Source organism: Paraferrimonas sedimenticola, from assembly GCF_002282855.1.
Classification (GTDB): Bacteria; Pseudomonadota; Gammaproteobacteria; order Enterobacterales; family Shewanellaceae; genus Paraferrimonas; species Paraferrimonas sedimenticola.
Genome location: NZ_NRIR01000003.1, coordinates 57,197 through 172,225, shown reverse-complemented (window position 1 = coordinate 172,225; position 115,029 = coordinate 57,197). Strand labels below are relative to the sequence as shown.

The window sequence follows — 115,029 nt, the reverse complement described above, 5'->3', positions numbered from 1 at the left end:
GCAACTGGGGGTTTTGCTCGCCCCACTGAATCATCACAGGCTGAGAGATGCTCTGCAGTAGCCCTGCGGTATCACCGGTTTTAAACTGTCGAATGCGTTGCATCTCGGCGTAACGATTGCCCTTGCGCAAAAAGCCTGAAGCAAAATCTTGTTTGTGTTGCTCTGCATTGGGCATATCGACCTTAGTCATCCAGTCAAAAAACGCGTCGTAAGCCATGGTTGGCATCGCGTACAGCAAGTAATCAGCCCACCCCGGCATGTCCTCTCCGCGCCCACCGCGACTATTGGCCTTGCGAAATCCACCGGAGTTTTGCAACACCAAGGCTTTCACCTTTTGCGGGTATCGCGAGGTATAGTTGATAGCAATATTGCCGCCTAGCGAGCTGCCTACCAATACCAAATCATCCAGCTGCAAGTGCTCCACTAAGGCATCCAACAACTCAAGGTCTCGGTTCATGGAGTAGTCGTGATTGCTCTCAGGCCCCGTCAACCCATGCGAGGTCAAATCAAAGCGGATCACTTGATAATTTTGGCTAAGGCGCTCGGCGTATTGGTCCCACATTTTCATCGAGAAAAAGTGCGAGTGAATCAATACAATCGGTTGCCCTTGGCCTTCAACCTGGTACACCAACTCGGTGCCCTTGTGGGCTAAGGTGTTTAGCGAATCGGCATCGACTCTCAGGGCTTGCTGAGTCTCTTGTAAGCTCTTGTCCATGTGGGTCAGCGCAATGACCCCAAGCCCTGCGACGATAACTAACAGCAGACCCAGTACCAGCATACCGAGTCCGCGAAATAACCTTTTCAGCATAGTTGTCCCCTATGTCTAAGGCCCTTGAGTTACCTCGCCAAAGGCGTGAAAAAATAATGGTGTTTGGCTTTGTGCTTACTCTCAAATTCTCGAATTTGTTCACTTTTACCTAGCGTCATACCAATGCTGTCTAAGCCATTGAGCAAGCGATAGCGACGCATGGCTTCAACTTCGAAAGGGTACTCTTTCCCACTGGCAGAAATTGTCTGATTTTCCAAGTCCACACTTAGGGTCGAGCCTTGTTCACAGTTCTCGAATAAGGCTTGAATCTCGTCCTTGGGCAGACTGATTGCCAGCACACCGTTGTTGAAGCAATTGTTGAGAAAAATGTCGCCAAAACTGGAGGCAATAATTACTCGAAAGCCCATGTCTCGAATGCCCCACACCGCGTGCTCTCGTGAAGAACCACAGCCAAAGTTATCTCTGGTTATCAGCACCTCAGCACCTTGGGCTTGCGCCTGATTCAGCTCGAAATCTGGGTTTACACGCCGAGTAGCGGTATCTGTCGATACTTCACCTGGGTCGAGATAGCGCCAATCGTCAAAAGCCCAATCGCCATAGCCGTTCTTCTTAACGCTTTGCAGATACTGCTTGGGCATGATGGCGTCGGTATCCACATTGTCGCGATCCATTATTGCCACTTTGGCAGTCAACTGAGTTAATGCCTGCATAGTTAGTTCTCCTGCCACTGACGAACATCGACAAAGTGACCGGCAATTGCCGCCGCGGCTGCCATCGCAGGCGACACCAAATGGGTTCGTCCACCCAGTCCTTGGCGTCCTTCAAAGTTTCGATTCGAAGTCGACGCGCAGCGCTCACCTGGCTCGAGGCGATCTGGGTTCATGGCGTTACACATAGAACAACCGGCTTCGCGCCATTGAAATCCTGCCTCGACCAAGATTTTGTCCAGCCCTTCACTCTCGGCTAATCGCTTCACTTTGGCGGAACCGGGTACCACCATGGCTCGCTTGATATGGCTGGCCAGTTTGCGGCCTTTTACCACTTCCGCCACGGCGCGAATGTCTTCTAAACGTCCGTTGGTGCAGCTACCAATGAACACCTGGTCGATAGCATAGCTGCCAATGCAGGCATCAGCGCCAACGCCCATGTATTCGTACGCTCGTGCCCAGTCGCTGCTCTGAACCGACGAACTGGCTTGAGCAAGCGATGGAATGGTTTGGCCTATGGCAATGGTTTGGTCAGGCTTAGTACCCCAGCTTACCTGAGGTGCAATATCAGCTGCCTCAAACACAAACTCTGCATCAAAAGTGGCACCAGTATCGCTACTCAGGGTTTGCCAGTAATCTAGCGCCTGTTGCCAATCCTGCCCTTTAGGCGCGTTTGGTAGGCCTTCTAAATACGCCTGAGTGGTCTGGTCAAACGCCACCATGCCGCAACGAGCACCCATTTCGATGCTCATATTACATAGGGTCATGCGCCCTTCCATCGACAGCGCTTGTACCGCATCTCCGGCGTATTCGATGGCGTAACCACTGGCGCCAGCGCAGCCGATTTGGCTTATCAAATACAAAGCCAAGTCTTTGGCGGTAACTCCAAAGCCCAACTGGCCATTGACAACAATTCGCATCACCTTGGGCTTTTGTTGCAAAAGACACTGGCTAGCCATCACATGCTCAACGTCGCTGGTGCCTATGCCTTGTGCTAGAACTGCAAACGCACCATGGGTCGACGAGTGCGAGTCTCCACAAACTAAGGTCATGCCTGGCAGTACTGCGCCTTGCTCTGGCGCTGCTACGTGCACAATGCCGTGGCGATCGTCATCCAGTCCGTACTGTGCCACGTCATTGGTTTCGCAATTGTCATTCAGGGTCTTAACCTGAATCAGCGCGCCTTTATCAGGAAAGCCCGCATCACCCAATTCTCGGTCTTGAGTCGGGACTTGGTGATCGGCCATTGCCAACAAGGATTCTTTGCGCCAAATAGGACGATTGGCGATGCGCAAGCCATCAAAAGCCTGCGCAGAAGTGATTTCGTGAATGATATGACGGTCGATGTACAACAGCGCGTTGCCTGACTCGTCTACGCTGACTTGGTGTTCAAACCATACCTTGTCGAATAAATTCATTCCCTGAGTCATGGCCTACCTTAACGACTGTCCGCGAGACACTTGTAGCTCGCGCCAATCGCGCGCGCGACCTCCGGTTTGAGTCTCGGTTAACTCACCGGCTCTGCGCCCCACAGCCATTAACTTTTCAAGGTCAATGCCTGTGTCCACGCCCATCTGTTCAAACATCATCACCAAATCTTCGGTAGTGACATTGCCAGTGGCACCTGGGGCGAATGGGCAACCACCCAGGCCGCCAACGGAGGCATCGAAACGACGCACACCAGCTTGGTAAGCCGCATAGGCATTGGCCAATCCCATGGCGCGTGTGTCATGAAAGTGAACCGCAATCTTATCGGCGCCATGGGCCTTAACTAAGCGGCTCATTAGGCTTTCCACTTCCATCGGGTTTGCTGCACCTATGGTGTCAGCAATCACCAAATCGTCAGCGCCCATTTCAGTGAGCAACTGCGCCAATGCAATCACTTGCTCAGGGTCGGTTTTGCCTTCAAAGGGGCAGCGCCAGGCCACCGCGATACAGGTCAGAATCTTTACGCCGTCGGCTTTTGCCATGGCCAACAACTCTTTGAGTTGCTCCACGCTTTGCTGACGAGTCATGCGCACGTTTTTCATGTTCATGGTGTCGTTAGCACACAACACAAACAGAATCTTTTTGGCACCGGCAGCAACTGCGGCTTGGTAACCGCGTACGTTGGGAATGAGCGCCTGAAACTGACAGCGCGATTGCAACGGCTGAATTTGTGCAAACAGCTCGTCAGCCCCCGCCATTGCAGGCACGGCTTTAGGTGAGACAAAAGCACCAGCTTCGATGCTGTTAACACCGGCATCCACCAGCCCTTGAATCAATTCCACACGCTCAGCCACGCTTAAGTGCTTTGCTTGATTTTGTAGGCCGTCGCGAGGACCTACGTCGGTAATAGTTACCATGGCCATGTTCGCCTCCTACAAAGTTATTTAACCACGCCAGCGGCTTTTAGTGATTCAATTTGTTCATCGCTAAAGTCCAGTATTTCTGACAGTACTTGCTGGGTATGCTCGCCCACATAAGGCGCAGCGCTGTAGCTGTCTTCGTTGGTGCGTGAGAGCTTGATTGGGTTACCCGGCGCTTGCGTCTTCTTACCATTGGGATGGAATACATCCACAATCATGTTGCGGTGTTGTACCTGAGGATCAGCAAAAGTATCACTAAACTTGTTCACCGGCGCGCAAGGAATACGGGCCGCTTCTAACTGAGAAATCCAATGGTCATTGGTGTTGGTCGAGAACAACTCGCCCAAGGCGGCGTCGATCATGGCCTTATCAGCAAAACGACCTGGTTGAGTGTCGTATTTAGGATCGTCAAACTGTGGCAAATTCACCACGCCTTTGAGGTTGTGCCAGAAATTATCGGTGATCACCGCCAAAATGATATGACCGTCTTTGGTGGGATAGCTGTTATAAGGCACGTGCACAAAGTGGCTGTTGCCAATCGGGTATGGGTTCTCACCCGACATAAAGTGCATGGTGGCCATGTAGTTGAGCATGGACACCTGACAGTCGAGCATAGAAATGTCGACGTGCTGGCCCTTTCCGCTTTGGCTGCGCTCTAAAAGCGCGGTCAAAATGCCCATAACTGAGAACATACCACCACCCAAATCGCCAATCGGAATGCCAGCGCGAATGGGGTCGGCTTGGTTGTGACCGGTAATCGACATGCCGCCACCAAAGGCTTGCGCCACTTGGTCAAAGGCCGGGCGCTTAGCACCGGGGCCCTGCGAGCCAAAACCGGTAATCGCACAGGTAATGATTTTTGGATTGTGCTGACTTAGGGTGTCGTAGTCGATGCCAAGACGCTCTGGCACACCAGGTCCGAAATTGTTGACTACCACGTCCACTTCTTTCACCAGCTGGTAAAAGACCTGCTTGCCTTCATCACTCTTTAGGTCAATGGCTACTGAACGCTTGTTTCGATTTAGGGTAATAAAATACGCGCCAAAACCGTCGATAGAGTTTTTAGGGTCACTGGCCAGCAGTTTACGGGTGCCCTCGCCTTGCAGCGGCTCCACTTTAATTGTATCTGCACCGAGGTCGGACAAAATCATGGTTCCATACGGACCAGACAACATGTGGGTCAAGTCAATGACTTTGATTCCTTTCAATGGCTTATTCATAAGATCCCCTGTGCAAGTACTAACAGCAGCCGAACGGCTTGAGCGAATGATATAACCTTATAACAATGTAACAAAGTTGTAAATCGCGGAATGCTCTGGAATCAAGGCGTTTTGACGGGTTTTGGCAAATATCAATCTTGGATTTCTCAGACACAAAAAAAGGGACTCGCATGAGTCCCTTTGTATCGGCTAAAACCGCTTAAAACTCTTCGAGTAAGCGACCGTGGCCGGTGATTTTGTCATTCACGCCTACCGCGCGCAGCGCATGCCAAACTGTAGCTACGTTGATTGGAATCAATGGTTTGCCAAGGATGTGCTCCAAAGTTGGGAACAAATCAACGGTGGACAAGTTAGTACCACACTGAACAATGGCGTCTACATGATCCGCATCCACTTCGTGAACCGCATCAATCACATCTTTAATCTGGGTCTCGGCAATCGCAGTGGCCGATGGGCGATTTAGGCCCTTCACCTTGTGCACTTTGAAACCAATGTCGCTAAAGAAGCGAATCACGTTGTCATCACCCACTTGCGGGTATGGGGTGATAACCGAGATGGTCTTAGCACCAAATAGCTCCAACGCATCTTTGGTAGCGCCGGCACCGGTAGTCAGGCCCACATCGCCAATCTGGTCGCGAATTTCGTTCTCAAAGGCAATGTTACCTTCAAGGCCGCCCCAGAAGGTCTCAGCGGACATACCCAACATGACGTGATTCACCTTAGCGCTCATCACGTTGCGAATCGAACCAGGGATCTCACCGCGCATGATTTCCAAAAAGCGCTCAAACACCATGTCGGCAGACTCACCGGTTTTTGAAACTTCGTCAGCCCAGTTGCGCAATTCGATATAGAAGCGCGATGGGTGCCAGGTAACGCCATCCAACGCAAATTTCTGCAGGTCGTATTCCACGCCCGTGTTGGTGGAAGGAATGATTACCCCAATTTGTGCTCGGCGAGCAATTTGATAGTTCAGCATAACTTCTCCTTGTAGCGCCTTAAGACTGGCGCTCAGCTTCCTGATAACTGGTGATCATTGCGCGCTCCAACACAAAGGCCTTAGCTTTTTGTGGATCGGCCGCAGTTTCCATGAACATCTTCTGGCGCTTGGCTTGAACGTCGCTATCTGTGCTTTCCATCAGCTTCTTGTTGTTGATGGTGTGCTCTTGAACAAACTTAACCGCCAAGTCCTTGCGCTGACGCTGATAATGGGCAAATTCGGCTTTGTAGTCAGCACCTTCGTTAAACACACGAGCCAGCTTTTCAGCAAGGTTGAAGGCATCGTGCAAACCACCGTTCATCCCCATACCACCCAATGGATTGTTAATGTGGGCTGAGTCGCCAACCAAAGCAACACGGCCTTGGTAGTAGTCCTTAGCGACGCGTTGATGCACGTGGTACAGAGTGCGGTGACCAATATGATAGTCGCCTTCTTTGTCGTACAAATGATGTAGACGCTCCTGCAAGTACTCATCGCTTAAGTACTTCTCAGGGTTTGGCTCATTGGGGTCGGTTGGCCACAGTACGCGCCATAGTTTGTCCGTGCGCAAAATTACGCACCACTCGTCTGGGTCTGATACATAGTTCACCCAGGACAGGTTATCGAACACTTTTTCCAACGGAAAATCGGTGCTGGCCACCAAGAACTTCTCATCGTAGGTAAAGCCTTCGTAGTCAATGTTGGCGGCTTTGCGCACGTTGGACGAGGCACCGTCGCAGCCTAACAAGAAGCTAGCTTCAAAGGTCTTAAGTTCGGCGCCCGAACGCGCTTGAACCTTGACGCCCTCATCGTCTTGAGTAAAGCCAACCACCTCGTGGTCAAAGTAGACTTCGGCCGATGGGTAAGCCTTTAATTTGTCGGCAATAATATGAGTAAGCTCGTATTGCTCCAACTGTAGTCGATAAGGGAATTTGGTGGCGTCACTAATGACACTCATATTAAACTCTGCGACTTCACCGGTCTTGCGGTCGCGATATTGGTAACGGTCCACTTTCAGACCGATTTCCAGCATCTCATCCACCACACCCAACTCGTCGAGTAAATCCAACGATGGCGGGTGGAAGGTAGACGCGCGCAAATCAATTGGCAGGCTCTCGGCCTTTTCCAACAGAATCACCGGAATGTCCTTTTGAGACAGGTACAAAGCCAATACCGAGCCGGCAGGTCCTGCACCAGCAATCACAACAGGTTTTGTAGGCATAACCACTCCTTTCCCTTAACCTTTAGTTATAAGTTTTATGATCTGCTCGCTGGGCATAACGTCCGCATACTTCGCGTGCATATCAAAGAGGTTGGCCTTGTGCGCATCGGGATTGCGATCCCCACACGCATCTTCAGCCACGAAGGTCACAAAGTCACTTTGCAGCGCGTCCACTACTGTCGCTCGAACGCACCCTGAAGTGGTTAAGCCGGTGACCACCAGCGAATCCACTCCAGCCTCATTCAATTGCTCGGCCAAGTCCGTTTTAAAGAAACTGGAGGCCCAGCATTTTTCTATCAACACTTCCCCTGGCTGCATGGCCAAGCGCGGGTCTACCTGAACCCAATGGGATTCCGGGGTCAACACCGCCAAATCCGGCATGCGAGCGCGAAACACCACAGCTTGGTCTGGGGTTCTGTGCACCACGGTCGTAAAGTAGACCGGCAAGTTGCGCGAGCGAAAAAACTCGAGCAACTGTCGGTTGGCTTCCACCACTTCCGGGCAATCGGTACCCAATGGGCAGCTACCATCGGTAAAGCCGTTGATCATATCGACCAGCACTAGGGCGGGCTTGTTGCCCATCGGCTGACTAATTCGTTCTAAATCCATTCGCTCACCCTTTATTGTTATTGGTAAAGGCCACAATCAAGGCGGCCATCTGCTCTGCGTGGGTTTCGCAGGCATAGGTGTTGGCATCGCCCAGAGTATGTACCTCGGCTTTGCCTAATAACTTGGCGGTGTCCGCCATTTTGCCGTGCAGCACGTCATTGCTGCCCGCCATTAATAAAGTCTCACCATCAAAGGCTTTACAGGCCTCGGCAAACGGATAATCCGCCACCGCCTGATAAATGGCGCGATAATCGTTCTGTAGCGCCATGGCTTGCAGAGTTTCTCGGTGACTAATAGCTATATCGACGCTTGGCGCCTTAGCGCGCATCTTGGCCCACAGCGCATCTAACGCCGGTGCTTGCTCATCAAAAATGTCTACCGGAATACTGGCTGGTAATGCCGCTTTTTGGGCTTCTGTCAGCAAAGGTGGTCCGCACATCACCAGCGTCGGTGGCAATCGCTGAATCAGTGCCAATTCGATGGCCACCGCCGCGCCCGTGTGATGACCAAACACCAGATCGAACGAGCCAAACGCCGAGGTCAAACTCTCGTACAGCTCTCGAGCTAAGCCGCTAATGCTGTCGCTACGGCCATCGCTTTGACCAAAGCCTGGAAAGTCTGGCGCCACGCAGAAAAAGTGCTTGGACAGCAGAGGCATCAAGGTTTTAAACATAGCGCCGTTACTTGGCGCTTGATGCAATAACAAACACTTTGGCAAGCGCGGGTCGCCGCACTGGAAGATGTGCAGCTGACCCGAGTCGCTGGGAAGGTAGCGACGGCTTACCAAAGTCATTACAAGGTTTCCTCAAGCTCGATGCTGATCCACTTAGAGTCGGTAAACTCTTCGGTAGAATAGGCACCACCACTGCGGCCAATGCCCGACATTTTACTGCCGCCAATGGGCGCTAACGCATTACTTTGGAAGGAGTGCATGCCGACATGCACCGCACCTGCGTCGATATTCTGCGCGCACTGCATGGCCCAATTAAGGTTTTTAGTCAGCACGCTTGAGCTCAAGCCAAACTCAGAGTCGTTAGCCATCTCGATGGCTTGCTCGAGGGTGTCAAACGGCACTACGCTCACAACCGGGCCAAACAGCTCTTCGCACCAAGCGCCGCTAGTGGCTGGCGTGTTAAGTAGCACAGTTGGTGCGTACACCAAGCCCTCAACCACACGGCCACCGGTGAGAAGCTCAGCCCCTTCGGAAAGGGCTTTATCAACGTGCCCTGCCACTTTTTGTAGCGCGGCGCGATTAATCAGCGGTCCGTATACAGTATCCGCATCACGCGTTGGGCCGACTTTTAAGCTCTCGCAGACCTTTTTAAGCTCTGCAATGAATTCTGGATAAATGGCTCGGTCTACCGCAACACGGCTATTGGCCATACAAATCTGACCGGCGTGAGTAAAGATGCCTTGCGCAACGATGGCAGCCGCTTTGGCAGGGTCTACGTCCTGTAACACCAATGCCGCGCTCTTGCCGCCCAACTCCAACTGAGTTTTTAGCATCCGCTCCATGGCTACCTGCCCGACGCGCTTACCGGTTTCGGTGGAGCCAGTTAGTGCAATGCAGTCGATATCAGAATGGCTGGTGAGCGAAGCGCCGCAGTCTTGGCCAAAGCCACAAACCATGTTCACTGCAGCTGCCGGCACGCCGGCTTCTAGCAAAATGCGCCCAAGCTCTAGGGCAATAACTGGCGTTTCTTCAGAAGGTTTCACCACTACTGAGTTACCCGCGGCCAGTGGAAACGCCAGCATCTTGGTCAGCAGTGACAAAGGCGCGTTATAAGGTGACACCACCGCCACCACGCCCAACGGAATGCGCTGAACAAAGGACAAACGCTTAGGGTTGTCGTTGGGAAAGGTTTTGCCATACAGACGACGAGCTTCGCCAGCGGCGGTTCTGAAAAGGTCTACCGTGTAGGCAATTTCGAATTTGGCCTTGGTGATGGTCGAGCCACTCTCGTCGATTAAAATATCGAGCAGACGCGCTTCGCCTTCGGCTTCAATGATCTCAGCCGCTTTTAACAGGGCTTGCTCGCGCAGTTTTGGCGCAAGTGATGACCAAGTTTTAAAACCCTCTCGAGCTGCGGCGACAGCCTTATCGACATCGGCTTTATCGGCACGGGCCACTTTGGCAAACACCTCCTCGGTAGCAGGAGACAACACTTCGAAAGTGGCACCGCTAACCGCGTCTTGCCACTGCCCGTCGATTAGGAGTTGAGCTTGTATCATGCGCGCTCTCCTATCACTCGATAACCGCGGAAGAACTCAAAAGTCTCTTTGCCACCTTCATCCCCCAGCCCGCTCTTACCCCATGCAGGGCGTGGCAGTTTAGGGCTGAAGTTAAAGATGCTGATTTGGTTAATCTTAACCACACCAGAGCGAATCTTTGCCGCCACCTGCCAGGCCTGCTCCGACTCACCATAAACGTAAGCTGCCAAACCATACGGAGTCTGATTGGCTAGCATCACAGCTTCATCTAGCTCGTCAAAGCCGTGCACAGTGGCCACTGGGCCGAAGATCTCTTCAAGAGTTTGTCTGCCCTCTAGTCCGTCGATTAGCGTTGGTGGCAGGTAGTAGCCTTCACTTTCTGGCACCTGAGTGACTTGCAATACGCTGCCACCGAGCTCGCGATAGGCTTCGATTTGGCTTTTCACTAGCTCATAGTGACCTTTGTGAACCATAGCGCCCATCTTGCTTTCAGGATCTCTGGCATCACCGACTTTTATGTGTTGCAGACGACTCTTAATCGCACTTAGCAGAGGCGTTTTCACGCTATTCGCCACCACCAAACGGCCGAGCGCGCGGCACCATTGGGCGTTCATGGTGACAAGGCCTGCTACCACAGCATCTGCCGCTTCATCGATATCAGCACTATCGAGAATCACCATTGGGTTGTTGCCACCTAGCTCAAGCTGAACTGGCTTAATTTGCTCGCCACAGGCGCGACCAACCGCTTCACCGCCTTTGGCACCACCGGTGAAACTCACCGCGGCAACACGAGGGTCACTTACCACTTGCGCGCCACAAGCGCCATCGCCCAACACCATGTTAAAGGCGCCTTTAGGCAGACCCGCTGCATCAATGGCTTTGGCAATATAGTGGCTAGAGAGTGCCGCCCATTCGGATGGCTTGTACACCACGGTACAACCAGCCGCTAAGGCGCACGCTAACTTGTGACAAGCAATCCCAGAAGGCGCATTCCACGGCGCGATAATCCCCGCCACACCCAGCGGCAAACGTTGTTTCAGTACTGTGTGGTTGTTTTCCAAAAACGAGTATTCGCTGGGAAGGTTGCGAAGCATAGCTGCTGCTTCGGAAAACGCCGCGCCACAGACTTTGGCAAACAGTTGAGTCAAGCCAATGATAACGCCGGTTTGCATAGCATCGGCATCGGCAATTGCCTCTACCTGGTCATGCAAGGCCAGCGCGACCTTGTCTAAGTAATCCGCCCGTTGAGTCGGGCTCAATTCAGACCAAGCACCGCTTTCAAAACACTGATAGGCAGCGTCAATTGCAGTTTCTATTTGCTCCGGTGAGCTGGCAGCTCCCTTGGCAAAGGCAACGCCCGTACTGGCGTCACATAGGTCTATCTCCAGACTGGAGTGCGGCGCTTGCCACTCTCCAGCCAGATAACATTGGCTTGATACTGCCATTGACTGCTCCTAAGACTTACCAACACCAAATTGATTTTGCTCGGCACCATCGACTTCCATCGACGCGGCCATCAAGCGGCCACGCTCGGCTGGGAAGGCTTGAACCAGCGCCATCGCCATTTCGCGCAAACCGCGAGCCGATGGGTGGGTAAACCCAGTACCTGAAGTACCAGTACACTTAAGAGCGTTCATTGCCACTTTAAAGCCGTACTCAGACACTTGGCCCTTACACAAGCGCCAGCGCTTCACGACATCGCCTTTTGGCAAAATCTCTGGCTCAGCGGTTTCTAGTTGTAGCTGGCGACGCAACCACAACACGGCAGTCTCAAGATCAGCCATCATTTCGCCAATCAACTGTTGGTGCATTGGCGAGTGAGCAATCGACTTGTCCGAATCACCAAACTTAGAGTTGGTTAGTGTGGTCAAAGTGGTGTTGTAGATAGACCAGGCTTGACCTAGGTACACAGCGATACCGGCTAACTGGTTACCCACGAAACTACCGCGGCTCATTTGCATACAACGGGTAAAGGCTGCCGGTACTGTCAGCGCATCGTCTTCTGGAATGAACACGTCTTCTAGAATCAAACCGTGAGTGGCACTACCGCGCATGCCAATTGCATCCCACTTTTGACGCTCTGACACGCCTTTCGCGTTGGCTTTGACGAAGAAAGTCGACAAACCACTAGCATCTTCGATGCCTTCAAGGGCCGCTGTTACTAGGTATTGATCGGCAACACCGGTAGCACAACCAAAGCTTTTAACGCCGTTTAGCAGATAACCGCCTTCGACCTTTTTAGCTTTGGTGCTAATAGTGATTGCCGCTTTTTCTGATTTAACGGTTTCCGAGGCAAAGTTGGCCAACCACTCGCCTTTACGGCCCATGGTGTTAAGCACCTTGTCGGCAAAAGCTTGTACCAGTGGCGCTTCTTCTTCGTTGAACAAACCCGCTTCTAGCGCTTCAAGGGCCAACAGACCACGTGAGGCTGACGAGCAGTGGAAGAAATAGCAAAGCGCGGTGGATGGGCACACGCTACCAAGGGCAAAAGTGGCCGCTGCTAAGTCGCGCAAACCGCCACCCATACCACCGTATTCTTTGGGAATGATAAGCCCCAACAAGCCTGCGTCGCTTAAAGTTTTGACGTGCGGCAAGTGGAATTCACCTGAGCGGTCAACATCACCAGCGGCTTCTTGAATTAGGGGTAACACACTGTCCACAATCGCGGCGCGATCGCGTTCAGCATCCGACATATCTTCTACAAAATGTTCGCCTGTGTACTTCATTGTCATCATTCCTTGTGTGTTAAACCTTAACTTTGCCTTGCAGCAGCGCCAGTTGAGCGGCAGCGGCTTCGGCTCCAATAAGCGGGGTAATTTGATCCCAGACCTTGTCGATCTCTGGCGAGAAGATCATGGCGCGGTTGGCCAAGTCTCTTGCTTCTACTTGAGCTGGGTCTGATGGCAGGTCAATGCCCTCGTCAACTAGCTTCTGCCAGTATTCGCGATACTCGTCGACAATTGGGAATACCTGCTCGTAAGCTGCTTCGCTGGCGCGGTGAACTAGCATCCACGGCGACATGATTGAGCGTTGCAGTGGTGTGATTTGCGCCGGAGTCAGACCTTCGATTTCTTGAGCTTTGTTAAAGCTGTCGGTCAGCGGCTTGTACACCTGCATCAAATAATCATAGTTAGCGCCTAAGTCTTGCTTTGGCGTCAAATCCAAGTGGAAAGCGCAGTGCTCGCCGGCCTTTACTGAGTCCAAAGTGAAGTGCGGTACCAAAGAATCGCCAGCGGTAAAGCCGTAAATCATGTGCGAATCGAGGAAAATCGCAGGTACTACAATCGAGCAAGTGACTAGTTGAGCCAATCCACGTCCTTTAAACACACGCACCGCACCTACCGAACCCTGGTGAATTGGCGCGTGGCTTTGCAAGTCCATGTAAGGACCACCGTCTGCACCTAGGACTTCTTCCATTTGAAAGTGCTCGACAATCGCCGCTAGGGTTTTGTCTGAGATTGCCTTTGGCAAACTTACGTTATCTTGCATGGGTAGCTTCCTTATTCTGAGTCCACGACCGTGGCCATTTGACGCCAAGGACGGTTGTTAATTAGGTGGGTGCGATGGCTAGCGACCTTGTTAGCGCTGGCGCTCGGGTGCACATTAGCAATTAACTGGGTGTCGGTTGCGCGCACGAACTCGCCCTCGGACAGCAGGCCGTCGAATTTGCGGTTTTTCCAAGGGGTCATCAAAGTGAAGTCGTGTTGCATGAAGCAAATAATGCAGTTTTCTACTTCGCCACTGGCAGCCACGATGTTGATGCGGTTTTCCGCGGCGCGCTCACGCAGTCCGGTTTGGCTTTGCCAGCTCTCTTGAGTGTTCAACGGTGCAAGAATCACATCAGCACCGGCAAAGGCGTACAAACGGCCAAGCTCTGGATAAATGGCATCGTCTTCTAGTAGTACCGCCAACTTGCCATAAACCGTATCGAGCGTTTCCACTCGGTCCGCTTGCGCGCTCCAGCCAAAGCGATTACTGGCGTGAATCTGACCTTGTTGAAGCACAACACCTTGATTGGAAATCAACACGCCACAGTGGCTTGCAGCGCCATTTTGCTCTGCAACAATTGAGGTCGACACATAAGTTTCTGCCTGTAACACAGAGGCAATGGCATCAACCGCGGTTTGGCTAAGCTCATGACCGGCTTGAGTGTCGGCATTTTTTGTCAGCCAGAACAGCTCTGGTAAGGCGATAAGTTTTACACCCTGGTTTTGTAGGGATTGAATCTGTTCAACCGCATCGGCAATCGCCGCTTGCTCGCCGCCTTTTATAGCGATTGTGGCCGCAGAAACCGACTCAACCAGGCTTGCTTGCGGCAAATCTTGCGTGGCTGGGTCTTGGGCCAATACCGAGTACAAATCGGTACGACGATTGGCAAATACATCGGTGCCATCAGGGCGCGTTTTGTTGTTGGCTTCGGAAACGTCAATATCCGCCCAAATCACCTCTTCGTCCTTGCCGGCAATCGCCAACACGCGACCGTCTGGCGCAACAATTTGACTGTCACCCGCACCGCTTAAGAACTTAACTGGAATTTGAGTCGCTTCGGATACGGGTTCAAGCAAGGCTTCAGGAATTAGCGGGCCTACTTTATTAGCAGCGACCACCCAAACCTTGTTTTCAGCAGCGCGCACCGGAATGTGCAAGGTGCCTTCATCAATCGCAAATGAGTTAAGTGCGTTACACAGAATTTGACCACCGTACAGGCCTAACAAGCGTGGCGGCTCGTTGATAACGCCGTCCATGCAGCAATAAAGACCGATTTTGCCCAGCTCAGTGTCAAAGATTTCGCTGACTTCGGTCGAAGGGGTGAGATAGTCATTCTCGTGGCCAATCAAGACTTGCTTGTCGGTTTGCCCAACCAACTCACCTTGCTTGTTAAACAGCAAATTAGTGCCGGTAATGACGTCGTTGTCGCGACGGACGGTACAGTTGATCATCACAAAGGCATTCACTTCTTTCGCTGTATCGGCGATGGCGTTTAGGAAGTCCCCCCCAACTGGAACTGCCACATCGATACAGTGCGCTTGATCGTCGTACCAAGAATTGTGATTACAAAACTCGGGCAATTGAATTAGGTCAGGATTGTGTTCGCCGGCTTGGCGGATCATGCGTATGCAGGTAGCAAGGTTTTGCTCTACATCATTGGTGACAGCGAACTGAGCGGCTGCAACTCGAATCGTCATTTTCTACCTCTTTCCCTATCGGTTTTTAATCAGCACTGATCGCTCGTGCTGAAAGCTGCGTTATAACCTAGGTAAAATTATTTATTGACCTAATGTATTAACATTATATCTTTTAGTCAATATTTGGCTTAGTCTTTAACTCAGGTTACTGACTTGTTAGCTTGGTGTAACAGGTATGCAAATTCAGCCTAACCCACTGAACCAGCACAGAGAAGAAAGACCAGAATAAATACAGGGAATAATTGATATGTATCAATACAGTGTTGCCTTGGCCGTCTACGACTACATACCCATTTTGCTGTCCGCGATTGGACTGTATTACCTCACCAAAGCGCTACAGACCTGGCACCCACCCATTGCTAGTAGTGCTAGTCTGGCCGCCGCCTTGATTGTGGCGGGCGGGCTTTGCAAAGCCACTTGGAAGCTGCTGATTTCCACCATGGACGTCAACGTGATGGCGCTCAATCACGCGCTTATGCTGTTCATGGCACCCGGCTTTATTCTTTTGACTTGGTGTGTGTGGACGACTCGGCGCTACTACGCCAACCGTCCCACTAGCCCAACCTCTTGGCGTTGCCCCGCATCCACCATTGCCACCTTACTGATTGTGGTGGTGGTGCTGGCACTGCAGTTCCCAGACAAGCGTCTGTGGTTTTTCGCTTTATTGGGCGCGCTGACCCTATCAAACATCATTTTCGCCTGGCACGCGGTACGACATAGTTGGCAGACCGCAAATAAGGGCGCAGCGATTTTGTATTTGCTAAATGTCATTGCTGTATTTGCCATGTCGGGTTTAGCTCGTGTAGGTGATAACAGTGAAAGCTTCCAGTGGATTGCCCAACTGTCCAATACAGTGACACAAGGTTTGTTTGCCGGTGCGGGTTACTTGCTATGGAAAGCCCGTTCGCCTCAACAGAATTTTCAATATCAGAGTTAAAGGACCGCTATGACTGATCAAACCGCCACTCCCAAGAAGTTCCTAGGGATTCATATTGAATCCCAGGTGTCGGCTTGGAATATGAGTACCTTCTACCTGACCTGCGTGGCGACCATTCTACTGGGCGCCTTCATTAACGGATTCCATCCTTTCTTGTTCACTGAGATGATGGGCATTCCTCAAGACCAACACGGGGTAGTCAGCGGTAAGCTGAACTTCGCCGGTGAGATGGCGATTATCGCCAGTGTGGGTATTTGGGGAGCGCTATCGGACAAGATTGGCCGCAAATGGGTGATGACCTTTGGTTTCGCCATTCTGGCTCTGACCTTTTACCTCTACCCAACTGCGCAAACCGTCAACGAACTGCTGATTTACCGCTGCATTTACGGTGTGGGTATCTCTGCTGCCACTTGTATGATTGTGACCCTGCTCGCCGACTACGCCAAAGACGTTACTCGCGGTAAAGCCGCGGGCCTGCAAGGAGTTTGTAACGGCATCGGCGCCATGGTGGCATTGTTTGTACTGTTGCGCTTACCTCAGATTTTCCAGTCTCAAGGCCAAACCGCTGTAGAAGCTGGCTTTGCCACTTACCACATAGTTGTCGGTATCTGTATTGTGCTAGCCATCGTCTCTTTTATTGGCCTTAAAGGTCATATCAAGAAAGAGGCCAAGCACGATTTACCGCTAGCTAAGATGATTTATGGCGGTGTGAAAGCGGCGAAAGATCCGGGGATTGCGCTGGCCTATGGTGCTGCGTTCGTATCCCGTGCCAACCTGACCATTGTTGGTGCCTTTATGACTTTGTGGTTGTCAAACTACGGCGTTAACGAAGCGGGCATGAACAGTGCTGATGCGCTTAAGAAAGCCGGTATGATTGTGGGTATTGCTCAAGGTGTCACCCTGTTAGGCGCACCCATCTTTGGTATTTTGGCGGACAAGATCAATCGAGTGAACTGCTTGGTGTTGGCCACTACCCTGACCTTTTTAGGCTACTGTGGCACCTACTTCATCACCGACCCGTTTGGCAGCGCCATGATGATCATTGTGGTGCTGATTGGTTTGGCGGAAATTGGTGGCATCATCTCGTCTGGCGTATTGATTGCGCAGCAAACGTCGCCGAAAAACCGCGGAGCCGTGATTGGTATTTTCAACCTATCTGGCGCCATTGGTATTCTGATTTCAAGCATTGTTGGTGGTTATCTGTTTGACCACTGGAACAACGCCGGACCTTTTGTGTTTGTTGGTCTGTGTGGCCTAACCGTGACCATCTGGGCGCTGATTGTGAAGAACAAGGTGGTACCTTACGCAGAGCGTGAGAAGACTCCAGAAGAGCAAGTGCGCCAAGACAACGAACCGGGCGAAGTGAACGCCAGTCTGACGCCTTAGTCGGTGACGCTCTCAACAACTTAAACACAAACGCCAGTGCCCAACACTGGCGTTTTTTATTGCCCCTCTACTTTGAGTCGATAAGCGCTGCAGTAACGATCAATTCGACCTTAAGCTCGGGCCTTGCCAACTTTGCCTCACCGCAAGCACGTACCGGCGCAAAACCCAGCGGCACCCATTGGTCATACACCGCATTCATTTCTTTAAAGTCAGCCATATCAGCCAGCCATACAATCACCTGCAGCATGTGTAGTTTGTCGCTACCCGCCTCTTCAAGCAGTGCTTCAACACGCCTAATGGCCTCGTGAGTTTGCTCGGTGACGGACTCGCCTGGAAGCCCCTTGCCCACTTGGCCGCACAAATACACCACATCGCCGTGAATTAAGATTTTGCTCATACGATCCCGGGTGTGCATGCGTTTTATGTTTGCCATGGTTGAATTCTCCCAAAATTTACTTGCAACCTATTGTAGTTAGCCTTGACGAAAACAGGTGTGTTTAGTGCGCTTGGGTTGACCCGAGTTCCGCTTTGTGATTTCTTAAGCCTGTGCCAATTCCGAACTGGGAGATTTGGCCTAAACTTATAACAACAAACTCCTTAAAGAGTGTGCTAAATCAATGCCGAAATCTAATACGACATTGCTGATTCTTAGACAGTGGTACAACATAGACCACACCCTGTCGGACCGTCTCGCCGCCGAGTAATGCCTCGCTCGGGGGTTATAAAATCCTCTGATTTCTGGTTGTGCCGCCTGCCGTCTGTTTGATGACGTTTTGCAGGGCTTAAAGCCAACCCCAAACTTTTTTCGCCCGATTGTGGGCTGTGATATAACGCTCCTGAACTAGGAGCCTAACTCGAGGCAAATTAATGAGTCACGTAAAACACCTACCCGAGCCGTTTCGAATTCGCGTGGTAGAACCGATTGCACTGAAAACCCTAGAAGAACGCCAACACGCGATAAAAGCCAGTGGCTTAAACCCATTCGCGCTGAAATCCGAAGACGTGTTTATCGACCTACTCACTGATTCAGGCACGGGTGCAATTACCAACACAATGCAAGCCGCTGGCATGCTAGGCGACGAGGCCTACGCCGGCTCAAAGTCCTACTACAAGCTGTCAAAAGCAGTGAAGGACATATTCGATTTCGAGCATACCATTCCGACCCACCAAGGCCGTGGTGCGGAACAGATAATTATCCCTACCCTGATTGAAAAACGCCGCCGCGAGCGCGGCTTGAGTAACCCGGTGTCTATCTCCAATTGGCATTTTGATACCACCCAAGGGCACACCCAAATCAACGGCGCCAAAGCGGTCAACGTAGTGGTTGAGGAGTGCATGGACACTGCCGCTTATCACCCGTTTAAAGGCAACTTTGATATAGCTAAGCTCGAAGCTGCGATTCAGACTTACGGGCCTGAAAACGTCTACACCATTATCTCGACCATCACCAACAACTCAGCCGGTGGTCAGCCTGTGTCTATGGCCAATCTGAAAGCTGTATATGAAGTGGCCCAGCGTTACGACATTCCGGTGATCATGGACTCGGCGCGCTTCTGCGAAAATGCTTACTTCATCCAGCAGCGCGAGCCTGGTTATCAGGACAAAACTATCGCTGAGATCATCAAAGAGATGTATCAATACGCAGATATGCTGGCGATGTCCGCTAAGAAAGATGCTTTGGTTCGCATCGGCGGGCTGTTGTGCGTGAAGGACGATAACTACTTGGACGTCTTCACCGAATGTCGCTCTCGCTGTGTCGCTATGGAGGGATTTCCCACCTATGGTGGCATGTCGGGTCAAGCCATTGAAGAGCTGGCGCAAGGCTTGTACGAAGGTCAGAACAAAGACTATCTAGCTTACCGCACCAGTCAGGTGGCTTATTTGACCGAGCAGCTAGAAGCTGCAGGCGTGCCTTGCCAAACCGCAGGTGGGCACGCGGTGTTTGTGGATGCTGGGCGTATGCTGCCACACATTCCAGGCGAGCAATTCCCAGCTCATGCGCTGGCATGTAAGCTCTACGAACTTGGCGGCATTCGAGCGGTAGAAATTGGCTCACTGCTACTAGGGCGCGACAACGAAGGCAATCAAATCCCAGCACCCATGGAGCTATTGCGTTTGACCATTCCGCGCATGAGCTACACCCAGTCCCATTGCGACTACATAGTGGACGTGTTTAAGGATTTGCTAGACGTGAAAGATGAGATCAAAGGCTTGCGTTTGACCTACGAGCCACCGGTTTTAAGACACTTCACTGCGACGTTTGAAGAAGTGGAGTAACGGGCTGGTTTGGGATGCTGCAGCGTGCCGGTTGCCAGCATCCCAGCAAGCACTTACTTGAGATGGTGCTCGATAAGGTTAGTCAGGTTTTCTTTGCTAAGTGTCAGGTTCAACTCGTCAACCTTCTCTCCGTCTTTGAATACCAGAACGTAAGGAATAGAGCGAATACCGTACTGCTGTGCCACCTCTGGGCCATCGGCAACGTTCACTTTGGCAACTTTGGCACGACCTGCGAATTCCTGTGCCAGCTCTTCAATAATTGGCGTTAGCGCCTTACAAGGGCCACACCACTCGGCCCAAAAGTCCACTAGCACCACCCCACCCTGCTTAATTTCATCAGCAAAGGTTGTGTCGCTTAGATTCAATACAGCTTGTTGCACGCCAATCTCCATACATCTCTCTTTCAAAAACTGGCGATATTATACCGATTTGCTGATTTTCGGTTTGCGAGAGCTATCGCAACATTAGGCTTGCATTAACTAGCGTGTTTCCATAGACCTAAGGTGCCGCGTTCGTCTTTCCGGTAGCCCCACGCTCATCATTCTCGATTATTGATGCATAACTGCTGCTGTTTACAATGATTCAGCATATATCTTTTTTAAACGTCGGTTTTCAGCTTCAACTTCTTTTAACTGAGCCATCAATGAAGTATCCATGTCACCAAATTTCGAGCGCCAGCGGTGATAACATGATGCGCTAATACCGTGCTCTAAACAAATATCTCTGACTGGAACCCCTCGCTTACCCTGCTTTAATATATTCATAATCTCTCTATCGGTAAATTTAGACCTTCTCACAACAAACAACCTCATAATTTATTAAACCAAGGTACGCACACCTAATTAAAAACACTGATAAACAACTTAGAATCGATATCCCACTGTTAGCCGAGCGATATCCGCATCGTTTTCATAGCCTTTTTTATCGATTACACGAGTTAAGCTAACTCCAAAGAAAATATTTTCATTATCAAGCCAATGAGGCTCGTAATTTAAACCAAAAGTAATAACCCCCTTTGTATTGAATGCACCAGGATGCTCATATTTATCCTGAGCAAAATAAGGTCCTGCTCCAATACGGCCCTCTAGGTACTTGCCCAAAGGAACATAACGCCAAATTTGAGCGGTTATGCCTCGTCTATTTGTCCACCCGTTGTCGCCACCTTCGTCAAGTAATCCAACAGAAAGCGCGTAGTTGTTTGTGAATCGGTGAGCCGCTTCTACACTAAACCCGACTGTTGTATCTGGTCCTCCGTGATTGATTTTGGTATTCGCGAGTGATAGCCAAACTTCGTTGACTAGTCCGTTACCACGCGCCTTGCTTTGTCTCATAGAATTTTCAATATCGACACCAAACCCTATCAAGAATGAGTTTCCTACTGGCCGATTAGGAATAACGTAGTTGTTCCATTGCGCTCGAAGGTGCACGCCAGTACCTATGTAGTTAATGGGATAAACTAAGGCTGCCGTGCTTACCAATCCCACTCGCTTTTCATTCAGCTCTATCCCTTGTGAGTTTCGAGTGGTATCAAACGATACATAGGGTCCTGTGCCTAGTTCCAACCTAGTATTTTTTGTGAGCATATGGCTATAAACAAGCTGTGAAGAAAAGCCGTCACGATGGTGATTATGTGGGTGCCCTTCATTGGCGTGGACAAAGTCTAAGCGCAGGTTGTCGGTTAAGTGTTGCCCAAATCGTATATCAAATGAGCGAAAATCCTGCTTTTTCTCTTCTTTCTCTACTCCTTTGACATTTGTAATACCCGACCCTCCTGTAAGAGCGAAGTAAGTGTTGTCGTTTTGGGTGATATCAATGTATTTCTCTTGGGCTTTTGCGTGAGTAGCAGCTAGCGCTGTTAGCGCAATGAGCACAGCCGAGGTTTTGTGCAGCTTCTTTCGGCTGAAAACGGAATTTAAATTATCCTTGTGCTGCTCTGACAACTTATTAAAAATCATACTTCTACCAAATATATTTAACTGAAATTAATTAAATGCAAAGCCCGCCCAGCTAAAGTTCTATGAGTTTCAATAACTGCTAGCCAATAACTTTCTAAATGCATTATCAAACCGACTTAATAGTCGAGAGATAAATACCCAAAATGCACTTAATAACTTCGGCGATAAAGACCGGTGTTAACGAGGCTTTTTCAGTTGCATTCAGTAAGACTTTGAATCGATGAGCAGATTGTATGAATTAACTTTCAAGAGACTATGGTTTAGAGAAATGCAGAATTGGAACTTCATCGACAAGGACCAAAAACATAGAGTCCATATTTACCCAATGAAAGATCTAGCAGATTTGAATTTCTCAAATCCCTAATAAGAATTACCCCTTCTTTTATAATCGCCTCGAACTTAAGCAATGCCACAAAGGCAATTGTCCATACCTAAATTTTGTTTAAAGAGAGTCCTATGAGAATTACTAGATCTACGAAATCGATTGTTGCTATGTGCGGTTTATTTGCCGGAAGTGCTTTGGCATCCGATACATCTACCCCTCAACAAGCAAGCTTCTTCCCTATTTGGGGAGAACAAGCGAAGCAGAAAGGTTACTCCCTGCCCAAGCCTTACGGCTTCAGCATCAATTACCTGGCAATGGAGCAACCTCTTAAAATTAATGATATTTCACTTACTAATGTCGCAATTGGAGGGCTGCCAATTCCAGACGGTCTTGTGCAAGTTGAAGGTGGAACTGCAATGCAGGAATCGGAAACACTCACTCTAAGAGCAGACTTGTGGCTTTTCCCCTTCCTCAATACCTACGCGATTCTTGGAGGCACCAAAGGCAGTAGTGTCGCTGACGTCGCAATAAAACTGCCTTTTGGTCAGCCTATCGCAACAAAGTTTGAGTTGGATTTTAAAGGGACTACCTACGGCGTTGGTACTACGGTCGTCGGCGGCGTGGGCTCTTGGTTCGCGATGGCGGATGTTAATTACACCAAGACCGTTCTAGACATCCTAGATGGAGAAATCGACACCATCGTTTTTTCTCCTCGCGTTGGTTATCGCTGGGACGGCAAAGGACAAGTTTGGCTAGGTGCAATGTACCAAAACGTGGGTCAAAACTTCGGTGGGAACATTGCTGAACTTGGTATTCCCCTAATTAATGAAGGCCGCTTTGAGGTCGACCAGAGCCTGGAGGAAAACTGGAACGGTCTATTGGGTGGACAAGTCCATATATCAAAGAACATTGATGTTCTTTTTGAGTTGGGTGTAGGCAAACGCTCGAGCGTAATGGCGTCGTTTGGATATCGCTTCTGATGCTCAATCTGTCCTCAGTAAAACTGACGATCACCGCAATGGCGCTATCTGTATGTCTTAGCGCCTGCTCTTCGATTTCGGTAAAGGAACATTTCGACAACGCCCAACTTGAGTCGGCTGGTTTTCATCAACGCCATGTCGAGCTCAGTGAAGGCGGCCAGCTCAGTTACTGGATTGGAGGGCAAGGCGAGCCCGTGTTGTTGCTTCATGGATTTGGAGGCAATGCGACGACAACCTGGCTGCCAGTAATGCTGTCGCTAAGTGAGAATTTCTTAGTCATCGCTCCAGATCTCGTTTGGTTTGGGGATTCCTTTAGCGAGGGCGCGGCCACTATTACAACCCAGCGAAATGCGATTAATCAACTGATGTCGCACGTCAACACCAAGGCATACAACGTGGTTGGGATTTCTTATGGCGGGTTTGTCGCGTACGACATGATGGTTAAACAGGCTGGTATAAGCAAGGTCGTGCTTATTGCTAGCCCAGGCACTTTTATAACTGACCAACAGATGTCTGCGCTAAGCCAACGTTTCGAGCGTGAGCATCCATCAGATATTTTTGTCCCCGACAACAGGGAGCAAATGCGTCAGCTGTTTGATAGAACTTTCGCTCAGTTTCCTGACTACCCCAGCTTTATTGATGAGCAAATCTTCCAACGTTATTTCGCGCCATGGAAAGCGCAAAAACGAGGATTGATAGATTCACTGCCGACCCATCGCGATCACTTACTGCCCATGGTGAACCCGGAAAAACTACCTGCCTCTTTAGTGATTTGGGGGGCTGATGACCAGGTTTTCACGCTGGAACAAGGAGAGTCTCTGGCGGAATTTCTAAACGCACCACTACTAGTGATACCCAAGGCACCGCACAACATTGCCAATGAACACCCATTCGAAGTGAGTAAGGCAATCAAGCAATTTATTAATCAAACCTAGAGAGAATCAGCTAGATGTTTACGACATATCCTTCTCGTCGGTGGGTAGCAAAACTCTGCGCAGTTTCGGGAGTGTTGTTTCTCAGCGCTTGCTCAAGCCCTGATTGGCAAACTCGAAGCTTACCAACCGAGCAAGCGGTGTCAGCTTCCTTAGAACTTAAGCCAGACCCTGTGTCGTTAAGAGAGTACCACCCGCATAGCTTTAGCCTGCCAAGAATACCTCAGGCAATACGTCCCTGCTGCGCCTTTGGTACACAGCAAAAAGTAAAAGTTGGCAGTTTGCCGGTGCCATGGTTTCGACTTTCTAATACGGTGTCATTAGAAGAAATCGGTCCGCATGCGTACGAGGCAGGTACCTTTAGTCGCTCCCAAGGAGAGCCCTATGGCCCAAAAGGCGGCGAAAATAACGGAATGCTGTACACCTTGAAAGGTGGCTTCATTGATTTGGCTCACGTTCGAGATACGACAGATAACACAGTTGCATTATTTAAACGTATTCATCCCCGCTTGGGAGAGGAATTCACCATTGAGTTACCTGATGAAATTGGTAAGCGAGAAATTCGTTTTAGTGCTTTTGAACTCAATGGTCTCAGCCAACAACAGATACTAGAACTATCCGCTAATCTTGCGGCGCGCATGGCGTACTCGATGGCTGAAGCTCATGAAATTGCTCAATGGCACGGATATCGAACATGGGTGCCTTGGTCAGAAGAAGTTTCTGCTTATTCGCCGGAGGACGTCTATTCAAATATGCTTGGCGCCAAAATTGGCGTCGCGCTGATCCTGAACAATTTGGTGATGAATCTAGAGTCATACAACCAACATATGACTTCATGGTTGAATGCTGCGCTTACGCAGTTAGAGCCGGCTAGTAAAGAACAAACCAATGCCTTATTTAGCGCCATTGATGGCCATTGGTGGGATTCAAGCGTCACCATGCCGGACAAGTTTATGTTGCTAAAACGTCACTATGAATTTGGAAAAAGCCAAAGCCCTCATTTGGTGCCAAAAATGCTTGCAAAGCAAAATCCAAATTGGCCTCTGCTAGCACCGCTATTCGCTGAAGAGCCATCACCGCTCACCCTCGCATTACCGAGCGAATTACATAAGCAGAACCTCTCTGAACTTGCGGAGCAATGGCTGTTCGTTGGAGCTAAGTATGAAAAGAGCTTCAGTCATATTCCCGAATCCTTGTGGCGAGAGGGATTTAGCAACAAGCATTTCCGTTTAATTTCTCACTACAACCAACGACAGGATCAGCGAGAGCTGCAGGCACACCTTGAACAACGAGGTGATAAATAATGTCTAAATTGCTAAAGCTTGGCGTCAGTTTATTACTGCTAAACAGCACCTGCTTATACGCAGCTGACAAGATGACATCGCCTCCTGTCGAAGCCCACGAACAAACCGACAGCTGGGTAGATAAGCTACTCAATAAACTCGGCGCCGATGGTGGCTTTGACGATACTAAGGCCATTGATTTCAGTATATTGCCAGGACCGTTTTACGGCCCTGAAACATCTTTAGGCCTAGGAATTTCGGCGATTGGTTTATATCAAGTCGATAAACAAGACCGCCAAAGTCAGTTATCTTCCGCGGTGATCAACGGATTTGCATCTGTTAACGGTTCTTTGGGCGTTAAACTCGAAAATCGAACTTTTCTAAGCGAGGATTCTTGGCGCTTTTATTTTGATGGGCTTATATCCGATTCGCCAGAGGTATATTACGGCGTGGGTTACCCAGAAAACCATCAAGACGACAATAAAATTGTCTACAAAAACAGACAGTTCTCTGTAGCACCCCTGATTCTAAAGCGGGTAGCTAGCGGCACCTACTTGGGGGCTGGCTTTGATGTTAACTACGCGAAGGCTCGAGACATCAATGTCGAGGAAAGCAAGATAGACCCGAGTCCCCTTGCGAAAAGCAATCTTGCGATGGGGGTGAAACTTCAGGCGAGCTATGACACTCGAGACGTTCTGGGTAATCCCTATGAGGGCAGATTGCTGCAGTTGGACACCGGGTTCTACATGCCAGAATTGGGCAGCCAGCAAAGGTTTCAATCCATTGAGTTGAATTACAGTGAGTACATGCAGATGGGACCGCGCAATAGCGTATTAGCATGGCAACTACGTGGACGATTTACACACGGTAATGTGCCTTGGCACATGCTGTCGCAAGTGGGTGGCGGTTCAGAATTGAGAGGCTACACCGCTGGTCGTTACCGAGACAAGCAAATGCTCATGGGCCAATTGGAGTATCGCTGGGACCTTCCGGGCAGACATGGTGTAGTTGCCTGGACAGGAGTCGGGGCGGTCGCTCCATCTGTACGAGGATTTAATAGCAGCGAATTACTACCAAATGTCGGCATTGGCTATCGATTTGAAGTGAAAACGCGAGCAAACCTTCGCTTAGACCTCGGTTTTGGCGATGGTGAAACAGGATTCTACTTCAATCTAAATGAAGCTTTTTGACCTTGTCGTGGTTTAGAGCATCACTCGTAATAACCCTTTAGCGGAGAGAAATACCAAACAGTTTTTTCAGTAATTTAAAGTTGGACATGAGTATCGTTTTCGAGAAACCCAAACGCACGGAAATCATGCTCATGTACTAGCTGTCTTCCTCAGTTAAACAGATCTTTGTCCATTCCTTAAAAGCGCTACCAAAGCTAAATTTTTGGTTTAATGCCCGACCGCGTTACGTTTCGAAAATTCCCGCGACGCTCCATCATACCGGCTGCTGAAAGCGACTTATCTAAGCCCGATACCAAAGAAAAAAATGTCAAAGATTAGGCCCAGGCCGCCGAAGTAATATACCGATCCCCTCCGCCTTTCTCTGTGCACCAAGAAGACAAAGATATCGACACAGTCCTAGCTATAGACATTCGTTACGTTTCCAATCTCCCGACCTTGCCCCGCACAAGCATATCGCTGCATCACGTCAGTCAGCTCGATTCATTGATGAGGGGAAGCATGAGATTACTGGCGTCCCTTGATTTCCTTGGTTGTGGAGCAAGACATAGGTTTGCCGGAACGACAATATTAACGGTCTGACATTCTCGTTTTTGTAGGTGGCTCGTCTATGGCAGGCGCTTGCGATGAGCTAAAGAGTTGGGCTTATTGATGCGCTCAATCTGGCGTAGATTTTCGAAACCTCGACTGAACCTATGGGTTGCATGAGACTAAAAATAAACACCTGAGACTAGGTTGTAGATGTAGTGGAAATTAAAAGGAACAAGGTGGGATTGAAAGTTTGGGTCTCCGAAATCCGGAGACCCGATGATACTTTAACTAAATAGTCCAATGAGACTGTTGATGATCAGTGCGTTAGCAATATCGATAAAGAACCCACATACCAAAGGAACTATGATGAAAGCCTTGTGAGCTGAACCGTGCTGCTGAGTCACTGCTGTCATGTTTACAATCGCTGTCGCAGTTGAGCCTAGTGTAATTCCTCCAAAGCCAGAGCTTATAACCGCGGCTTCGTAATCCTTACCCATTAGCCTGAATACAATGAATACCGTAAACGCAACGGATAACACCAATTGGGCAAACATTACCGCACCGATGAAGCCGATAGAGCTCACTAGCTGCCAGAGTTGTAAGCCCATCAACGCCATCGTTAGGAACATGCCAAGGCATATGTCTGAAATTAGACTCAGTCCTTTACTAGCGTTTTCATCCATTTCTTTTTTTAACACTAGGCTTTTGAAATTACCTACAAGGATCCCCGCTATCAGGCATGACACAAACATAGGTACGTTTAGTCCTGCTTCTTGTAAGCCTAGATTGAGCACATAGCCAATAATGATACAGATATTAAGAAACAGCCACGCGTAAAGGTAACCAAAATGGTCGAGTTGTACCGACTGTTCGTGATGGACACCAATATCCAGCTCATCACCTTCTACTGCTTTTAGTTGATGACGATTGATCAAATACTTGGCAATTGGCCCACCAATCAAGCAAGCGGCTATTAAACCCACCGTATTACTTGCGATCCCAAGCTCGGCAGCTCCCTCAATTCCCATTTCTTGAAACGTGGGTGCCCATGCCATAGTAGTTCCGACACCACCAATTAATGAAATAGATCCAGAAAGTAAACCGACAATAGGATCCATTCCAAACATGGCTGCAAGACTTAGCCCTACTCCATTTTGAAGTACTATATAAATAACAGCTAAAACCGTTAGCACTAATAGTGGTTTACCACCTGAAATTAGGGTTTTGAAATCCGCCTTAAGACCAATAGCTGCAAAGAAGTACAGTAGTAAATAATCGCGCAGCTCCAAATCAAACTGCAGTTGAATATTTGCTAGGTAATAGAGTAACGCCACGGCTGCTGCGCAAACGAACCCTCCAATAACCGGCTCTGGGATACTGTACTTACGCAGCACCGAAAACCTTGCTGTCGCCCACTTTCCTACAAATAGCAACATGATTGCCAGGGTGAAGGTTAGGAAACCTTCAATCTCAATAATATTCATTAGAAAATCCAATCCCGATGACACTTAGGCAAGCGTATTGCTCAGGTATTAATATTGATATAAGCGCGTTCAGTCTGAAGCCAAACGCGCCCAAAGATTACTTAGAGTTACTTAACAGTGGCGCGGTTTCATTCGACGATGGCGCCTTGATGCCAAAGAACAAGGCGTAGAACAAAGGAATGACTACCAAAGTCAGTAGAGTTGCAAACAACAAACCAAACATAATGGTGACGGACATACTCTTAAAGAACGGGTCTGCCAATAACGGCGCTACACCCAAAATGGTGGTGCAAGCGCCCAGTAGCACTGGTCGTGCACGGCTAGTCGCTGCGGAAATCACGGCGCTGTAAGGCTCTTTCCCTTCTCTAATTTCCACATCCGCTTGATCTACCAGCACAATTGCATTCTTAACCATCATTCCTATAAGGCTTAAGAAACCAAGAGTTGCCATGAATTCAAACGGCGTCTGGAAGGTAACCAAACCCACTGCTACGCCTATTACCGCTAGCGGAACTGTTAGCCAAATGACTAAGGCCTGGCGAATTCCATTAAACATAAACACTACAGCGAGAACCATCGCAGCAAAGCCATAGGGAGCGGCAGCCATTAGCGCTTCATCGGCCTCTTTTGCATTCTTATATTCACCGTACCAGCTCACGCTGTAACCCGGTGGTAAGTCCATAGATTCAATTTTTTCCTGGATAACTTCGAAAGCTTCCGCGGTTAACACTCCAGGAGCTGGATCCGCCTGCGCCATAATCGTCGGAACGCGGTTTACTCGCTTGAGTATGGCGTCTTGCCAAACTACGTTCACATCATCCACCAATTGCGCCATGGGAATAAACTCACCAAGATTTGGGCTAAACACTTCGGTGTTTTTTAACGCAACAGCGTGGTTTCGCTCGCTGATAGGTGCACGTGCCACGATAGGTATAAGAACACCATCCTCGCGGTAAGTACCCACATTACGCCCGCTAAGAGTCTGATTTAGAGCCGCGTTGATCTCTCTTGAAGTCAACCCAAAGCGCTGTGCCTTTTCGCTAGAAAACACTGGCTGAACAACTGGAACCTGTTGGCGCCAATCATCTTGAACAGCGATCAGTTCAGGTGTTTCAGCCATTAGAGCTTTCGCCTCCTCGGCTAAGCTACGCAGCACCTCACTATTCGGGCCTTGGAATGCGGCCTCAATTTTCTTACCGCCTCCGGGGCCCAACATGAACTTCCAGACCATGATTGAAGCGTCGGGGTGAGCCTGTTCAAGTTCTGACTGCAGTTGCTCGATTAGCGGTGCAATCGCACGATAATCTTCTACGTCAACCAAAAGCTGACCGTAACTCGGGTTAGCTGGCTCTGGTGAATAGGTCAGCATGAATCTAAGACCACCACCGCCGATAAAGCTGGTAATACTGGTTACGCTATCTTTACGAGCTATGTCCTTTTCAATATCAGTAATTACCTGCTCGGTACGCGAAATATCGGTGCCTTGGGGTAGACGGACATCCACCACAAATTGTGGGCGTTGAGACTCCGGCATGAAGCCAGGAGGCACGTAGCCAAAGGCTTTAATTCCTAGCACAAGCGCCGTAGCAATGGCGATTAGCGATACCTTGCGGTTGTTTAACACCCAGTGAAGTACACGTGTGTAGGCGTTCATTCCGCGACTAACTTTATTGGTTTTTGTAGGACTTACTTTTAGGAAGTCGTAGCAAAGCATGGGAGTCACGGTGACTGCAAATACCCAGCTGAGCAACATCGAGTACAAAATTACCCAGAATAGCGAGCCTGCATACTCCCCCATGTTCGATGGTGATAAGCCAATCGCGCTAAAGGCACAGATACCAACGATCGTTCCCCCCAATAATGGCCACTTGGTTGCACCGACAACCTCAGATACCACCTGCTCTCGATTGGCATCCGGGTCTTTTTGCAGCCGCGCAAGCACCCCATCGGTAACTACGATTGCATTATCTACCAGCATCCCTAAAGCAATAATCAAAGCACCTAGAGAAATGCGTTGCATGGCAATGTCGTCTACCAGCATCACAATTAGGGTGCCAGCGACTGTTAGGACCAAGACAAAACCGATTATCAGGCCCGTACGCATTCCCAAGAACAAAAGTAGTACCACGAACACAATCGCTACAGCCGCTAGTAGGTTGTTTACGAAATCAGATACCGATGCCGCAACTGAATCAGATTGTAGAGACACTTCATGGATTTCAATGCCCAAAGGACGTTGACTTTCTAGTTCTTTAATTCGCGCTTGTACTAGGTCGCCCATGGTAACGACGTTGCCGCCAGCCACATTAGATATACCAAGGCCAATGGCGCGTTGACCGTTATAGTTCATCAACAATGACACTGGCTCTTGGTAGCCGTGACTAACCTGCGCGACATCACCTAGTCGCATAATGGTGTTGTCGCTACCAATCCCCAAATTGATGTTTCGAATGTCATCTAAAGAGCGAATGTTCGAGCTTGGAATTACTGGGATATGCATATCCCCGTTATTGATGGCTCCCGCTACCGCAATATTGTTTTGATTTTCGAGCACCTCGTAAATCTTTTCAGCAGAGAAGCCAAACTGGGCTAGCTGCTGATTTGAGATCTCCACAAAAATGGTTTCTTGCTTTTCAGCCAGAGTATGAGTGCGCGCAACACCAGGCACTAACACCAGATCACGGCGCAGCTCATCGACATAGTCTTGTAGTTGTTTATCGGTATAACCTTCTCCAGTTACCGCATAAAAAAGCGCATAAACATCACCAAAGTCATCGTTAACAATCGAGGGACCTGCACCTGCTGGTAACTCTCTTTGCACATCGTTTATCTTACGGCGTACCTTATCCCAGATTTGCTGAAGCTCGGGTTCAGTCTTCGCAAACTCCATTTTCATTTCAACGATGACTTCGGACATCCCCTGCTTTGAAGTTGAAGTAATCTCCTTCACTTCCTGAAGTGTTTGAAGTGCACCTTCAACCACGTCCGTTACTTCATCGCTGACCTCTTGAGCAGTCGCTCCGGCATAGGGGGTAACAATCACAGCCTGGCGAATAACAAACTCAGGGTCCTCAAAACGGCCGAGTTTTTGATAGCTGATGTAGCCACCGATTAAGACCAAGGCGATCAACACCCACACGCTGGTTCTTTTTGCGAGTGTGTAGCTTGCAATATTCATCTATTTAGTCTCCTCAGCACTGGGGTTTTGCACTCGAACTAGCGCTCCTTCAGTAAGCCCAGAAAGACCTGCGATGACTACTTGCTCTCCATGATTCAGATTCGATTTGATCTGCACTTTATCCAGATCAATTCCACCAACTTCGACCTCACGACGTTCAAGTGTATTGTCGGACTTAACCACCCAAACAAACTGCTGCCCCATATTGTTAGGTTGGATAGCAGAAACTGGCACCATAACTAATGAGTCTTGATCGTCTAATTCGTTGTTTGGCGTCACTATTGCCGCCATACCTGGTATCACACGCTCGTCACCTATGTCGTCGAAACTCAAGGTAATTTCATAGGTATGAGTCACCGGATTGGGTTCTGTTGCGTAGCGGCTTAGTGAAAGATCAAAGACTTGACCAGGAATATTGCGCAAAGTAGCGAAAGACTTACCGCTACTTGCGTTAGATTGCATTGTGCTCGCTGGAACTTGAATGACGACTTCAAGATTTTTGAGGTCGTGTAAAGTGACGATTGGTTGCTCCGCTTGAACAAGAATATGATTCTCTACTAGGCGTCGCGCAACAATACCATCAAAGGGCGCGTACAGATTGGTGTATGTCAGCTGACGCTCAGCTTCAGCAACTAGGTTCTTAGCCACTAAGAATCGACTTTCAAGTTGTTCTAATTCCGCTTTCGCGATTGCTCCTGTTTGCTCGAACAATTGCTTTGCACGGTGATATTCTCTGCGAGTATTTTCTTTATCAATTTGTGCGCGAGAAAGAAAAATCTCCGCGTCTTTCGAATCAAGGCGCGCGATAAGATCCCCTTTAGATACCTGATCTCCTTCTTCGAAGAATATTTCAGCTAAACGGCCTGGGGTGCGAAAACCCATTTCAGCGCGATTTGCAGATTGCACTTCTCCGTAATACTGTTGATGGCTATTTGGAGCTACGACTCCAGCAGTATCCGTAAATACTGGACGAATAGGGTTTGTTTTTTGCTCTTCAATTGCTTCGTTCCCACATCCAACTAATAAGGTGGTTGTGACAATCGTAGCAAGCATCAATCTAGATGTAGGCTTTGCATTTCTGGCAAATAATGTGGGCTGACACAGACGCATTTCAAGGCTCCAATAAGTAATGTTTTAACCCGTGATAGCAGTTGGCATTTAGCGGGTATTTTCTGAAATATGCTTTGGCATTCCCTGCCAGAGCTCACCAGTCCTAGTTGGTGAAGATGCGAAAAAGTCTACCTACTTCTGGTTTGCTTAATATGGTTTTGAGTAATTCACATTTGGTAGACCATCTAGGCGCATATCTGAATTTCTATAAACCGTGGACTGTAATTTTGTGCGGTTCATAATTTCGACCTCATTTATTTAGAGGAAGAACTGTGGAATACGAAGTTAACTTGAACGGAAGAAACTACTTGATTGCGGATTATGGCGAAGGGGTCTGTGTGTTATTGGTTTTACACTATTTAGCCCCAGATAAACTGAGTGAGTATAAAAAGTCGCTTTCAGGACGAGAGTATCGGCTGCTAAGTGTTGACCTGTCTCATGCTTGGCCAAATCACCCACTGGAGCTAAGCCAATCTCAGCTTAATGACATCGCTAGTGATCTGCATTTGCTAGCAGATATTAATTGGCTAGACGAAATTGTTTTCGCTCCGAGTACCCTTGGAACCCATGTATTCGAAATACTGGAGGCTAAGTTGAAAACACGTGTTCGCCTCCTGAATTACGAGCATCAAAGCCAACTCGAAACTTGAAGTATTGGGGATAGTTAGTCTTGCACCTCCAAAGGCGGAGTTTCAATGTTCTTGAAATAAGTCGATAAGGTCTGGTGCAAGGCTTGGGTTAAGGGATAATCCCTCTTAGTCTGTAAATAGCCCAAGCACAATCCATAGTGTGAAACTGCAGCGGGAAGGTTCGGAGGCGGCGGATAGAAAGCCACATTGTCATCAACGTCGCGCAAGTATGTAGTTCCATACATAACAGCGTCAGAGGTGCTTATCTTTCTAAGTATCGTTCTGATAGAGTGCGAACTGAAAGAGACTTCGGCCTCAAAACCTTTTGACTCGTAGACCTCATCCATCGCTTCACGACGAGACACCATTCCATCGGTGACAATCCTCGCTACAGGCAGGTTGCCCACCTTTTCCCATTCACTGGTATGGCTCAATACTGGGTGTGCTTTTCTACCAACCAAGCAAACCTGATACTCCAATACTGGGAACATGTAGATTTCCTGAGGAAGTGGGAATCCCTCAAATTGAATCACGGCATCTAACTCACCGGCCAAAACCTCAAGAGTAGTATTGTTTTGCCAATACAATAATTCGATATAGGCATTAGGAAAGTCGTTGCGCAGAGCTTCAAACAGATCTGGACCATGTACTTCGAGCACTGCAAGATGCACAGCAATCTTTATACTTCCCTCGAACTTCAAGGGTTCGAAATCTTGAAACGACTCTAAGACATTAACTATTGGGTTGAGCATGGTATTTGAGGCTTCAGCAATTCGTACTGCTAGTTCTGAAGGCTCAACCCCATGGGCTTTACGAATGAATAGCCTATCACCGAAGGTCTCTCGTAATTTCGCCATTCCTCTACTAACGCTAGTTTGCGATATTCCAAGCTTTTCTGCGGCAGTGTGAGTATTTCGCGTTTCAACAACAGCACTAAGTAGTCTAAGTAGGTTAAGATCGAGGTTCTCTAGCTTATTTTTCATATTGTAATTACCAGTCGCCTTAACAATTGAGTTGGTATGCAATGCAATTAGGACTGTCTATCTGCATTAACTCATTTGAAGCAATATTTTATCCAGCCTCATTCTAGTCACATATCGGCCATAACTGCCAGTAATTCAGAACTTTGCAAGGCTAACTGCCTTTCTCTCTTCTATTGGGATAACTGCTTTTAGCTAGATTGGTCGACGACTGGAGATAAGGCTGATTAGCGCTTGTCAACTTGTCGTTCGAACAAGAATTGCGAATGACTGCTAAGCGCCAACTGTAGCCAGTAGCAACTGGCTGGATTCCCAGTCAAGCTGGGAATGACAGTGTCGGGCCAACTGAAGCCTAAAGCAACCAGCTGGATTCCCAGTCAAGCTGGCAATGACACGCGGTAGCGGCTGATACTATATCCACAAAGCCGAAGAATAGCTTGAATACCTCTATACACTATGAGGTATTCCATAGGGCGCTAATATTTGTCTAGAAAATAGGCACAACACCGCTATACTGGAATGACACTGGCTCATAGCGAGAAGCACAATGAATAAACTGCTACTCCCTGTTTTGTTTGCATTTTCTGTTACTAGTGCTGCCGCTGCAATCGCGGCAGAGAGCGACGGTGGCATACCCTATAAATGGGCTCCTTGGAAAGATCCAAACAACCCATTAACTCTAAAAATGACTGAAGAAAAAGACGTGCTATTTGAGCGTCGAGACCAGTCAGCTGGCCCTAAGCGAGAGCCGGGACTTTACTATCCGAACCGGTATAACTTTGGCCCAACTTGGACTTCTATCCCCACGTTTTTGGGCGCCCCGATTGCGCAAACACCCGCTGACTTGAAAGCCGGCAAAGTCGATATCGCCATGTTCGGCATGACAGTCGGTGACCAAATGCTGCCAGGTGGGCGGTTTGCCGCCCTTCAAATGCGTTCACTAATCGACTACCTGTCCTATCCAGCGCAGGGTGAAGACCAGTTCATTGGGGTTGATATTGGTAAGCTCGTGATGGCTGACTACGGTAACGCAGCCGCCAACTGGATGGCGGATAATCAAATTAACCTCGACGAAGTGCACAAGATCGTCAGTGAAATTATCAGCGCTGATGCAATTCCTGTCGGTATTGGTGGCACTCACATTCAAAGCTACGGCTTTATGACCGCCTTAGCAGAAAAATATGGCCCAGGCGAAGTAGCTGTCATTCACATCGATGCGCACTACGATGCGTATAAAGCGGGCGCTGGTCGTTTCGTACACAATGGCTCATTCATGAAGCTGGCGGTTGAGAAAGGCGTCATCAATGGCAATGACATCATTCAGGTCGGTTTGCGCGGCTCAACGCCAGGCGCTTACGATCTAAATTGGATGCGCAAGAACAAGTTACGGTTCCATTTTCAGGCTGAAATCGAGAAAAATGGCTGGGATGCTGTGATGGCCAAAGTGCTTGAAGAGGTCAAAGGTCGCAAGGTGTACGTGACCTTTGATATGGACGGCGTGGACCCCGCCTATGCCCCAGGTGTTGGAACCGCAGAGCCTGACGGGCTCACTGCTGGCCAAGCAATTCAGCTGATGCGAGCCTTGGGTATTCAAAACGAAATCGTTGCAGCCGAGTTCAATGAGTACAACCCGTTTTTGGATGATGCCCATCAAACCACGGGGATTCTGATGGACCGCCTCATTCGCTCACTGCTTGCCGGAATACAAGGTCGCAGAGAAGGCATCACAGACCCTTACTATTACGATCCTGAACGCATAAACCACGGTAGCGATTAATTTTCCTTTATCAATGAGGCCGGGCATCCGGCCTCTTTTGCTTGAACGGACTCATAATAATAAATGACAATAAAACGGGCCTTACTAAAAGAGCCGCTATTTCACTTTCTGCTTATCGGTGCCCTTATCTTTCTTGCCGACTCCATGTTGGCTAGCGAGCGCAAAGAATTAATTCTTGTTGATCAAAGCAGTATCGATTACTTGGTTAAACAGCAAGAAAAATTATCGCTGCGCAGCTACAGCGATGAGGAAATTGACCAGCTAATTGAAGCTTACATCGAAGATGAAATCCTTTACCGAGAAGCCTACAAGCGTGGCTTGAATCAAGGTGACACGCGTATGCGCCGCAATATGATCCTCAAACTCAGAGGATTGATGGTGGCCGAAATTGACGCACCTTCAGAGGCTCAACTGAAAGACTTCTACCAAAACAATCTCGAACGCTACACCGCACCTGAGCAATTTCAGGTCGACCATCTGTACTTATCCGATGAAAACCACAGCTCCAAGGACTTGCTTGAGAAACTCAATCAAGGCGCTGACTTTCGCGCCTTATCTGAGTCTTATCTCAAAACCTATGGTCAGTCTTCGATAGATGTCCCTCGCAGTGAGCTGGCGTCCTTGTTTGGCGAGCAAGCGGCTCGCTTCATTGTAGAAACTGACTCGAGTGAGTGGATGGGCCCCTTCGCTTCGTCCAATGGGGTTCACTTTGTTAGACGCACTGGATATACCCCCCCGCAAGTGGCAACCATTGACCAAGTAATCGATTATCTGCCCATGGACTGGCAATCAGAACAAGTCCGACAATTAATCGACGCTGAGCTCGAACGTGTGCGCGAGAACTACAACATAATTGTGGAGCGCAGCAAATGATAAAGCTCGTCCGCTTCGGGTTGTTGACGCTCGCACTATTGCTCTGTAGCACAATGGCCGTCGCGCACGATATCGGTGTTTCTAAAGCCGAGCTGATTGAGAGCGCTAACCACAACTATCAGCTAAGGGTGTATACGCCAGCAATGGCGGCCACTCGCTTTTCATCACCGCAACTGCCCGATGGCTTTGAATTTACAAAGAACCCACGGGGCAGTCAGCAAGGTCCCTGGAAGCTTTTCGATTTTTCAGCTGAACGTGCACTCGTCGCTGGCGATGAGATCCATCTAGCTTGGGAGAGAGATGGCCTTATGTTGACCGCATACTGGCTCGATGGCAGTCAGGCGAGTCAGCTGTTTAAGAACCAGGCAGGCGTCATTACCCTATCCATGGCGCAATTAAGCGCAGGCTCTGGCAGTTGGCAAGATGCCGCAGTGCGCTATCTGTCATTGGGGGTTGAACATATTCTGTTGGGACTCGATCACCTCTTGTTTGTCCTTGGTCTGCTGTGGATAGTCCGAGGTACAGGGGCACTGGTGAAAACCATTACCGCGTTTACCGTGGCGCACAGCATCACCCTTGGCTTGGCCACCTTTGGCTATCTCACCCTGCGCCCTGCCCCGGTTGAGGCCTGTATTGCGCTCAGTATCGTGTTTTTGGCGGTTGAAATACTGCGAGCGCGCGACGGGCAAATGGGGTTAACTCATCGATCTCCATGGCTGGTGGCATTTGCGTTTGGCCTATTGCACGGTCTAGGCTTTGCCGGCGCTCTATCAGAGATTGGGTTAGCACAAAGTGAGATCCCGCTGGCGCTGCTGTTTTTCAACGTCGGCGTCGAAATCGGTCAGTTACTGTTTGTCTGTGCTGTGTTAGTGATGGTGTCCTTCGGACGAAAGCTAAAGCTTGCCACTCCTCGCTATGTAAAAGTGTTACCCGTGTATTGTCTTGGCGGCCTCTCAGCCTACTGGCTTTTGACCCGTATCGCTTTGCTCGGTACTCCGGCTTAATCCCGCTTGATTGAACAGCAGGAATTAGAATAATTACTACAATACAGTCAGTTACACTCAAACTAAGTTTCAGGCTGCAAAGGAACTTGATGTGAACACCAGAGGAATACTCGTCATTGCTACGGCGCTGTTCTTACTGTCATTTAATGCCCATGCGCACAGCCCCTTTGAGGGCGCAGGCGCATTCTATAGTGGATTCCTGCATCCATTCTGGGTACCTGCGCACCTACTGCTGCTCTGTGCGCTTGGGCTGCATATTGGTCAATCCGGCATACAAACAAACCAATGGGCCGTGTTGTCTTTTGTGATTGCGACAACTGTGGGCTTGGTCGCAGCCGGTCTCTCAGCGCTGCCGGAAATAGAATTTATGGTGTTAGTCGCTGCCACAATCCTAGGGTTGACCGTTGCAAGCAAACTAGCTATTGGGCAAACTTTAAGCGCAGTTGCTGCAGCGGCTGCGGGGTTTATTGTGGCATTGGACTCTTCGCAGGAATCTCTTGTCAGCACAGACAAAATCGTAATGATGATCGGGACGGGCCTTGGCGCTTTTATTGCCTTTTGCATCGCGGCCCTGGTTGCTGATTACCTAAGCGTCAAGCCATGGCAAACCATTGCAGTGAGAATCATGGGCTCTTGGATTGCAGCAATTTCACTCTTGGTGTTGGCCTTAACCTTTAAACAATCAGGCTAGCCTGAAACAAAGAGAGCCTAATCTCGAAAGATTTAGGCTCTCGCTTGTGTCTAACGCTTTTAAACCTCACAGCCGCTTATTTGGCCTGGTGAGTAATTCGCCCATTCATTATGGTCTTCAACACAGGAATTTGATGAGCGGTTCCGAGTTTGGCTTCGTACGGGTCTGACGCCAGTACCACCAAATCAGCATATTTGCCGACCTCTAAACTACCGACTTTATCATCCATTTTCAGCATCCAAGCGGCGTCTATGGTGATAGCTCTCATTGCCTCGTGGACTGTCATGGGTTTCCAGTTTGGTGGAAATACTTCCTTGTTGTCAGGGGTAGAAATGTCGAGCCCTGTCGTTGCGCCATCAAGCACAAACAGCGGGCCCTGCATTTCTGGCGAGGTACTAGGCACATCTGCCGAGATACCCACCTTTACGCCGTTTCTAGCAAAATGGGCGTAGCGTCCAAGCGACGTATCGATGCGCGGGTAGCCAATCATTCTTTCATTATCCAACTTACCGCCACCAAAGGTGTTGGTGAAGCTCGGTGTTGAGTTGATAGGAATCTTGTTGTCTATGATTCGCTTTTGGTCGTCCGGGTGCACCCAAATCGCGTGATGGAGTGCGCTGCGGTTATCAGCGTCTATTTTTCTGGCCGCCAAGATGGCATCAACCGCTGCACGGGACGAGCGATCACCATCGGTGTGGATAAACACATCTAAACCAACCTTAGCCGCTTTAGTGACAATCGCCATTGTGGTTTCCGGTTGCACGTTAAAGGCACCACGATGATCTGGCTGGTTCTTGTAAGGGTCAATAAAAGGCGCTGTACCGGCAACGGTATTGCCCTCTGGGTGGATTTTGAGACTGCGAGTACGCAATAAATCGCTGTTAAATTTCTTGCTCATCCGCTCACCAAAATCAACGAAACGCTGCGGATCACCTACCGGGGTTTTAAAGAAGGGTTGCGCTTGAACGCGAAGCGGCAATTTATCCTTGTTGGCCCAGTCTTGCAGAATGTCCATTGCGGTTTCAAAATCTCGTTCCATACCGCCATGCACGTCTTTGATATTGGGGGTGATAATACCGGGAACCAGCACCAAAGTAGTGCCATTGCTAGCCGCAAGGTTTAGCAGATATTCGGCACTTTCGGGGATCATCGAATCAGGGTCCCAGGCCCCCATGTCTATGTAGGCTTGAAACCACTGGATCTCGATAGCCGCTCCGGTTGGATTGCCCTCTTCGTCTCGCTCCCAGTACGTGACACCAGGTACCGCATCCTTGGTGTCCTTGGTGATATTAGCGGCCTTTAACGCTGCAGTATTTAGCCAGGCATCGTGAATGGTATTGTCCAGAATGATGGCTGGACGGTCAGCAACGGCTTTATCCAGATCCGTGGCGACGGGCAGCCCTTCTAGCATGTTCTTATCCCAACCTATGCCGGTGATCACTTTGTTGTTGGGATTGGCTTCAGCGTAGGCTTTAATTTTCGCCAGAGCATCGGCTTTATCGGTAGCGTCGTAAAGCTGAACGCCCAAAGTCGTCCATTGAGAGGCGATCAAATGATCGTGTGTGCTAACAAAACCCGGTAGCACAGTTTGACCTTTTAAATCGGTCACTTGAGTCTTAGGACCGGCAAAAGCCTTGGCTTCAACGGCAGAGCCTACGAACACGATTTTGTTGTCTTTAATCGCCACGGCTTCGGCTCTGGGTTGTGCATCACTCATGGTACGCACATTAGCGTTGGTGTAGATGTAGTCAGCGACGTCAGCAGCCGCGTTGGCAAAGCTCGTCGTGAAAGCGCTAATCGTTAGCGCCAGACAGATTCCAATAGTTGTCCTGAAGTATTTCATTCCAAACTCCTTTGCTTGGATATTGTTAGTATCGAATGGTGTTTGCTAGTCAGCTTTACTTCAAAGCGCGCCAGACGCGTTGGATTGGCCGAGCAATAGAATCACTATAGTTCACATGCGGTTACATTGTGGGTATGAAACGGCAAGTCTAGGAACAGCTGGGCGGATGAAGCTACCCTGTTCCATCTGGCTAAGCGCAGATCAGACGCTCATTGTCGGCAAAGTGGTGGCGGCGGTTCCCCATGCGGCAATACCACAACCGCGCGACACAGGACTTCACTTTAAATGCCTGCCGCCATCAAGGTGCAGTGTTCTTCCTGTCATGTAGTGACTGGCCAAGACGAACTTGATGCCGTTTATTACTTCCTCAAAGCCGGCTTCGGCTGGAATCAAGGCTTTTTGCAGGGCTTTGCTCTTGTAAGCCTCGTCGTCATCGTCGTTAAATTTAATCAGGGCAGGCGCTATGGTATTAACTCTTACTTTCGGCGCCAGCATAGCTGAGAATGAGAGCGTCAAGTTATTGAGTGCGGCTTTGCTTGCCGCGTAAGCAATGTGCTTTTTGCTGCCTTTGTCAGCCACGTAATCACTGATATGGATAATGTCTGATGTGTTATCGCCAGCCATTAGTTGATCTTTGAGAGTTAAATTGACCAAATACGGCACGCCGGCGTGCACTGTCATCATTTGATTGAAGATTTCTGACGCGTTTTTACTGGGACTTTGCTTGTCTTCCGCTTTCCAATCGGAGGCGTTGTGTATGATGGCTCTAAGTGTCTTGTACTCTTGGCCAACGTAATCAAGAAAGCCGTCTACGCTACTGGGTTGATAAAAGTCTACCGGTTGCAAGTCTGCCCCTTTGTCGCGAAGCTGCTGCAAGTGAGGGTAGTCGGTGCGGTAGGTGCCTATTACTTTGTATCCATCCGATAAAAGCTGTTTCGCCAATGCAAAGCCAAGACGCTTTCCCACACCGGTTATTAGTACTGTCCCGCTCATCGCAAAAACTCGGCTCTGGTTTGAGGGTTGGTCTTAAAGATGCCACCAAGCGCTGTTGTCGAGGTCTCAGAATTAGTATCCATGACACCTCTGGACTTGACGCAGTAATGGGTGGCATTAATCGATACCGCAACATTTTCCGTTTCAACTAACGCCTGTATCGCAACTAGAATTTGCTGAGTCAGACGCTCTTGCACTTGCGGACGCTGAGCGAAGAAGCGAACAATCCGGTTGATTTTCGACAGTCCAAGAATCTTGGATTCTGGGATGTAGGCGACCTGAGCCAAACCATCGATGGTGATGAAATGATGCTCGCAGGTGGAGGTTAGATTGATATCAGACACCTTGACCATCTCGTCCACCGACATCTTGTTATCGATGACGCTGATTTTCGGGAAATTGTCGTAATCCAGCCCGGAAAAGATCTCGTTGACGTACATTTTCGCAATGCGATGAGGCGTCTCGGCCAAGCTGTCGTCGGTCAAATCCAACCCAAGGGTACTAACCACTTCGGTTAACAGGCCTTTGATTCGACTGTATTTTTGCTCAGAATTCATTTCGCTCGGTACCAGCGGAGTTTCAAGTCCTTTTTCGAGCAAAGCTTCTCTTACTTTCGCTGCTTCTGGAGTCATGATTGACGCCCTCCTTGTGATATATCGTCGTGATCAGCTTCATAACTCAGGGTAAGCGAGACAGAGTCGGCGAAACGCAATGCGTGCGGCTTGTCTATCCTCACTTGAGCGTATCGAACCCACGGATGGTCAACGCAAAGGCCAAGTACATCGCTGGTCAGCTTTTCTAACAGCAGAAATCTGCCAGATTCCACGTGGTGAATAATTTTCTTGCAGATGTTTTTGTAGTTGAGCGCGTTATCCACATCGTCAGCGAGACAGAGATTGTTAGCTGGATAGTGAATTTCAGCATTGATGACAATGTCTTGCTGTTTAGTCTTTTCTTCTTCGTTGAAGCCGATGAAGGTTCTCAACCTGAGGTTGGTGATAGTGATGATGGCGTTGTGATGCATAACAGTTACCGGTCCTTAGAACGTAATGCTTGAAACGAGCTAGTGATAGGAAAAGATCAATAAGGCTCATAGGATTAAGAGACCAGACGGCTAAACAATATGCAACAAAAAAGGGACTATCGAGTCCCTTTGTTCCCTTTAGCCTAACTCTTTGAATATCGAGTGAGCCCCTACGGCAAATCCGCAAACAGCTCGCGCTTTTTAAACGGTGCTGACATAAAGCGAGCAAAGGCTTTGCCACCTGTGAGCCAGGCCACTCGAGTGCCTGATTTGCTCGCCGCCAATACACCCTTGGCCAGATAAGGTGTCACGGTCTCAACGCGATCGCCCAAAATGTTGAAGATTCGCTTGCTCTTTTGCCACTCTTGCGAACTGGTGTCATAGTCGCCAATCAGAAGATCGGTCACAACAATGCCGGGGCTTAGATAGTTAACATTAACCCCTGTGCCCTTCACTTCTTTTTGTAGTGCTTTGGCCACATAAGTGACAGCGCGCTTTGATGCGCCATAGGCTGTCATGCCTGGCTGAGTTGCGCCATTGCTACCAAAGCCTTCCATCACCCAAAAGGTGCCACCTTGTTGCTCCACCAAGCCTTCGATAACCACGTTTGCCGCCAAGAGTACCGCAGTGAGATTAGTGTCTATAATGCGACTGAGCTCTGAGGGGGCTTGCTGATGAATATTGGCTCGAGTAATGCTCATACCGGCATTGTTTATCCAATGGTCGACCTTGCCAAAGCGTTCTTTGGCGTGACTCCAAAGTCCTTTTAGTGCTTCAACGTCGGTGATATCACAAGCTTTACCTGTGACCTTATCTTCACCGTAGGTTTGCGCCAACAAAGCGACCACTTCATCTACCGCTGGTTGTGAGCGACCAGATACGACGACTTTCGCGCCAAGTTCAAGAAACTCTTTGGCCAGTCCTCGTCCGATGCCTCGCGTGGACCCTGTAATTACAACGCACGTCATGAATAACACTCCCTATGTTAAGCCTTTACCTAGATCACACCCTATTGTTATATTATTAGTACAAACTATTCAATAATAATCGCTAAAAGAGGCAGTTATGGATTTCGCTATTGGAACGGTAGGACATACTCTGATGTGTATGCGAGGCACTTGGCACGATCAGGTGGAGCTGTTTGAGCTCGATGGCTCGCCGCTTAAGGACGACACAGCAGCGGGCTCAGGAACCCCCGGTGAATCCCCGTTCGACAATCTGGTTTACCTGGATTTTGATGGCGAGAATCTGACTCTAACTAACGTTCATTTTCGCGGACGCCCCACTACCGCCAAAACCTTTACCGGTAAACTGGTAGATGGTGTATTGGTGTTTGACCCATTAGGCCCTGGCGCTTACAAAAACATTGGCGTGTCAGGTGGTCCGGGAATCTTGACCTTCAACAGCGAGCGTTTAGAGCCAGCAACCGAAGTCTATATGGAACCGGATTTCATTATCCAAACTGCGCCCAATCAGCGTGTTCGCCACACACTTTTGTATCGCAATGGTGTGGCCACCCGAACGCTAACCGCCAAAGGTACTCGCTTGTCACCTATGTGTAATGTGCGCCACTCACTCGATCCCCGAGGTCCGGAAGGCCCGGTGCACGAAACGCCATTTACCGCCAACATCTGGGCCCATTTAGTGGAGTAATCCTACAGTGATTAAGCGAATAGGCAGCCTAGGCTGCCTTTTTTGATAGCTATCAATTATCCAGTCAATCAGTACTCTAATTGATAACTGAGCTGCACAAAATCGTTGGCATAAGCCTGAGCCTTAGCTTGGCGAAGATGTACATCGGCCTCAATCTCTCCGAATAATGAAATGCCGCTGCCAATGAGCCGTGGTATTTGAGTGATGGTAATCTCGTTGAGCAAACCCTCGCGAATAAAGTTCTGAATCGTGGTTCCACCGTCCACATAGAGGCTGTTAAAACCCTGCGCTTTCAGCAGTGACACCAACTCAACCAAGCTACCATTGTGTATCTCAACCGCCTCTGGCAGTCCACTCGGTGCTTGCTGCAGGCTTGAACTTATTGCGACAACCTTCAAGTCTTTATATGGCCACTGTTCAGTAGTGAGATTCATCGCGGCGATGGTTTCTAAGGTATTGCGGCCCATCACCATGCAGTCCACCGAAGTGATATAATCGTGAAATCCCATATCCGCTTGCTCGCCCAAGTCCACATCAGTACGGCCAGAGCTATGTAACCAGTTAATCTCGCCTTTGGCACGAGCGATAAAACCATCTGCGCTAGTCGCAATGAAAGCCGAACACTTCATAGAATTTGTTCCATATAAAAGTTAGGTCTCTATTGTAACGGCAATAAAAAAGGAGACCCAAAGGTCTCCTTTAATCCATTGAGTCGAGATTAATCAACAATCGCCTTATCGCTGTTGGCCGATTCGGTGGTCAAGCCTTCCACCTCTTTTTCAAAGGCCTTCATCTCGGCCGGCTCTTTGATTGGTGCTACGGTCGGCATCTTCTCAAATACCCAACCTTGGCCTTCCATTTCAGCGGCTTTGCGCACTGGGGATTGGACGGTCAGTACCTTGCGGCCTTGGAATTTGTCACGAGCTTCTAGGTCGATTTGCCAACCTTTCTCTTCGATGTGCTTACGACGTGCCATACGGAAAGTACTCATGAACTTGTCCGACTTAACCGATACTTCGTTGGCCAGAGTTTCTGGCAAGTAGTATGGGTTAGATGCTTCTACAATGTCGGCATCTTCTTTCAAAATGGTGTTAAGACGCTTGATTGAGCCTTTGTCGAACAGCGGCGACTTCATGAAGCTGCGGAACTGGTAAGCAAAGGTTCGAGTGGTGTGCTCGTCCACTGGGGTGTTGGCGTCAAACATCACAATCTTCCAACCTGGACGCAAATCAATTTGAATGCGAACCGTCATACCATTTAGGTACCAAGTTGGGTGTACGCGAGTTTCTTGCTTGTCCTTACGGATCCAGTTACGCCAACCCAAGAAGCCACCTTTCAGGGCAGGTGGGAACATAACATTGGTTGAAGTCGCCCAGTCATCGTGCTTTTCAACCACATCAATAAAGTTATCACCGGCAGTGCTTGGGTAGCCAAATACTGGGTGAACAAAAGAGGCGTGAGCAATGTCGATACCGTTCTCAACAACGCGAGAGGCTTCGGCTTTCCAGGTGAACTCCGCAGGCAGACCGCGGAACTCAGGATCTTCAAACTCAGGTAGCGGCGGGATTTCGTAGCGTTCTTTTTCGTCCAAATCACCCATGAACACCCAAATCATGCCGTAGCGTTCTTCTACTGGGTACGAATCGACCTTGAAGCGAGGTGGCACTTCAAAGTCCTCTCCTTCTGATGGGATCTTTTCACACTTACCTTTGCCGTTGTATTCCCAACCGTGGTACGGACAAACAACGCAGTCACGCTTTTTGTTGACCCAGCCGCCAGACAGCGACCCACCGCGGTGCAAACACACATCCGCAAGCGCTTTTACTTTTCCTTCTAGATCTCGAAAAAGCACTAGGTTCTGGCCCAGAAGCTTAGCTTTGACGGGCTTATCCTTAACTTTGTCGGACCATTCAGCGACGTACCACAGGTTAATTAACATGGCTTGAATTCTCCCAAATTATCTCTTTTATCAAGTCCCTTACGAGCCTTTAGTTTCTATCGATCAAAAGTTTTACAGTTAGTCAAATAGTGTGCAACAACAAATTAAGCCTACTTTTTATAAGGTTTTTTTGTCAATGCTAAATTTTGCTGTTGCAATCTGATTACACCCTATTATTATAACATTATAACAAATGCTGCAAACATTCATTTACATCGACTAACATAAAGGACATTGTTATGAGCAAAGCTGAAGCCGTGTTGACCCCTATCATAGATATGGTAGAAGCCAACCCAAATGTGGATAACCGTAATACATTCAATGCCTTGTGGGGCATCGTCAGCGAGATGATGGAAAAGATTCACGCTCGCTTCGAATTAACCCAAGACCCGTACACCAAAAAATTCGAAGACTACCGCAACTTGTCCAAAGAAGCAGGTGAAGGCAGCCTAAAGGCATACTCTGGCCCAGAAATTGACTGGCTAATTCATTCCTATATTGGTTCGCCAGAAGAGACCTTCTCTAACATGCACATCACTATTAGCTTGGGTCCACAATACGATGTACCTAACTTCGGTTTTGCTCTGGGTACGGTACCTGACTTGTTCATGTATATGGATTACCTGCCGCGCGTCGATTTGTTGGCCAACATGGAGTACGCCGACAAGTACTACACCGAAGTCAACGAAGAGTTTTTAGACCTTCAAGAAGACGACCGCTTCCGCGCCTTTATTAGTCGCGACTTGTTTACTCGCGTGAGCATGACTCCTACTGCCGTGGGTTACTGTGCCGATCACGACGAAGAAGTCATCGCCAAAATCCGCAAAATTGCCCACGCTCGCCTAGACCGTTGGTTGAAGTGGGTAGACAATGCTGAGCCGACGCCTGAAGAAGTTCGCCCGGCGATGATGGCTCGTGACGAGAAAATTCGCATGAACATCTGTGAGCGCGATCCGGCTAACAACTTGGGTGACCGCTTGTTCGGTGAAGAAACCTGCGCCGACATGGTGAAAACCCTATGGGGCGGTACTCGTACCCTGCCTCGTCCTACTGGAAAATAAACCCCTTGCATTTCACTCGTGTATTGGGTGAGATACAAAGTGTTAACAATCCATTGGCGCCTTCGGGCGCCCTGTTGTAGGAGTGCAAGGAATGTCGCAATGGTTAACTTGGGAGTGTCAGGTCTGCGCTTGGGTTTATGATGAAGCCAAAGGCGATCCAGAACACGGCATCCCCCCTCAAACTCGCTGGCAAGATGTACCCGATGACTGGCTCTGCCCAGAGTGCGGCGTCGGCAAAGAAGATTTTGACATGCTAGCCGTCAGCGCAAGTGCCGACGAAGCCGCCCCAGCCCCAACGACTCAGCCGCAAACCAGCAATGATAACCCTTATCTGATTTGGGAATGTCAGGTATGTAATTGGGTTTACGACGAGAGCAAGGGCGATCCTGAGCACGGTCTTGCCCTTGGCACGCGATTCGCCGACATCGACGATGATTGGTTGTGCCCAGACTGTGGCGTAGGTAAAGAAGATTTCGAAGTCATTGGTCAAAGCGCCGGTGATGCTCCAACCCCTGAAGCACCGGCTCAATCGGTTCCAGTGGCCGCGGTTCAAACCCAAATCGACAAATCACAAGACCCTATCGTGATTCTGGGTACAGGTTTGGCCGGTTACAACCTAGCCAAGGCGCTGCGCAAACTCAACCCAACTCAGCCTATCAGCATGTATACCGCTGACGATGGTAGCTATTACTCCAAGCCTTCGCTTTCTACTGGTTTTGCCAACAACAAAAGTGCACAAGCGCTGGCGCTCAAAAGCGCTGAAGAGATGGCGGAATCGTTGGAGATAGATATTCATATTCATTCGCCCATAAAGCGCATCGATGCTGACAATCGCTCAATCGAGTTAGTTAGTGGTGGTCGTCGTTCCTATCACAAGCTAGTGATTGCGGTTGGTGCAAATTGCATTAACGCACCGCTGCAAGGCGATGGTTTGGCGCAAGTGTATCAGGTTAATACGCTGCAAGATTATGCTCGCTTCCGCCTAGTGGCTAAGCATGCCAAACGCATAGCGATTATTGGTGGTGGCTTAATTGGCTGTGAGTATGCCAATGATTTGATTCAATCAGGCTACTCGGTTGACGTAATCGACCCGCTGGCCGCGCCCATTGCTACCTTGCTGCCACAAGCCGCTTCGGCTCGAGTACAACAAGCATTAGAGGCGGCGGGCGTTAACTTCCACTTTGGTACCGTCGCCGAGAGTGTCGACCAAGTTGAAGGCGGTCTAGAAGTGAGTTTGGCCAACGGCGAGACGCTTAGCTGTGATTTGGTACTGTCCGCCATTGGCGTGCGCCCTAACTTGCAACTGGCTCAAGAGGCCGGTCTTAAAACCGAACGCGGCATTTGCGTGGATACTCAGCTGCAAACCTCGAAAGAGCATATATACGCCATTGGTGACTGTGCTCAAGTGTCAGGTTTGGTGTTGTGCTACATCGCTCCGTTAACCGACCAGGTGAAAGCACTGAGCCAAATCCTAACTGGGCAGCCCAGCCAAGTCAGTTACGGCGCCATGCCAGTGCAAATCAAGACCACCCTGCACCCAATCTTGGTGAACCCTCCGGCGAACAACGCTCAGGGCGAGTGGAAAGTGATTGAAGATCAAGCCAGCGGTGTCAATCTGCAATACCTTGACGCGCAGGGCCAGCTCCTTGGTTTTGCTCTGACCGGTGATCAGGTAAAACACGGCGGCGAGCTTCGCAAGCGCTCCCCTAACCTGCTTTAACCCTAATCGCGGCAATTGGCTTGACAAAAGTCATATTGCCGCGCTGTTTCCTTTCAGTTACGCCTAGCTGTCGTTGATACAATGATATAACGATAGTACATTTAAATCATACACAGTGATAAAGGACGAATCAGCCCATGTCGACGAACAAGCCAAGTAATTTCCAACAGGCCATCACTGGCGAATGGCACGGTTTGCCATCGGTGTTCGACGCCGACGGTAACCACACCGGCTTTAACAAAGTGAGCCGCGCTTCAGTGTTTGAAGGTGACCGTACCACCTATTGGATGGAAACCAACTTTATGAACTCTGGTGAGTTGCGCAACCGCTTTGACTTGCCAAATTGCCGTTTTGAATTTGGTGTTATCGACAGCGACCAAGACCGTGTTTACTGCGGTCCTGACTTTGTCGGTGCCGGTCGCCCGTTTGGCATGTTGGTTGACTCTAACTACTATTCGCCCGGTTGGAACTGCGACCTTAAAACCGTCAACTTGGTTTTGCCAGAGCGAGGCATTCAGGTTTACTCATCGCTGCTTTACGAAGGTGAAACTCTGGTATCCGTGTTCAACGGCATCTACAAGGTGACCCAAGATCACGACACCAATCCAGACACTCAAGCAATGATCAGCGATTTCCTAGACGGGGAACGCCAGCGCGCCAGCCAACCTTTCGTTCTACCAGTGAAAGAACAAGGTCAATGGAAAGGCACATTCCAGGTTTACGATGTGAATCAGGAGTACGTGGGTGATGCCGAGGTCGTCATGGACTACCAGCCAACCTCGCTTACCACTGCTGATGTGCAAGTCAAAGTCACCGGTGCAATCGAGAAAGAATACAGCTATAGCCGCACTCGCGTGAACAACAGCCACAGCTACAGCGGCGATGGCAAAGGCAGCATGTACGGCAACGGCCGCTCATACGGTCGCTACTTGTGGAGCGTTCAGCACCTTCACGGCGAAGCCTTCAAAATCCGCTCTCGCGACGCGATTATCGACGATGAAAACAGCATCTGTAGCATCTGGCAGATCTACAAGTCGGGTAAAGAAGCCCTAACCGCCTTTGGTGTGTTGGAGTGGACTGAGACCGAGCAAGTATTAAAAGCCCAGTACGTTAAGTAAGGAGGCGCCATGAGCCAAAGCAAAGACTTTGACCCGCAGCAGTTTCGCCACAGCCTAGGTAAATTTGCCACTGGGGTGACCATTATTACCACCAAGGCCGCGGACGGGGAGCTGATTGGCATGACCGCCAGTAGCTTTAACTCTGTCTCTTTGGATCCACCTATGGTGCTGTGGAGCATTGATAGGCGTGCGCTATCGCTACAAGCATTCACCGAGAACGAGCATTTTGCAGTGCACGTCTTGGGTGAAAGCCAGTCTGAACAGTCGAACTTGTTTGCCCGCCAAGGTGCTGACAAGTTTGGTCAGGTTGCAACCAGCGAAGGCATTGGCGGAGTTCCACTGTTTGAGGAGTACTGCGCTCGCTTTCAATGTCGCTTGGTGCACCAATACGAAGGTGGTGACCATGTGATTATGGTTGGGCAGGTACTCGCCTTTGATACAACGGACGAAAACCCACTGATTTTCCACGGTGGACAATATCGTCAACTGGCCGCTACCGCGTAAAAGAATGCGATAAAGGCCACCCCCCCAGGTTTGTCTTTAACGCATAAAGGAGCCCATCGCTTGCGATGTTGGCTCCTTTTTTTATTCGTTGAACCTGAGCTTTGTGTCAGCTAACCTGACAGAACAAACCAGCTTACTTAAGGTTTAACTCGTGCTCACCATTAACCTGCTACAACTTCAGGCCTTTGTGCTGGCCGCCGAACAAGGCTCTTTCTCGGCCGCTGGACGTAAACTCAAGAAAACCCATTCAGCAATATCGATGACCATCTCTAATTTGGAGTTGGATCTTAACCAGGAGCTGTTTGACCGCAGCACTCGCAACCCCAAGCTCACAGCAGCAGGCGAGGTACTCTACAAAGAAGCCAAGCTAATTTTATCTCGTTGCCAGCACTTTGAGACTCTGGCCGAAGAGTTCCACCCAGAGCAGGAATCCAAGTACACCATTGCTATTGAGCCGGCTTACAACGTGCCACAAGAGCACAAGTTACTGGAGTACATAGACCAAAGCTTTCCGGGACTGGAACTGCAAATTAAACAGCAGTCCTCCGCCGAGATTATTAAGACGGTATTAAATGAAGAGGCGGATATCGGCTTTATTCTGGTGGAACAAGGCATCTTTAGTAACCTAAACACCCTCACCTTGCCCGCAGCAGATCTGATTTATGTAGCAGCGCCCGAGCATCCGTTAAGTGAGCTCGACAAAGTCACGTTGCACGACCTAGAGAAGCACCGACAAGCCGTACTTGAGCGCCCATCGCATCAACAAGACGTGGCGGTTTCACCTTTTGTGTGGCGTTGCGACACAGTGCGATCAGCCGCTGAAATTACCCAGTATGGCTTTACCTGGACCATGGCCGTGAAAGACTTGCTACAAAGCTACCTAGATTCGGGTCTGTTGGTGGAGTTACCCGTCCACCACACGCTAAAACGCTCAATTCCAGCCGCGCTTATTTGGCGCGCAGGACAATCCGATGGCATGGTGCATCAAGGGGTCATTGACTATATGCGATTGCAGCACTCCGGCTAACGCTTTGCTGCAAGAAAAGGCTGTAGCGAAACGCAAAAAGCCCCGCGGTGTGCGGGGCTCTTCAATTTAGCAGCTTGCTAAAGCTTACTTAGGAGACACATCTTTAGTGTGGATACGCTCCCAAACCTTGTCTTCCCAACCTTGGTTGTTCATACCAGGGTGGCAAGGCTCAACACCAGTGTCGTATACAGAAACGTAAACTGGGTTAGGCTTAGCTTCTGGGAAAGGTAGCGCCTGGTCTGCGTATGGGCAGTTAGAAACCACAACGTACATGTCTTTCTCAGCGTAGAACTCAACACCAACACCGTCTTCTACCGGTGGAGCTGGGGCTAGTACACAGCGAGTGATGTTGTCTTCCGCCTGAGTAAACTTGTTCGGCTGGAAGATGTTGATGTCGTTGCGGTCCGCGTGGAACATAGCAACGCGCTTGCGCTCTTCTTCGTCTTCAATTGCAGCAATCGCTGGTACACGTAGGAAAGCGTGGATGAAGTTCTCGTGGCAAGAGTTCACGTTACCTTCTTCACCGTACAGCATTTGTAGCCAGTCAGCGTTACAGTGAGCTGCGAAGAAAATGTGAGTGAAACCTTCGTCTAGCTTGTCTTGTGGGAACTCGTCTTCAACCAAAGTCGCCATCTTCTCTAGGTAACCGCTTTGCGACCATACACCTGAGTCTTGGCGCAAGTTCAAACCTTCTAGGCCTGAGTTGTTCAAGTGGTCAGCCCATTGCTTCAGGTCAGGGGTTACCATTTGTACGTCGATGATTTGAGTACGACCGTTGTGCAAGCTAGGACGCTGTTCAAAGCGAATAACCTGGCCAGCCTTAACGAAGAAAGAGTTACCAGTGTGAGCTTCTAGCAAGTCATCGTATACTTGAGTACGAGTGCCTTCAGACTTGGTTGCACGAACCTTGTTGTAAAACTCAACATCCGCGCCGGCCATACGCTCATAAGTTTTGGCTGGATCGCAATCTTCGTTGTATTCAGTGCTGATAACTTCAGACATGGTTTCACCTTTTCGATTTACAAGTTAAAAACGCATCCTTGACTGAGATTGGCAACTCACTCGTTTGAGTGTCCTTGTTTGCCGTTGATGCGTGTATAGTACCGGAATAAACTTGCAGTCAAAGTCAGTGAACCTTAAGAATTACTTACATATCTATTTGGCTAATCCATAAAAAAGCCCACTCATAATGAGCGGGCTTAGCTTCCCTAATCGAGACGGGTATGAGTCTAGACTAGTCGTCTTCACGCCAGATGTTTGAATCTGAACAATCGATACCCGAGTTGAAGGTCGACCAACAAGTCTGGTAGTTTACTGGAATTGGCTCGTAGCCTTTGCTCTCCAGCATCTTCATGGTCTTAGTACAAGTGCTATCCATAAAGATACGACCATCGCCAATAGCGGTTGAGTTACTGGCACCACGACGTACATCTTCAACAGGAAGCGGCAGGATCTCGTAGTCCTTCATGAAGTCAGGCAAATCGCTCCAGGCGCCGTTCTTGCCGTCGTCAGGCAGACCGATAACACCTTCAACCATGTTCATCATTACGCAGTCTTCGTGGTAACCCAAGTTAGAGTCAAACCACCAGGTCTCTTGCTTGTAACCCAGTTGCGACAGCAGACGCATAAAGATGTCACGACCGCGCGGCCAACCCGCCGCTGTGTGCTCACCAGTGGCTTTCGCCGCGGCGATTTGGCTCTTATCGCCCACACCATAGCCCCAAAGAATGGTTTTGTTAGGCATTAGACGCCAGTCAGCCAAATCCAGACCGCCGAAACCAGGGCCAGAAATGGTTGGGTTTGGCTCGTGGGACAAGAAAGAAATCAATGCCGCTTCTGGATCTTCTTCGATAAGCGCGATAGTCGCAGCGCGCGAAGAGGCTTCACAGCCTTTCACTGGGCCACAAGATTCAGCAACGATGATACCGTTATTGGCACCGCGGAATTTAGACGCCGCGTAGATAGACATCAAGCTAGGGCCATTCCAGGCACCGTTGTAGTTGATGGCCTCTTCTGGGTACCAACCCAACTTGTTTTTGATGATGGTGATGCCAGCTTTTTCATACTGCTCATCACGGTGAGCGATCTCTTCGCAGATTTTCTCAAAACGCTCAGGATCTGCATCGCGCATGGCGCGGCCGCCATTTTCTTTCCAGTTGTTGTACAACTCTTCGCTGGCGTTATCACGAATCAGACCTTTCATCTCTGGAGTCAGAATTGGAATGTCCACCGAGAAGGGGTCGCCAACCATACAAGCGCGCAGCTTGGCTGAACAGTGCTCTTCGTGAACCTTAATGCCTTTTCCACGAACTTGGTCTTCCCAGTGTTGGTTAAACACACTCCATTGCTCAGTTTTGTCTTGCGGCTTGGCTGCAGGATTTTTCATCAAATCTACGCAGCTAGGGTTATTGGTTGCTGACATACTCGATACCTCTATCTGTTAAATGTCGGCCAAGTTCAGGAGACTCGGCGTTAACTCGAGGCGTAATTTAGCGAAAGCTGACGTAAATTCTAAATAAGTTAATTCCCAAAATATTGTAAGTTCAGGCTGAAATACTGATCAATCTTGCGTTTATTGGCTATATTGGCCATAAAACTACATGAATATTGAAAGTTATTGGGATCACCATGCTCTCTCTAGAACAAATGAACATGTTTAAAGTCGCGGTTGAGTCCGGCAGTTTTTCAGCAGCGGCACGCAAACTCAACAAAGGCGTTAGTACGGTCAGCACCGGGGTCATTAATTTGGAAGACTATTTGGGCGTTCAACTGTTTGACCGCAGCACACGAAAACCAACACTGACCCAAGAAGGTGAGCGTCTGTACGCCCGTTCTAAGATTCTGTTTAGCGAGGTCAACCGGATTGAATCTAGCCTAGTGGAACAACCGAGTGAGATAGAGCCAATCATCAGAATTGGCGTGGGTGAATTGGTGCCATCGAGCTTCTTTGAAAACCAAACTGAGGTATTGTCTCGACGCTTCCCCGATACCAGAGTGCGGCTTGAACGCGGTGATCCGATTTCTCTTCAAGCAGGATTAGCTGACGAGCAGTTCGACTTGGTGATCATGGCTCAACAAGGGCAAGTCGACGTTGTGTTTGACGCCAAAGGCATTGGGTTTGTGGAACTGGTGTTAGTTTGTTCGCCGGATTCAAATTTAGCCGATATAGGACTAGTAGACGCGCAAACCCTGTTCACCCAACGTCAAATTGCTTGCCTGAGCCTGAGCATGAACCCGCTCCTGTCCAACGCTCTTTTGTATTCACCTGAGATTTGGGAAACCAGCAGCATGGAAGATTTAGTGAAGTTAGTTGAGCAAGGCCTCGGCTGGGCCTGCATTCCCATGGAATTGGCGCAAGAGCGAATTCAGCTAGGAACCTTAATCGAATTTAAAAGTAACTTACTCAATGCTGGACTTAGCATTCCCATCGACCTAGTGCAGTTGGCCGGCTCTGAAGCAGGACCCGCGAAACGCTTTTTAATCGACGAGTACCTTAAATAAAAAGGCCGCGGAAGCTCCGCGGCCAAAAACTGTTGAATTTGGTTTCTAGTTAGAGCACTTCTGCATTAAAAACGCAGTTGAGTGCGAATGCCCAAAACCACTTCGTCGTTGCGGGAGCGGTCTAACGGTCGCACTAGCTGAACATTGGGGCTAACCCTCAACCACGGAAATACCGCAAAGTTGTAATAGGCTTCGGCCATTTGTTCATTGCGAATAGCGGTTGGCCAAGTCGGGTCAACAATCTCGTGGCTGAGGTCGTAAGCGGCGTACGCCACACCCCACATGTCGTCTTTGCGACCTTGCATCAAGTTGTTACCACCAATACCCAGCATGAAGTGTCGAGCGATAAAGTTCGGGTTTCGATCGGTGACACCGATACGGCCGAACAGGCCCCAACCTTTGGATGGGTCATCAGCGTCGTGCTGCAGGAACTGCTGGAAGCTATAACCGCCAAACCAGCGTCGGTTTACCGGCTCGCCGGTGCGTAAATTCGGGTGCTTTTGATCGCTCGCGGTGGCGTTAAAGGTGTGATAACCCATGCGCCCGGCAATACTGATAGGCAAAGTAATATTGGCCATTGCACTGGTGCCGTCTTCAAAGGTGTGCGAGATAGGACGACCATTGTCACCTTGTGTGTTGCGCGGGTCGTAAACCATAAAGCTCATTAGGGCTTTGCTGGTGTTTACATTAAGCATTACGCCTGTGGTGTACGGCGATACCAGGCCATTGATTGCTGCGGCAATGCCTAGGTTGGTAAAGGTATCCATGCCGCTGCCACCTTGCAAAGGAGCCGCTTCGCTCAAGGCGAACATGTCGAACTTACCGGCACTAATGCTAACCGTATCATTAAACTTTTGAGTGACGTTTAGCGAGGTTTCGTTTTCTCGTGGAAACACCATAGCCGTGTTGTATGGCAGCAACACACCGTTTTGGCCAAAGCCGCGATTAAAGTTAGCCTGACCGTGAACCATGGTATGGCGCAGGTTCACCGAGAAGCCTTTCCATAGCCCCAGCTTTTCGCCGTCGAAGTTCATCACTAAATCGCCACGTCCGCCATTTTGCGAGCCGTTGCCATCAGTAGCGCCTGACAGGTTTTGTTGGAAGTTGGTGTAGCGCAGGTCCAAGTCGACACCGGAATCTCTCAGTTTCTGTTTCGCAGTGCCAGGCCCATCGAGTAAGGCTTGGCGGTTGCTTATCGGATTGTCGTTAGCTTGTGCTGAGCTAACTCCCAGGCACAACAAAGTCGCCATACAGGCGTGTGATAGTCGTTTCATAACAAAGCGTTCTTTAAAAGCAGTAAAAGCGCTAGAGAAGGCTCTAGCGCTTACAAGAGGAGATTAGGCGTCAGCGGTTTTTTCAGCGTCTTTGGATTTTTTCTTAAACAGACCGTCGGTCTTTTGCTTTAACAGCTTCACCACGTCTTTACCCAAGTAAAAAGGCAAGCCAAAAAACAGGATCTCACCAACCAGAGTTGCTGCGAGCATTGCCATCAATGTGGCGTCTTGAAATACCGCACCGGAAACAATTGTATTCCAAATGCCTGCGTCACTTCCTCCGGTAACGACTGCGACTCGAGCGGCTACCGCCACTAACAAAGGGGTCATCGCAAAAGTGAGGAAAAACCACACTCCAGCAGCAATCATTTTCGGAGGCGTACCGAGCGCCTGCTTTAAGGTCATTTGTTGGTCAGACATAAGAGATACCTCAGTTTCAGATTAGGAAAAAAACAGCACAGACTCGAAAAGCCGTAAGACTGTTTTGTCGCTTAATGGATTTGAAGCTCACTATACGGGATAAGGCTTAAACAAAAAGCCAATTAACTGTCAGATAAACTTACACAACAGTCGCCACCTTTAAAGGTGGTTTAAGACTCAGATCAAAAAGGCCAGTCATTGACTGGCCTTCTCCGTGGAACACGCTTTAGCTTATTTAGGTGCGGTAAACTTGGCGAATGCGTTCTCAACTTCTTGTAGGCCTTGAGCAATATCTGCATCGGCCTGAGCTTTTTGCCACCACTGATGCAGTAACGGATAATCCTGCAGCTGAAGGTCTAATCCCATCGCTTTTGGCGTGGCAAGCACGAAGAACATAACTGGTGCCACGGCAATGTCTGCGATATCCACCGGTCGATCGGTTAACTCGGGATCTTGCGCTAACAGTGCATTTCCCTTGGCCAATTGCGCTTTGATTGCAGCGATTTCCGCTTCGGTATTGGTAGCTTCACCGCGCAGCAACCCTGCAAATAAACCAAACACCGCAGGCGCCAAGTGCAGATCAGCGTAGCGCACCCAAGTATTGATGCGAGCCTGCTCCAATGGTGAGCGCTCAACCAGCGAATAGGTTTGCTCTAAAAAGCTCATAATGGCCCATGACTCTGGAATTTGCTGACCATTGTCCAAAACTAAAACGGGAATTTTTCCCAGTGGATATTTCGCCAAAAATTCCGGTGTGCGCAGCGGCAAATCCGGTGCGACGATCTCAATGGGCAGACCGTATTTACGGACCAGAATTCGTACACGTGTGGAGTATGGCGACAGGTCGCTACTCAATAGTTGCATAATCTACCCTTATTGAATCAAATGCAGGCCAAAGGCGGCGTTGACAATCAATCCCACCCAAATCAAATAAACGAATGGGCGTACGCGTTGTAAGCCAGTTAGCATGAGTTTGTCAGACTGCTCGCTAGCACCCTGTTGCATCATTTGTCCAAACCCTTGAATGAAAGGTTTTAGTTGCAGACGAATACCCAGACCACAAGCCACCATGGCGGCGAAAATCAGTAGTTTCCAGGCCAGCCAGTCCACTTGAATCTTGCCAGCACCCGCAAGCGAGGTTGCGCCAATATAAATGCACAGAGCGATGACCGCTAAACGAAAACCGAAGTCAAATTGCGTCAGTGGCTTGATAAAGGCTTTACCGTGACCGAAGTGAATCACCAGCACCATTGACACCCACAACAGGCACACCAACCAAAGCGCGGTTAATTGCAGTCCGGATACCTGAATTAAGCCCGTCATGGCCGCCATATGAACCCCTGGCCCTAATATCAATGCCATACAGATTCTCGGACCTTGGTCGACGCCCATCATAATGTTCAACGCGGTATGACGCTGTGCTGGCGTTAGGTCGGTTTTCACCACATAACGCGAAGCATAAAAGGTTCCCAAATCCCCGCCCAACCAGTAAACGAACAGGATTAAGTGCAGCAGTTTTAGCAACAGATATTCGTTCATGCACCCTCACAAGTCTTGGTAGAAGTGCTCTTTGCGGCACTTTACATAGTTACAGCTAGTCTAGAGGGGGGCTTTCCCAAACCGCATTGACACTAGTCAATTTGTCCTATTGATATGACAAGAGACTATGTTACCATCCGATCTAATGGTCAGATGCCTTATCTCAGAAGCAGTCGCGCATTTATCTGGCTTCATTTTGACTGCGCTAAGTACGATACAAATAACAAAAAGGTCGCTATGAATATAACTGACGTCATGACAGATCCCCGCCTGAAAAGCGCGCTAAATCACGACATTCCCACGCCTCTGTATCATCAGGTGTATCTGTTTTTAAAAGAAAAAATTCAGCTAGGCGACATCGAGCACGGCGAGAAAATGCCGACCGAACACCAAATTTCCGAGGCCTTTGGCGTGTCTCGAATTACCGCCAAACGCGCCATGGATGAGTTATCTGAAGAGGGCTACATTCGCCGCCAACGCGGCATTGGCTCCCACGTCACCTATCAGCACCGCAAAGAAAAAGTGCAAGCGCCGTTGAGTGGCATGCTCGAGAGTCTGCAGATTATGGGGCAGGAAACTCAGGTTAAGTCACTGATGTTTGCCAAAAAAGTACCGCCGTTAGACATTCAAAAGCGCTTTGACCTCAAAGAAGGCGAATCACTATACTGGTCGGTGCGCGTTCGCGAGTCCGACGGCGAACCTTTTGGCTATTACGTCAGTTGGACTCGAGAAATTGGCGACGATTACAACGAGGAGAACATTCTCAAGCACACTCGTTTGAAACTGTTTCGTCGCATGGGTATCAATTTGGACAAAGTCGAGCAGACACTGACTGCCACTCTGTCAAACGTGGACACAGGTCTACAATTAAATATCCCTGCCGGTAAACCTTTACTGGTATTGGATCGTTCTATGTACGACGAAAGCGGTGTACTGATTGACCATTTGTACGCACTGTACCGCCCTGACAAGTATCAATTCGAAATGGAATTTTCCATGCGATGATATAGCAAAAAGGAAACCACTATGAACGCATTGAGCCGAAACCTGTTAGCCGCTGTGTGCGCGCTTGGATTTTCATCCCTAGCCGCAGCAGAGACTCTGACCTTGAACCTTGAAGGAATCGATACCAGCAAGGGTGACTTGGTCATTCAAATCTATAACGAAGCCGATCATTGGATGGAAGAAGAAACCGAAAAGATGGCTTTGTATCAGGTATTCACCGCTGAGCAACTCGGTGAAGCCAAAAGCGTTCAAGTGGAGCTTCCACACGGCGAATACGCGATTTATGCCTACCAAGACAGCGACGGTGACAACGAGCTAGACACCAACTGGATTGGTATTCCAAAAGAGCCTGTCGGTGTTTCAAATAACGCTAAGGGCTCTATGGGTCCACCTAAGTACAAAGACGCCAAGTTTAGCTTTGATGAGAATAATTCAACTCAGACCTTTGATGTGGTGTCTATCTAGGACTAGGAGCGGTACATGCTGGAAGCCGAATGGAATCAACGTCGCTTAGATGAAAATAAGCAGAGACGCAAAGACCATAGGTCACCCTTCCAGCGCGACCGCGCCCGAGTACTTCACTCGGCGGCGTTTCGCCGCCTTCAAGCCAAAACCCAAGTGCTGGGCGTTGGTCAAAACGACTTCTACCGTACCCGCCTCACCCATTCGCTTGAAGTGTCGCAAATCGGCACTGGGATTTGCGCCCAACTCAAGCTCAAGCACCCAGAATTGGTCGACCTACTCGACAACGATGGTCTGATCGAAACCTTGTGTCTGGCCCACGATATAGGCCATCCACCCTTTGGTCATGGCGGTGAAGTGGCATTGAACTACGCCATGCGAGGACAAGGTGGCTTCGAGGGCAATGGTCAAACTTTTCGGATTCTGACCAAACTCGAACCCTACACCAAATCTGATGGCATGAATCTGGCCCGCCGCAGCCTGCTTGGCGTCCTTAAGTACCCAGCCTTAGAGTCGAGCCTGGTCAATCAGAGCAGCTATCTCACTCCAAAAGGAAGATTCCTAAAAGCCAAAGACTGGGTGAGCGTAAAAGGTGTATATAACGAAGATGCCGAAGCGCTAGATTGGGTTTTATCGCCGTTTAGCAATGGCGATCGCGACCGCTTTATTGAGCATTATCAACCGGATTCAAACAGCTATCCTCACCGCAAAACTCGTTACAAGTCATTTGACTGCTCCATTATGGAATTGGCAGACGATATCGCCTATTCGGTGCACGACTTAGAAGACGCCATTGTGCTTGGGTTGGTTCGCGTAGAAGACTTTGTTGAACAGGTGTCGTGCGAGCTTTGCCAGAGTCCAGAGCCTTGGCTAGCCGACTTGTTTGACGACTTAGCCATCGACCTGTTTAGCGAGCATCATTATCAACGTAAGGATGCCATTGGTACCTTAGTTAACGGCTTTATTACGGCCATTGCAGCGGTGCAAGTCCATCCAGAGTTTGAGCACCCATTGCTTCGATACAACGCCAAACTTTCAACGCCCTACGCCAAGGCGTTAGATGTACTCAAACGTTTTGTGTACGGTTATGTTATCCAGCGCCTAGACGTTCAGCGATTGGAATTTAAGGGGCAGCAGTTGTTAGTCGAAGTCTTTGACGCGCTGCAATCGGATCCGCAACGATTACTGCCGTCCAACACGTATCAGCGCTGGTGTGCGCACCGGGAATCTGGCGGCAGTGGCGATAGAGTGATAGCCGACTACATTGCCGGTATGACCGATGCTTTTGCACAAAAAACGCACCAAGGGTTATTTGGTGCGCTCGAAGGTTAATTTGATTACTTTTTCAGCAACAAATTGATTACAAGGTTGCTAGACTGTAGCCAATTTGCTGCCCAGAACAAACATTCCTAAATTTGTAAATGCTTGATTATATTGGTTATTTACTAATACTTTTACAATGCTTTCGAATTTAACTGCAACAAACATGCCCCAAGTTTAATTCGAACAGCTCCAGTGCTAATCTGAACAGGCTCAAACAAGGAAGCAGTTATGTTCGGTTTAGAACTCAGTTTAAATTACGTCATCCCAGCGTTGGTAATATTGGTCACCGGATTGTGGCTAATGCGCTCTCGTGACGATTAGCCACCGGCCAATCCAGGGAACAGACCTTTAACTCCAGCTGCCAGTATTTCGATACTGATAGCAAGCATGATGAGACCCATAATACGGGTGATCACGTTGATCCCGGTTTTGCCCAGCATTTTGAACAAAATGGGGGCGCTGCGAAACAAAGTCCAACTTACGATACCAAACGCGATTACCGCTAAGCCCATACCCAGCTTATCTAGCCAACCCGGATACTGCGCCGAATACACAATCACAGATGAAATCGCACCAGGCCCTGCCATTAAGGGCAACGCCAATGGAACCACAGCCACCGACTCACGAGCTGCAAACTCGCGGTTTTCTTCTTGGTTGCTTTTAACCTCACCCAACTTACCTTGCAGCATCGACAGCGCAATGATGGCAATAAGAACGCCACCTGCGATTCGAAACGCTGGAATCGAAATACTAAACAGCTGCAAAATCATCTCACCAGCCACAAGTGTTACCAGCAGAATGATAACTACCGCTAGGTTAGCTACGTTACTGGTCTGGTTGCGCTCAGCGTCATTTTGAGAACTGGTTAATCCAACGAATACAGGCAACAGACCAACCGGATTGATGATCGCCAATAAGCCCAAGAAAAACTTTAAGTAAATAGTGAAGTCCAAGGTGCCAAATCCTATTCAAATACCGCCCACTAAAATTCGGCGCTACTTTACCCCAGAAGACAAAGCCGACAAAGTGAAATTTTTATGCTTCAGAGACACATAATTAATTAGAAAAACTAATCTGTGATCTGAGTAACGTAAGCCGCTATTCCTGACAACACTATAGTTGGTTTTTTCACACTCCCACAAAAAACGGCTCACCTTAGTGAGCCGTTTGTTTTATAGCGTCTAGAACTACTTAGCAGTCCACTGCCCCATCCAATCCAGTACATTGTCGTACCAAAGGATTAAGTTGTCTTGATTTAGGATCCAGTGGTTCTCATCTGGGAACATCAGCAACTTCGAAGGAATGTTATTGCGCTGCATGTAACCAAACGCCGCTAGGCCTTGGCCGTATGGTACGCGGAAGTCTTTTTCACCGTGAATGACTAGCATAGGTGTCTTCCAGTTCTCTACGTAGTTCACAGGATTGAACTTCTCGTACAGCTCTTTGTTTTCGTGGTACTGACCACCAAACTCGAACTCTGGGAACCACAGCTCTTCGGTGACATAGTACATAGAGCGCATATCAAACAGACCGGCGTGATTCACCAAACAATCAAAACGCTCGCTCCAGTTACCCTGGATCCAGTTCATCATGTAACCGCCATAGGAGGCGCCTAGGGCACAAGTGCGCTCTGAGTCTAACCACTTCTGCTGCTTAACCACGGCGTCAAAACCTTTTTGCAGGTCTTCTAGTGGCTTGCCGCCCCAGTCTTTCGAGATTGAGTCGGTGAAGGCCTGACCGTAACCGGTAGAGCCGTGGAAATCGATCATCACCACACCGTAGCCTGCAGCGGCCCATAATTGTGGATTCCAACGACCACTGAAGCTATTACCAAACGAGCCCTGAGGACCACCGTGTACCAAGAAGGCAATTGGGTACTTCTCACCCTCTTTAAAGTCGTAAGGCTTGAGCCAGTAGCCGTGAACGGTCTCGTTGTTCCAGCCTTTAAAGGTGAACTGCTCGAACTCGGTGAATTCGATATCTTTTAGCTTGTCTTGGTTAACCGAAGTCAAACGACGCTGGCCAAAACCATCGGTGCCAATGATGTGCAAATCACCTGGCTCAATTAGGGTTTTAAGGTTGTACACCAGTTTGTCACCGGCTTGGCCGATAATGCTGGCAGAACCTTCCTGCAGCACTGGAACAATGTCGCCAAACTGAGTGTTAACCGCAAAGATAGACACCTGACCCACATCTTGTGCAGTCACGTACAAGGTGCGGCTGTCGCTTCCAAAAGTCAGCGAACGCGCGCTGCGATCCCACAGGGGAGCCACTTCTTTGGTTTGTCCGGTCACGGTATCACGCAACATGATGGCGTTGCGGTCCGCTTCAAATCCTGGGCGTTTCATCGCTGTGTAGGCCATGTAGCGGCCGTCTGGCGAGAAAGTTGGGTGGGAATCCCACGCCTTATTAGCCTCGGTTAGGTTTTGGGTTTCACCACCACCAACCGGCACTTGGAACAAATCGTAGTTAGTGGTCCAAGCTTGGTCTTTGCTCGGTGCTTTGGCACTGTAGACAATGTGCTTACCGTCTGGAGTGAAGGTCACCTCTTCCATGCCAGAAAACGGCAGTGGTGGGGTTTCGGTGTCCATGCCAGCGGTTACATCGACTAGCTCGCCTAGCAGGCCTTTGTCATTAATGCCGCCAACAAACAGGTGGCTGCGAGTGTGATCGCCCCAAGTATCCCAATGACGAACCATCAGCTGCTCGTAAACCTCGCCTGAGGTTTTCTTGACTTTGTTAGACTCGATGCGATCAGCGCTGCACTTAAGGCTGTCGCAGTCTGGGAAGACGCGCATGTTCAAAACCACTTGCTGACCATCGCTCGATAGCTTGTAGCCTTCAACGTCAAGCGGTAGTTCACTCACTTGGCGGGCTTCGCCACCGGTCAGCGGCAAATGCCACAACTGGCTTGAGCCAGAGCGCGCGCTCAAAAAGTAAATGCTTTTACCGTCAGGGGCGAAACGCACCTGATGCTCGGTGGCGGCATTGTGGGTTAGCTGCTCTGGCTGAGCGTTTTCGTCACTTAACGACAAAGCGTACAAGTTCGACTCTTTGGCGCCGTCGGCTTCCACTAGAGTTACCGCATAGATAACTTGTGAGCCGTCTGGGCTAACTGCCGCTGAGTGCAGCTTGTTCAGTCGCGCCAAGTCGCGTACGTTAAACGGACGCTTTTCGGCAGCGGTCTCGGTAGCAGCTGGGGTCTCTGCCAAGGCAACACCACTGACACTTAGTGCCAGCAATGCGCTAGTGATGGTTTTTAGTTGCATGTAACTATCTCTATTTCTTATTGTGCGTTGGCCAAATTCACTTTCCAGATGGCCGGTCCTGTATCGTGGGCATTCACCCCGTCAGAATCCACAGCCACCGTCACTGGCATGTCTTTGACTTCAAATTCGTAAATCGCTTCCATACCTAGGTCTTCAAAGGCAACCACGCGTGATTTCTTAATCGCTTTCGCTACCAGATAAGCTGCGCCGCCTACCGCCATTAGGTATACCGCTTTGTGTTGTTTGATGCTTTCTACAGTTGCAGGACCGCGCTCAGCTTTGCCAATCATGCCCATAAGGCCGGTTTGCTCAAGCATCATGTCAGTAAATTTATCCATACGGGTGGATGTGGTTGGTCCGGCAGGGCCGACAACTTCATCTCCTACAGGATCAACAGGGCCTACATAGTAAATAAACTTACCATTGAAATCGACGCCTTCAGGCAAGCCTTCGCCGGATTTTAATAGGCCTTGAATGCGTTTGTGAGCGGCGTCGCGTCCGGTCAAAATCTTTCCGGATAACAACAGAGTATCGCCACTCTTCCACTCTTGAATTTCTTCTTGAGTGATCGCGTCTAAATTGACTCGACGAACGCTTTCGCCCACTTCCCAGGTGATTTTCGGCCAATCGTCCAGACTCGGCGGTGCCAGCTCGGCTGGGCCATCGCCGTGAAGATGAAAATGTACGTGACGAGTGGCGGCACAGTTAGGGATCATCACAACCGGCTTAGAGGCGGCGTGAGTTGGTGCGGTTTTCACTTTGATATCCAACACGGTAGTGACACCACCTAGGCCCTGAGCACCAATGCCGGTCTTGTTACAGCGGTCGAAAATCTCAAGACGCAGCTCGTCTTCGGTGGTCTTGGCACCCGCTTGTTGCAACTCGTGAATATTACACGGCTCCATTAGCGACTCTTTGGCCATGACCGCGGCTTTCTCGGCAGTACCACCGATGCCAATACCCAACATGCCCGGTGGACACCAGCCGGCACCCATGGTCGGTAGGGTTTTCTCAACCCATTCGGCTACGTCATCTGATGGGTTTAGCATCACCATTTTGGATTTATTCTCAGAACCGCCGCCTTTAGCCGCGATCATCACTTCAACGCTATCGCCAGCCACCAGCTCTTGGTGTACAACGGCTGGGGTGTTGTCTTTGGTGTTCTTGCGCTTTCCGGCCGGGTCGGCCACGATTGACGCGCGCAGAGGATTATCTGGGTTGTTGTAGGCGCGGCGAACGCCCTCGTCCACCATCTCTTGAACCGTCATGTCGCTGTCCCATTGAACGTTCATGCCGATCTTTACAAAACAGGTAACAATCCCAGTGTCCTGACACAGTGGACGCTTGCCTTCAGCCGACATGCGCGAGTTAATCAGGATCTGAGCAATGGCGTCTTTGGCAGCGGCACTTTGCTCGCGCTCATAGGCATCCGCCATCGCATCGATGAAATCTTTCGGGTGGTAGTAAGAAATGTACTGTAGGGAATCTTCGATACTGTCGATAAAATCCGCTTTTTTTATGACACTCATTGTCTACTCCTTCTATCGCCCTTACCTAAGACGATTTTTATCGTTATGCGGTTAATCCTTATCGGCGAGTATGATACGCTTTTGCACCCCGCTAGACTAGGGCGAATCGCTAAACTAACAATCCCTTATGAGTAACCTTATACATCAGCTATCACTCAAATGGCCCGAGCAACCTCTGGAATGGTTTGCCAAACTGGCGCACCTGCCTTGGGCCATGTTGTTAGATTCGTCAAACGCCAAGCACATGGATGCCCGCTACGATATTATTGTGGCGGACCCGCTGGCGACTTTGGTCAGTAAAGATGGTGAAAGCAGAATTACTCAAGACTCTAGCCGCCAGGTCAGCAATGACGACCCGTTTGAGTTGTTGCAAGGACTGTTAAACGATTATTTCCCAACACCCATCAGCAGTGCTTTGCCATTTAGTGGCGGCTCTTTGGGTTACTTTAGTTACGACTTAGGCCGCTACTGCGAGCAAATGCCAAACACCGCGGCACGCGACATCGACACCTATGATATGGCTGTGGGTTTGTATGACTGGGCCTTGATTGCGGACCACCAACTCCAGACGCTCACTTTAGTACACTGCGGCTGTGAGCAGGGACTGCAAAGTCGAGCGCGTTGGCTAGAGCAACAGGTTGCCCCTAAGCTGTCGCCATTCTGTGCCAACGGCGCATGGCAACTGCAGCAAACTCAAAGCCAATACAACCAAAGCTTTGAGAAGATTCAACAGCACCTACTCAGCGGTGATTGTTATCAGATTAACCTAACTCAACGCTTCGAGTTGGCCTATCAGGGCGATGAGTTCGAAGTCTATCTGCGCCTAAGAGAGCACAATCAAGCCCCCTTTGGCGGCTTCATTCGGCTAGAGGACCACGCCATTTTGTCGTTGAGCCCTGAGCGTTTTATTCAGGCCAAAGGTGGATGGATTGAGACCAAACCCATCAAGGGCACTCGTCCGCGCTTTGACGAACCAGATGCCGACCAAGCATCGGCCAGCGAATTGGCCAATGCCGACAAGGACCGCGCAGAAAATCTGATGATTGTGGATCTGCTCAGAAACGACTTTGGGCGAGTGGCCGGGCCCGGCAGTGTTGAAGTGACTAAGCTATTTGCGATTGAGAGCTTTCCAGCAGTACACCACTTAGTCAGCACCATTCAGGCGCAATTAGCGCCAGGACTGAAGCCGTTAGACGCCCTGCGAGCCGCCTTTCCGGGTGGGTCGATTACCGGTGCGCCAAAAATACGCGCTATGCAGATCATTGAAGCTCTCGAGCCCTCTCGTCGCAGCGTTTACTGTGGCAGTTTGGGGTACGTCAGCCAAGACGGTCAAATGGATACCAGCATTTGCATTCGCACCTTAGTCGCTCAGCAGCAAACTTTGTACTGTTGGGCCGGTGGCGGTATTGTTGCCGACTCGCAAATGAATGCCGAATACCAAGAGACTTTTGACAAGGTCAGTAAAATTCTACCGATTCTCGCCCCTGTTGAAGGCCGCGACTAATCCTACAGACTCAGGAACAACAAACATGTCCGAATTAAAGCTGTCTCGAGAGCCAAAAGAAGCCTTGGTCAACAAGCTACAGAAGTACTTTGAGCGCGAGCTCGACTACGAAATCGGTCAATTCGACGCCGAATTCTTGTTGGACTTTATCGGTGAAGAGTTGGGCCCTCATTTCTATAATCAAGGCATCAAAGACGCCAGAGCCATAATGGACGCAGGTATTTCAGCGATTCAGGATGACTTATACGGTGCCGAGCAAGCCGTCGAATAATAGCCAAGCAGGCTATTACTGAACTCACAAAATTAATAAATAACAGCCAGTTAGATTGTCCATTGGTTGTAATGCCACAATCGTTTTTGTACAAAGGCTACTCACCTTCTAAATGGAACTTAGGATTTATGATGTTGGCTCGTTGTATCAGCCGTTACTCCGCCGGGATTGCGCTTTGTACTTCTCTTTTTGTTGGCAATTTGCACGCGCAAACCTCACCTCACGCCATCGAATTTGGATTGGATACGGGCATTGGTGAGAGTAAACAACTGGACCAGAAAGATGATGTCCACAGTCGTTTTTCGCTGGCCTACCGTTATCAATTCAGTCAACACTGGAGCGCACAACTAACGGGCACTGAAAGTATTCTTAAATTGCCCGGTGTTGCTCATCAACAATACAGTGTTCGCTTTGGCACCGAGTACAAAGCTCAACTAACCAATACCTTGTTTTGGATAGCTAACGCCGGGTTAGGCAAAGACTTGCTAAGCCAAGAGGCTAAGGACTTGGGGTTTGACCACGGCTTGGGGGCCTACTTAGGTACTGGGCTGAGGTTTGAATTCGACAGTGGTTTTAACTTGTCCGCCACGCTGGCTTACGAAGATTTTGAAATCTACCGAGCGAGCGTGTTTGGGGTTAACTTAGGTTACCGTTTTTAATCCAGACACAGCACAAACTTCGTGACATTTGGGCCAGAACATCCCTAAGATAAAGCTAATGCAACTCATTCAAGGGGAATTATGCAACTGGCCGAAGCTCGCTCGCGACTATTGTTAAGCCAACAGGCACCCGCCTCCCCTTACCCTGTCCACAATAAAGCTAACTTAAAGCAAAGCGCTGTATTGCTTGGACTTTGGGACGGTCCAGAAGGCGTGCATATCTGGTTTACTCAAAGGCCAATGTACCTAAAACATCATCCTGGCCAAATCAGCCTACCCGGCGGCAAGTATGAAGATGGTGATACCGATTTAACTCAAACCGCCCTGCGCGAGGCCTTTGAAGAGATTCATCTCAAGCCGCAGCAGGCCGAAGTCATTTGTCGCATGCCGACTCACTACAGCCATACCGGATTTGCAGTCACCCCAATTGTCGCCAGCATAGAAAGAGACTTCTCACCAATTGCCGATCCCAACGAAGTCGCCGATTGCTTTTCTGTGCCCCTGAGTTTCTTTTTGAACTCAGAAAACCTCCATCAAATGCAGGTGCAACGTAACCAAACTCAATACCCTGTGTACTTTATGCCCTATCAAGGCCGCTTAATCTGGGGTGTAACTGGTGCAATTTTGTACCAATTTTCCCGCAGCTTGATTTAAGCCTCGCCAACATCCACAAAAATCCGCTGGATTGCCTTGATTTAACGACTTTTTGCTTGTTTTAGTTGATGCCCAAGGTAAGATGTTGGGTTTCATAATCTATTCTATAAATCAGTCTTTTTTTGGAGCAGTAGTCAGCTATGACAGTGGCAAGCGTTGCAGCAATTCTAAAAGGTGAACACGCCGTCGGTTCGAGCGTCACCGTACAAGGTTGGATCCGCACCCGCCGTGATTCAAAAGCCGGTATTTCTTTCTTAGCCGTTTACGATGGTTCGTGCTTCGATGCCATCCAAGGTGTTGCCGCTAATTCCCTGTCAAATTACCAAGACGAAATCCTGAAGCTTACTGCAGGTTGCTCGGTAGAAATGACCGGTGAAGTGGTGGAAAGCCCAGGTAAAGGCCAAGCCTTTGAACTTCAAGTGACCGGCGTCAACGTGGTTGGCTGGGTTGAAGATCCAGACACTTACCCAATGGCCGCTAAGCGCCACTCGGTAGAGCACTTGCGCGAAGTGGCTCACCTGCGCCCTCGTACCAATATCATTGGCGCTGTGGCTCGTGTGCGTAACTGCTTGTCGCAAGCACTGCATCGCTTCTTCCACGAACAAGGCTATTTGTGGGTTTCTACCCCTATCATTACCGCTTCGGACACCGAAGGTGCTGGTGAAATGTTCCGCGTGTCGACGCTAGACATGAACAACCTGCCGCGCACTGACAAAGGCGATGTAGACTACGACCAAGACTTCTTTGGCAAAGAATCGTTTTTGACTGTATCTGGCCAGCTCAATGGCGAAACCTACGCCAGCGCCCTGTCCAAGATTTACACCTTCGGCCCAACCTTCCGCGCCGAGAACTCAAACACTTCGCGTCACTTGGCCGAGTTTTGGATGGTGGAGCCTGAAGTGGCGTTCGCCGATCTAGACGATGCCGCTGCATTGGCCGAAGCCATGCTGAAGTACTGCTTTAACGCAGTACTAGAAGAGCGCCGTGACGACATGGAGTTCTTTGCTCAGCGCGTTCAGAAAGACGCCATTGAGCGCCTTGAGCGTTTTGTTGCCGCTGACTTTGCTCAGGTGGACTATACAGACGCGGTAGAGATTCTGAAAACCTGTGGCAAGAAGTTCGAGTACGACGTTGAGTGGGGCGTAGACTTGCAGTCTGAACACGAGCGCTTCTTGGCCGAAGAGCACTTCAAAGCCCCTGTGGTTGTGAAAAACTACCCGAAAGACATCAAAGCTTTCTACATGCGCATGAACGAAGACGGCAAAACCGTTGCCGCCATGGATGTGCTAGCACCAGGTATCGGTGAAATCATCGGTGGTTCTCAGCGTGAAGAGCGTTTGGACGTGCTGGATGCTCGCATGGAAGAGATGGGTCTCGAGAAAGAAGACTACTGGTGGTACCGCGATTTGCGTCGCTACGGCACCGTGCCTCACTCAGGCTTCGGTCTAGGCTTTGAGCGTCTGGTTTCATACGTGACCGGCGTTGGCAACATTCGCGACGTGATTCCCTTCCCGCGTGCACCGCGCAGCGCGAACTTCTAAGCGATGGCTGCTTAGTAAAAAGGCTCCTGTTGAGGAGCCTTTTTAGTATGCATTCGTCGTCCTTTCACCGATTGGGGCGAATTCGCCCCATGCTATAAACGCTCACATAGCGGCCATCGCGAAAGGCATCGTCAGGATGCTCTCCCTCAATCTCGAACCCACACTTTTTATACAAAGTGATAGCCGCCTGATTGTCGGTATATACTTCCAGCTCGACTCGGTGGATATTGAGCCAGTTGTCGCACATATCCAACGCAGCTTCTAGCAAAGCAGTGCCTACGCCCTTGCGCAACGCGCTGGCGCAAACCCCCATTCCGAAATCAGCAACATGCTTGCGACGGGGTCGCGCTTGGGTCATCAGGCCCAATTGGCCGACAAGTCTACCGTCGATTTCGGCCACCAGACTATAGAATTCGCTGCTTTGAGACGCGTATCTTTGCTGCCACATTACTTCGGATGGATATGGTAATTGCAAAGTACCAGCATAGGCGTGTGGCTGCTCGTAGATAGCTTTAATCGCAACTGCGTCACCTGGTTCTGCGGCCCGTACCTTGATTGTCATTATCCAACTCCCCTACTAAATGTGCTCTCTGTTACAGTCCGACTTTTTACTCTTAAGTGCAAGTATGACCTGGGCTTTTTACTATTTGCCAGGCTCGAATCTAATGGCTTTTATGCGCTCAAATCCAAATAACCAACTTACAAAAACTAAAAATCCCGAGATAAGCACTTAATCTCGGGATCTCGAAGAGTTCGCGATTAGGGTTTTCGGGATAACTCGTCACGAGGAGGTGGCGGTGGAGTTTCGTGATGGTCCAATATCAAACCACCAGGCAATCGACTCAAGCCGGTAGGCCGACTGCGCAATTGTTCGCGCTCAGCATACTCAGCTATCGAGCTTTGGCTCAAGCGAGCGCGCAAGTATTTTCTCGCTTCCAACAAAGCGTGATTCTCTTGCACTAAACGTCGATTCTGTTCAGATAATGAACTCATTTCGAGTTCTAATGAATTGACCTCTACCGCCATCCGCCAACTGTATAGGGCGAGGCTAAGCAAGGCTAAACAAGATACAAACAACAGACCACTGATTACTTTCATCGCTACTCCTTTAGCATTTCAGTAAACAAAACCCGATTGGGATTAATACCTTAGCAGACTTTCCTTTGTCTGGCTTAGTTCTTTGTACAGAAATTACGCGCTTTGAGCAATAGCTTTATCCAGCTCTGCGGCAAACGCGTGTCTGTCTTGCTGACTCAAGGGCGGCGGTCCACCGGTATCGATTCCACTGCCGCGCAAGCTGTCCATAAAGTCTCGCATGTTTAAACGACCGCCAATGTTGTCTTTCGTGAAGCGCTCGCCTCGTGGGCTCAGCGCGTGCGCGCCTTTAGCGATAACCTCAGAAGCTAGCGGAATGTCGGCAGTTATCACCAAGTCCCCTGCTTCGGCACGTTTTACAATTTCGTTGTCGGCGACATCAAAGCCCGAGGGCACTTGTAACATGCGGATATTGGCTGCTTTTGGTGTGCGCATACCGTGATTAGCCACCAGGGTCAGCATTAACCCCGTGCGTTGAGCGGCTCTAAATAGCGTCTCTTTGATGACGCCAGGACAGGCGTCCGCATCGACCCAAATATTCATAGTCAGTCCGGTGGAGGAGCATGGCCCACAAGGATAACAGCGCAGAAACCGGCTTGGCTAGTAAGACAGCTAAACTAGCCATCGCTATAACCACTCCGGTCCTGCGATGGCTTGCTAGGCTTAACTCTGGTTGCTAGTAGTAGATAAACTCCCAGCTTGTTCCTCACCACACAAGCCGGCGTGCTTTGCATTGAATTTTCTCACGTGTTCTCGCAGTGGAACCGCTCGTATTTCGGTCACTAGGTTCATTGCGAATACATAGGCGATGACTCCAATCCAAGCGGCAATTTGAATACTTTGAGAAAAGTTTGGGTCGTCCAGAAGATGCAATATTGTCAGCAACAGCAACGATGTCAGCAAACAGCTAATCAGAATGTTAGCGCTATTACTGAGGCGAAAGGTGAGTTTTCCTAGGGCGATGTCGTATTTAATACAGGCCTTGCCGCCAAAAGGCACCAAGCTTATCTGAATTTCTCGCTCTTTACGTTTGAGCGGGTAGTCGAGGGTTTCGAGTTCTGAATGAATCTTATCAAGCATGGAGCCTCCTTGTTCCAAGAGCTAACAGTGAGAACTTCCAAATAACACTGAGTTGTTGTGAATTAGAGCTTAGCGAATAATTCGCGCCAGGCAAATTTTGTTACTCGCCGGCGAGTATTTCATCGATATAAGTACACCAGGCATCGCTATCGAGATCTGGTTTGTCCTGGCTATCGCGGATCCCAAGCTTAAACTCAACCACAGAGCGCCATTCTAGCGAGCCCAAATCCGGACCGTGTCCCTGTCCATCGCCACTGGTGACTTTGTCTTCCACCTTCTGGTTCCAAGCTTCAGAGCAAGGAGCGATGGCCGCAGAACCTGTATCAGGAGTGACTTCTGCGCAGGAGGCAAGTGAGCTGATAACAACGAATAAAAACCAGGGACGCATGAACGACTCCTTTTGCCAAATCAATTTGCGAGCTTTATCTTCACATGGCGCTGATGCTGATATTCTCTTAGCAACAAGAATATCGGCAATCCCAAAGATGGTCCCACTACAAAGGTCGACACAATAGGGAGCCACAGCATTCTAATACCAAGCTTGGTGCCCTCGACGATAATCAAGCCTAGCACAACAATCGAAGTTAATATGACATCCATCCAAGCAAACGCACCGACTCTCGTATTTATCGCTTCGGCCACTAATAAACTAGGATTCAAACCATTTTCAAACAACCAAGGTAAAAACGCGCTATAGGGCAGTAATAAACCTAATACGCACAGTAACCCATAGAATAACTTCACCACAGCTTCCTCGTTTTCATCCCTGCTCTACAATCGGTATTGGCAAAAGCTTTCAAAAAGCACTTAGTCAATATCACCTCAACCTACCCTTTCGCCGGCTCGACTTTAACTCTGATCAAACCAACCTTGTTATTCATTGTTTTGGAAATTATTGTTCGCAGAAAAACTCGGTTCAACAGAGTTATCAAACCAAAGCGTAAATAAGTGATCTAAAAGCTGTAATTAGTCGCGATTCTAATCCTATATAGGTAGGCAAGCTGCTGAAAATATTGCATTTATGTTACTAAGATAAGCTGAATTAGGAACTCTATATGAGCAATGTAAACAGCCGACGTTAAACACAAAATCACACATTGTGGCAACGAGTACACACGGCGCATTTTTTGTACAAGCCTAAAGTTGAGTTATGCAAGTCAACGGGTCAGTCGAGGCAATCATGCAAACTTGGTATTTGGTACAGTGCAAAAACAACAACGAGCTACGCGCTCATCAGTCGCTACGCAGCGATGGACGCCAGTCGGTTTTGCCACAAGTGCTAGTGGATAAAGTACTGGGTGATGATGGCCAAGCCTTTGGTGAGCCAATGTTTCGCAATCTGTTACTGGTTTGCGCCAATGAAACCACAGATTTAAATGCCTTGCGTCAAACTCGTGGGGTTGCCGATATAGTGAAGGTGAACGGAGAGCCGGTAGAAGTGAGTGCTATCGTTGAAGCATTGCTGCATTGCCGCCACGCTCATCTGCCTGGTTTGCAAAACGACACTGGTTGCGCCGACAAGCGCCTGCTAAATCAACTAAAAATTCTGACTCAACAAGCTTGCAGCGTTAAGCGCACCGAATCGCTGCTGCGCATGGTTAGCAAGCAGACCCGTCTACACTAATTCAACTAGGATTTAGTACATGACACTGGCGCTGAGCAGCGCCAAAGTGGCCACAAAAGGCCCGATGCCCGCCATAGTGGCGTAAAAGCGCCCGCCCTGCCGGTAGCAAAACACGCTGTAGGCATACCAGATACACTGCAGGCCATAGATGATGGCCAAGAACACCACCAAACCGTATACCTGTGAAATCGCCACATACTCAGTTGCGGTCGCGCCAAGTGTAATTGCCACTACGACGTGAAATCCTGTCAGTCCGTGGTACCAGCCTCGCAGAGCTAGCTGCTGATGATTGGGCAGCTGCTGATAAGCACCGTCTTCCCCCAACAGCGCCTTGTATCCAATCAAGTGCCAAATCAGGGTTAACAGCGCCGCCAGTGCGCCAATCATCAGAGCGCCGCTCATAAATATCTCACCTTAGCTTGAATGTCTCGCGATGGCTTGAAGCGCTGCTCGGTAGCCGGTGTCCCTAGATATAAAAATCCCACCAACTTGTCGTCGCCGGTGATATCAAATGCCTCGCGCACCACAGGGTGCTCTGCATAGCTGCCGGTGCGCCAAATACCTGCAAGCCCTTGGGCTACTGCCGCCATTTGAATCGCATGCACCGCGCAACCGGCGCTGATGTGTTGCTCCCAAGCGGGTACTTTTGGGTGCTCAGTAATTCGAGAAATGACCGCGATGATCATCGGCGCGCGGGTTGGCATCTTTGCCGATTTAGCAATGCCCTCTTCGTCGCTGTTGTTGGCCTTGGCCACCTCAACGAAAATATCAGACAGGCGCTGCAGTCCTAGGCCCTCAATAACCACAAACTCCCATGGCATCAGGTTCATGTGATCAGGGGTTCTAGCTGCAGCGTCGAGCATGACTTGCAATTGCTCTGGGCTTGGGCCCGGAGCGATTAATCTAGGACAAGATTGACGTTTGGTCAGTAACTCTAATGCCTGCACGGGCGCTTCCTTTTTGCGGTGTTAGCAACTTGTTGCCATCATAGCAAAAGCTTACCCGACCGTGGGCTGAGTTTGTAGCCGTTTGGCCAGATAATAATCAACACTGGTATAGCGACCACCACCTAGCACCAGCAGCGCCAACAACATCACAAAATAGGTAATGGCAAATTCGATACCATTGTTGAGTATGACCACGTTGCCCGAGCTGGTTATCCAGTCATAATTACTGTGCTCTTGCAGGATAGATTTGGCGCGGTCGAGTTTTTCCACCGATTCCATTACGCGTTCGTTGGCCAGCCATGAACCAGAATCGGCAATCGCCAACCAGCCATTTTTCCAATGCACAGCAAAAGCGGCCACCAGCATAGTTACCATCAGCGGGATACTAATCAGTCGAGTTGCCAGACCAAAAATCAGTAGAATGCCGCCAAAGAATTCGGTTCCCGCAGCCAAAGCGGTCATCAGTTCGGGAAAAGGTAATCCCAATCCCCAGTCCGGGTTGCCAAACCACGCGGCGGTAGATTCAAAATTCGACAGTTTGTTGTAGCCGGCCTGCATCATGATAGGCGCTAGGTATAAGCGCAAACCCAACGCTGCCAAGCCATCAAGGTGATCCGTGACGTTACTGAATTTTTGATAGAGCTGGGTTAACATGGCGTTTCTCCGCATTTCGTCCTTGCTTCTAAGACCCAGTAAAGCATAGGAAAATTTCATCCATATGGGAGCTGTTATGAAGATCGATTCTCGTATCCTCAAGGAATCTGTCGAACTGGAAACCTTTGGCCCAATTCAAATTCGCCTGCACAAGCGCGCTGACTTCCTGTGGTTTACACTGGTTCCGCTTATCGAAAACGCCACTGAGCTCACGGACTTAAGCGTTGGTGAGCAAATCCAGCTAATGCAGGCAATTGCTAAAGTGGAAAGCTTCATGAAAACCCAGCCTGAGCATCAAAAGCTCAATGTGGCAGCGTTTGGTAATGTGGTTAGTCAGCTGCACATTCACTGTATTTCGCGCTTTGACAGCGACAGACTGTGGCCAGCTCCGGCATTTGATAACACTGAAATAGAATGGCGTTCAGAGGACAATTTGAAAGGGTTAGTCGATGCTTGGTCTAGTCATCCTGAATTGACGGCCTAAGTCCTTGTAGGCTAGCCCAGCGCTCCTCGTCGCTGAGCACACCTTTGAAGAGTAACGGTAAAATACCAAGCCTGTCGCCTTCGTGGCTCATTTCCCTGACGCTGATGGCCAGTTGTTTGGGGTCAGCATCGATTTCGATGAGCCAACCAAAGCGGCGCAAGGCACGATGATGCTTAGCCGCCAACATAGGCTGAGCGCTCAAGCGCTCAAAATTACTTTTTATCAACTCGAGCTTACTGGGGTCTTGTACTACAGCGGCCAACACTGCATCTAAATAACGCCCCTGATTGGGGCGCTCTTTAAGTCGAATCCGTCCTAACCCACTGCCGCGAAATCCTCTTTCTTTGCGATTGTTGCGCCTCATGCCTTGGCGGCCAGATCGGCCACGTCATCACGCATTGAGCCGAGTTTGCGCAGCATGCGTTTGCGCTGCTTATCCGACAGGTCCTTGTGAATGTCCACTAATAGGTCAAGCAGCATCACACGGTTTTCATCCAATTCGGCTTGCAAGTCTTCACTGCGCAGACTCTCGGGATTTTCTAGCAGAGTCGTTAGCTCAAGCTCAAAGGTTTCTCCTTCACCTCGTCGGCTGAGCACCTGAGCAAATTCATCGGTCCACGCGGCCTGATAAATCTTACGAGTCCGGTAGGTATCGTTGATTTGTTTCAGATAAAGGGTAATGCGCTCCATTTGCGCGGTCTGAACCGAACCTAGATTCTTTTTGAGAGACTTGCGCCAACCCTTTTGGCTCTTTTCTAAGCGCTCTTCAGGGGTAAGCTTTTCACGCTCTTTAATGCCCTTTTGTTGACGCTCTTTTAGGTTGGTAATGAGCTGGTCGACCTGATCGTCTGAAAGGGTTGGCAGCAATCGATTCAGCGCGGGCGTCGTCTGCACCAAAATGGTCTTCCAATACACGGCTAGCTGATCCAAGTGCCACTGAAACTGCTCAGGGGTCATGCTGTCAGAACTGAGTTCATCGAACAACTTACTGAGCTGGTCGCGGTACTTGGGCATTTCCTCGCGCTGGTGCCACACCAGCAAGGCATCGATTTCTTTGTCCAGCTGCTTTTTCTGCTCGCGATCCAAATCGACGTAATCTTCAAGCTCCCACTCAATCGCCCAATCGGCAAAGTAGTAACCCATCTTCACCGATGAACAACCAGCCATGGTCACCACAGCAAGCAACACCAACCAACGCAAACCCTTCATGCCCGACCTTAAAGCTCAAGTATTATTATTCTCTAGAGTAGCGATTATGGTTAAAAGTTCCAATTGCTAATGTCAGACAAAAGCGTTTCGGATTGTGTCTGTGCATCAGGGGCTTGCGGCATCAACTGGTACCAATACCAGCTGTAACACTGCATTAAAGCCAGCGCGCCTTGCATTTGTCGCTGTGTGATGGGGGCAAGTTCTGTGGTGGGTTGAGCGTCTTGATGAATATCCACTATGCGCTGGGTCCAATCGTACTTTTTCGCTTTACCGAGCAAGCCGCCTAACATCAAACTGGCAAGCTCAAGTGCCAAGGGCGCGGTGGCGGCGTACTCGTAGTCTATCAAGTAGCAATCAAGGCCATCGTATAGCAAATTGCCCGAATGCCAATCGAGGTGGCAAAGCCCCCAAGCCACAGGGGCACTGTTGAGCTGGACTATCGCTCGTTTAGCCACAGATGCCACCTGTGCCTCTGCGCTCAATCCCAGAGGCTGGCACAATTGCTGATACAAACTAAGTCGCGCATCGAGTTCCATCTTGGGCAGGCTTACTTCAAGCTTGGCAAATTCGCTTATCAGCCTGTCTAAATGCCCTTCAAGCAGATGCTCGGGCAACGACCGCTGCTCTACCCATTGGCACACGCTTAGCTCATCGCTCATCAGCACAGGCGTTGGTGAGATTGCCGCCTTGGCTGCAGCCTGCCACACAGTTCGTTCGTGTTGGCGGTTAAGCCAGGCCTGAGTCTTATCGGTAAGCAGGCGTACGTGCCAAGCACTACCTTGAGTGCTTACTACTTTGTAGTGTTGGTTAGATAAGCCCATGTGCAAGGCTTGAATCGATTCTATCGGCTCTTGGAAACCAGCACTTTTGAGCAAGCCTTCAAGCCACTGCATTGGCCAACTCGGCTTGCTGGGTTTGGTATTTCTTGCGCCATAGGAAGTAGGAATAGCCCGCCATGACGGTGTAAAACACGAATAGCGCCGAGGTGAGCATTAAGCCTTTTTGCAGATACAGGTAGATAGAAACCAGGTCGATAACCACCCAATAAAGCCAGTTCTCCACCACCTTTTTGGCCACTAAATAGGTGGTCATCACCGCAAAACTGGTGGTTAGCGCGTCTAGATACGCCAAGTCGGCATGAGTGTAGTTGTCCATCACATAACCCAGCACCAAGGCAAACACCGCACAACCTAGGATTAATTTGAGATGAGTCGATAGCGACCAGACAGTTAAACCGATACCCGAGTCGTTACCCTGTGGGCCAGGGCCAAAGCGCCACAGCCAAAAGCCGTACACCGCCATCCCCATGTAGTAGAGATTGAGTGCCGACTCGAGCAGCAGCGCCACATGCCAAAACAATAAGGTGTAAATCAAGGTGCTGGCAAAAGCCGCCGCCCAACACCAGAGCTTGGTGGCCATTGCTCCTAGTAAATAAAGCACCGACAGTACCACTGCCAGCCCTTCCCACAGACTCAAAGCCTGCACATCACCAATAACGCCTGAAAACCAATCCACTGCCGGGTTTACGCCTCTTGCTCAGTTTCGTCTTGGTAATTCAAGTTCAAAGGGCCTGGAATGAACTTACACACCATCACCGCCTTGCCGTATTTCTCAAAAGCCGCGGTCATCTCATCGTGGAGCAAGGTCATAATTTGCTGGCTCTCGCCTTGAATTTGGGTGCAGGTGGCTGTGGTGCGCCGCTCAATCTCTGGGTAACTGGCCAGACGCTCGATAAACCACTTAATCGGCGGAATATAGTCTTGGTTGAACGGGTAAAAAGATATCTCAACGGTCAAAATCATGGTGCGCTCCTACAACCAATCGATACTCAGGCTAAGCCCCACATGGCGGGGATCGCCGTAGCGTATGTACTGTTTGGGCACCCAGCCTAAATCCGGCTCATTGCCAAAATAGAAACCGCGGGTGCCGTAGCGGGTATTGCCCAAATTGCGTCCCCACAGACTCACTGACCAAAAATCCCCTTGGTAGCCCACCTGCGCATTAGCGATGGCGTAGCGCTTGGAGCGAGAGTTGTGACTGTCCGAATAGAAAAACGCACTCTTACCACTGCCATTTAGGTTGGCAAACCAGCCCATATCGCTTTTGTAGTTCAACCCAAGACTATAGGTTTGTCGGGGCGCATGGGCCAAATCGCGCCCGGTCAAATCAACCGGATTGCCACTGGAGTCCAGATAGGTGTAACTGCCGTATTTGGCCTTGAGCCAACCTAGGCTACCGTACAACTGCCAATTGGTGTTGAAGTCGTTGCTAAACTCAAACTCAAAGCCTTCTGACTTGGAGCTCGCGGCATTGGCCGTATACAAAACAAAGCGCTGCGGGTTGTCAGGGTCTTGTTGTGACGCTTGCACTTGCTGGTTGCGACGGTCCATACCAAAAATCGCAATATTGGTGCGCAAGTTACCCTCGCCCCACACAGATTTAAAACCAAACTCCAGGTTGTACAGGGTTTCTGGGTCAAAGGTTTTGAACTGGCTTAAGTTGGGCGGCAAGCCCATGTTAAATCCACCGGCTTTATAGCCGCGGGCGGCACGCCCGTACACGCCATGGGCCTCACTAAAGGCCAAACTCAGTGCCAAATGGCCGCCCCACATGTTGTTGGTCGGGTCAAAAGCGTCGTTATTGGTGTCTTGGTATTCCGCTTTTCTTCGCTCAAATCTAAGTCCGGTCGACAAGCTCAATCCACCACCAAAATCCGTGTCCAACTGGCCAAACGCCGCTAAGTTAGTGGCCTTGTATTCTGAGTACAGTACTTGGTCTGGAAAGCCGTTGTACTCAGAGTACAAGTCGTTGTTCTCATCCAGTTGCATCCCGTAAAGACCAAACAGCCAGTGAGTCGAATCGACGAAAATTTTAGAAGCTTCAGTCGAGCTAAATCGAAACTCTTGTGAGACAGTTTTGCGCTTGGCTTGTTTGTCCCATATGTAGTCGTACTGGCATGGCTCAGTGGCAATCACATTACCTGCCGCATCGTATACAGGGCATTGGCGTGAAGCCCAATAGTCTGGATTAGCCCAGTCGCCGTCATATGCGTGCCTGTGGTCGCTATCGGCAAGGCTGGTTAGTGAGACTATTTCTAAGGCGTTAAAGCCCGAGTAACGGACTTTAAGCGAGCCCGCTGCGGTTTGCTGAGAATCTTCTCCGGGCTTGTCGGTTAGCGTGTCGAAGCCGTTGTTGTCCAGTGTCCAAACGTCATAACCATTGTTGAAGTTAGCCCCGAGCAAAGTCAGATCTATCTGCCAGTTATCCTCGCTGCCCGGCAGCCAGCGCAATTTTGCTCGAGCGGTCAGCTCGTCGCGCTTGTTGGTGTCTTTTTTGTTTAGATAGCGATTGTTGCGAAAGCCGTCTTGATTGTGCTGCTGCACCGCCACTCGATATTGCAGAGATTCAGAGGTATTTAGCGCACCGGAAGCGTAACCGGCAATCGAGCCTAAATTATCTTGGCCCACGCGCGTTTGCAGACCGTATTCTCGCTCGGCGGTGGGATCTTTGGATTTTATGTAGATAAGCCCAGCCAGTGCATTGGCGCCAAAGCGCGTGCCTTGAGGGCCTCGAAGCACCTCGACTTGTTGCACGTCAAACAGGCTGGCGGTCATTCCCAAACCGGATAAATCGATATCGTCGACAATAAAGCCTACCGATGAATTGGGCGCGCCTTGATACTCCTCTTGCTCGCCCACGCCGCGAATTTGAAAGTAACGCGGACGCGAACTACCACCGGCCCAGTTAAGGTTGGCAATACCGTCTAAGGTTTGCTGAAAGTGTTGTTGGGCTTCGTCGGCGAAACGTTGCGCATCGACCACACTAACGCTGCTGGGGAGCTGCGACAGAGGCGCTTGGCGGTAGTCGGACGTGACCGTAATGCGCTCGATGGCGTCAAGTTCTTCGGCGTGCAGTGCTGGCATGCTGAAACACAAGGCCGCACTGGAGAAACAAACAATGGGAAAGCGAATATTCATAGCACCTCACGACTTAGGGCGTGTTGCGTTCGGCGCGGTTGGGTTGCCCTCCCTACGCCGGTATTAACCGTATCAGGTTCGAAGGGTTCGCAATCAAGCGTCTCAGTTGCGTTTACAGACTCAACGCAGCACCCCTAGGCATTCGCGAAGTATAGCGTAGCGGTCGGTCTAAACAAACCGACCGCTGATAAAAATTTCAATTAACAGAAAGGTTTAACTCGACCGCCACCACAGTTGTGAGCGATGGCTTCGCGCACGTAAACCTCAAACTTAACCGCAGTATTGTTCGGCGCCAGCGCGTTTACTGGCAATTGCTGACCACCGTGCAGTTTGACGCTTTTCCAAGCTTGTCCTTCATCGTCAATGGCATAACCGTTGATATCAAACCAACTAAAGCGATACTGAACTCGCATGTCTGAACTGGCGCGAGAAACCAGCACTGCAGAACCTTGCATTTGGTCACCCTGCAAACGATTGCGCACCTGAGCAATGGTCACTTTTTTCTCAAATGAACTATTGTCGATGCGGGTGGTGCCATCAGAACTTACTGACACTCCGCCGGTGCTCGGGGCACAGGCAGCCAGCACTGCAAGGCTTGCCGCCAATATCAACGAACGATAAAGCGATGTCATACTCGCCTCCTTAGTCAATCAAAAAGTGCGCCCTAGCCGTAGCTATGGGCTGCTTGCGGTTAGCCTGCCAGGCCACCACATTCACGTTGGCCACTCGCCTACCCTGGCGAGTAATTTGGCAACGCACATAACTATCTCGGTGATATCCCGCTCGAATATAATCGATAGAGATATCTACTATTTTAGGCACTTTGGTGGTTTGCATCGCCAACATCAAATGAATCATGGCCGACATTTCCATAAAACCTGAAATCACACCGCCGTGCAACGCAGGCAAGGTTGGATTGCCTAAATTGGATTCACGACAGGGCAAAACGAAAACGTACTCGTCGCCAAAACCCTTGCATTCCATGCCCAAAAAGCGCGCGTAAGGAAATAGTTGCAACAGACTATCGTAGTCTTCAGCTTCAACCGCCGATTTAATGTCATCCGCGAACGCCATCGAGCCCCTCCTGCAGTACATTGCGAAAATCTTCGGTGAGAACGTCTGGGCCAATGCGCATGAAAGAACCAACAACATGGGCAATCGCGTCTTGCGGATCGTCTTGATAGGCCACCCCACGAACGAACGCGATGTTGTGGGTGATTTTGTAGCAGGTCACTCTTCCGTACACGGGTTCATTGGGTCTGGCGGACTTCATGTAGTCCACGCGCAAATCGAGTGTGGGAGATAATTCAAGTTGCTGGTCGCGATTATAGCTAGCGCACACCACAGAAGCACCAGAGGCGGTATCCATTAACGTGGTAATACTGCCACCGTGCAGTACGCCAGTTTCAGGGTACCCCACCAACTCAGGGTTGTACGGCAAACACAACTCTACAAAATCTGGGCCGGCGTCTTTGACGTTCAAGCCCAAAAAATGACAGTGAGTCAGCTGGTCGACAAATGCCGTTGCCAAGCCTAGGTAATTAGTATCACTCATTGATTAGGTTCTTTGTAACATTGGGCCTAACATACGGCCACCAACCAGGTGCATGTGAATGTGATACACCTCTTGTCCGCCATGTTTGTTGCAGTTCATGATTAAGCGGTAACCGTCTTCGTCGATGCCAGCCTCTTTCGCGAGTTTGGCCGCCACTGTGATCATTCGCCCCAGCGCCGCCTCATCAGAGGCTTTGACGTCGTTGACGGTCGGGATCAGATGGTTGGGGATGATCAGAATGTGCTGAGGAGCTTGGGGAGCAATGTCGCGAAATGCAGTAACTAAGTCATCCTGAAACAGGATGTCCGCTTCAATTTCGCGACGAATGATTTTGCTAAAAATGGTCTCTTGCGCCATGTTCGAGTCCTTTGTCCGCTTCGCGGGTGTTGTTATTGGGCACAGTATAACAATAGCCATATCACCAAGATACAGCTACGCCTTAGCAAGCGTGGTCGCTAGATTTGTCGGGGGAAATAAAAAAAGCTCCACGAACTTCAGTGGAGCAGACACTCGTTGCAGGAAGCACGAATATAGAAAGGATAGTGAAGCACTAGCCTTGTGTTAGCAAAAGGACAAAACTCACAGGTACTGCTGGGCTAATGCTCGCTAACCCTGCCAGTTCTCGTAATTTTTCGACCCCTGCGGTCATCGCAAAGGTATCGGCGTTGAGCAGGAGGGGCTGCTCGCTGGTGACCAGAATTTTGTTGGCACTTAGCTTGGCGACACGAACTGTCACCGGCATGACCTGATCTTCGCCGTGCAGGCTGATTTTAGCATCCATTCGCATGCTGACATCATCGCCAACAGCTAAGTTGTTCACCTGAGCCACATCCACTTTGGCGCTCAAATTGGCGGTAGCGAACTTAGTGGTTTCGAACAAGTACTCGATCATCCGCTGGTTGCGAATATCGATAAGCGTGTCGACGCTAGACAAGTCGATAGCCAAATCGAACTCGCCAGACTCGGCCAGTCGCCCGGAAATCTTTTTAAAGTGGTGGTTTTCAGCCACGGTGTTCTTCTTAATCGAGATGAAGTTCACTCGAGAACCCGTGTTATCAATTTGCCAAGGTGCCGCTTGGACTTGCAGACTTAGCGACAATGCCAGTAAAACCAGCACTATCATCAATAGGATTCGGTTGACGCTAGATAGATTCTTCCCCATAACTTTTCCCTCGTTGAGTGGAAATTCCGCGCACAGCATCCGCCTGTTCTTCGGCGGTATTTTTAAGACTAGACGCAGTTATGGGATTCGCAAGCGATGCAGGGAAATTTTTTCAACAAACTCAACTAGCTAGAGCTGAGGTCGAATGGGCACCGGATTCCGGTGCCTTATCAAGAGGTTATGGCGCTAAGCGTTCAGCGCTCCAGTCGTTGTCTTGTAAGCTGTACAAGAAGCGGTCGTGCAAGCGACGATCGCCCCCCTGCCAAAACTCAAAGCTGTCGGGCTTAATTCGATAGCCACCCCAAAAACTCGGCAAGGGTACTTCGCCTTTGGCAAACTTTTGCTTGAGCTCTAAAAACTTACCTTCCAGCACACCACGGGCGCTGATTTTTGAAGATTGTTGCGACACCCAGGCACCAATTTGCGAGTCCTTTGGGCGCGTGGCGAAGTAGGAAACCACTTCACTGGTTGGCAACGCCTCAGCCTCGCCAGTAATGGCGATTTGGCGCTCTAGGTCGTTCCATGGAAAAATCACATTGACCTTGGCGTTGTCTTTGATGTGTTGGGATTTGCGACTGCCGGTATTGGTGAAGAATACCAGGCCGTTTTCGTCGAACTTCTTCAGTAAAACGACACGCTGAAACGGCTGACCATTGGCGTCTACGGTAGCAAGTACCATGGCGGTAGGATCACAAATCTCTGCCTGACGGGCTTGATCCATCCAGAGTTCAAACAACTTCCACGGGCTTTGTGGTAGGTCTTTACGACGCAATCCACCTTGTTTGTAGTCGCGGCGCAGTTCCGACAGGTCTCTCATTTACAGCTCTCCTTTTCGCAATCGACGCATTGTACCTTGATTAACAGCGAGATAGTTGGACTTCATCGACAGTTTTTCAAGTTTAGTTTATGTCGAAACTGTGCTTTGGGTTCACTATCGAACTTGTGCTCTGTGTTAAATTTAACCAGTGAGACTGACGCTAGAGGTCTAAACGGATTTATGAAAACTCGCGATTTGCAAACCTTTGTCAAAGCCATCGAATTGGGCAGCGTGTCCAAGGCGGCTAAGGATCTGTTTATCACTCAGTCTGCCGCCTCTCAGCGCCTCAAAAACCTAGAAGAGCGCATAGGCGAAGATCTGCTCGACCGCTCACAATCGACACTGCAGCCAACCCAACCAGGGACCTTGGTACTGAGCTACGCCAAACGCATTCTCGCCTTGGAAAACGAGATGCTAGACCAGCTCAACCCGCAGCAAAGTAAAGACCATTTGGCGCTGTGTTGTACCCCTACTTTTGGCAACGTGTATTTACCGCCCATCATTGCAGAAATGACTCGAGTCTTTGGTCAGCAAGTGGAATTTGATTTCGTCTTTGAGCAACCTCAAAAAGCCCTCGATGGTCTCAACCAAGGCTTGTTTGATGTGGCGATTATCGAACATCTCAAACCGCTGGATAAGCGCAGCCATCACTTTGAATGTCTCACTCCAGACCAACTGATTTTTGTGGCCAGTAAGCACTACCCAATAGAGTCAGGTGTATTGTCGCTAGAGCAAGTGCTGGCAAAACGGGTTTACACTCGCAAGCCTGGATGCAGCTCACGTGCCCTGCTTGAACAAAACCTGGCCGAGCGTCAACGCAGCCTACAAGACTTTGAGTCGCTGGTGGTTTCTGATGATTTGCGTTTGACCATTGCTCAAATCAAAGCGGCGCAAGGCATTGCACTTGTGTCTAAAGCACTAGTTCACAACGAATTAAAGAACGATGAGCTGGTGGGTTTTAGCGTCGATGGCTTTAGCCACGTTCGCCGGCGCTCAATGCTGGTGCAGCACTCGCGTTTACACCAACCCTTAATGCAAGCCTTTATCCATCAAGTGCACCAAGCGTTTGAGCCTCATTAGCGGCTTGAAAAAGCAGCCCAACCGGGTTGGGCCGAAGATTGGAAGGTCGCCATTAAAGGCGACCCTCTGGGCAGTGGAATAGCAAGCTATCCCTTGGGTTCAAACAGTTCGAATGAATTGCTGGCCAGCGCACCATTGACGATAACCGAAACTTTGTAATTGATGACTGAACCAGTGGCTGCGTCAGCTTCCCAATCTAAGTCCGTCACGCGGAATTGGTACTTTCCGGTATCCGCTTCTTCGCTTAAGGTACCTGAGCATTCACCTTCTGCGGCACAGTCGTACTTGTAATACACGTGCCAGCGCTGCCAGGCTTTCGGATTCAACGACTTGTTGGTTTGATTGTCGGGGAATCCCATGAACACTATGTTGTAGTGCTTAGCATTAACCACAGGGTTGCCGTCGGCATCGGTAAGGCTAAAGTCCACATCACCGGTTTCTGGGTCAAAGCGGCCCAAGCCTAGGATGATTTCACCCGCCTTATCAACGTCGGTCACTACCGGGGCTGGCGGTGGTGGCGGCTCAACGATTGGGTCATCGACATCGACGTTGTTATCATCCCCACCGCAAGCGCCGAGTCCGAGCACAGCCGCTAACGATAAATATATGAGCTTTTTCATAACGGCCTCCTAATTAAAATGGCCAGTATGACAGGTGACACAGTCCATTCCGGTCATGGTACTTGGCGCATCGCCAAAGGTGTAAGAAGTACCGTGACACTCAACGCACTCACCTGCGCTGCCTTCTGGCAAACTGATCGCCGCTAGATCCACATCTTCACCGTCGACAATTCGATTCAGCAAAGTGACTATGTAATGAGCCATAGACGCCGACAAGCGCTGGCAACGCTCGCCTTTTTGTTTGGCGTTTAAGCCCGATGCGTCAGACCAGTTAGAGATTGAGCTGTGGCACATGAAGCTTTTCGCCACAGAGGCAGCAACCACTTTAGTGGCGGTATCTTCTGGATTAGCACCGATTCCAGTGACGAACTCATCGTCCATGTATGGCAGCGGAGTGGACTCGTAGTAGCGGTAAATCGCACCTACGATCTGGCCGTTTTTCCCTTCCGCATTTGGTACTTTGAGCAATTTGAGCAGCATACCTGCCGCGTTGTTATTGCCACAGATAGTGCCTTGTCCGAAGATACCGCCTGAACCGTAAATCGATAAAGCGGTAGGTATCGCCGCGAATTTAGCGGCGTCTGGTGAGCTGGATTCGGCCAACTTGGTGACTATCGCGTGAAAGACTTGGTACATGCAGCCTTTATTGCGAACGTCAGCGTCATAAGCCAACTTGGCCACAGCCATTGCATCAAGCTTGGCGTATTCGAGATTTTGCAAGTCAGCTGGGGTTAGCATGTTGTCGCCAGCCATTTCTTGCGCCTGCAACGACGAAGGTAGTAATACTGAGCCCGCCGCTGCCCCTGTTATGCCGATAATCTTGGTTATCGCTTGTCTTCTTTCGAGTTTCATAAGTCACCTTCCAATGTTTGTTATTCCTTACACCACAAGGTTACGTCAGGGTTTTTCGGTGATAAATCTCGCAATTTTTATAGGGTTATTAGTAAAACTGATGCGCGCTTTTTCTGAGTCTTAGCCGCTTCATTAAACCGACAAAAACTTGCGAATCTGTCTGGAAAAGGCCTGCTTAGACCAAATATCAACAAGTTAGATAAACTGAGCAGAAGTCAAAAACGTGAACTGACGCAGACAAAAAAGCCCAGCAATTGCTGGGCTTCAACACTGAATTTATGGTCTATTTGAGGTCAAGTTGGTAAATACTGGTAGTGCCGCTCACCTCAGAGCCGATAATCAGCAAAGGCTTGCCAGTCATGCTGTACATTGCTGGAACAAACTTCATTCCCTCTGGCCCCAAGTCACCGGCTACACTCGGGTCACCTTCCAGAATTTCGCCGTCATCAACCGCAAAGGTCACCTCGAAGTCTCTATCGACAATGTAGTCAACAAAGCTTACGTCAAATGGGTTGGTCACATCATAAATCATGAAACCGCCAACGCGCTCTAAACCGACAAAGGCATACAGCTTATCGCCAACCTGCCCAACTACCACAGCTTCTGGCTCTGGCCCTTTGTCATCAGAGCGGTTATCGCCCTTGTTCTCATCGTTAGTATTGTTGAAGTTGCTGCCAAGAATCGAAGCGGTAATGCGCTCGAAATCAGAACCACTGTCAAACACCTGGTTGCCATTGTCATCCCAAATAGAGAAGGAGCGACCGCCGTAACCCACAATTTTGCTGTAGCAATTGTTAGTGGCGTCATACCCCATGGATGAGGTGACCTTGTAGCGGGCAAGCTGAGTCTTGTCTTTCACCACTTCGAAATTTGGGTGAGATTCGCACACCTTGTAGTCACCCTCACCTAAGTCGTAATCGTAGTCACCGGCGCGAAACTCTTCGGTAAAGCCGTCGTACTCACGAGCATCACCCTCGTTAGCAGTTACCAAGAAGTTGCTGCCCTTCCAGCTGTAGCTGGCAATCATATCTGGTTGGTACAGACCGTAAACCCCTTCCCAAGTGCGAATGTTTACTGCATCGTCTTTGTCCGAGGCATCGATGGCGTTGTGCGCCAAGCCATAGTCCTTCATGCCAAGCGCCTGAATGCCTTTGATGCTGTTGTCACTGAGGTCGATAACAGCAACGGCGTTATTCTCCTGAAGCGCCACATAGGCCGTTTGGCTGTCTTGAGATACTGCAATGTACTCAGGCTCTAGATCTTCGGCCACACTCGAATCTGGGCCATTGATCTTAACCATTGGGCTTAACTCAGCTTCGCGTGCGCCACCGACATTAAACTCCGAAAAGTCGATGTGAGTGGCCGTGTCGGCCGCCATACCATTGGTCACCTCGATCACTGACACTGTGCCCAATGGGTCTAGGTCGTAAATGGCATTCGGCTCGCCTTCGTTGGCCACCAAAATCTTGCTGCCGTCTGGGGTGAACACCACATTGTCTGGCAAGGCGCCCGCTTCGATGGCTTTAACATAGGTCGGGTTGCCTTCTTCGTCGATTTGATAAATCGCGATAAAGCCGTTGGCTTGCTTCTTATTACCAGCACCATCGCCACGCTCGATGGCCACGGCCATCAAGTCGCCGTGAATTGCCAAGCTGTTCACTCCGCCAAGGTTTGGCTGATTAACGTCTGCAGCAACGTCTAATTCAGTCGCCTTGGTTAGGTTATTGAGATTAATAGGATCAGAGGCCTTTTCACCAGTGACCGTACTGGCATCAATCACATCAACCTTGCCGCTTTGAGCGTTTACCACGAACACTTGAGCACTTGGCGCGTGGAAATCAACGATTTCAGCAGCGCTAACTGCGTACTTGCCCGACTGGTAGCGAGCCACCATGTCGACACTCAGATTAGCGTTACCGGCACAAACGGTTTGCACATCAGTGACTTCATCGTCGCTAAGCTCACCGTTTCCATCCAAATCCAAGCCGGATTCGATACGTTGGCCACCCGCTGCACAAGTGGCGTCACCCACGGGTATATCGCTAATGCGAACTAGAGTATTCTTGCCATTTTCGCCGTCGATACCATCTTTGCCATTTTGCCCGTCATCGCCATTACAGCCAGTTAAAAGCAAACCGCCCAAAATCAAAGCCAAAGGCTTCAGTGAAGTGTTCATGAATCGTCCTAATTATTGTTAGCGTGAGTTGTGTGTGAACGGGCTAACAAGTTAGCTAGGAATTAAGACAGATTAGAGACAGTCAAATGAAAGGCAAGTGACCGCAAGATGACAACCGCATGACGCTAAGCGATTGGTTTTTCTTCCATAATGCCAATGAGATTGGCGTCTGGGTCGCGGATAAAGCCAATCCACAATTGATGGTCTGGCATATCGGCGGCTTTTTGTGGCGGGCGTTCGATAGCGACTGAGTTTGTTTCAAACTGCGCAAACACCGCTTCGATATTATCCACCTTGTAGTAGATCACTGAGGTATGATGATCGGCTGCCGGACCTTGCTGAGTGGTGAGCATCAAGCGCACGCCCGCGCAATCAAAAAACGCCAGGTTAGGCGGAGCTTCAAACAACAAGTTAAGACCCAAGCACTCCCGATAAAAGGCTTTTGAGACCTCGATATCGCTAACCGCAATGGCGATTTGGCCAATGGAGTTTATCGCATTCATTCTTGACTCTTATGGGCCAAGCTTGCCGCGTTGGCCTCCCAGTTCTGGCCGTCAAAAGGCACTATCTTGGCGTTCGCTGGCGCCTCGTCCAAACAGCGCAAATTCACATCGACGCCATCTGGGTTGGACCTAGGAATGTAAAAGGGTTTGATGCCGCAATGCTTGCAAAAAAAGTGACGGGCCACCCCAGAGTTAAATCGGTACTCGCTCAACTCCTCTTCCCCTTTTAACAGGCGAAATTGACTCTTTGGGACGATTAAGTGCAGATAGCCGCTTTTCGCGCAAATCGAACAATTGCAATCTTCGACCTCAGGCGCGTCATGACTTTCCACTTCAAAGCGGACTCGGCCACAATGGCAGCCTCCAGCGTACTTCATTGGTTACACTCCCTGTGTGGCTAGGTAATCGTCCAGTTGTTGGCGCATCTGCGCTTTGCGCTCAGCACTGCAAAAACTGGCATCAATGGCGTGACGAGTAAATTGCGCCAGCTCTTGTTGAGTCGGACTTAATGCACTGGCAACCGCCTCAAAGTTATCTGTCATGTAGCCGCCAAAATAAGCCGGATCGTCGGAATTTAAGGTGATACACAGCCCCTGACGCAACAGCTCGAGTAAATTGTGTTGCTCCATTTGTTCAAACACCTTGAGCTTGGTGTTCGATAGTGGACAGACGGTCAGCGCGATTTGCTCCTTTGCCAGCCGTTCTACCAGTTTAGGGTCGTCAATGCAGCGCACCCCGTGGTCCACCCGCGAGATTTTTAGCAGGTCCAGGCTGTCGCTTATGTTTTGCGCAGGCCCCTCTTCACCGGCGTGAGCCACGGTTAGCAAACCCTGCTCGCGGGCTTTGGCAAACACCTCAATAAACTTTTGCGGCGGATGGCCAAGCTCAGATGAGTCCAGCCCAACGGCGACAAGGCTGTCGAGATGTGGCTGCGCTTGAGATAGCGTTTCAAAGGCCGAGGCTTGGTCCAAATGACGCAAAAAGCACATGATTAGCTCGCTGCTGATACCCAGCTTTTGCTGCCCATCGGCCAAAGCACGGGTTATACCAGTAATGACAGTGTCAAAGGCGATGCCGCGTTCTGTATGGGTTTGTGGATCAAAAAATATCTCAGTGTGCATCACACAATCGCGCTGACAACACAGCAGGTAAGCCCAGGTGAGATCGTAAAAGTCCTGCTCGTGAATCAGCACCGCGGCACCGGCGTAATAAATGTCGAGAAAGGATTGAAGATTGTGAAACTGATACGCCGCGCTAACTTCTTCGATGCTTTGGTAAGGCAAATCGACCTGGTTTCGCTTGGCCAACTCGAACATTAACTCGGGCTCCAAACTGCCTTCGATGTGAAGGTGTAACTCAACCTTAGGAAGCCCTTGAATGAATGACTGCATAGCGAAACTTTACTCCCGAGAACGACTCCACCGACAGCTCAAATAATAGCCGCACAAAATCGCACTGAGCAAGGTTAAGGTGGCCGCTGCACCAGACACCTCTGGCGTAGCGGCTTGTTTTACCGCAATTCCGGCTGCAGCCCAAAGCACGACTAGCGGTATTATCACGTCATCGCGTTTCAACAAAAACCAAGCGGCCACTGAGCCCGCCAGCGCCAGTTTTAACCAGGTCCACTGAATGGCGTTAAACAGAAAATCATTGAGGTCCCAAGCGGTTTGCAGACTAGAGATGTTGGCAATATTGGCCACCGCAATCCAACCAAGATACAGACTGATGGGCGCGGCCAACCAGAGCTTGTCTTGCCGAGTTAGCTCCGCACCCTGAATGAGTTGGTAGCAGCGATAGTTAAACCACAGCAATGCCGCGATAGCCAGCATAGCCAATGCGATCAATTGATAGTGCCACACAAAAATCCAACTGGCATTGGCAAGGCATCCGTAAACAAAGGGGACTCGAATCGCTTGAATTAGTGGACGCTCTCTTTGTTCTGCGCGCGCTTGATAGACCACAAACCCGGTCAGCCAAAGATAAATCAGGCTCCAGATAGCAAACACATAGCCCGCTGGAGTGAACAAACTGGGATACAGTGCCGACACCTGCCCGGTGTTTAACCCGCCTATCGGGATGATGTTAGCCAGTGCGTTAACCAGTATCACTAAGACGTATGCTGCGATACAAGCTTTCCAATTAATCCATTGATTCATCAATCTAAATCCTTTGCACTCAATAACTGCTAACATAAACCACAGCTCGGCCAAGCGCACCAATTTTAACGGTTTCACCCAACTTAAACCCCAAGAGCTTGGCGAATTTAATCTTGTTTCCTGTGCTAAGGCCAACTCATGACTCAACAGCTAGCCGCTCATATTCAAACCAAAATCAGCGAAACACTTGGTGTTGCAATTGAGTCCGCAAATCCTGTGTCTGGTGGCGATATCGCCGAGTCCTATCGAGTGACCGCCGGCAAGCAAGCCTTCTTTGTCAAAATTCGCCCGCAAAATGCCCCGCCAGAGCTGTTGCCGTGCGAGGCGGTAGGGTTAAACGCCATTGCCGCTACCGGCAGCATAGACACTCCTGAAGTGATTGCCAGTGACAAGGACTTTTTGGTTTTACCGGCACTGACACCTAAGCGAGCGGATGAGGAACATTGGCGCACCTTAGGCCGAGGTTTGGCAAAGTTACACAGTGCTCCACAAACCGAGTTCGGTTTCGTCCATGACAATTTTTGCGGACTGACCCTACAGCCTAATCCCAGAACGGCCAACGGTTTTGACTTTTTTGCCGAGCATCGATTACTGCATCAAACCCAACTCGCCTTTGATAAAGGCCTGCTAACCGCTAAAGACTGTCAGGAATTAGAGTTGCTTGCAGGTCGCTTGTCCCGTTGGATCCCCGCACAAGCGCCGTCGTTGGTTCACGGTGACTTATGGAGTGGTAATCAAATGTGCACGGAGCAAGGCAGTGTGGTTATCGACCCCGCCGCCCATTGGGGCTGGCGCGAAGTGGATATCGGCATGAGTTTGATGTTTGGTGGGTTTGAGCGCGCTTTTTACGACAGCTATCAAGAGCACTTTCCGATGGAAAATCGCTGGCAGGAGCGAATGCCTTTGTACAACCTCTACCATTGGCTCAATCATCTCAATCTGTTTGGTGGCCAGTATCTGCCGGAAGTGAGAAGTACGCTACAGAGGTTTTGCTAACTAGAAAAGCCGTTATCTTTGGACACAAAAAAGGCTCTGACGGTGTTAACGCCAGAGCCCAAGCTCACTTAGCATTTAGTTAGCTTTGAAAACTACATTGTCGAGTCGGTATACCGCACCATCACCGGTACCCCAAGTTGGGAAAATCATAACGATTTTCACGTCACTCAGGTCTAATCCAGCAGACTCTAGCGCTGCTAAATCAAAGGTGTAGTGTTGCCATACGTCATCGCCAGGGGCCATACCCTCGTTACTGTCTTCCAGCTTCAACTCGGCAAAAACTTGATTGCTAGAGCTTTCCACTTTGAGCAACCAATCGCCACTGGTGTCGTTTGGCTGACTGACCACCTTCAAGTCGAACTCTAGAGTGCCATTGGCCAAGCCGGACACATCGATTCCAGCATCACCTAGCAGACCGCTCACCGTAGGAGTGGTGTTGAAAGTGACTTCGGCTACGTTGCCATAGTCTCCGCCCTCATCGACGATGGCTACTGTGGCACCACCACAGCAATCCCAAATGTCCCAGCCGTCCGCTGCCGCATCGGCAAACAGCACCACATCACCGCTAGGTCCTTCAGGTTGCTCACCCGGGTCGCCAACCACCCAAGAAACATTATCAATCTGGAAGCTCACGCCTTGCTGGTCCCCAAAGGTCGGGAAGATAACGATACCCGTATTAACCCCAGCTAGGTTCAGGCCACGGCCGACCAAGTCGGTCACAGGAACACTAAAGCTTTGCCAGACGCCATCAGCCACAACACCAAGCTCGATATCATTGGTTGAACAAGGGAACACACAGTCCACTTTGAACGCCATACCGCTAGAAGTGCCCGCGTAATCCAATACCTTTAGGTCAAAGCGCAATTCGCCGTTGGCAAACGCACTCAAATCCACTGGCTGTTGCGACTGAATGTAAAGCAGACCATCCGAGCCATTCTCAGACATTTTCACTTCTAACACTGTGCCGTGCTCAGGGTCACCGCTATCCACCATGCTCCAAGTCACGTGGTTAGTCGAATCGCCTTCAAAGTAATCAAAGCCCGCCCCGGTATCCCAAGCACCAATGCCTCGCGTCCACACTTCGCTGTTGACCATGTCGTCAAACACCACGACTTCTTGGCTGTCAATCTCGACTGCAGGTGGATAGATACCACAGCCTTCGTCACCAGGGTGGCCGCACTTAAGGCGGATATTGGCTACTTGAGCATGGGCTGCAGCGGTAAATTCCCCCACAAACAGGTTCAAAACTGCTGAGGTGTTTAAGGGAGCTTCGCCTGGGTTGGCCACCAGCTCGTTAATGGGCACAGACAGGGTCTGCCATTCGTCCATTTTCAACTCAGACAATGGGATTGACCAAGCACCCAAGGCCGGCCAGCCGCTGTCCATTTTCACAGCGAAACTGCCATCGGCATCGGTTAGCGAACTGTCGATGTACAAGTCAAAAATCAACTCACCCGCGTACAGCTTCCATGGCTCGTTAGACTTACCAACTCCAAACACATCGAAGGTAAGTCCATCCACTGCGTTAACCACAAAGTTACCCGCGCCTGAACTCATCACCTCAATCACTTTGCCAATCTCACCACCTAGGTCAGTTTCGGCAATCGCAAAGGCGCCTTCGTTATCCCAACCCACTTGTGCTTGCAGCGCGCGCTCGACGGTTTCGCCTTGGACTTCCCAGCTCAGGGTTCCAGCACCGCCTTTGTACAGATCGTACTCGGTGACATAAGCAGCACCATCGTCATACACAGTGGCGTCGTTGCTGATGCTTGAGGCACAACCTGCGCCGGTGGCGGGGTCAACATCACAGCGGTACACGCGAACGTAGTCCACCATCAATTTGGCTGGAAACTCAGTCATTTCATCAGGTGCACCTGGCCAGTTACCGCCTACAGCCAAGTTCAGCAGCAAGTGGAAAGGTTGATCAAACGGCGCCCCATCTGGATTCTGGTAACCTTCGTTTATGTTCTTGTAGAAATAGCTCCACCAGTGGTTGGCAGTCACAGTGGCGTAATGGGTATCGTTTAAATACCAGCGAATTTGGTCTTTTTCCCACTCAATGGCATACACGTGAAAATCTTCACCCACAGGTGCAGCAAACTCGGTGCTCGCGCTTTGGTTGTTCGGCCAAGCCATACCGTAGTGAGTCGTACCATACACTTTCTGGTCGTCGTCAGTGAGATTGACGGTTTCCATGATGTCCACTTCACCGCCAGACGCCCAACCACCGTATTTACTGTCAGTTGGCAACATCCAAAACGCTGGCCACAGACCTTGGCCTTTTGGTGGCTTTATTCTGGCTTCGATACGGCCAAAAGTAATGTCTAACTTGCCATCAGAGCGCATGCGGCCAGAGGTATATGGATAGCCATTGCTCATCTCTTCGCGAGCAGTAATAACCAGATGACCATCTTCAACACTGATGTTGTCGGCTTGATACCACTCAAGCTCGTTGTTGCCCCAGCCGGGTATGCCGTACTGAGAGCCGTCACCGGTTTCAATGTTCCAATTGGTATCGTTTAAGGCGGTGCCGTCAAACTCGTCAGCCCACGCCAACACCCACTCGCCAGCGGCGGTCACCATAACGGTAAACGATTGACTATCGCTTAAGATCCCATCGGAAACTTTCAAGCTAACCGAGTATTCACCAATATCGGTGGCAGCCGGAGTACCAGACAACAATCCCGAGCTGGAATCGAGATTCAGCCAACTAGGTAAATCACTGCCAGTATAAGTAAGGGTGTCATCTTCATCGACGTCTTCAGCGACCGCCTGATAACTGTAGGACTCTTGCGCTTTAACCTCGGTCAAAGGTGAGCTGGTAAACTCAGGAGCGCTATTTGGCGTCTCACTCCAGATGTCTTCGCCACAGCCCGCTAACCACAAAAGCGCCATAGTGCTCACAGCCAAGGGCTTGAGACGGGCGCCATTTAAGGTGTTTGCTTTCATTGTTCTTCCCGCTGCTAATGGAGTTAGTTTATTTACTTTCGGAATACACCCTTTTTATTGGGACTCATTCACGTGTAAGCGCTTACACTAGTTAGTTTTATTCACTCCGCTCGATTACGCGATACGATGCGAGAGACAGCAGAATCATTGAGTTACAACGGCTAGCAAGAATGGAAGCGCTTTCATATTTATAGCAGCAGCCCCAGAAAAAGATCAACATTTTGATAACAAGATGCACTAAAAAGGCGCTCGATGAGCGCCTTCAAAATTAGTGGGTGTGGCTTAGTTAGCGTTAAGCGCCTGCATTATTCGCTTGTCTGATATTGGGTACTTGGTACCCAGGTTTTGCGCAAAACAACTGACTCGATACTCTTCGATCATCCAACGCACTTCCGTCAACTCTTCCGGTACCGCCTGCCCTTTTGGCAGCTTGGCTAGAGCGCCTTGATAGGCATCGCTGACCTTCTGAATTTTTAGCGCGTGATTGCGATCCCGCACCGGGTCTATTTTTATTTTCTCAAGGCGTTTGTCGATAGCCGACATGTAGCGAATCAAATCGTCTAAGCGCTGGTAGCCAGCCTCTGCCACAAATCCTTTGTATACCAAAGCATCGTGTTGTGCCTGAATGTCTGACAAAGCAAACGCCATTTCAAAGCTAATTTTGCCCTTGAGTTGCTTGCGCACCTTTTGCGACAGGTTGAGAATTTTCTCTACCTGTAGCGCGATACTAGTGACCGTGTCGTTAAGTTCGGCCCGAACTAAATCTTTAAGGGACTCGAAACCAAGCTCGTCGCGAATGCCGTCGCCGAGTCTATCGGCGAGCTTGTCAACGCCACAGGCGATCAGGTCGTCAATCAGCCACTGCACTTGCCCAAATGGATTAAAGTACATGGCCAACTTGGCTTTGTTCGGCAGGCTTTGCTGCAGGTGTTTCACCGGACTTGGAATATTGAGCAGCAGCAAACGGCGCAGGCCAGCGCGGTGAGCCTTATCTGCGGCACTTGGGTCATCAAACAGCTTCACCGACACCGACGATTTGTCATCCACCAATGCAGGATAAGCTTTAACCTCAAAGCGCCCCTGCTTTTGCAAGTATTCTCGCTTAAGCTCGCCAAAGTTCCATTCGGTTAAATCCGTTTGCTCGATGCCCCTGTCGGCGACTTTGCGTATCGCCCCTTGCACCTTGCCTTGTAGGCGCGCTTTGAGTTCGGCGAGGTTTCGGTCTTGGCCCAATAGATTGCCGCTATCGTCTTCCACCTTGAAGTTCATTTGCAGGTGGGCTGGGATTTCCACATTCTCAAAATCATCGGGGGAAATGCGCACGCCCGTCATTCGCAACAGGTGTTTGCAAAGCTGGCTAAGCAAATCCCCTTCCATCGCTGGCATGGCTTGCAGTGCGGCGCTGGCGTAATTCGGCGCAGGTACAAAGTTGCGCCGCAGGGTTTTGGGCAGTCCTTTGATTAAAGCGATGAGTTTCTCTTCGCGCAAACCAGGCACCAGCCAGTCAAACCCAACCTCTTGGACTTGATTCACTAGAGCCAGCGGAATGTGCAGTGACACCCCGTCATCAAGCTCACTCGGTTCAAAGCGATAGCTCAGCGGCAAGGTCAAGCCGTCCTGACGCCACACATCTGGAAAGTCCAGCTTCGACACATGGCTACCGTCGCGCTTCATCAGCATTTCACGAGAAAAATCGAGCAACTCGGGCTGCTTTTGACGGGCTTTCTTCCACCAGGCATTGAAGCTGGCCACCGAGCTCATCTCTGCGGGTAAACGCTCGCTGTAGAACTCAAATAAGTCGTCTTCGTCCACCAAAATATCGCGGCGACGGGACTTGTGCTCTAGGTCCTCGACCTCGCCAAGTAGCGCCTGATTCGCTTTGAAAAAGTCGTGCGGACATTCCCACAAGCCTTCCACCAAAGCCTGACGAATAAACACCTCGCGCGACTCAACTGGGTTAATTTTACCGTACTGACAACGACGTCGATTGACGATAGTCAGCCCGTACAGCACCTGAGTTTCCAGCGCCACAACAGATTTTTGCTTAACGTCAAACTGGGGTTCGGCGTAGCTGCGCTTCACTAGGTGTTGCGCAAGTGGCTCTAACCACTGAGGTTCAATTTTGCCGCACACTCGGGCAAACAGGCGCGAGGTTTCCACCAGTTCCGCTGCCATCACCCACTTGGGCGGCTTCTTAGCAAGCCCGGAGCCTGGGAACACAAAAAAGCGAGAATTTCGCGCCCCTAAGAACGCATTGGATTCGCGACGATTGCCTTTGCCACGGTTGTCCTTAGCTTTGGCTTTAGGATCCGAATCCTTCATACCAATGTGGCTGAGCATGCCCGCCAAAATGGCCTGGTGAATCAGATCGTCACTGACCTCACCTTGCGTGATTGTCGCTCCGAGTTCTTTCATCGAAGTGGACAACTGATAGTAGAGATCCTGCCACTCGCGGATCCTCAAATAGGCCAAAAACTCTTGCTTACAGCGTTTTCGAAACTGGCTTCGCGACACTTCTTTAGACAATTCCTGAAGGTAATCCCACAGGTTCAAAAAACTCAGGAAATCCGAGTTCTCCGCTTTAAAGCGGGCGTGGCTTTCATCGGCTTTCTGTTGGAAATCAGTGGGTCTTTCACGAGGGTCTTGAATCGACAGACCAGCCGCAATCACCATTACTTGGTGCAAGCAACCTTGATCGCGCGCCTGCAGCACCATACGCGCCAAACGCGGGTCGATGGGCAAGTGCGCCAGTTCACGACCACAAGGCGTCATTTTGGGTTGTGCTTTGGCCTGAGTGATCGCGCCAAGCTCTTCAAGTAGACGCATACCATCGCTAATGGTGCGCGAATCCGGTGGCTGAATGAATGGGAAGGCGTCAATCCGCCCTAACCCCAAGGACAACATCTGCAAAATGACCGAAGCCAAGTTGGTTCTAAGAATCTCAGGATCGGTAAATTCTGGGCGAAGATTAAAGTCGTCTTCGTCGTACAAGCGAATGCATATGCCTGGCCCTACCCGTCCACAACGACCCTGACGCTGATTCGCACTGGCTTGAGAGACAGGCTCAATCGGCAGGCGCTGGACTTTGGTGCGATAACTGTAGCGGCTGATGCGCGCGGTGCCCGGGTCAATCACGTAGCGAATGCCGGGGACAGTCAGCGAAGTCTCGGCCACGTTGGTGGACAACACAATTCGGCGACCATTGCTGGCCGAGAAGACTCGAGACTGCTCGGCAAAGCTCAGACGAGCATACAAAGGCAAAATCTCTGCGTTTAAGCGAGGCATCTGGCCTAGGTACTCAGCGGCATCTCGAATTTCGCGCTCACCGTTTAGGAACACCAAAATGTCCCCAGGCCCTTCGCGGCAAAGCTCGGTTACCGCATCACCTATGCCTTCGAGTACGTCTTTGTCAGGGCCCAAATCAGTGACTAACGGGCGGTATCGCGTCTCTACCGGGAAGGTACGACCGCTGACTTCGATAATTGGCGCGTCAAAGAAGTGTTTTGAAAAACGCTCTACATCAATGGTGGCCGAGGTAATGACCAGTTTGAGATCGGGACGCTTGGGCAACAATTGCTTTAAATAGCCCAACAAAAAGTCGATGTTTAAGCTGCGCTCGTGTGCCTCATCGATAATGATGGTGTCGTATTGATTGAGCCATTTGTCGTTGGCCATTTCCGCCAGCAAAATACCGTCGGTCATCAGCTTTACAAAGGCCGATTCGCCCAGCTCGTCGGCAAAACGCACCTTGTAGCCCACCAAGGCGCCCATTGGCGTTTCGGTTTCCTCGGCGATTCGACTGGCCACCGAGCGCGCCGCTAATCGACGCGGTTGAGTGTGGCCAATATAGCCACGCACGCCGCGACCGAGCTCCATACAAATTTTGGGCAGCTGGGTGGTTTTTCCGGAACCGGTTTCGCCGGCGACAATCACCACCTGATGCTTGTCGATGGCCTCTTTTATCGCGTCTTTCTTTTGAGAAACCGGCAGACTTTGTGGGTACTCAAGCTCTGGCAACAACAGGGCTTTATCCGCCATTTTGGCGGCTGAGGCTTCGGCTTTACGAGTGAGTTCGTCAACAATCACTTGGCGCTTGTCCGCATCATTAATGCGTTTGAGACCAGAAAGACGGCGCTTAATGGCACTCACGTCGGTGAGCGCACATTGCTCGAGTAAAGCGGGGGAAATGCTTGGCAAAGCCGGGACCTTAACTAACAGGGTACAAAGCACAAGATCCTAGCAAGAATGGCGATACTCCTCTACTACCAAATCGAAAACTAGGCAGCGCGAATGTCGTTCCCATGCAATCGCAAATGTCGTTCCCATGCAGATGGGAACCCAGCTACTGGCTAACGGCAAGACTGAGCCAAGCGTTGTCATTCCCAACTTCCGCATTGTCATTCCCAACTTCCGCGTTGTCATTCCCAACTTCCGCGTTGTCATTCCCAACTCGATTGGGAATCTACCGAGTTGCTACTGGCGGTTGGCTAGATTACCGCCTTCGCGGCAATGACGGGGTGTGGATGATGGCCGATTGTCGCTAATCGCTGTTGGCTAGATTACCGCCTTCGCGGCAATGACGGGGCGTTGGTGATGGTCGATTGCTGCTATTCGCTTTTGGCTAGATTACCGCCTTCGCGGTAATGACGGTCGGGACTTCGTGGCAATGACGGGGCGTGGAGGCTGGCCGATTGCCACGAATCGCTATGAGCAAGGTTCCCGATCGCTCGGGAACGACAGTGTTAATTCAATACACCTACTTCCAGATAGCAACCACAGCCGCTTCACCGGATTTGCGCGAGGCGCGATACATTCCCTCAGAATTAAACGGCATGCTGACATTACCTTGGGCATCCACCGCAATCACGCCACCAGAGCCACCGGCCTCAACCAACACTTGATTGATAACCACGTCGGCGGTTTTGGCCAAAGGTTGCTGCTGATACTTAGCGCGAGCACAGATATCCGAAGCCACTTGGTAGCGAATAAAATACTCCCCATGCCCCGTGGCAGAAATTGCACAAACACCATTTTCGGCGTAGGTACCCGCACCGATAATCGGCGCATCACCCACACGGCCATAACGCTTTGCCGTCATACCACCGGTTGAGGTTGCCGCAGCCAAGTTACCGGATTTATCCAGTGCTACCGCGCCTACGGTGCCGTACTTGTAGTCCAGAGGTAGGGCTTCCACTGCTGCTTGATGGCTGTGCTTTTGGTTCTTGCGGAGCTTTTCTTTGGCTTTTAGCAGTGACTGGTAACGGCTATCGGTTGAGAAATGGTCATTGGTCACCAATGGCAATTGCTGTGCAATGGCAAACTCTTCGACACCCGCGCCAGCGAGCATCACGTGCGGTGACTCTTCCATTACCAAGCGAGCTAACTGAATCGGGCTTTTCACGTGACGCACCGACGCTACTGCACCGGCGTTTAAGGTTTTGCCGTCCATGATGGCGGCATCCAGCTCGTGAGCGCCATCATAGGTGTAAACCGCACCCACACCCGCGTTAAACAAGGGCGAAGCTTCGAGAATGGTCACCGCCTTGGACACTGCATCCAAACTGCTACCGCCCTGCTCTAGCACCGCATAGCCGGCATTGACTGCTTCCGCTAACTTAGCTTCGTATTGGGCGATTTGGGCGGGAGTCAGCTTTGCCTTAGAAATGGTTCCCGCTCCGCCGTGAATCGCAATTGAGAAAGGATTTTGTTGAGCCTGTAATTGGGTGCTAATTGCCCCCAGAGTCAGCGCCAGCGCGGCGCAATACATAGATTTCATCGAATTAGCCTATTTTTAGTTTTTAAATTTTTAGCCGTATGTCTCTCAGGATTGATCCCTTGGCGTATAATTTTTAAAGCTAACTTGTTAAATTAGCCAGTATATCGCCACGGACTGCTCGAGCCTTAACGCTGTCACTGCAAAATATGCCTAACCGACTGTATTTCTTACCACTGCTGTTCGCTTTGAGTGCTCACGTAAGCGCTGCGGAAGACAATCTCGCTCTTGTCATAGAAGGAGCGGATCAACAGTTGGCTAACAACCTAAAAGCGCACTTTGGGAGCTTGCCACAAAACGATGATGAGCGCGCCTCCTTTTTGTTCAGCCTAGAGAAAAAGAGCCAGCATGCCTTTGAATCCTTGGGTTATTATCAGGCGCGCATTCTGCAATCGGTCAACAAAGACCAACCCGTATGGCAGCTAACCTTAACAGTGATTCCCGGTGAGCGCGTCAAGATCCGCCGCATCGACATTCAGATTCTCGGTGATGGTGTAGAAGACCCCGCGTTTAACGAATATCTAGACCAAGCTCAACTACAACCCGACCGCCCTCTGCACCACGGCGACTACGAAACCTTTAAGTCTGACTTTCAATCCATGGGGTTAGCACGCGGCTATTTCGACGGCTCTTTTGCTCGTTCGGATATCGAAGTCAATCGCGATACTAACGTGGCTGATATCCACTTTATCTATGACGCCGGTGAGCGCTATACCCTTGGGGAAGTCACTTTCGAAGGCACTCAAATCAACCTAGACGTACTGGAAACTCTGATTCCTTTTGAGCCAGGCACACCCTATAACACTAAAGACATCAGTACGTTAAACCGCAATTTGTTAGAGACAGGCTACTTCTCTAACATCAAGGTGATTCCACAAGTGGACGCGGCGGTGGACAAACAAGTACCAGTGAAAGTTGAAGTCTTCCCTCGCCCTAAGCACGGTATCGAGGTGGGTGCTGGTATTTCAACGGACACCGGCCCTAGGGTCAGGCTGGCTTGGCGAACGCCGGTAATCAACCGCTTCGGGCACCATCAAGAAACCAGTATTGAATACTCTGAGCGCCCGCGTTTCGCCCATGTCTATACCATTCCACTAAGCCACGCTTTGGATGACCAATTGCGCTTGTCGGCTGAGTTAATTCGCAACAAATACGGTCTGATACAAACTCAAGACGAAGCGACTGGTGAGTTTTCCGGTGGCAAACAGCTCGAAAGTGATTTGTATCGACTGCGTGCCGCTCGACAAAAACGCTGGGCCAACAACTGGATTTTTAGTTATTCGCTGACCGCCCTACGCGAGCACTATGTACAAGAGGGCGAAAATTTTGCGCCATTGTTTGCCATGCCAGGAGTGAGCCTGTCGCAAACTCGGCGTGGCGATGCCAGTCTGGACCCTAAGTCCGGCTATCGGCAAAGCTACAGCGCTGACTTTGCCGAGCCCTCATTAGGCTCTGAGGTCCGTCTAACCCGCCTTTATGCCGGTTACAAATTCATCGAGACCTTCTTTGATAAACACAGATTTGTCGCCCGTGCCGACATTGGCGCTAACCTGATTAACGACGATGATATTCCGCTAACCGCCCCTTCGCTGCGCTTCTTTGCCGGTGGTGACAACTCGATCCGTGGCTTTAACCTCAACGAATTGGGACCGCGCGTTGACAACGTCGACGAATTGGGTAATCCCACCAAAGAAACCATTGGTGGGCGATACTTATTAGTGGGCAGTGTCGAATATCAGTACTACTGGACTCAGCAGTGGCGCTCGGCGCTATTCGTCGATTCGGGTAACGCATTTAACAGCCGCCAGTTTACCCCTGTTACCTCAGTCGGTGCTGGTATTCACTGGATAACCCCTATTGGGCCAATCAAACTGGATTTAGGTGTCGCGGTAAAAGGGGTTGAAGATCGCAAAAACCGCCCTTGGAGACTGCACATTTCAATCGGTTCGGAGTTGTAATATGGCTATGGAATTCGCAGCATGAAGCGCAAGTTAGTTTGGATAGCATCCATTCCTCTGGTCTTGCTAATTACGCTAGCCCTGCTAATCGGCACCAGCCTAGGCGCACGGCTGCTAATATTTGCGGCCGACAAATGGGTTCCCGGACTGACCCTTGAGTATCAAAGCGGGCAGCTCAATAGCGCCCTGCAACTCAAGCAATTAGGCTGGCAAAGCGACGGAATAAATTTGCAGGCGAGCGGTGTCGAGTTACAGTGGCGTCCTGGCTGCCTGCTACAAACTCGAGTCTGCGTTAATCGCCTAGTCAGTCAGTCGGTGACCTTTGAGCTAAGTGAAACTGAAACCAGCGAGCCTGAGGTTGAAACAGAATCCAGTGAAGGCTTTGTGCTACCGATTGCCATTCAACTCGAGCATGGACAACTGGACGGGGTGAAACTGGATGTTTTTGGGCATAACATCGGCTGGCAAAGTCTTACCCTTAGTGCCTTATTTGACCGAAGTGGGCTTAGCGTTGAGTCCTTGTATCTGGCACAACTTCATTACTATGAGCCAAAGCCTGAATCCGATTCCGAACCCAACGCCAGTGAGCCTGCCGCCGCAAGCGCACAAGCTGTGACGCCAAATCCAATGGCCTCCGCAGCTACTAGTACTGAAACCGATGAGGCTTGGGCGCTCGCGCAACTGCCGACAATCGCACTGCCCTTCCCCATCGAGCTTAAACAGCTAGTGGTGGATGGCGGCGAGTACAAAGTGGCCGGGCTTGAACACAAGTTTGAGCGCTTGAGCTTAGGTGCTAGCTGGCACGGCACTCAAGCCCAGATAAACCAGTTGTCATTAGTGCACCCTTGGGCCAATCTCAACGCCGATGCCCAAGCACAATTAGAACATCCCTACCCGCTAAGTTTGAGCCTAGGTGGCCAGTTGCAAGAGTTCGACCTTATGCCTGACTTTAATGGCCAGGCCTTACAGCTAGAAGCCCAAGGCTCGCTTGCTGACCTCACCATAGCGCTGCAAGCCAGCGAGCTATATCAGCTGGCGCTAACTGGGCAGGCGGATCTGACCCAAGCCAGCATTCCATTCAATGCCAACATTGATGTTGACCAGGCCCACTGGCCAACTCAAAAACCCGAGTATCAGCTGCAACAGGGAACAATCTCAGCTTCTGGCACTGTAGAACAGCAAGAAGTTGAATTGAGTGGCGAGTTGGTGCTTCCAGAATTGGCGCGCCTTAAGGCTAATTTACAAGCCGAGCATGAAATTGGACGGTTACAACTGTCATCTATACAACTCAGCGGCGAGCAAGGTGAGTTGCAAGCCAGTGGCTGGCTCGATTATCAGAACGGGGTCGCTTGGGATGCCGAGTTGGACGCTCAACAATTGTTACTTAGCCAAATTCATCAAAGCCTACCTGACTACATCTCAGGGCAGCTAAATAGCAGTGGTCACTACCGTGGTGAGGACTGGAAAGTCACCTTAGCTCAGACCGACTTAGAAGGTCGTTATCTGGACATCCCCTTCGCGCTTGAAGGGGATTTGGACATAGACCAAAGCCTGCGTCCTAAGATCCCCAAACTGAAACTCACCGCTAAAGACAGCGTATTTGAAGCACAAGGCGAGGTGAACGAACAGTGGGACATCAGTGCCACATTAAACCTTGCCGGATTAGAGCAATGGCATGGCGATGCCAACGGCGATTTACAGCTTGAGTTCAAAGTCATTGGCGAAGAGGCCAATCCCAATGTGGTATTCCAAGGCTCAAGCGCACGTGTTGGTTTTTTGGAACATCAAATCGAAGCGCTTTCGATTAAAGGCTTCTACTTCCCACTCAATGAGCACGACTTTCGAGCATCATTGCGCTCAGAGCGCTGGCAGCTTGCAGGACTGCAACAATACAACTTGAGGCTAGGTCTTAAAGGGCAGTTAACCGAGCAGTTTGCGACACTCAGCAGTGCCGGTGATCTCGAACTCGCGCTAAAACTAGCCAACCGCTACGACCCAGACAAACAAATCGTGTCCGGGGAGCTTTATCAAACTCGACTCAGTTACCTAATTGGTCCTTGGGCGCAACAGCAACCCATCGAATATCAGTTCGATATCAACAACAGCATTGGAGAAGTTTCCGCTCATTGCTGGCAACACCAGCACGCCAGTCTTTGTCTAAACGAAGCAGTGCAATTGGCACAAAGCGGTGATGCTGAAATAGCGTTTCGCGGTGATGTGGGTGCCTTAATCGAGCCTTTGATGCCCGACAACTTGGACTGGCGAGGTAACGCATCGTTAGATGCTCAGGCCAAATGGCAACCAGATTTACCACCGACCGCAGAAATTCAGCTCGCCTTTGAACCTGGCGCTGTCACTTTGACACGACAGCTCGAGCAAGAAGAGAAACCAATTTCGGTGACTCTGGATTATCAGACCTTGCAAGCTAAGGCTAGCGTATCGCCAGAACAAGTCACCAGTGACTTAGAATTTATCGCTGGCGATTGGCTGTCTTTGAATGCCGACTGGGCGCTTGAACTTGAAGACCCACGACCAATGAGGGGTGAGCTAAGGCTAGACAGGTTTGACTTAAGTCCACTGCAGCCGCTACTGCCCAATGTCACGGTTTTAAAGGGCACGTCCCAGGCCAACCTGCAAATTGGCGGCAATTTGACCCAGCCCGAATTACAAGGAGAGTTTGAGCTCAAAGATGGCGCCTTTGCCAATAAACTCAATCCGACGGATGTGGATTCTTTGCAGTTGACCGCCAAGTTTAGCGGCAACGAATTAGATCTAGATTCTAGTTTTGTCGTCGGAGATGGCCCCGGTAGTCTCAACGCCGAGCTGACTTGGGCTGACGCCAGCCTTCAAGGGGATCTCAACCTAACTGGCGACAAACTGTCGGTAATCTACCCTCCTCTAGCCATTTTAAAAGTCAGTCCAAACTTGGATATGTCTTTTGGCAAAGAGGTCATTCGCCTTCGCGGAGACATTGTGGTCCCAGAAGGTAAAGTGGAATTGGCTGAGCTGGCCGAAGGTGGCGTGCAAGTGTCGAAAGACGTAATTTTTGTTGACGCTCAAGGACAAGGTGACACAGTCGCTCAAGCACTCGACTTAAGCGCCCAAATCAATATCAACGTGGGTCCAGAAGTCAGTATTTCAGGGTTCGGGCTCACGGGCAAACTCGCCGGAGCTCTGAATTTTCAGCAAGAGCCCGCCAAGCCACCGCTGCTGTTTGGCGATATTCGCATTAACGAAGGCAACTATCGTTTCATGGGGCAACGACTGTCCATCCCTCGCGGTGACCTGCAGTTCTCCGGGCCTCCGTCTTTACCCAATCTCAACGTCGAAGCCGTACGCGAAATCAAATCTGAAGATGTGACCGCTGGTGTTCGAATAACCGGCACTGCCGCCAAGCCAGAAGTGGATTTCTTTTCAAACCCATCGATGGAGCAAGCCGAAATCCTGTCCTATATCGTCAATGGTCGCGGATTTAACTCGTCCAGTGGTGATGACAACAGCATGCTCGCCGCTGCAGCCTTGTCGGTCAGTGGTAACGTTGGGGTGATTAACAATATCGGCCAACAAGCGAGCAATGTCGCCGAGAAGATTGGTTTTAACAATGTCAAAGTCGATACCAACGACGATGGTCGCGTTGCTCTAAGCGGCTATATTGGCGAAGACTTGATGGTCAAATACGGTGTGGGCGTACTCAATGCGGAAAACCAGCTGACCGTGCGCTACTTTCTATTTCCCAAGCTTTACTTAGAAAGTGTCAGCCAGTCCATCGAGCAAACCTTAGATATGTATTACAGCTTCGACATTGGCGCACCAGAGCCTCAATAAAGCCGCGCAACAGGCACAAAAAAAGGCGCTTAAAGCGCCTTTTTTCACATCCATTTGCTCAATTAAGCAAATTTGAAGTCCAAGTGAACAAGCTTAGGCTTGAACGCGTGACGTTGGATGTCTTGAACCTTAACTTTGTGCTCAGTACCAGCTACCACGATGGTCAGAACTTCTGAGTAGAACTCAGCTTTTTCTTGGGCGTGGAATACTTTGTCGTGGTCTAGAACAACAGATACAGGCTCTTTACCTGGGCCGTAGATAACCGCAGGGATTTGACCAGCATGACGTAGGCGGCGGCTCGCACCTTTCCCTATCTCTTCACGCTGAGTTGCTTCGAATACGAAAGACATAATCTTTACTCTCTATATAAAATTGAATGTAACCCAAAGTCACTTGCGACCAGTGATTTGGGAGCGCGAATACTAGCACGCCAGTTAGTCTGTCTCAAGTGAAACCTATCGCTTGTGGTCCTCAACCAAAATCACAGGACAAATTAACGGCTTAAATAACATTTTTCCTGCGGGAATGATCACAGCGTTAAGGATAAATTCAGGCAATATTAGTGCGCACTGATACAATTGTGTAATCACCTGTTTCCCCAAGACCGAGACATCCATTGAGTATTGAGCAGATTCATCAGCAACATCAGGCACTTGAAAGAGTAACCGCCCAGTTGCAGCGCAAAATTCAAGGACTCCCTTTCGACTACGAAGCTATCGACACGCTGATCCTAGATTTAATTCAACAGCACAGACGACATTTCATCTATGAAGAGATGCAAATGGCCGCCAGTCAATATCCCGATTATCAAGCCCATAAACAAGCCCATACTGCCTGTCTAAGCGACATGAAACTAGCATTTGAAGAGTGGCAAATGAGCCGCGAATTCAAGCCCATGCGCGAGTTTTTCTCGGTCGCTTTGGCAAACCGTTTAAGCGAGCACATGGACCATATGGATGCGGGTGTGGTGGAGCATTTGAAAGGCTACAAGCCGCAAAGCGCTGGGTAATAGACGGCACCCAACGCTTTGCTGCGACTATAGCTAACAACTCGTTAGATCTTAACCAAAGCCAGTTTTTGATCCTCGCTTAAGGAATCTAGAGTTGCTATGCGCAGCTCGCCATTCGGTGCAGAAGCCGTGTTGGCATCTAGCGAGATGTCCGCGCGCTCCGGTAGGTTGTACATAGCACCGGTCGCAGGATCGACAATTAGCATACCAATCAAACCGCCCAACAGGATATTGCCAAAGTACCAGCCGTCTATGGAACTGGTTAAGGTATAGGTTTTCTCTGAATAACCTTCTTTTTGGAGCACGACGGTGTAGCTTTCGCCTTTAAAGTATCCCGAAGAGGAACTAAGCGTTACCGTTGAAGGTGTGACACCACTTTCTACTTTTTGACCATCGCGATTAGTGATGACAAAAGACGCTCCACCAGGATTACTATTAATCGCCACAGCGTAGTCTGATTTACTTACAATACTTGAACAGCCACTCGCCAGAGCGCATCCCATGACCAAGGCTAAAATTTTCTTATTCATCTTTTCAAATCCGTTATTTTCTATTTTCTTCCAATAAACCTTTGAGGTTCAAACGCTAATATAGCGGTATAAAAGCTCCGGCAAAACCCCAAGTACCAAAGTCTGTGAACTAGTTTGTGCATATATTTTGTTAAATCTTGGCCTTTAATGTGAGATTGGTCTTGAAGACTCTCCTCATACTGACCCAGAGGCAGGGAAACTCTTCAAAACCCTAGTCAACTGTATTAAAGTTCCGCTATACACATGGAGAGTGAACAAGAGAAAGCGATGGCAAGAACAATCATGGGGCTATTGCTGGTGTTGACCAGTTTTATGACCCAAGCTTATGTGGATGACCTGAGGGCTATTTCCCTTGGTATCGACGAGTCCCCCGAAAAAGCCATCGAACAACTGCATCAAACCCCACATTTAAACTATGCGACAAATGAGTTCGACTTTGTCTGGCGCTCATTATTGTTGTGCGAAGCTTACTACATGCTTGGGCGTAACTCAGAGGCGAGAGCTATTCTTGCCAATCTGAATCAGGAAACCCTACAAAGACACCCCCAAGCCATTCCCTATGCAAACACCTGCCAAGCTCAGATTGCCTATTTAGAAGCCGATTTCGAGAAAGCACACAAGTTAATCGAGCAGGCACTGACGGCAGCCGATAAGGTCAATGAGCTAGGCGGCATTGCCAATGCTCGACTCGTGCGTTCATATGTCTATACATCTGAAGGCAAATATACCGACGCACTCACGGACTTAAACCTAGCGGAAGATATTGTTCGCAGCGATTACATGGGCCAAGCCCCCTTAGTTTACGCTCCAGAAATAGCCATCAAACTGGCCACCGCTAACGTCTTTTATTACACCGCTGACTACGAGCTCGCCTTACAGCAACTCGACACCATCACTGATCTCAACGAACTGTGGGAAAGTGCGCGAATTAGCGTCATGTTGTCACGCGCTCACTACCTAAAGGCTTTAAATCAGCCCAAAGAGGTTGCAGACATGGCAGAGCTCCTCAAAGCGGATGCCATGCTCGTGGAAAACTCGCTGTTTCGCGGCTATCTGCGCAATGGTCTGGCAAGGCTCTACAACTTTGTGAGAGATTGGCAGCAAGCTGAGGAACAAGCTCGCTTGGGGCTGGCCATATTCAGTGAGATTGGCAGTGAAGATGGTATTGCCATGGCGAAGTACTTGATAGGCGAGGCTCGACTTTCTAACTCAATACCGGACGATGAAGCTGCATTGTTGTTACTCGCTGAGTCGCTTCAGTACTTTGAGCGAGAGGGAAAAGTCAAAGAAGCGGCTGGCGTCTATAAACTGCGAGCCCATCACTACAAAGAAACCAATCAATTCGATAAAGCCAGTGCAGACATTGAACGTATGCTAGAGCTAAACCAACAATTGACCGAGACGAGCGACAAAGAAAAACTCAAACAACTCAAACGAGACGCGGTAGAAACCGGTCTATTCAACAAACCCTTTAGCGAAACGCTCAAAACCTTGTATGAGCGCTTTAGCGTACTGTTTAGCTTTATCGCTGTTGGCGTGCTCATGGGGATAGGTTTGATTTGGTTAATCGCCAAGCACTTAAAGGCCGAACGCAAACAGAATGAGGAAACAGGGATAGAGTCTCCAGAGCATCTAATCGCACAAGCACAGAGCAACCAGCTGCCACTAGGGGTGGTTTTTCTGAAACTGCCAAAACACTGCCCTTCAGAAAGCCTCGAGTTTGTTAAGCGTCTGAAATCCATACTGCGAAGCTGCGATCAAGTACAAACCATCTATGTGTCTCGACTGATTGTTTATTTACCGTATATCGAGGAAAAAGGGTTACCACAAGAGGCGCAGCGCTTTGTGGAACTGTGGGACCAAAGCAACACCAAGTCGCCGTTGCGCCATGCCTGCTATCAGGTCGAGCCGACAGACAGTCTCGATTGCGTGTTGGCCAAAATGGATCAGCTGTTGCCAATCAAATACCAAAGAGACGAGCGACTAGAAGTTGCCGAGTTAGAGTATTAACGCCGCTCGAATACAGAGCCGAGTCATACACTAAGCCACCTTCGTTTTGGTTTTGGGCTGCTTGCTCCAGATGGGTTTGGCAAAGGCCTTTAGCTTGTCTTTTCGCAGGCTTAATAACCAAATAGCCACCAAAGCATAAATTATCGGCTCGACCACTTCACTGCGTACAGACCAGTAGTAATGCCACACCACGAGTAGGATCAGCGGATAGATCCAAAAATGCAGGCGTTGCCATTGGCCACCCATGCGCCGACGAACCGCCATTGGCGAGGTCACGGTTAAGGCCAACAATAAGCTCCAACTCAACATGCCCAACAGGATATAAGGTCGCTCGACTATCTCGCTAGCCAACAAGCTCCAATCCCAAACCAAGTCCAAAGCGATAAAACTCAGCAGGTGAACGCTGGCATAAAGTATCACGTAAAGCCCGATTAAGCGTCGGCATTGAAGGAGCCAGCCCTGTTTAAACTTTCTCGCCAAAGGCGTTAGAAGCAAGGTTATCATCAAGCAGTTAAGCGCGCCTTTGCCGGTAAAGTGAATGATGTACTGTACCGGATCACCACCAAGCCGCCCCGCGTTAGCTGCCCAAAACAGGCCAACTAAAGGCAACAGTGCCAGTAGGTGCATCAGGGTTTTCACCGTCACCACTCGCCACCAATACACCGGTCTTGCGCTAGCCTCCGCCATTAATAGTTGCGCCTTAAATCAAGTCCGGCGTATAGGTGAGCCACTTGCTCGCCGTAGCCATTAAACGGCAGAGTCGCAATGCGTTTGGCCGACAACAAACCGCCCTCACCGATTCGCCGCTCGGTCGCCTGCGACCAGCGAGGGTGATCCACCTCTGGGTTCACATTGGCATAAAAACCGTATTCGTGTGGAGCCAGTTGATTCCAAGTGGTTGGTGGGCGACGCTCGGTCAAGCGAATATTCACAACTGACTTAATTGACTTAAAACCGTACTTCCACGGCACCACCAAGCGCACCGGTGCACCGTTTTGCGGTGGAAGCGTCTTGCCGTACAAACCCACCGCAATAAAGGTCAGCGGATTCATAGCCTCTTCAATCGTCAACCCTTCCACGTAAGGGTAATCAATGCCACCGCCCATAAGTCGACTCTTTTGCCCCGGCATCTGATTTGGATCGTACAGAGTTTCAAAAGCCACGTATTTAGCCGAACCCGTGGGATCGGCTTTCTTGAGCAGGGCCGCTAACGGAAAGCCCACCCAGGGAATCACCATCGACCAGGCCTCGACGCACCGCAGACGATAAACTCGCTCTTCCAGCGGGATAGATTGCATCAAATCGTCATAATCCAAAGTCAGGCTACTGCCCACCTCCCCTTCGACTTTGAGCTGCCATGGGTTGGTTTGAAAGGACTGAGCATTGCGAGCAGGATCCGCTTTATCGGTACCGAACTCATAAAAATTGTTGTGTTGGGATACTTTATCAAAGGGGGTCAGTATCTCATCACTCACGTAGGCTTGGGGCTGGCTAAAGCTCAAATCGGCCAGCGCTTGTGGCTCTGGCGCTTTGAACCAATCCAACAGGCTAGCTTGCACCTGCGACGATAACCCCATAGCTCCCACGCCCAAGCCCATGGCTTTGACGATCTGGCGGCGGGCTTTGAAAACGGACTCTGGAGTCACCTGATTGTCCTTCAGGCGCCAAATTTTGGGGTCAATGCTCATGGGCTCTCCTTTTACAGCGGTTAGTAATCAAGACAGGACTATGGCCACACTTCTTTCAGATATCGGTTTATTTGCGCAGCCCTTAATCGCTTCGCCCTTGCACCCTCGACGTATTCTTGCGAGGCTTTAAAAAAACGAACTAGCCCGGATACTTATGAACTGGATGTCACTTGTAGAGAGCTTTTACTGGCTTCCTTTACTGCCTATCGCTCTTTTCCTTGGGTACCTTTGGGGTAACCGCGGTCAATCCCGCGCCGAGCAAGCCTCCCAACAATGGCAAGGGCAACTACAAAGCGTTAACGAAAACAATCACCGAATGGCTCAACAACTAACGGATTTACAAAGTGAATTCATCGAGCTCAACGGCTTGTACCAAGCGGCGAACACCAAGCTTGCCATTCAAAAAGCGCAGCTTGAGCAAACTCAAACCACTCAAGCCAAACAACAAGAGCAGCTTGGCCAGCAATTTGAAAATCTGGCCAATCGACTCCTGAGCCACAGTCAGCAAGAGTTTTCTCGTCAGTCCCAAGCTCAGGTCAAACATCTGTTGTCACCGCTGCAACAACAACTCAGTGACTTCAAAGCTCAGTTACAGCAAAGCCATACTCACCAAGTAAAAGACCAAAGCGCCCTGCGCCAACAAATCGAATCGCTCAAGTCCCTTAACCTGCAAATGAGCGAAGACGCCGTTAACCTCACCCGCGCGCTCAAAGGCGATTCGCGACAACAGGGGGATTGGGGCGAAATGTTGCTGAGCCGAATTCTCGAGGATTCAGGGCTGCGCGAGGGTCACGAGTACCAGACTCAAGGCCACTTTAAAAACGATGCCGGGCAATCCTTGCGTCCCGATGTCATCGTCCACTTACCCAATGACAAACAAGTGGTTATCGACTCTAAGGTTTCACTTACGGCATACGAGCGCTACTACAATTGTGACGAAACCAGCCGCGCGGAGCTCGAACTCAAAGCGCATATCGAATCGATTCGCATGCATATCAAAGGGCTTAGCAAAAAGAACTACCAGCAACTTTTGGGTCTCAAATCGCTGGATTATGTGTTAATGTTTATTCCGCTGGAACCCGCGTTCTTACTGGCTTTAGAAAAAGATCCCAGCTTGGTAAAAAACGCCTATGATAACAATATCATGCTGGTTAGCCCGACGAACTTGATGCTGGCTTTACGCACAATCGACAACTTGTGGCGCTATCAAAGACAAGAGCAACACGCTGAACAAATCGCCCGTCAGGCCGGCAAACTTTACGACAAGTTCTGTGCCTACATCGAAGATATGGAAAAACTGGGCAGAGCCTTGGACAGCGCAAAGAAAACTTTTGATGGAGCGCGCAGCAAGCTACATCAAGGCCGCGGAAATTTGGTCCGCCAAGCTGAACAAATGCGTCAGATGGGCGTCCAATCCAGTAAGCAATTGCCCAACGACCTCGTTGAGCAGGCAGAAAATACAGAAGTTACTGAAAACACAAATAACGAAAATACGGCTGGAAGGGTGCAATCCCTAGAGTCCAGTCCAAACTAGCGAGTCCTCTCACAGTTTTCGGGGCTCGCCATTATTTTGCGAAGGAGCCCCGCATGTCGACAGTCTTGATGCGCGCCTTATTGCTGCTTGGGAGCACAGCCTTAACTCTCAACAGCTACGCGTCGACCGCTCATAACGAACAATTCAATCAAGCCCTTGATGCCAT

The 115,029-nt window shown here is 49.8% G+C and carries 111 protein-coding genes and 1 riboswitch (2 of these 112 only partly in view); of the genes, 38 read left to right on the top strand and 73 right to left on the bottom strand.

Annotated features, from left to right (window positions below; genetic code table 11):
- From CLC93_RS06700 to CLC93_RS06635, 14 genes are all read right to left on the bottom strand, one after another.
- Positions 1-808, bottom strand: partial view of an alpha/beta fold hydrolase gene (locus tag CLC93_RS06700; protein WP_095505199.1) — the 5' portion only. It extends 188 nt beyond the left edge of the window; the window shows 808 of its 996 coding nt (coding positions 1-808); it begins with the start codon at positions 806-808; its stop codon lies beyond the left edge, outside the window.
- A 29-nt stretch (positions 809-837) separates the two neighbouring features.
- Positions 838-1,479 carry a 3-isopropylmalate dehydratase small subunit gene (leuD, locus tag CLC93_RS06695; RefSeq protein ID WP_095505198.1) on the bottom strand — a complete coding sequence of 214 codons (642 nt, stop codon included), beginning with the start codon at positions 1,477-1,479 and terminating at the stop codon, positions 838-840.
- Positions 1,480-1,481: 2 nt separating this feature from the next.
- Complete coding sequence (gene leuC, locus CLC93_RS06690) at positions 1,482-2,906, bottom strand: 3-isopropylmalate dehydratase large subunit (RefSeq protein WP_095505197.1); 1,425 nt, start codon at positions 2,904-2,906, stop codon at positions 1,482-1,484.
- Positions 2,907-2,909: 3 nt separating this feature from the next.
- Entirely contained in the window at positions 2,910-3,827 is a 918-nt protein-coding gene (locus CLC93_RS06685; protein ID WP_095505196.1) for a hydroxymethylglutaryl-CoA lyase, read from the bottom strand.
- 17 nt (positions 3,828-3,844) lie between these two features.
- Positions 3,845-5,044 carry a CaiB/BaiF CoA transferase family protein gene (locus CLC93_RS06680; RefSeq protein ID WP_095505195.1) on the bottom strand — a complete coding sequence of 400 codons (1,200 nt, stop codon included), beginning with the start codon at positions 5,042-5,044 and terminating at the stop codon, positions 3,845-3,847.
- 199 nt (positions 5,045-5,243) lie between these two features.
- The gene (locus tag CLC93_RS06675) at positions 5,244-6,020 is read right to left on the bottom strand and encodes a maleate cis-trans isomerase family protein (RefSeq protein WP_095505194.1); all 777 of its coding nucleotides are present in this window, start codon (positions 6,018-6,020) and stop codon (positions 5,244-5,246) included.
- Positions 6,021-6,039: 19 nt separating this feature from the next.
- A complete protein-coding gene (locus CLC93_RS06670; protein ID WP_095505193.1) occupies positions 6,040-7,242 on the bottom strand; it encodes an FAD-dependent oxidoreductase in 1,203 nt (400 codons plus the stop codon).
- A gap of 15 nt (positions 7,243-7,257) precedes the next feature.
- Positions 7,258-7,851 (bottom strand): isochorismatase family protein, encoded by a 594-nt coding sequence (locus CLC93_RS06665; RefSeq protein WP_095505192.1) that lies wholly within the window; start codon positions 7,849-7,851, stop codon positions 7,258-7,260.
- Between the two features lie 4 nt (positions 7,852-7,855).
- Positions 7,856-8,644, bottom strand: coding sequence for an alpha/beta fold hydrolase (locus CLC93_RS06660; protein ID WP_095505191.1), 789 nt, complete (start codon positions 8,642-8,644; stop codon positions 7,856-7,858).
- Positions 8,644-10,083: an aldehyde dehydrogenase family protein gene (locus tag CLC93_RS06655; protein WP_095505190.1), complete on the bottom strand. Its 1,440-nt coding sequence runs from the start codon at positions 10,081-10,083 to the stop codon at positions 8,644-8,646. Before CLC93_RS06655 ends, CLC93_RS06660 begins: the two co-directional genes overlap by 1 nt.
- Entirely contained in the window at positions 10,080-11,507 is a 1,428-nt protein-coding gene (locus CLC93_RS06650) for an aldehyde dehydrogenase family protein (protein WP_095505189.1), read from the bottom strand. Before CLC93_RS06650 ends, CLC93_RS06655 begins: the two co-directional genes overlap by 4 nt.
- A gap of 9 nt (positions 11,508-11,516) precedes the next feature.
- Positions 11,517-12,788 (bottom strand): acyl-CoA dehydrogenase family protein, encoded by a 1,272-nt coding sequence (locus tag CLC93_RS06645; RefSeq protein WP_095505188.1) that lies wholly within the window; start codon positions 12,786-12,788, stop codon positions 11,517-11,519.
- Between the two features lie 19 nt (positions 12,789-12,807).
- Entirely contained in the window at positions 12,808-13,551 is a 744-nt protein-coding gene (locus CLC93_RS06640; RefSeq protein ID WP_095505187.1) for a hypothetical protein, read from the bottom strand.
- An 11-nt stretch (positions 13,552-13,562) separates the two neighbouring features.
- Positions 13,563-15,248 carry a nitrilase-related carbon-nitrogen hydrolase gene (locus CLC93_RS06635; protein ID WP_095505186.1) on the bottom strand — a complete coding sequence of 562 codons (1,686 nt, stop codon included), beginning with the start codon at positions 15,246-15,248 and terminating at the stop codon, positions 13,563-13,565.
- Positions 15,249-15,495: 247 nt separating this feature from the next.
- Here CLC93_RS06635 and CLC93_RS06630 point away from each other — a divergent pair, with 247 nt between their 5' ends.
- Positions 15,496-16,185: a hypothetical protein gene (locus CLC93_RS06630; RefSeq protein ID WP_095505185.1), complete on the top strand. Its 690-nt coding sequence runs from the start codon at positions 15,496-15,498 to the stop codon at positions 16,183-16,185.
- Positions 16,186-16,194: 9 nt separating this feature from the next.
- Positions 16,195-17,571 (top strand): MFS transporter, encoded by a 1,377-nt coding sequence (locus tag CLC93_RS06625; protein ID WP_095505184.1) that lies wholly within the window; start codon positions 16,195-16,197, stop codon positions 17,569-17,571.
- Between the two features lie 67 nt (positions 17,572-17,638).
- Here CLC93_RS06625 and CLC93_RS06620 read toward each other — a convergent pair whose 3' ends face one another.
- Positions 17,639-18,004, bottom strand: a complete 366-nt coding sequence (locus tag CLC93_RS06620) for a RidA family protein (RefSeq protein WP_095505183.1) — start codon at positions 18,002-18,004, stop codon at positions 17,639-17,641.
- Between the two features lie 434 nt (positions 18,005-18,438).
- On the opposite strand from CLC93_RS06620, the gene CLC93_RS06615 reads away from it, so the two are divergent.
- A complete protein-coding gene (locus CLC93_RS06615; RefSeq protein WP_095505182.1) occupies positions 18,439-19,848 on the top strand; it encodes a tryptophanase in 1,410 nt (469 codons plus the stop codon).
- A 53-nt stretch (positions 19,849-19,901) separates the two neighbouring features.
- On the opposite strand, the gene trxA is transcribed toward CLC93_RS06615, so the two are convergent.
- From trxA to CLC93_RS06600, 3 genes are all read right to left on the bottom strand, one after another.
- On the bottom strand, positions 19,902-20,228 hold the full coding sequence (trxA, locus tag CLC93_RS06610; RefSeq protein ID WP_211286827.1) for a thioredoxin: 327 nt from the start codon (positions 20,226-20,228) through the stop codon (positions 19,902-19,904).
- Between the two features lie 192 nt (positions 20,229-20,420).
- Positions 20,421-20,660: a transposase gene (locus CLC93_RS06605; protein ID WP_095505180.1), complete on the bottom strand. Its 240-nt coding sequence runs from the start codon at positions 20,658-20,660 to the stop codon at positions 20,421-20,423.
- Between the two features lie 51 nt (positions 20,661-20,711).
- Positions 20,712-21,803: a hypothetical protein gene (locus CLC93_RS06600; RefSeq protein ID WP_211286825.1), complete on the bottom strand. Its 1,092-nt coding sequence runs from the start codon at positions 21,801-21,803 to the stop codon at positions 20,712-20,714.
- Positions 21,804-22,259: 456 nt separating this feature from the next.
- Between CLC93_RS06600 and CLC93_RS06595 the strand changes: the two genes are divergently transcribed.
- The 4 genes from CLC93_RS06595 (at position 22,260) to CLC93_RS06580 (ending at position 26,513) form a co-directional block, all read left to right on the top strand.
- Positions 22,260-23,108: a virulence protein gene (locus CLC93_RS06595; RefSeq protein ID WP_095505179.1), complete on the top strand. Its 849-nt coding sequence runs from the start codon at positions 22,260-22,262 to the stop codon at positions 23,106-23,108.
- On the top strand, positions 23,108-24,043 hold the full coding sequence (locus CLC93_RS06590; protein ID WP_095505178.1) for an alpha/beta fold hydrolase: 936 nt from the start codon (positions 23,108-23,110) through the stop codon (positions 24,041-24,043). Before CLC93_RS06595 ends, CLC93_RS06590 begins: the two co-directional genes overlap by 1 nt.
- 137 nt (positions 24,044-24,180) lie before the next feature.
- Positions 24,181-25,344 carry a DUF4056 domain-containing protein gene (locus tag CLC93_RS06585; protein WP_245837112.1) on the top strand — a complete coding sequence of 388 codons (1,164 nt, stop codon included), beginning with the start codon at positions 24,181-24,183 and terminating at the stop codon, positions 25,342-25,344.
- Positions 25,344-26,513: a BamA/TamA family outer membrane protein gene (locus tag CLC93_RS06580; protein WP_245837111.1), complete on the top strand. Its 1,170-nt coding sequence runs from the start codon at positions 25,344-25,346 to the stop codon at positions 26,511-26,513. The genes CLC93_RS06585 and CLC93_RS06580 overlap by 1 nt, the downstream gene beginning before the upstream one ends.
- 812 nt (positions 26,514-27,325) lie before the next feature.
- Here the strand turns inward: CLC93_RS06580 and gltS are convergent.
- The 3 genes from gltS to CLC93_RS06565 all read right to left on the bottom strand — a co-directional run bounded on the left by gltS (position 27,326) and on the right by CLC93_RS06565 (position 32,813).
- A complete protein-coding gene (gltS, locus tag CLC93_RS06575; protein ID WP_095505176.1) occupies positions 27,326-28,525 on the bottom strand; it encodes a sodium/glutamate symporter in 1,200 nt (399 codons plus the stop codon).
- A 97-nt stretch (positions 28,526-28,622) separates the two neighbouring features.
- Positions 28,623-31,703, bottom strand: a complete 3,081-nt coding sequence (locus CLC93_RS06570) for an efflux RND transporter permease subunit (RefSeq protein ID WP_095505175.1) — start codon at positions 31,701-31,703, stop codon at positions 28,623-28,625.
- On the bottom strand, positions 31,704-32,813 hold the full coding sequence (locus tag CLC93_RS06565) for an efflux RND transporter periplasmic adaptor subunit (protein WP_095505174.1): 1,110 nt from the start codon (positions 32,811-32,813) through the stop codon (positions 31,704-31,706).
- Positions 32,814-33,085: 272 nt separating this feature from the next.
- Here CLC93_RS06565 and CLC93_RS06560 point away from each other — a divergent pair, with 272 nt between their 5' ends.
- The gene (locus CLC93_RS06560) at positions 33,086-33,463 is read left to right on the top strand and encodes a hypothetical protein (RefSeq protein WP_095505173.1); all 378 of its coding nucleotides are present in this window, start codon (positions 33,086-33,088) and stop codon (positions 33,461-33,463) included.
- A 14-nt stretch (positions 33,464-33,477) separates the two neighbouring features.
- On the opposite strand, the gene CLC93_RS06555 is transcribed toward CLC93_RS06560, so the two are convergent.
- Positions 33,478-34,425, bottom strand: coding sequence for a LysR family transcriptional regulator (locus CLC93_RS06555; protein ID WP_095505172.1), 948 nt, complete (start codon positions 34,423-34,425; stop codon positions 33,478-33,480).
- 544 nt (positions 34,426-34,969) lie between these two features.
- On the opposite strand from CLC93_RS06555, the gene CLC93_RS06550 reads away from it, so the two are divergent.
- The 4 genes from CLC93_RS06550 (at position 34,970) to CLC93_RS06535 (ending at position 38,767) form a co-directional block, all read left to right on the top strand.
- Complete coding sequence (locus CLC93_RS06550) at positions 34,970-36,199, top strand: arginase family protein (RefSeq protein ID WP_095505171.1); 1,230 nt, start codon at positions 34,970-34,972, stop codon at positions 36,197-36,199.
- Positions 36,200-36,262: 63 nt separating this feature from the next.
- Positions 36,263-37,072: a peptidyl-prolyl cis-trans isomerase gene (locus CLC93_RS06545; RefSeq protein WP_095505170.1), complete on the top strand. Its 810-nt coding sequence runs from the start codon at positions 36,263-36,265 to the stop codon at positions 37,070-37,072.
- 53 nt (positions 37,073-37,125) lie between these two features.
- Positions 37,126-38,076: a HupE/UreJ family protein gene (locus tag CLC93_RS06540; protein WP_211286823.1), complete on the top strand. Its 951-nt coding sequence runs from the start codon at positions 37,126-37,128 to the stop codon at positions 38,074-38,076.
- A gap of 91 nt (positions 38,077-38,167) precedes the next feature.
- Positions 38,168-38,767 carry a HupE/UreJ family protein gene (locus CLC93_RS06535; protein ID WP_095505168.1) on the top strand — a complete coding sequence of 200 codons (600 nt, stop codon included), beginning with the start codon at positions 38,168-38,170 and terminating at the stop codon, positions 38,765-38,767.
- A 76-nt stretch (positions 38,768-38,843) separates the two neighbouring features.
- Here the strand turns inward: CLC93_RS06535 and CLC93_RS06530 are convergent, their stop codons facing one another.
- The 5 genes from CLC93_RS06530 to CLC93_RS06510 form a co-directional block, all read right to left on the bottom strand.
- Positions 38,844-40,610: an amidohydrolase gene (locus CLC93_RS06530; protein ID WP_095505167.1), complete on the bottom strand. Its 1,767-nt coding sequence runs from the start codon at positions 40,608-40,610 to the stop codon at positions 38,844-38,846.
- Positions 40,611-40,886: 276 nt separating this feature from the next.
- Complete coding sequence (gene folM, locus CLC93_RS06525; protein ID WP_095505166.1) at positions 40,887-41,603, bottom strand: dihydromonapterin reductase; 717 nt, start codon at positions 41,601-41,603, stop codon at positions 40,887-40,889.
- Complete coding sequence (gene folE, locus CLC93_RS06520) at positions 41,600-42,235, bottom strand: GTP cyclohydrolase I FolE (RefSeq protein ID WP_211286821.1); 636 nt, start codon at positions 42,233-42,235, stop codon at positions 41,600-41,602. The genes folM and folE overlap by 4 nt, the downstream gene beginning before the upstream one ends.
- Positions 42,232-42,627, bottom strand: a complete 396-nt coding sequence (gene folX / locus CLC93_RS06515) for a dihydroneopterin triphosphate 2'-epimerase (protein WP_095505164.1) — start codon at positions 42,625-42,627, stop codon at positions 42,232-42,234. Before folX ends, folE begins: the two co-directional genes overlap by 4 nt.
- Positions 42,628-42,797: 170 nt before the next feature.
- Positions 42,798-43,595 (bottom strand): SDR family NAD(P)-dependent oxidoreductase, encoded by a 798-nt coding sequence (locus CLC93_RS06510; protein ID WP_095505163.1) that lies wholly within the window; start codon positions 43,593-43,595, stop codon positions 42,798-42,800.
- Positions 43,596-43,692: 97 nt separating this feature from the next.
- On the opposite strand from CLC93_RS06510, the gene CLC93_RS06505 reads away from it, so the two are divergent.
- Complete coding sequence (locus CLC93_RS06505; protein WP_095505162.1) at positions 43,693-44,280, top strand: hypothetical protein; 588 nt, start codon at positions 43,693-43,695, stop codon at positions 44,278-44,280.
- Between the two features lie 68 nt (positions 44,281-44,348).
- Here CLC93_RS06505 and CLC93_RS06500 read toward each other — a convergent pair whose 3' ends face one another.
- Together CLC93_RS06500 and CLC93_RS06495 are read right to left on the bottom strand one after the other, a co-directional pair.
- A complete protein-coding gene (locus tag CLC93_RS06500) occupies positions 44,349-44,909 on the bottom strand; it encodes a dihydrofolate reductase family protein (protein ID WP_095505161.1) in 561 nt (186 codons plus the stop codon).
- A gap of 89 nt (positions 44,910-44,998) precedes the next feature.
- Positions 44,999-46,219, bottom strand: coding sequence for an aromatic ring-hydroxylating dioxygenase subunit alpha (locus CLC93_RS06495; RefSeq protein WP_095505160.1), 1,221 nt, complete (start codon positions 46,217-46,219; stop codon positions 44,999-45,001).
- A 239-nt stretch (positions 46,220-46,458) separates the two neighbouring features.
- Here CLC93_RS06495 and CLC93_RS06490 point away from each other — a divergent pair, with 239 nt between their 5' ends.
- The 5 genes from CLC93_RS06490 to CLC93_RS06470 all read left to right on the top strand — a co-directional run bounded on the left by CLC93_RS06490 (position 46,459) and on the right by CLC93_RS06470 (position 51,649).
- Positions 46,459-47,280 carry a hypothetical protein gene (locus CLC93_RS06490; RefSeq protein WP_095505159.1) on the top strand — a complete coding sequence of 274 codons (822 nt, stop codon included), beginning with the start codon at positions 46,459-46,461 and terminating at the stop codon, positions 47,278-47,280.
- A 91-nt stretch (positions 47,281-47,371) separates the two neighbouring features.
- A complete protein-coding gene (locus tag CLC93_RS17835; protein WP_095505158.1) occupies positions 47,372-49,000 on the top strand; it encodes an FAD-dependent oxidoreductase in 1,629 nt (542 codons plus the stop codon).
- 137 nt (positions 49,001-49,137) lie between these two features.
- The gene (locus tag CLC93_RS06480) at positions 49,138-50,118 is read left to right on the top strand and encodes a cupredoxin domain-containing protein (protein ID WP_095505157.1); all 981 of its coding nucleotides are present in this window, start codon (positions 49,138-49,140) and stop codon (positions 50,116-50,118) included.
- Positions 50,119-50,127: 9 nt separating this feature from the next.
- Entirely contained in the window at positions 50,128-50,622 is a 495-nt protein-coding gene (locus CLC93_RS06475; RefSeq protein WP_095505156.1) for a flavin reductase family protein, read from the top strand.
- Between the two features lie 151 nt (positions 50,623-50,773).
- A complete protein-coding gene (locus CLC93_RS06470; RefSeq protein WP_095505155.1) occupies positions 50,774-51,649 on the top strand; it encodes a LysR family transcriptional regulator in 876 nt (291 codons plus the stop codon).
- An 84-nt stretch (positions 51,650-51,733) separates the two neighbouring features.
- Here the strand turns inward: CLC93_RS06470 and CLC93_RS06465 are convergent, their stop codons facing one another.
- Positions 51,734-52,651 (bottom strand): DUF1989 domain-containing protein, encoded by a 918-nt coding sequence (locus CLC93_RS06465; RefSeq protein WP_095505154.1) that lies wholly within the window; start codon positions 52,649-52,651, stop codon positions 51,734-51,736.
- 232 nt (positions 52,652-52,883) lie between these two features.
- Positions 52,884-54,071: a hypothetical protein gene (locus CLC93_RS06460; protein WP_095505153.1), complete on the bottom strand. Its 1,188-nt coding sequence runs from the start codon at positions 54,069-54,071 to the stop codon at positions 52,884-52,886.
- Positions 54,072-54,277: 206 nt separating this feature from the next.
- On the opposite strand from CLC93_RS06460, the gene CLC93_RS06455 reads away from it, so the two are divergent.
- Complete coding sequence (locus tag CLC93_RS06455; protein WP_095505152.1) at positions 54,278-55,150, top strand: LysR family transcriptional regulator; 873 nt, start codon at positions 54,278-54,280, stop codon at positions 55,148-55,150.
- A gap of 65 nt (positions 55,151-55,215) precedes the next feature.
- Here CLC93_RS06455 and CLC93_RS06450 read toward each other — a convergent pair whose 3' ends face one another.
- The 4 genes from CLC93_RS06450 to CLC93_RS06435 all read right to left on the bottom strand — a co-directional run bounded on the left by CLC93_RS06450 (position 55,216) and on the right by CLC93_RS06435 (position 58,383).
- The gene (locus CLC93_RS06450) at positions 55,216-56,424 is read right to left on the bottom strand and encodes a carbohydrate porin (protein ID WP_095505151.1); all 1,209 of its coding nucleotides are present in this window, start codon (positions 56,422-56,424) and stop codon (positions 55,216-55,218) included.
- A gap of 63 nt (positions 56,425-56,487) precedes the next feature.
- On the bottom strand, positions 56,488-56,844 hold the full coding sequence (locus tag CLC93_RS06445; RefSeq protein ID WP_095505150.1) for a hypothetical protein: 357 nt from the start codon (positions 56,842-56,844) through the stop codon (positions 56,488-56,490).
- 231 nt (positions 56,845-57,075) lie between these two features.
- Positions 57,076-57,708 carry a glutathione S-transferase family protein gene (locus CLC93_RS06440; RefSeq protein ID WP_095505149.1) on the bottom strand — a complete coding sequence of 211 codons (633 nt, stop codon included), beginning with the start codon at positions 57,706-57,708 and terminating at the stop codon, positions 57,076-57,078.
- Between the two features lie 9 nt (positions 57,709-57,717).
- Positions 57,718-58,383 carry a hypothetical protein gene (locus tag CLC93_RS06435; RefSeq protein ID WP_095505148.1) on the bottom strand — a complete coding sequence of 222 codons (666 nt, stop codon included), beginning with the start codon at positions 58,381-58,383 and terminating at the stop codon, positions 57,718-57,720.
- 237 nt (positions 58,384-58,620) lie between these two features.
- Here CLC93_RS06435 and CLC93_RS06430 point away from each other — a divergent pair, with 237 nt between their 5' ends.
- From CLC93_RS06430 to CLC93_RS06420, 3 genes are read left to right on the top strand one after another with little or no spacing between them, the layout of a single operon-like run.
- Positions 58,621-59,388, top strand: coding sequence for a GntR family transcriptional regulator (locus tag CLC93_RS06430; RefSeq protein WP_169902858.1), 768 nt, complete (start codon positions 58,621-58,623; stop codon positions 59,386-59,388).
- Between the two features lie 21 nt (positions 59,389-59,409).
- Positions 59,410-59,853 (top strand): DUF2141 domain-containing protein, encoded by a 444-nt coding sequence (locus CLC93_RS06425; RefSeq protein ID WP_095505146.1) that lies wholly within the window; start codon positions 59,410-59,412, stop codon positions 59,851-59,853.
- Between the two features lie 15 nt (positions 59,854-59,868).
- Positions 59,869-61,182: an anti-phage deoxyguanosine triphosphatase gene (locus CLC93_RS06420; protein ID WP_095505145.1), complete on the top strand. Its 1,314-nt coding sequence runs from the start codon at positions 59,869-59,871 to the stop codon at positions 61,180-61,182.
- 308 nt (positions 61,183-61,490) lie between these two features.
- Here CLC93_RS06420 and CLC93_RS06415 read toward each other — a convergent pair whose 3' ends face one another.
- From CLC93_RS06415 to CLC93_RS06405, 3 genes are all read right to left on the bottom strand, one after another.
- Positions 61,491-62,126 carry a YchE family NAAT transporter gene (locus tag CLC93_RS06415; protein ID WP_095505144.1) on the bottom strand — a complete coding sequence of 212 codons (636 nt, stop codon included), beginning with the start codon at positions 62,124-62,126 and terminating at the stop codon, positions 61,491-61,493.
- 234 nt (positions 62,127-62,360) lie between these two features.
- Positions 62,361-64,442, bottom strand: a complete 2,082-nt coding sequence (locus tag CLC93_RS06410) for a S9 family peptidase (RefSeq protein ID WP_095505143.1) — start codon at positions 64,440-64,442, stop codon at positions 62,361-62,363.
- A gap of 17 nt (positions 64,443-64,459) precedes the next feature.
- Positions 64,460-65,971: a fumarate hydratase gene (locus tag CLC93_RS06405; RefSeq protein ID WP_095505142.1), complete on the bottom strand. Its 1,512-nt coding sequence runs from the start codon at positions 65,969-65,971 to the stop codon at positions 64,460-64,462.
- A gap of 127 nt (positions 65,972-66,098) precedes the next feature.
- Between CLC93_RS06405 and pabB the strand changes: the two genes are divergently transcribed.
- The 5 genes from pabB (at position 66,099) to asnS (ending at position 70,600) form a co-directional block, all read left to right on the top strand.
- Positions 66,099-67,475 carry an aminodeoxychorismate synthase component I gene (pabB, locus tag CLC93_RS06400; RefSeq protein WP_095505141.1) on the top strand — a complete coding sequence of 459 codons (1,377 nt, stop codon included), beginning with the start codon at positions 66,099-66,101 and terminating at the stop codon, positions 67,473-67,475.
- 25 nt (positions 67,476-67,500) lie between these two features.
- Positions 67,501-67,746, top strand: coding sequence for a DUF2164 domain-containing protein (locus CLC93_RS06395; protein ID WP_095505140.1), 246 nt, complete (start codon positions 67,501-67,503; stop codon positions 67,744-67,746).
- Positions 67,747-67,874: 128 nt separating this feature from the next.
- Positions 67,875-68,405, top strand: coding sequence for an outer membrane beta-barrel protein (locus CLC93_RS06390; RefSeq protein WP_169902856.1), 531 nt, complete (start codon positions 67,875-67,877; stop codon positions 68,403-68,405).
- 81 nt (positions 68,406-68,486) lie between these two features.
- Positions 68,487-69,059, top strand: coding sequence for an NUDIX hydrolase (locus CLC93_RS06385; protein WP_095505138.1), 573 nt, complete (start codon positions 68,487-68,489; stop codon positions 69,057-69,059).
- Between the two features lie 140 nt (positions 69,060-69,199).
- Positions 69,200-70,600 (top strand): asparagine--tRNA ligase, encoded by a 1,401-nt coding sequence (gene asnS / locus CLC93_RS06380; protein ID WP_095505137.1) that lies wholly within the window; start codon positions 69,200-69,202, stop codon positions 70,598-70,600.
- A 64-nt stretch (positions 70,601-70,664) separates the two neighbouring features.
- Here the strand turns inward: asnS and CLC93_RS06375 are convergent, their stop codons facing one another.
- The 6 genes from CLC93_RS06375 to CLC93_RS06350 form a co-directional block, all read right to left on the bottom strand.
- Positions 70,665-71,162, bottom strand: a complete 498-nt coding sequence (locus CLC93_RS06375; protein WP_095505136.1) for a GNAT family N-acetyltransferase — start codon at positions 71,160-71,162, stop codon at positions 70,665-70,667.
- Between the two features lie 197 nt (positions 71,163-71,359).
- Complete coding sequence (locus CLC93_RS06370; protein WP_095505135.1) at positions 71,360-71,698, bottom strand: hypothetical protein; 339 nt, start codon at positions 71,696-71,698, stop codon at positions 71,360-71,362.
- Positions 71,699-71,791: 93 nt separating this feature from the next.
- On the bottom strand, positions 71,792-72,238 hold the full coding sequence (locus tag CLC93_RS06365) for a YaiI/YqxD family protein (RefSeq protein WP_095505134.1): 447 nt from the start codon (positions 72,236-72,238) through the stop codon (positions 71,792-71,794).
- 120 nt (positions 72,239-72,358) lie between these two features.
- The gene (locus tag CLC93_RS06360) at positions 72,359-72,775 is read right to left on the bottom strand and encodes a hypothetical protein (protein WP_095505133.1); all 417 of its coding nucleotides are present in this window, start codon (positions 72,773-72,775) and stop codon (positions 72,359-72,361) included.
- A 100-nt stretch (positions 72,776-72,875) separates the two neighbouring features.
- Entirely contained in the window at positions 72,876-73,163 is a 288-nt protein-coding gene (locus CLC93_RS06355) for a hypothetical protein (protein WP_095505132.1), read from the bottom strand.
- A 20-nt stretch (positions 73,164-73,183) separates the two neighbouring features.
- On the bottom strand, positions 73,184-73,519 hold the full coding sequence (locus tag CLC93_RS06350) for a DUF2834 domain-containing protein (RefSeq protein WP_095505439.1): 336 nt from the start codon (positions 73,517-73,519) through the stop codon (positions 73,184-73,186).
- 436 nt (positions 73,520-73,955) lie between these two features.
- Between CLC93_RS06350 and CLC93_RS06345 the strand changes: the two genes are divergently transcribed.
- Positions 73,956-74,399, top strand: coding sequence for a transcription termination/antitermination NusG family protein (locus CLC93_RS06345; RefSeq protein WP_169902855.1), 444 nt, complete (start codon positions 73,956-73,958; stop codon positions 74,397-74,399).
- A 12-nt stretch (positions 74,400-74,411) separates the two neighbouring features.
- Here the strand turns inward: CLC93_RS06345 and CLC93_RS06340 are convergent, their stop codons facing one another.
- Genes CLC93_RS06340 through CLC93_RS06330 form a run of 3 tightly spaced genes read right to left on the bottom strand, consistent with a single transcriptional unit; the run spans position 74,412 to position 76,000 of the window.
- Complete coding sequence (locus tag CLC93_RS06340; protein ID WP_095505130.1) at positions 74,412-74,801, bottom strand: hypothetical protein; 390 nt, start codon at positions 74,799-74,801, stop codon at positions 74,412-74,414.
- A complete protein-coding gene (locus tag CLC93_RS06335) occupies positions 74,798-75,346 on the bottom strand; it encodes an NAD(P)H nitroreductase (RefSeq protein WP_095505129.1) in 549 nt (182 codons plus the stop codon). The genes CLC93_RS06340 and CLC93_RS06335 overlap by 4 nt, the downstream gene beginning before the upstream one ends.
- Before the next feature lie 51 nt (positions 75,347-75,397).
- On the bottom strand, positions 75,398-76,000 hold the full coding sequence (locus tag CLC93_RS06330) for an HvfX family Cu-binding RiPP maturation protein (protein WP_095505128.1): 603 nt from the start codon (positions 75,998-76,000) through the stop codon (positions 75,398-75,400).
- Between the two features lie 76 nt (positions 76,001-76,076).
- Here CLC93_RS06330 and CLC93_RS06325 point away from each other — a divergent pair, with 76 nt between their 5' ends.
- On the top strand, positions 76,077-76,484 hold the full coding sequence (locus tag CLC93_RS06325) for an HIT domain-containing protein (RefSeq protein WP_169902853.1): 408 nt from the start codon (positions 76,077-76,079) through the stop codon (positions 76,482-76,484).
- Here CLC93_RS06325 and CLC93_RS06320 read toward each other — a convergent pair.
- From CLC93_RS06320 to pdxH, 12 genes are all read right to left on the bottom strand, one after another.
- Complete coding sequence (locus CLC93_RS06320; protein ID WP_095505126.1) at positions 76,459-76,848, bottom strand: hypothetical protein; 390 nt, start codon at positions 76,846-76,848, stop codon at positions 76,459-76,461. The genes CLC93_RS06325 and CLC93_RS06320 overlap by 26 nt on opposite strands.
- Positions 76,845-77,693 carry a DUF6279 family lipoprotein gene (locus CLC93_RS06315; RefSeq protein WP_095505125.1) on the bottom strand — a complete coding sequence of 283 codons (849 nt, stop codon included), beginning with the start codon at positions 77,691-77,693 and terminating at the stop codon, positions 76,845-76,847. Before CLC93_RS06315 ends, CLC93_RS06320 begins: the two co-directional genes overlap by 4 nt.
- A gap of 50 nt (positions 77,694-77,743) precedes the next feature.
- On the bottom strand, positions 77,744-78,586 hold the full coding sequence (locus CLC93_RS06310) for a phosphotransferase (protein ID WP_095505124.1): 843 nt from the start codon (positions 78,584-78,586) through the stop codon (positions 77,744-77,746).
- The gene (gene pnuC, locus CLC93_RS06305; protein WP_095505123.1) at positions 78,573-79,208 is read right to left on the bottom strand and encodes a nicotinamide riboside transporter PnuC; all 636 of its coding nucleotides are present in this window, start codon (positions 79,206-79,208) and stop codon (positions 78,573-78,575) included. Before pnuC ends, CLC93_RS06310 begins: the two co-directional genes overlap by 14 nt.
- An 8-nt stretch (positions 79,209-79,216) precedes the next feature.
- On the bottom strand, positions 79,217-79,495 hold the full coding sequence (locus CLC93_RS06300; RefSeq protein ID WP_095505122.1) for a hypothetical protein: 279 nt from the start codon (positions 79,493-79,495) through the stop codon (positions 79,217-79,219).
- A 9-nt stretch (positions 79,496-79,504) separates the two neighbouring features.
- On the bottom strand, positions 79,505-81,670 hold the full coding sequence (locus CLC93_RS06295) for a TonB-dependent receptor (RefSeq protein WP_095505121.1): 2,166 nt from the start codon (positions 81,668-81,670) through the stop codon (positions 79,505-79,507).
- 32 nt (positions 81,671-81,702) lie between these two features.
- Positions 81,703-81,816, bottom strand: a riboswitch (TPP riboswitch).
- 54 nt (positions 81,817-81,870) lie between these two features.
- The gene (locus CLC93_RS06290; RefSeq protein ID WP_095505120.1) at positions 81,871-82,302 is read right to left on the bottom strand and encodes a YcfL family putative periplasmic lipoprotein; all 432 of its coding nucleotides are present in this window, start codon (positions 82,300-82,302) and stop codon (positions 81,871-81,873) included.
- A gap of 10 nt (positions 82,303-82,312) precedes the next feature.
- A complete protein-coding gene (locus CLC93_RS06285; protein ID WP_245837109.1) occupies positions 82,313-82,744 on the bottom strand; it encodes a PaaI family thioesterase in 432 nt (143 codons plus the stop codon).
- Positions 82,728-83,225, bottom strand: coding sequence for a PaaI family thioesterase (locus CLC93_RS06280; protein WP_095505118.1), 498 nt, complete (start codon positions 83,223-83,225; stop codon positions 82,728-82,730). Before CLC93_RS06280 ends, CLC93_RS06285 begins: the two co-directional genes overlap by 17 nt.
- A gap of 3 nt (positions 83,226-83,228) precedes the next feature.
- Positions 83,229-83,582 carry a purine nucleoside phosphoramidase gene (gene hinT / locus CLC93_RS06275; RefSeq protein ID WP_095505117.1) on the bottom strand — a complete coding sequence of 118 codons (354 nt, stop codon included), beginning with the start codon at positions 83,580-83,582 and terminating at the stop codon, positions 83,229-83,231.
- Positions 83,583-83,775: 193 nt separating this feature from the next.
- Positions 83,776-84,387, bottom strand: a complete 612-nt coding sequence (locus CLC93_RS06270) for a YceI family protein (RefSeq protein WP_095505116.1) — start codon at positions 84,385-84,387, stop codon at positions 83,776-83,778.
- Between the two features lie 178 nt (positions 84,388-84,565).
- Entirely contained in the window at positions 84,566-85,204 is a 639-nt protein-coding gene (gene pdxH / locus CLC93_RS06265) for a pyridoxamine 5'-phosphate oxidase (protein WP_095505115.1), read from the bottom strand.
- Positions 85,205-85,384: 180 nt separating this feature from the next.
- Here pdxH and CLC93_RS06260 point away from each other — a divergent pair, with 180 nt between their 5' ends.
- Positions 85,385-86,284 carry a LysR family transcriptional regulator gene (locus tag CLC93_RS06260; protein WP_095505114.1) on the top strand — a complete coding sequence of 300 codons (900 nt, stop codon included), beginning with the start codon at positions 85,385-85,387 and terminating at the stop codon, positions 86,282-86,284.
- An 86-nt stretch (positions 86,285-86,370) separates the two neighbouring features.
- Here CLC93_RS06260 and CLC93_RS06255 read toward each other — a convergent pair whose 3' ends face one another.
- The 7 genes from CLC93_RS06255 to CLC93_RS06225 all read right to left on the bottom strand — a co-directional run bounded on the left by CLC93_RS06255 (position 86,371) and on the right by CLC93_RS06225 (position 92,591).
- Positions 86,371-86,904 (bottom strand): hypothetical protein, encoded by a 534-nt coding sequence (locus CLC93_RS06255; protein ID WP_095505113.1) that lies wholly within the window; start codon positions 86,902-86,904, stop codon positions 86,371-86,373.
- A gap of 9 nt (positions 86,905-86,913) precedes the next feature.
- Positions 86,914-87,756 (bottom strand): cytochrome C, encoded by an 843-nt coding sequence (locus CLC93_RS06250; RefSeq protein WP_095505112.1) that lies wholly within the window; start codon positions 87,754-87,756, stop codon positions 86,914-86,916.
- 283 nt (positions 87,757-88,039) lie between these two features.
- Positions 88,040-89,932, bottom strand: coding sequence for a choice-of-anchor I family protein (locus tag CLC93_RS06245; protein WP_095505111.1), 1,893 nt, complete (start codon positions 89,930-89,932; stop codon positions 88,040-88,042).
- A 125-nt stretch (positions 89,933-90,057) separates the two neighbouring features.
- Entirely contained in the window at positions 90,058-90,435 is a 378-nt protein-coding gene (locus CLC93_RS06240; protein WP_095505110.1) for a VOC family protein, read from the bottom strand.
- A complete protein-coding gene (locus CLC93_RS06235; protein WP_095505109.1) occupies positions 90,432-90,812 on the bottom strand; it encodes a GFA family protein in 381 nt (126 codons plus the stop codon). Before CLC93_RS06235 ends, CLC93_RS06240 begins: the two co-directional genes overlap by 4 nt.
- A gap of 3 nt (positions 90,813-90,815) precedes the next feature.
- The gene (locus tag CLC93_RS06230) at positions 90,816-91,826 is read right to left on the bottom strand and encodes an adenosine deaminase (RefSeq protein ID WP_095505108.1); all 1,011 of its coding nucleotides are present in this window, start codon (positions 91,824-91,826) and stop codon (positions 90,816-90,818) included.
- Between the two features lie 9 nt (positions 91,827-91,835).
- Positions 91,836-92,591 carry a tryptophan-rich sensory protein gene (locus CLC93_RS06225; protein WP_141237353.1) on the bottom strand — a complete coding sequence of 252 codons (756 nt, stop codon included), beginning with the start codon at positions 92,589-92,591 and terminating at the stop codon, positions 91,836-91,838.
- A 138-nt stretch (positions 92,592-92,729) separates the two neighbouring features.
- On the opposite strand from CLC93_RS06225, the gene CLC93_RS06220 reads away from it, so the two are divergent.
- The gene (locus tag CLC93_RS06220; protein WP_095505106.1) at positions 92,730-93,587 is read left to right on the top strand and encodes a fructosamine kinase family protein; all 858 of its coding nucleotides are present in this window, start codon (positions 92,730-92,732) and stop codon (positions 93,585-93,587) included.
- A 75-nt stretch (positions 93,588-93,662) separates the two neighbouring features.
- Here CLC93_RS06220 and CLC93_RS06215 read toward each other — a convergent pair whose 3' ends face one another.
- Together CLC93_RS06215 and hrpA are read right to left on the bottom strand one after the other, a co-directional pair.
- Entirely contained in the window at positions 93,663-96,536 is a 2,874-nt protein-coding gene (locus tag CLC93_RS06215; RefSeq protein ID WP_095505105.1) for a family 16 glycosylhydrolase, read from the bottom strand.
- Positions 96,537-96,818: 282 nt separating this feature from the next.
- A complete protein-coding gene (hrpA, locus tag CLC93_RS06210; protein WP_095505438.1) occupies positions 96,819-100,733 on the bottom strand; it encodes an ATP-dependent RNA helicase HrpA in 3,915 nt (1,304 codons plus the stop codon).
- 127 nt (positions 100,734-100,860) lie between these two features.
- Between hrpA and CLC93_RS17595 the strand changes: the two genes are divergently transcribed.
- Positions 100,861-101,049, top strand: coding sequence for a hypothetical protein (locus CLC93_RS17595; protein ID WP_141237352.1), 189 nt, complete (start codon positions 100,861-100,863; stop codon positions 101,047-101,049).
- Between the two features lie 243 nt (positions 101,050-101,292).
- On the opposite strand, the gene CLC93_RS06205 is transcribed toward CLC93_RS17595, so the two are convergent.
- Entirely contained in the window at positions 101,293-102,303 is a 1,011-nt protein-coding gene (locus CLC93_RS06205; RefSeq protein WP_425439840.1) for an isoaspartyl peptidase/L-asparaginase family protein, read from the bottom strand.
- Between the two features lie 155 nt (positions 102,304-102,458).
- On the opposite strand from CLC93_RS06205, the gene CLC93_RS06200 reads away from it, so the two are divergent.
- Both CLC93_RS06200 and tamB read left to right on the top strand, forming a co-directional pair.
- Positions 102,459-104,267 carry an autotransporter assembly complex protein TamA gene (locus tag CLC93_RS06200; protein ID WP_095505103.1) on the top strand — a complete coding sequence of 603 codons (1,809 nt, stop codon included), beginning with the start codon at positions 102,459-102,461 and terminating at the stop codon, positions 104,265-104,267.
- Between the two features lie 21 nt (positions 104,268-104,288).
- Positions 104,289-108,092: an autotransporter assembly complex protein TamB gene (tamB, locus tag CLC93_RS06195; RefSeq protein WP_095505102.1), complete on the top strand. Its 3,804-nt coding sequence runs from the start codon at positions 104,289-104,291 to the stop codon at positions 108,090-108,092.
- Positions 108,093-108,154: 62 nt separating this feature from the next.
- Here tamB and rplY read toward each other — a convergent pair whose 3' ends face one another.
- Positions 108,155-108,442: a 50S ribosomal protein L25 gene (rplY, locus tag CLC93_RS06190; protein WP_095505101.1), complete on the bottom strand. Its 288-nt coding sequence runs from the start codon at positions 108,440-108,442 to the stop codon at positions 108,155-108,157.
- 266 nt (positions 108,443-108,708) lie between these two features.
- Between rplY and CLC93_RS06185 the strand changes: the two genes are divergently transcribed.
- Positions 108,709-109,101 (top strand): hemerythrin family protein, encoded by a 393-nt coding sequence (locus CLC93_RS06185; protein ID WP_095505100.1) that lies wholly within the window; start codon positions 108,709-108,711, stop codon positions 109,099-109,101.
- Positions 109,102-109,145: 44 nt separating this feature from the next.
- Here the strand turns inward: CLC93_RS06185 and CLC93_RS06180 are convergent, their stop codons facing one another.
- Entirely contained in the window at positions 109,146-109,631 is a 486-nt protein-coding gene (locus CLC93_RS06180; RefSeq protein ID WP_095505099.1) for a peptidase associated/transthyretin-like domain-containing protein, read from the bottom strand.
- Between the two features lie 267 nt (positions 109,632-109,898).
- Between CLC93_RS06180 and CLC93_RS06175 the strand changes: the two genes are divergently transcribed.
- Positions 109,899-111,641, top strand: a complete 1,743-nt coding sequence (locus CLC93_RS06175; RefSeq protein WP_141237351.1) for a hypothetical protein — start codon at positions 109,899-109,901, stop codon at positions 111,639-111,641.
- A 30-nt stretch (positions 111,642-111,671) separates the two neighbouring features.
- On the opposite strand, the gene msrQ is transcribed toward CLC93_RS06175, so the two are convergent.
- The gene (msrQ, locus tag CLC93_RS06170; RefSeq protein ID WP_095505097.1) at positions 111,672-112,328 is read right to left on the bottom strand and encodes a protein-methionine-sulfoxide reductase heme-binding subunit MsrQ; all 657 of its coding nucleotides are present in this window, start codon (positions 112,326-112,328) and stop codon (positions 111,672-111,674) included.
- The gene (msrP, locus tag CLC93_RS06165) at positions 112,328-113,329 is read right to left on the bottom strand and encodes a protein-methionine-sulfoxide reductase catalytic subunit MsrP (protein ID WP_095505096.1); all 1,002 of its coding nucleotides are present in this window, start codon (positions 113,327-113,329) and stop codon (positions 112,328-112,330) included. Before msrP ends, msrQ begins: the two co-directional genes overlap by 1 nt.
- A gap of 154 nt (positions 113,330-113,483) precedes the next feature.
- Between msrP and CLC93_RS06160 the strand changes: the two genes are divergently transcribed.
- Together CLC93_RS06160 and CLC93_RS06155 are read left to right on the top strand one after the other, a co-directional pair.
- Positions 113,484-114,863: a DNA recombination protein RmuC gene (locus CLC93_RS06160; protein ID WP_095505095.1), complete on the top strand. Its 1,380-nt coding sequence runs from the start codon at positions 113,484-113,486 to the stop codon at positions 114,861-114,863.
- A gap of 53 nt (positions 114,864-114,916) precedes the next feature.
- Positions 114,917-115,029, top strand: the start of a protein-coding gene (locus tag CLC93_RS06155) for a transglycosylase SLT domain-containing protein (RefSeq protein ID WP_095505094.1). The gene runs 1,807 nt beyond the window's last position; only the first 113 of its 1,920 coding nucleotides appear in the window; it begins with the start codon at positions 114,917-114,919; the stop codon falls past the right edge of the window.

Bases quoted from the DNA above. Each gene is read 5' to 3' on its own strand.
- CLC93_RS06625 (WP_095505184.1), top strand. From the start codon at position 16,195: ATGACTGATCAAACCGCCACTCCCAAGAAGTTCCTAGGGATTCATATT.
- CLC93_RS06580 (WP_245837111.1), top strand. From the start codon at position 25,344: ATGTCTAAATTGCTAAAGCTTGGCGTCAGTTTATTACTGCTAAACAGC.
- CLC93_RS06435 (WP_095505148.1), bottom strand. From the start codon at position 58,383: ATGAACGAATATCTGTTGCTAAAACTGCTGCACTTAATCCTGTTCGTT.
- CLC93_RS06475 (WP_095505156.1), top strand. From the start codon at position 50,128: ATGAGCCAAAGCAAAGACTTTGACCCGCAGCAGTTTCGCCACAGCCTA.
- CLC93_RS17595 (WP_141237352.1), top strand. From the start codon at position 100,861: ATGCAGATGGGAACCCAGCTACTGGCTAACGGCAAGACTGAGCCAAGC.
- CLC93_RS06365 (WP_095505134.1), bottom strand. From the start codon at position 72,238: ATGAATATTTGGGTCGATGCGGACGCCTGTCCTGGCGTCATCAAAGAG.
- CLC93_RS06510 (WP_095505163.1), bottom strand. From the start codon at position 43,595: ATGACGTGCGTTGTAATTACAGGGTCCACGCGAGGCATCGGACGAGGA.
- CLC93_RS06495 (WP_095505160.1), bottom strand. From the start codon at position 46,219: ATGTTAATTAACCTGTGGTACGTCGCTGAATGGTCCGACAAAGTTAAG.
- CLC93_RS06410 (WP_095505143.1), bottom strand. From the start codon at position 64,442: ATGCAACTAAAAACCATCACTAGCGCATTGCTGGCACTAAGTGTCAGT.
- folX (WP_095505164.1), bottom strand. From the start codon at position 42,627: ATGCATCACAACGCCATCATCACTATCACCAACCTCAGGTTGAGAACC.
- CLC93_RS06540 (WP_211286823.1), top strand. From the start codon at position 37,126: ATGGCCGTCGCGCACGATATCGGTGTTTCTAAAGCCGAGCTGATTGAG.
- CLC93_RS06570 (WP_095505175.1), bottom strand. From the start codon at position 31,703: ATGAATATTGCAAGCTACACACTCGCAAAAAGAACCAGCGTGTGGGTG.
- CLC93_RS06250 (WP_095505112.1), bottom strand. From the start codon at position 87,756: ATGAAACTCGAAAGAAGACAAGCGATAACCAAGATTATCGGCATAACA.
- CLC93_RS06645 (WP_095505188.1), bottom strand. From the start codon at position 12,788: ATGAAGTACACAGGCGAACATTTTGTAGAAGATATGTCGGATGCTGAA.
- CLC93_RS06180 (WP_095505099.1), bottom strand. From the start codon at position 109,631: ATGAATAAGAAAATTTTAGCCTTGGTCATGGGATGCGCTCTGGCGAGT.
- rplY (WP_095505101.1), bottom strand. From the start codon at position 108,442: ATGTCTTTCGTATTCGAAGCAACTCAGCGTGAAGAGATAGGGAAAGGT.
- CLC93_RS06255 (WP_095505113.1), bottom strand. From the start codon at position 86,904: ATGAAAAAGCTCATATATTTATCGTTAGCGGCTGTGCTCGGACTCGGC.
- CLC93_RS06440 (WP_095505149.1), bottom strand. From the start codon at position 57,708: ATGCAACTATTGAGTAGCGACCTGTCGCCATACTCCACACGTGTACGA.
- folM (WP_095505166.1), bottom strand. From the start codon at position 41,603: ATGAGCGGGACAGTACTAATAACCGGTGTGGGAAAGCGTCTTGGCTTT.
- CLC93_RS06280 (WP_095505118.1), bottom strand. From the start codon at position 83,225: ATGAGTGATACTAATTACCTAGGCTTGGCAACGGCATTTGTCGACCAG.
- CLC93_RS06395 (WP_095505140.1), top strand. From the start codon at position 67,501: ATGTCCGAATTAAAGCTGTCTCGAGAGCCAAAAGAAGCCTTGGTCAAC.
- CLC93_RS06390 (WP_169902856.1), top strand. From the start codon at position 67,875: ATGATGTTGGCTCGTTGTATCAGCCGTTACTCCGCCGGGATTGCGCTT.
- CLC93_RS06370 (WP_095505135.1), bottom strand. From the start codon at position 71,698: ATGAAAGTAATCAGTGGTCTGTTGTTTGTATCTTGTTTAGCCTTGCTT.
- CLC93_RS17835 (WP_095505158.1), top strand. From the start codon at position 47,372: ATGTCGCAATGGTTAACTTGGGAGTGTCAGGTCTGCGCTTGGGTTTAT.
- CLC93_RS06655 (WP_095505190.1), bottom strand. From the start codon at position 10,083: ATGATACAAGCTCAACTCCTAATCGACGGGCAGTGGCAAGACGCGGTT.
- CLC93_RS06630 (WP_095505185.1), top strand. From the start codon at position 15,496: ATGTATCAATACAGTGTTGCCTTGGCCGTCTACGACTACATACCCATT.
- CLC93_RS06175 (WP_141237351.1), top strand. From the start codon at position 109,899: ATGGCAAGAACAATCATGGGGCTATTGCTGGTGTTGACCAGTTTTATG.
- CLC93_RS06460 (WP_095505153.1), bottom strand. From the start codon at position 54,071: ATGTCAGCAACCAATAACCCTAGCTGCGTAGATTTGATGAAAAATCCT.
- CLC93_RS06240 (WP_095505110.1), bottom strand. From the start codon at position 90,435: ATGAATGCGATAAACTCCATTGGCCAAATCGCCATTGCGGTTAGCGAT.
- CLC93_RS06675 (WP_095505194.1), bottom strand. From the start codon at position 6,020: ATGCTGAACTATCAAATTGCTCGCCGAGCACAAATTGGGGTAATCATT.
- CLC93_RS06230 (WP_095505108.1), bottom strand. From the start codon at position 91,826: ATGCAGTCATTCATTCAAGGGCTTCCTAAGGTTGAGTTACACCTTCAC.
- folE (WP_211286821.1), bottom strand. From the start codon at position 42,235: ATGACTCCAGAAGCAGCGAAAGTAAGAGAAGCTTTGCTCGAAAAAGGA.
- CLC93_RS06405 (WP_095505142.1), bottom strand. From the start codon at position 65,971: ATGAGTGTCATAAAAAAAGCGGATTTTATCGACAGTATCGAAGATTCC.
- CLC93_RS06500 (WP_095505161.1), bottom strand. From the start codon at position 44,909: ATGAAGTGTTCGGCTTTCATTGCGACTAGCGCAGATGGTTTTATCGCT.
- CLC93_RS06640 (WP_095505187.1), bottom strand. From the start codon at position 13,551: ATGCAAGATAACGTAAGTTTGCCAAAGGCAATCTCAGACAAAACCCTA.
- CLC93_RS06260 (WP_095505114.1), top strand. From the start codon at position 85,385: ATGAAAACTCGCGATTTGCAAACCTTTGTCAAAGCCATCGAATTGGGC.
- CLC93_RS06480 (WP_095505157.1), top strand. From the start codon at position 49,138: ATGTCGACGAACAAGCCAAGTAATTTCCAACAGGCCATCACTGGCGAA.
- CLC93_RS06345 (WP_169902855.1), top strand. From the start codon at position 73,956: ATGCAAACTTGGTATTTGGTACAGTGCAAAAACAACAACGAGCTACGC.
- CLC93_RS06595 (WP_095505179.1), top strand. From the start codon at position 22,260: ATGAGAATTACTAGATCTACGAAATCGATTGTTGCTATGTGCGGTTTA.
- CLC93_RS06660 (WP_095505191.1), bottom strand. From the start codon at position 8,644: ATGACTTTGGTAAGCCGTCGCTACCTTCCCAGCGACTCGGGTCAGCTG.
- CLC93_RS06285 (WP_245837109.1), bottom strand. From the start codon at position 82,744: ATGGCGTTCGCGGATGACATTAAATCGGCGGTTGAAGCTGAAGACTAC.
- asnS (WP_095505137.1), top strand. From the start codon at position 69,200: ATGACAGTGGCAAGCGTTGCAGCAATTCTAAAAGGTGAACACGCCGTC.
- CLC93_RS06295 (WP_095505121.1), bottom strand. From the start codon at position 81,670: ATGAATATTCGCTTTCCCATTGTTTGTTTCTCCAGTGCGGCCTTGTGT.
- leuD (WP_095505198.1), bottom strand. From the start codon at position 1,479: ATGCAGGCATTAACTCAGTTGACTGCCAAAGTGGCAATAATGGATCGC.
- CLC93_RS06665 (WP_095505192.1), bottom strand. From the start codon at position 7,851: ATGGATTTAGAACGAATTAGTCAGCCGATGGGCAACAAGCCCGCCCTA.
- CLC93_RS06650 (WP_095505189.1), bottom strand. From the start codon at position 11,507: ATGGCAGTATCAAGCCAATGTTATCTGGCTGGAGAGTGGCAAGCGCCG.
- leuC (WP_095505197.1), bottom strand. From the start codon at position 2,906: ATGACTCAGGGAATGAATTTATTCGACAAGGTATGGTTTGAACACCAA.
- CLC93_RS06490 (WP_095505159.1), top strand. From the start codon at position 46,459: ATGAGCAAAGCTGAAGCCGTGTTGACCCCTATCATAGATATGGTAGAA.
- CLC93_RS06225 (WP_141237353.1), bottom strand. From the start codon at position 92,591: ATGAATCAATGGATTAATTGGAAAGCTTGTATCGCAGCATACGTCTTA.
- CLC93_RS06555 (WP_095505172.1), bottom strand. From the start codon at position 34,425: ATGAAAAATAAGCTAGAGAACCTCGATCTTAACCTACTTAGACTACTT.
- CLC93_RS06565 (WP_095505174.1), bottom strand. From the start codon at position 32,813: ATGCGTCTGTGTCAGCCCACATTATTTGCCAGAAATGCAAAGCCTACA.
- CLC93_RS06680 (WP_095505195.1), bottom strand. From the start codon at position 5,044: ATGAATAAGCCATTGAAAGGAATCAAAGTCATTGACTTGACCCACATG.
- msrP (WP_095505096.1), bottom strand. From the start codon at position 113,329: ATGAGCATTGACCCCAAAATTTGGCGCCTGAAGGACAATCAGGTGACT.
- CLC93_RS06605 (WP_095505180.1), bottom strand. From the start codon at position 20,660: ATGAGGTTGTTTGTTGTGAGAAGGTCTAAATTTACCGATAGAGAGATT.
- msrQ (WP_095505097.1), bottom strand. From the start codon at position 112,328: ATGGCGGAGGCTAGCGCAAGACCGGTGTATTGGTGGCGAGTGGTGACG.
- CLC93_RS06505 (WP_095505162.1), top strand. From the start codon at position 43,693: ATGGATTTCGCTATTGGAACGGTAGGACATACTCTGATGTGTATGCGA.
- CLC93_RS06220 (WP_095505106.1), top strand. From the start codon at position 92,730: ATGACTCAACAGCTAGCCGCTCATATTCAAACCAAAATCAGCGAAACA.
- CLC93_RS06670 (WP_095505193.1), bottom strand. From the start codon at position 7,242: ATGCCTACAAAACCTGTTGTGATTGCTGGTGCAGGACCTGCCGGCTCG.
- CLC93_RS06425 (WP_095505146.1), top strand. From the start codon at position 59,410: ATGAACGCATTGAGCCGAAACCTGTTAGCCGCTGTGTGCGCGCTTGGA.
- CLC93_RS06420 (WP_095505145.1), top strand. From the start codon at position 59,869: ATGCTGGAAGCCGAATGGAATCAACGTCGCTTAGATGAAAATAAGCAG.
- CLC93_RS06375 (WP_095505136.1), bottom strand. From the start codon at position 71,162: ATGACAATCAAGGTACGGGCCGCAGAACCAGGTGACGCAGTTGCGATT.
- gltS (WP_095505176.1), bottom strand. From the start codon at position 28,525: ATGAATATTATTGAGATTGAAGGTTTCCTAACCTTCACCCTGGCAATC.
- CLC93_RS06550 (WP_095505171.1), top strand. From the start codon at position 34,970: ATGAATAAACTGCTACTCCCTGTTTTGTTTGCATTTTCTGTTACTAGT.
- CLC93_RS06160 (WP_095505095.1), top strand. From the start codon at position 113,484: ATGAACTGGATGTCACTTGTAGAGAGCTTTTACTGGCTTCCTTTACTG.
- CLC93_RS06430 (WP_169902858.1), top strand. From the start codon at position 58,621: ATGAATATAACTGACGTCATGACAGATCCCCGCCTGAAAAGCGCGCTA.
- CLC93_RS06215 (WP_095505105.1), bottom strand. From the start codon at position 96,536: ATGAAAGCAAACACCTTAAATGGCGCCCGTCTCAAGCCCTTGGCTGTG.
- CLC93_RS06205 (WP_425439840.1), bottom strand. From the start codon at position 102,303: ATGTATTGCGCCGCGCTGGCGCTGACTCTGGGGGCAATTAGCACCCAA.
- pdxH (WP_095505115.1), bottom strand. From the start codon at position 85,204: ATGAGAGACCTGTCGGAACTGCGCCGCGACTACAAACAAGGTGGATTG.
- CLC93_RS06270 (WP_095505116.1), bottom strand. From the start codon at position 84,387: ATGGGGAAGAATCTATCTAGCGTCAACCGAATCCTATTGATGATAGTG.
- CLC93_RS06290 (WP_095505120.1), bottom strand. From the start codon at position 82,302: ATGACATCGCTTTATCGTTCGTTGATATTGGCGGCAAGCCTTGCAGTG.
- tamB (WP_095505102.1), top strand. From the start codon at position 104,289: ATGAAGCGCAAGTTAGTTTGGATAGCATCCATTCCTCTGGTCTTGCTA.
- CLC93_RS06465 (WP_095505154.1), bottom strand. From the start codon at position 52,651: ATGTCTGAAGTTATCAGCACTGAATACAACGAAGATTGCGATCCAGCC.
- CLC93_RS06300 (WP_095505122.1), bottom strand. From the start codon at position 79,495: ATGATTTTGACCGTTGAGATATCTTTTTACCCGTTCAACCAAGACTAT.
- CLC93_RS06600 (WP_211286825.1), bottom strand. From the start codon at position 21,803: ATGATTTTTAATAAGTTGTCAGAGCAGCACAAGGATAATTTAAATTCC.
- CLC93_RS06620 (WP_095505183.1), bottom strand. From the start codon at position 18,004: ATGGCAAACATAAAACGCATGCACACCCGGGATCGTATGAGCAAAATC.
- CLC93_RS06245 (WP_095505111.1), bottom strand. From the start codon at position 89,932: ATGAACACTTCACTGAAGCCTTTGGCTTTGATTTTGGGCGGTTTGCTT.
- CLC93_RS06325 (WP_169902853.1), top strand. From the start codon at position 76,077: ATGAAGATCGATTCTCGTATCCTCAAGGAATCTGTCGAACTGGAAACC.
- CLC93_RS06635 (WP_095505186.1), bottom strand. From the start codon at position 15,248: ATGACGATTCGAGTTGCAGCCGCTCAGTTCGCTGTCACCAATGATGTA.
- CLC93_RS06340 (WP_095505130.1), bottom strand. From the start codon at position 74,801: ATGAGCGGCGCTCTGATGATTGGCGCACTGGCGGCGCTGTTAACCCTG.
- CLC93_RS06315 (WP_095505125.1), bottom strand. From the start codon at position 77,693: ATGAAGGGTTTGCGTTGGTTGGTGTTGCTTGCTGTGGTGACCATGGCT.
- CLC93_RS06685 (WP_095505196.1), bottom strand. From the start codon at position 3,827: ATGGCCATGGTAACTATTACCGACGTAGGTCCTCGCGACGGCCTACAA.
- CLC93_RS06530 (WP_095505167.1), bottom strand. From the start codon at position 40,610: ATGAAATACTTCAGGACAACTATTGGAATCTGTCTGGCGCTAACGATT.
- CLC93_RS06360 (WP_095505133.1), bottom strand. From the start codon at position 72,775: ATGCTTGATAAGATTCATTCAGAACTCGAAACCCTCGACTACCCGCTC.
- CLC93_RS06455 (WP_095505152.1), top strand. From the start codon at position 54,278: ATGCTCTCTCTAGAACAAATGAACATGTTTAAAGTCGCGGTTGAGTCC.
- hinT (WP_095505117.1), bottom strand. From the start codon at position 83,582: ATGGCGCAAGAGACCATTTTTAGCAAAATCATTCGTCGCGAAATTGAA.
- CLC93_RS06200 (WP_095505103.1), top strand. From the start codon at position 102,459: ATGCCTAACCGACTGTATTTCTTACCACTGCTGTTCGCTTTGAGTGCT.
- CLC93_RS06445 (WP_095505150.1), bottom strand. From the start codon at position 56,844: ATGTCTGACCAACAAATGACCTTAAAGCAGGCGCTCGGTACGCCTCCG.
- CLC93_RS06615 (WP_095505182.1), top strand. From the start codon at position 18,439: ATGAGTCACGTAAAACACCTACCCGAGCCGTTTCGAATTCGCGTGGTA.
- CLC93_RS06310 (WP_095505124.1), bottom strand. From the start codon at position 78,586: ATGCAGTGGCTTGAAGGCTTGCTCAAAAGTGCTGGTTTCCAAGAGCCG.
- CLC93_RS06385 (WP_095505138.1), top strand. From the start codon at position 68,487: ATGCAACTGGCCGAAGCTCGCTCGCGACTATTGTTAAGCCAACAGGCA.
- CLC93_RS06330 (WP_095505128.1), bottom strand. From the start codon at position 76,000: ATGTTAACCCAGCTCTATCAAAAATTCAGTAACGTCACGGATCACCTT.
- CLC93_RS06320 (WP_095505126.1), bottom strand. From the start codon at position 76,848: ATGAGGCGCAACAATCGCAAAGAAAGAGGATTTCGCGGCAGTGGGTTA.
- CLC93_RS06545 (WP_095505170.1), top strand. From the start codon at position 36,263: ATGACAATAAAACGGGCCTTACTAAAAGAGCCGCTATTTCACTTTCTG.
- pabB (WP_095505141.1), top strand. From the start codon at position 66,099: ATGAGTAACCTTATACATCAGCTATCACTCAAATGGCCCGAGCAACCT.
- CLC93_RS06590 (WP_095505178.1), top strand. From the start codon at position 23,108: ATGCTCAATCTGTCCTCAGTAAAACTGACGATCACCGCAATGGCGCTA.
- CLC93_RS06235 (WP_095505109.1), bottom strand. From the start codon at position 90,812: ATGAAGTACGCTGGAGGCTGCCATTGTGGCCGAGTCCGCTTTGAAGTG.
- CLC93_RS06355 (WP_095505132.1), bottom strand. From the start codon at position 73,163: ATGCGTCCCTGGTTTTTATTCGTTGTTATCAGCTCACTTGCCTCCTGC.
- CLC93_RS06450 (WP_095505151.1), bottom strand. From the start codon at position 56,424: ATGAAACGACTATCACACGCCTGTATGGCGACTTTGTTGTGCCTGGGA.